Source organism: Marinicella sediminis, assembly GCF_002000055.1.
Taxonomy (GTDB): Bacteria; Pseudomonadota; Gammaproteobacteria; order Xanthomonadales; family Marinicellaceae; genus Marinicella; species Marinicella sediminis.
In genome coordinates this window covers 1-115343 of record NZ_MVBD01000012.1, presented here as the reverse complement: position 1 = coordinate 115343, position 115343 = coordinate 1, and the positions used below count along the sequence as shown (strand labels likewise).

The window sequence follows — 115343 nt, the reverse complement described above, 5'->3', positions numbered from 1 at the left end:
GTTCAGGGTCTATGGTTATGCCTTACAGCCAACAGGCCTGCGGATTCATCGGGGACTGTTCTGGCAACAGCAACACCTGGTGCCCCGAAACCGGGTTCAACACATAGACATCACCACCGGTCCTCTGGAACGACGTTTTGGACTGAGTCAATTGGTGGTTCACACAGCAGGTACCCGAAATGCGTCAGTGACACTGCCGGGCCTGAAACACGATGATGCGGTGGCATTGCGCAAGGCCCTGATCAATACGGCACAGATGGACGACACGGTATGAGTCAACAGGAACTGCAAACGGCGGGTCACCGACTGCACAACAGTTCCCCTCTGTTTCTGTTCATCGAGGCCATTAAAAAAATGGTGTTTCCATTGTTGCTGGGAATCATTGGCACCAGCGGTGACAAGCAGGATTGGATCATCATTGGTGTTGCGGCTTTGGCGTCGGTGATGACCATTGTGCAATTCTGGTTCTATCATTACTGGCTGGAGGAGGACCGCCTGGTGGTCAAAGAAGGGATTCTGTTCAAATCTCTGCGCCAGGTTCCTTATGAACGTATTCAAAATCTGAATGTTGAAAAAAATGTTCTTCACCGGCTTTTTGGGGTGGCCACTTTACAGGTCGAATCGGCTTCCGGGGCAAAGCCTGAAGCGGTGATCAGGGTCATCAGTCAGGATCAGGTGGCCCATATTCAAAATATCATCAAACAGCGTGCGAAACCAGCATTGGTCGAAAGTGATGTGGTGGAAGTTGCATCAGAAGCCGTTGAACATCCGGCACTTTATCAAATGAGCCACAAAGATGTGGCCACATATGGATTCATTTCTCACAAAGCTTTGGTGCCGATCGGTATTGTGGGTTCGGTGCTGTCACAGAATGATTATTACCGTGATCGTTTTGTTGGCATGATCAGTGGATTTGCCGGTGATTTACATGTCGAACAGTGGGCTGTTTCCGAATGGCTGGTCTATTCGTCGGCTTTTGCTTTACTGATGCTGGTGACCATCTGGCTGTCATCCATAGCCATGGCATTTCTTAAATTGCATGGGTTTACCCTGAGTCACCCGGATAATAACCTGCATGCTGACATGGGGTTGCTGACCCGATTAACTGCCAATATACCCGTCAGGCGAATCCAATTGATTAAACTGAAGCATTCACCCTTACATCGGTTATTCAAAAAAGTAAGCATCAAAATGGAAACGGCGGGTGGGGTTACAGAACAAAGTGGTATCACCATGTCCTGGTTGGCTCCATTGGTCAGTGAACCAGACGGTTTTGAGCTGATCAAACAGATACAGCCTGAAGTCGATTTACTGCGCACTGATTGGCAGCCGCTGGAATCCCGGGCATGGAAGCGGGTATTCAAAAAAGGATTGTTTTTCATTCTCTTGATCATGGCTCCATTGATTTATTTCTTTGAAGGATGGGGGTTGTTGATGTTGTTGCTGATACCACCGGCCTACGCATATGCACAAGCCTATATCAGACATGCAGCATACGCAGTTACGGATGAGCTGATAGCCTGTCGTCAGGGTGTGTTTTTCCGCAGACTCAGTGTGGTGAGGATTGGAAAAATCCAGAACGTTTCATACTTGCAAACTCCGTTTGATCGCCGCAATGGTATGGCCAGGCTGACCGTGGATACCGCCGGGTCAAACCCTGTGACTCAAGACATCAATGTGCATTATTTAAATCAGGATAAAGTCAGTCACCTGGTTCAACAACTGACGGAACAAGTCAGTCAGGTGAAATTTATCTGGTAGCTGTTGTCAAAGCAAGATTGCTGAAAGGCCCTGAAGGTTTTTTGGTGGTGCGACATTGAGCGGCAATATGCCGGGGATGCCACCCGGCGTCGGGTGGGATCATCACCGTGTTCATCACCACAATGACTGTCGATCATCAGGCCAGGGAGAGCTGATGATCAGCTCGACCCGCCGAATCGGTTAGGCAGGTCATGCAGATATGGCGGCTTGACGAAGTCAAGAAGCCATAATGGGATGATCGATAAGCCGTGAGCGATAGCGAATCAGAGCGTCGAGCGCATGATCACCCGACATGATCACCGAGGCCCCGGTCTCTGTTCCAGACGAGACCCTAACTCCTCCAACCGTAGAGTCGGCATTCACTTTTGTCAGAAACAAAAGTGAATGAAGTCCCAGGATCATTCCCTGCATTCATCAGAACCAACAGTCAGGTTGTTATCCTCAGGTCTGGTCTCAGAATGGTAATTCCAGGTTATCACTGACAGAGAGTAACTGGGTGCGAAATTCTGCTTTGATTTTTTCCAGGGTTTCTTCATCATCGGCGTCAAACCTGATCACCAAACAAGGTGTGGTATTCGAACACCGGACCAATCCCCAGCCTTTGGCGAAATCTGCACGGATGCCGTCGATTGTGGTGATTTTGGCATCTGGAAATTCAGCACGACTGATGAATTCATCCATGAACATATAGTGCTCGCCTTCTTTCATGTGAACCTTCAGCTCTGGTGTGTTAACACTGTTAGGCAGTTCAGCAAACACTTCTTCCGGAGTTTGTTCTTCCTGGTCCAGTATTTCCAGCAATCTGGCTGCCGCATAAAGTCCATCATCAAAGCCAAACCAACGTTCATTGAAAAAGAAATGACCACTCATTTCACCAGCCAGCGCAGCATTGGTTTCCTTGAGTTTGGCCTTCATGAAAGAATGGCCGGTCTTCCACATGATAGGCATGCCGCCATATTTAACGATGGATTTGGGTAAATGGCCGGTACATTTCACATCAAAAATGATGCTCGATCCTGGTTGTCGGCTCAGCACATCTTTGGCAAACAGCATCAACAGCCGATCCGGGTTGATGATTTCACCGGATTTGGTAACCACGCCAAGGCGGTCACCATCACCATCAAAGGCAATTCCTATATCAGCATCAACGGATTTGAGGGTGGCCATCAGGTCCTGCAGGTTTTCCGGAACGCTGGGATCAGGGTGGTGATTGGGGAAATTGCCATCCACTTCGCAATGCAATGGGATCACTTCACAGCCAATTTCTTCCAGTAACTCAGGAGCCAGTTCGCCTGGGATACCATTGCCACAGTCCACCACCACAGTGGGCTCGTTTTCCAATTGAATTTCTGAACTGATGTAATCAATGTAATCGTCGGCGATGTCCAGTTCCTGAACACTGCCCTCTCCTGAGATCAGGTTGCCTGATGCAATCATGTCATACAGATTGCTGATCAGCTTGCCTGCCAGTGTTTCACCATCCAGCATGATTTTCAAGCCATTGTAATTGGCCGGATTGTGGCTGCCTGTCAACATCACGCCTGAACCGGTTTCCAGATGATGAGTTGAAAAATACAGAACACCAGTGGGCACGGCACCAATATTGATCACGTCACAACCAGTGCTTTGCAAGCCGTTGATGAGTGATTTCAACAAGGTTGGTCCTGACAGTCGACCGTCCCTGGCCACCACGATGCTCTGCCGGCCGCGATTGATGTTTTCTGTGCCAATGGCCTGGCCGATCTGATATACCGCATCAGATGTCAGTGTTTCATCTACGATGCCACGGATGTCATATGCCTTGAAGATCGATTTGTCTGGCAGTTTCAGTTTTACTTTGCCAGTCACATCTTCCTGACCCAGTTGCTTGGGTTTTCCGGAATCGCCCCCCAGGTCCTTGCCTTTGCCGATTTTGCTGGCGGGCACATAAACGGCTTCCTGAACCTGACTGGCTTTGATGACTTCCAGTTCTTCCAGCCGTTTTTGACGTTTCAAAAAGGTGGCCGCTGCCAATAACAGGGAGGACAACAAAGCAATGATGCTACCGGTCAGTGACAGGCTGAATAAGCCACTGAAAGATTTCTGCACCGTATAATTGACATAGAAGTGTGAATCAGGGATTTTGATTTGCGCATCCAGGCGGTCCAGGTTTTGATCAACCAAGCCCCACCTTTGCAAAGTCACAGAACTGCGTGAGCCAGCTTTTTGGATGAGCGACATTTCACTTTTGCTGAATTGCATGCGTTGTTCTTTGATGATCATATCTACCGGATAAGAGACCACCACATACGACGTCTCTGGTTTCTGGATGTAGACGTAATTCAGGTATTGGTTTTTTTGTCCATACAGGTGAATTTCTGGCAATTGTTCGGTTTGTGATTCGCTGGTCTTTTTCAACATGTCCAGAGTGGCAAAGTTGATACCGGGAAAAACCGGGTCAGGCTCAATTGTGTCCACGGGTTCAACCACCCGGGTCACCCTCAATGCCTGAGGTATTTGAGTTTTGATGATGTTTTCGATGTCGTCTGAATTGGGGTTTTCAACGATGATGCTGGCAGCCAGTTGCCGGGTTTTTTGCATGCTGTCTTGAATGCTTTCTACCAGGGCCTGACTCTGATTTTCGAGTTTACTGAGGGTGCGAGATGATTCCCAGTTGTTTTTGAATATGTATGCAAAGAATAAGCTGCAGGCAAAAGCCACCAGAAAGGCAGAGGTCCACTGCATTTCATCTTCAAATTTGACCAGCTTCCTGGCTTTTTGGGGTGCGCCGGTGCCGTCTTCAGCGGATTCATCAACAGCTTTATTGAGTTTAGCGCGCAGCTTTGTTAGCAATTCTTTGAGGTCCATCAATTTACTCCTGTGTGTCCAAATCCACCGGCGCCCCGGTCGCTGTCATCAAATGATTCGACCTGATTAAAGGCCACCTGAACAACCGGCACGAATACCAGTTGGGCGATGCGCAATCCGCGTTCTATGGTAAAAGGTTGAGCTGAGCGGTTCCAGCATGACACAAACAGCTGTCCCTGATAATCTGAGTCAATCAGCCCAACCAGGTTACCCAGCACCAGTCCGTGTTTATGCCCCAAGCCTGATCTTGGCAATATGATGGCAGCCAGATCAGTGGTTTTGATGTGAATGGCAAGCCCGGTAGGAATCAGTTCAGTCTGGCCGGGATGAACCACCAGGTCACTGTCCACACAAGCCCGCAGGTCAAGCCCGGCTGAACCTGGCGTACCATATTGAGGCAGATCATACTCGTCAACAAAGTCTTGGTTGAGAATTTTCAAATCGATGGGCTGCATGCCAATTCTGGAAACTGTTAAAGTGATTGATTTTAAACCAGAACCAATAAAATCGCCAATGTTATGCTTTCCTACAGTGAAGTAAGAACTTGGCCACTGTGAAAGCAGCTCAATCTTCCTAGGATGAACATATTTTGTCAGTATAACCATGAAAAACAAATCCATTCGCCAAGAGATGCCCAGGGAAAAGTTATTACGCAAAGGTGCTCAATATCTGACCGATGCAGAATTATTGGCAATTTTCTTGCGCACTGGTTTGCCGGGTAAAGGGGTGGTTGAGTTGGCAGAGGACATGCTGACATATTTTGGTGGTGTACAACCCATCATGGAAGCCACGCCTGCACAATTTATGGCCATCAAAGGGTTGGGGCAAGCCAAATACGTACAGCTCAAAGCCACTTCTGAGTTGACCAGAAGGGCTTTGAATGAAAGATTTGATCAGGCGGTTACATTTGATGACCCTGAGAAGGTACATGACTATTTGTTGATCAATTTTAAACCTGCCAGGCATGAACGATTTGCGGTTGTGTTTCTCAACAGTAAAAACCAATTGTTGCGCTTTGACTTTCTCTTTGAGGGCAGCATCAATAGTGCTCAGGTTTATCCGCGAACGGTGGCCCAGAGTTGTCTGCAATTCAATGCAGCGGCGGTGATATTTGCTCACAACCACCCATCGGGGGATTTAAAACCCAGTGAGGCAGACATTCAGTTGACCAGGCGCCTCAAAGAAGTGTTGGCATTGATTGATGTAAGGGTTCTGGACCATTTCATTATTGGTCACAACCAAACCTTTTCCATGGCGGCACATCAAATGATATGAATTGGTGCATATTTTTGCTATGCTATGTGACCATTAAAATGAATCTTTCGTCAACGCACAGTGTTTGGAAATCGATTAAATCCAGTAGCCAGGGCAGAATCTTACATTGAAAAAGGCAATTATAAAAAAGCCCTGAAGATTCTGGCCAAAACATTCAAAAAATACCCCAACAGTCTGGATTTGGCCCGTCTGCGTTTTGAGTACGGGAAGTATATTCCTTTTGATGATTACCACCACCAGGCGGCCATTGATTATTTTAATCTGCAAATGCAGTTTGACGTGTCAGGTGAAAAAATACACAGTGATTTTGTCAAGTACATGACCACCACCCAGGGACGCATTCAGTTGGATGACGAGACCCTTGTTCGCTTGTCAGTGGTGTTTGCGGCCAATGGTTTTGAGAATAACGCGATCTACATCATCAACAACATGATTCGTAAGGAATGCCAGTTGCCTCAGTTTATTGATGCCCTGGTCGCCATCATCAATTATTTTGAAGAAAAAGGCGCAGACAAAAAAATTGAGAACTACAAAAACTACCTGAAATGGCATTATCCGGATCATGAAATGACCCATTACATCCTTTCAAGAAGCAGTTAAGACCTCAGCGGTATGACCTTTTTGGGATCGGGTTTTTGCTGGAGAAATTGCTGAGCACTTTGTATGATGCTGTTGGCATCAAGTCCGGCTTCTTTCAATAACTCTTCACGGGTGCCATGGTCCTGAAAACGGTCGGGTAAACCGAGGTTCATCACTGGGATCTGAAAGCCCATTTCCTGTAATATTTCATTGACAAAGCTTCCGGCGCCACCCTGAATCACATTGTCTTCAATGGTGATGATGTGGCTGTGGCGGATCGCCATCTGTTCAATCATCTGCCGGTCTATGGGTTTGATAAAGCGCATGTTAACCAAAGTGGCATCGAGTTTTTCAGCGGCAGTGGCGGCCTGATCGAGCAGTGCGCCAAATGACAAAATGGCCAGGTCATGATTGCCCTTTCTGATTCGTTCTGCCTGACCTACAGGTAAGCCGCTCATTTTGGGCATGATGGCTTCGCCAGGTCCTTTACCGCGTGGGTAGCGTACCGCAGCAGGTCCTTCATGACGATAGCCGGTATAAAGCATTTGACGGCATTCATTTTCGTTGGCCGGAGCCATGATCATCATGTTGGGTACACAACGCAGGAAACTCAAGTCGAGGTTGCCTGCATGGGTTGCACCATCCGGTCCAACCACTCCACCCCGATCAATGGCAAACAGCACGTCAAGATTTTGAATGGCCACATCATGTATCAACTGGTCGTATGCCCTTTGCAGGAATGTAGAGTAAATGGCCACCACCGGTTTGATGTTTTCACAGGCCATGCCGGCTGCCAGGGTTACCGCGTGTTGTTCGGCAATTCCGACATCAAAATAGCGTTTGGGAAACAGTTTGGAAAATTCCACCAGCCCTGATCCTTCACGCATGGCCGGGGTGATGCCCACCAGCTGATTGTCCATCCTGGCCATGTCACATATCCATTGGCCAAAGACTTCGGTGTAACTGGGTTTGGATGGTTTGGATTTGGGTGGCAGGCCATCTTCAGGATTGAATTGACCCACTGCATGGTATTTGATCGGATCAGCCTCAGCAGGTTTGTAACCTTTGCCTTTCTTGGTGATGATGTGCAGCAGTTTAGGGCCTTTGATTTCTTTGGCCACTTCAAGCTTCTCTACCAACAGCTCAACATTGTGTCCATCAATGGGGCCGAGGTGATGAAAGCCGAGTTCTTCAAACAAAGTGTTGGGTACAAACATCCCTTTGGTGTGTTCTTCCCAGCGGGACATGAACTTCCATAACCATGATCCTCGTCGCATGATGCGTTTGGATTTTTCCCGCATGCGGTTGTATGTGCGCCCACTGACTATTTTGATCAACATTCTGGCCAGGGCGCCGACATTGGGCGAAATGGACATTTCATTTTCATTCAATACCACCAGCATGTTGGTGTCCAGTTCACCACCGTGGTTCAGTGCTTCGTAAGCCATGCCCGCTGTCATTGCGCCATCTCCAATGATGGCCACTACGTCACGTTCTGTGCCACAGATTTGGCTGCCCAGAGACATACCCAAAGCGGCGCCGATTGAGGTGGAAGAGTGTCCCACGCCGAACGTGTCGTACTCACTTTCTGTGCGTTTAGGAAATGGGGCCAGTCCATTTTTTTGCTTTACAGTTGCCAATTGTTGTTTTCGGCCAGTAAGGATTTTGTGCGGATAAGCCTGGTGGCCAACATCCCAGACCAAACGATCATGTGGGGTGTTAAATACATAATGCAGAGCGACTGTTAATTCGATGGTACCCAGTCCAGAGCCAAAATGTCCGCCGCATTGAGAAATTTGATCAATCAAATATTGGCGCAGTTCATCAGACACTTGTGGTAAATCAGATTTGGCCAGTTTGCGTAAATCTGCCGGCAGGTCGATGTGATCCAGTAATGGGTATTGCTTGCTCATGTTAATCTCTTATGCTTTGCCCTGGTTGGCCACTGCTTCCATTCTGGCAGCCAGCTCTTGCTGATCACCCAGGTAGTAACTTTTAATTGGCTGCAGTGTGTCATCCAATTCATAAACCAATGGCACACCGGTCGGTATGTTAAGTTTGAGAATTGCTTCAGCCGAAACATCATCCAGATACTGCACCAGTGAGCGCAATGAATTGCCATGTGCAGCGATGATGATTTTTTTCTTCGCTTTCAATTGGGGCACAATGTGTTCATGCCAGTATGGCAAGACCCGCTCAACAGTGTCTTTCAGGCATTCACCCAAGGGAATTTGTTCCCTGGTCAAACCGGCATATCTGCGGTCGTTGGCGATGTTGCGTTCATCGTCCCACTCCAGATGAGGTGGGGGCGTGTCATAACTTCTGCGCCAAATATGTACCTGCTCATCACCATATTTGGCGGCTGTTTCAGCTTTATTCAAGCCTTGCAGAGCGCCATAATGCCTTTCATTTAATCGCCACGAACGTTCAACTGGTAACCAAAGCTGATCCATGACATCCAGGGTGATGTTCAGTGTTTTGATGGCCCTTTTCAATACTGATGTAAAAGCCAGGTCAAATTCAAAGCCGGCTTCTTGTAACAGCTTGCCCGCTGAAGTGGCCTGTTGCTGGCCGGTATGGGTCAGGTCAACATCTTTCCAGCCAGTGAATTTATTGGCCAGATTCCATTCGCTTTCGCCATGTCTTAAAAGTACCAGTTTTATCATTGATTGTCGTCTCAGATGAAAAGCAGAATTATAACATGGATGCCTCTGAAAACAGGTCAAAGTTGATGGTGTATGACCTTATTAACGGCACAATCAGGGAGGGTGGGCAACGCCATCATCTGATGGTTTTGTCAACAAATTCCTACAATGGGTGAAGAAAATCGCCATCGAATTCTGTATCGCATCAGTTGATAATTCATGCAGCAGTCAATCAGGGGAATTACCATGAATGAAGTGGAACTGAAAAAAATCATGAAAGAAATTGAAGACATCATTAATCAATTGGCAGCGTGTGACCATTGTCATCTGGGGGTCGACCTGGAAAGTAAGCGTTTGTTGAGCGAATTATTCAGGCAAAAACTGGAACAGGCCTGCCGACTCAAAAGAGCCAGTTGATTACCGGCAGTGACACCGCGAGAAAAATCAGCGTCATCAGACTGCCTACTTTGAGGTAATCCTTCACCCCGTATCCGCCCGGACCCATGACCAATGCCGAAACCTGGTGGGTGGGCAGTAAAAATGCATTGGATGTTGAGATCGCCACTATCAGTGCATAAACCAGCGGGTTTCCACCGGTTTCGATGGCGATGTTGATGGCCAGTGGAACCAGTAAAACTGTGGCCCCTACATTTGACATCACCAAAGAAAACAAGGTGGCTAATCCGGCCATGGCCAGTTGATAAACAATCTGATGAACATCCCCCAAAGCGTGGATGGTGTACTGGGCGATCCAGGCTGCCGTGCCGGTGTGTTCCATGGCATAGCCCAGGGGGATCAGGCAAGCCAGCAAAAACACTGTCTTCCAGCTCACTGCCCGATATGCTTCATCCATATTCAGAACGCCGAATATGATCATACCAATGGCACCGGTCAACAGTGACAAGGACAGTTTCAGATCAGTCAAGATAACCAATGAAATGCTCAGGGCGAAAAACAACAACGCAAAGGGAATTTTTTGCGGTCTTTGGGGTTCGGCCGGCACATCACTGACCAGAGCCACATTTCTGGATCTTCCCAGCCCCATCTGATCTGTCCACCTGCCATGGATGATGAACGTGTCACCCAGTTGCAATTCCAATTCATACATTTCTTCACCGGTATAAATTCGGTTGTTTCGCGAAACGGCAAGGATGGTGATGGCGAATTCTTTGCGAAAATGGAACTCAGATAACTTCACTCCAAGGTATCTTGAACCGGGCACAACCACTGCTTCGGAAGTGCCTGAAATGGCGGGGTTAAAGTCAAGTTTGAATTGCTTCAGCCTGGGCAATACAGTGAGGTTGAACTCCTCTGCAAAGTCATTGATCTGTTGCTGACTGCCCATCACCCCCAGAATTGCTCCGTTCCAGATGAACTTGCTGCGTGGTGGTGACAGCATTGATTCTCCTTCGGTGCTCAGTGCCACAATGTGAGGTATGTGACTGTCAAACTCCAGCTCCTGTATCATTTTGCCCACCAGTGGACTGTCGCGATTGACAATCATTTCGGTGATGCTTTTTTCAATGCCGTAGTTGTCCCTGAAGTAGCTGTCTGATTTGTGGTTGTTGATGTGTGAGATTTCTTTGGCTTTGGGCAGCAGAAAACGGCCCAGTACCAAAAAATACACAATCCCGCTGAGCAACAAGGCCAAACCTATTGGTGTGGTGGCAAACAATGAAAAAGTGGGCATGGTATCAGCGCCGGGAGGCAATGAACGATTGGATGTTTCAATCAGGTCGTTCAGTAAGATCAGGGGGGATGATCCGACCATGGTCACCGTACCGCCAAGAATGGCGCAAAAACCCATGGGCATCAATAATCGGGATATGGGGATTTCGGCCACGCTGGATATTTTGCTCATCACTGGCAAAAACAAAGCCGTTGCACCAACATTTTGCATAAAGCCAGAGATGGAACCCACCGTTAATGAAACCACTGGCATCACTGTTTTTTCAGTTTTTCCACCTATCTTCAGGATGAAGTTTGCCACTGCGCTCATTACTCCGGTGCGATCCAGGCCGGCCCCCAGAATCATCACTGCAATGATCGATATCACGGCATTGGAGGCAAAGCCATCAAACAAGTGGGTGTCTGGCACCAGACCGGAAAGTCCCAGCATAACCAGGATCAATAAAGCTGCCACATCGATTCTGATGACTTCTGTTATGAACATCAGGATGGTGTAAGCCAAAATGGCCAGAACCATCAACATCTCATTGGTTAATGGCAGCATCTCCATCAGTTTTTATGAAAAATCAGATCGTAAGTACCGTGATTGAGTTTGTGGCCCCGGCGTTCAAACTTCGTCACCGGCCGCCATTCAGGCCGGGGCGAAAAACCCTGTTTGTCATCAGCGTTGCGCAGCCAAAGATTTTCTGCCAGCAAGTCATTGACTTCAATGGCATATGGCTCCCAGTCAGACGCATAATGGAACCGTCCCCCAGCCTCTAGCTTGGGTTTAATTAAGTCCAGAAATGGTTGATTAACCATTCGTCTTTTGTGGTGTCTTTTTTTATGCCATGGGTCGGGGAAATAGACATGGATGGCCGCCAGTGACAGATCCTTGATGTACAGTTTGAGCATGTCAATGGCATCATTTCTGATGATCCTGACATTTTGCAGCCCATGCTCTTCAATGCCCATCAGTAAATGACCCACCCCTGGTAAATGAACTTCAATACCAAGAAAATTAATGTCCGGATATTTTTTAGCGGCATGAATGATGGATTCACCATTGCCAAAACCAATGTCCAGCCAGACCGGATGGTCATTGCCATAGAGGGCCTGAAAATCAATGGGTTCTTTGGGTTCAATGGCATAGACCGACATCCATTGTTCAACGGCTTTTTTCTGACCGATGGTCATTTTCCCTTTTCTCAGAACGAAACTACGGATTTGCCGTTCATTTGACTCAAATTTCATGCTCAGCACTGGCTTTAATTCAGCTCATTTTACCGAATATCAATGACCGATGACCACCCCTTTCTTGGCCGATCAGAAGATCACCCATAACCCACTTGCAAGTGGGAAGAAGCCGGTGACTGTATTTGTGCCCTGGAATGGGGCTTTCAGCATCGAATCAACTGTAATCCACTGTCATCCAGTTGACAGTGGTGATCGTAAAGCATGTGCGATTTCGGATCATACAAGTGGGCATGTGGCAATGGGTTTTTGTCATAAAAACACGTGTTGTTATGACTGATTCTTTGTATCAGTTTGTATTGCTCCAGGGTTTCCAGCTGTTCTTCGTTGCGGTGGTTATCCGGTTGAATCAGACTCATTACCTGAATCAGGCTTTGGTGACTTGGATGTTGTAATGACATTCTCAGGTAGAGCAACAGTTCATCAAAATGTTCTGGTGGCAGTCCATGGTTAAGTAAATCACCGGTTACCTGATAATGGTGCAGGCAAAACTGTTGTTGAAAACTGGCCTCAATGAGCAGGTGCTGAGCTTGTTGCTTATCGATGGGCAGTTGCCAGCCATTGTTGGTTAGCCTGGCTTGATCAGGGTGGTGACGCCTGAGCAATTTGCTCATCAGCATGTGAGCCATTGGGCCAATCCAGCTACGCAACACCAGACCATTGCGCTTTTTGTGAAGCAATAATCCGGGCTCATTGAGGCTGAGGTGGTTTTCTGAATAGCTGAGGTACCATTGATGATGCATGTTTTGTGTAGATGTAATGGAAAACAATTTAAGTATAATGATAATCATTCTCATTGCAAGGAATTCTATTGGACAATTTACGACTTGCCTTGCTTGACAAAAGCAATGGACTCAACGAAGATATGCAATCTATTGCGCAATATATTGCATAAAACATGAGCCGTTCACCTCAGCAACCACCTCAAAGGTCTTTTGTTGGTAAATATGCCGATGATCTGGGACAGTTAATCAGTCAGCAGATCAAGCCGGTATACAAGGCGATGGGTATTCAGGTGCCGGTAAAATCCTGTTCTCTGGTGCATGTCCTGGGGTATTTGCATCAGGCTTCATTGGTGGATCTGGCCAAATGTCTGAATCAGTCACATCAGCTGATTAAGCAAAAAATTCCCAGGTTGTTGGAGTTGAAGATAATCACCCATTCAAAAGATCCACATGACAAACGCAGAACGCTTTATCAATTGACCGATCTTGGCCGGCAACAGGCCGGTATTTTGAAACAAAACCCCATGGAACAGATTTATCAGCAATTGTCTGAAGAAGTCGGTGCTGATATCCAGTCCGTTCTGATGGCGGCCATTGAACAACTGCAGCAAAAAGATTTATACACCCGATATAACGAACATAACGAGTATTGACTGACATGATGAAAGAAACCATAAAGGCCCCCAGAGGGACCATACTGAATGCCAAATCCTGGCTCACCGAAGCGCCCTTGCGCATGCTGATGAATAACCTTGATCCAGAAGTGGCAGAACGCCCTGAAGACCTGGTGGTCTATGGTGGAATTGGTAAAGCAGCCAGAAATCCGGCTTGTTATGCGGCCATTGTATCGGCACTGAAAAGCCTGAATGATGATGAAACCCTTCTGGTACAGTCTGGTAAACCGGTGGGCGTGTTTCGCACCCATGCCGATGCCCCCCGGGTCTTGATCGCCAATTCTAACCTTGTGCCGCATTGGGCTAATTGGGATCATTTTAATGAATTGGACCGCAAAGGATTGATGATGTACGGACAGATGACAGCCGGATCATGGATTTACATTGGCTCACAGGGCATCGTTCAGGGAACGTATGAAACCTTTGTTGAGGCTGGTCGGCAACATTTCGGCGGGGATACCGCGGGAAAATGGATACTGACTGGTGGTTTGGGCGGCATGGGTGGTGCCCAGCCCCTGGCAGCGACCATGGCCGGTTACAGCATGATCGCCGTAGAATGTGATGAAACCAGAATAGATTTCAGATTGAAAACCGGTTACCTGGATCAGAAGGCCCACAGCATTGAAGAAGCCCTGGCCATGTTGCATACAGCCCACGAAGCAGGCAAGCCCGTTTCAGTAGGCTTATTGGGCAATGCTGCAGATATATTTGCTGATATGTACGGGCAAGGGATCCGGCCTGACTTGGTGACAGATCAGACATCAGCTCACGATCCTGTAAATGGTTATCTGCCACAAGGCTGGGGTGTTGATCAATGGCGCGATCTGGCCAAGTCAGATCCGCAGCGTGTGGCCACTGCGGCGCGAAAATCGATGGCCGTTCAGGTCCGGGCCATGCTGAATTTTCACGCCTTGGGAATACCCACAGTCGACTATGGGAATAACATCAGACAGGAAGCATTCAATGTTGGCGTGGAGCGGGCATTTGATTTCCCTGGTTTTGTGCCGGCATATGTCAGGCCGTTATTTTGCCGGGGAGTTGGGCCATTTCGCTGGGCTGCGTTATCGGGTGATCCTGAAGACATTTACAAAACCGATGCCAAGGTCAAAGCTTTGATTCCGGATGATCCGCACTTACACAATTGGCTGGACATGGCCCGTGAACGTATTCAGTTTCAGGGATTGCCTGCCAGAATTTGTTGGGTGGGACTGGGTCAACGTCACCGTTTGGGACTGGCATTCAATGAGATGGTCAGGAATGGTGAACTTAAAGCGCCTGTTGTGATTGGTCGTGATCACCTGGATTCGGGATCAGTGGCATCGCCAAACCGGGAAACAGAAAGCATGGCTGATGGCTCGGATGCGGTGTCAGACTGGCCCTTGCTGAACGCCTTGCTGAATACCGCCAGCGGAGCCACCTGGGTATCCCTGCATCACGGCGGCGGTGTTGGTATGGGTTATTCTCAGCATTCAGGGGTGGTGATCTGTTGTGATGGCACCGCTGAAGCTGACCAGCGCATTGAAAGGGTGCTGTGGAATGACCCGGCCACCGGGGTGATGCGACATGCCGATGCCGGTTATGAATTGGCGCAACAATGTGCCCGTGACCATGGCTTGAATCTGCCAATGGTGGCTGGCTGTCTGGGAGAGTCGTCATGAGTTTTGTCATCACCAGTCAGGGTTTTACCTTGTGTGATCTGCGAGCGATTTGGGAATCTGCCATGCACATCAGTGTGGATGATCACATGATGCAAGGGGTGATTCATTCCAGAAAGACCATTGAGGATGTGGCCTCCTCCGATGAGACAGTTTATGGAGTCAATACTGGATTTGGCTTGTTGGCCAATGTGAAAATCGCCAAAGAAGAACTGGATACCTTGCAACGCAACCTGGTTATTTCTCATGCCACCGGAGTTGGTGAGCCGATTGATGAGCGCACCACGAGACTGATCATGACGCTCAAAGCCGTCAGCTTAGCGCAGGGATTTTCAGGCATACATCCCAATACCCTGCAGTTGTTGCTGGACATGATCAACCTGGAAATTTATCCATTGATTCCGTGTAAAGGTTCAGTGGGTGCATCAGGTGACCTGGCGCCATTGGCCCATTTGACCGCGGCCATGATTGGCTTGGGCGAGGTGCGCTATCAAGGGCAAACCATTGGTGCAGATCAGGCTTTGCAGCAAGCTGGTTTGAAGCCCATAAAACTGGGTCCCAAAGAAGGCCTGGCGTTGCTCAATGGCACACAGGTGTCGACCGGACTGGCCTTGAAAGGACTGTTCCTGGCTGAGAACTGTTTCACCGCTGCAATCATCGCGGGTGCGTTGTCCATCGATGCGGCCAAAGGGTCTTTGGCGCCTTTTGATGAGCGCATTCATCAGGCCAGAGGGCAGGAAGGACAGATTCAAGTGGCCCGAGCCATCAGGGCATTGCTCAAAGACAGTGAAATTGTGGTTTCTCATGAGGATTGTGACCGGGTACAAGACCCCTATTGTCTGCGCTGTCAGCCGCAGGTGATGGGAGCAGTGTTGGATACGTACCGGCATGTGGCTGGAAAACTGCTGATTGAGGCCAATGCAGCCACGGATAATCCGTTGGTATTTGCAACCGAAGGTGATGTGCTTTCAGGTGGAAACTTTCACGCAGAGCCAGTGGCATTGGTGGCTGATTTTCTGGGCATTGCGGTGACTGACATGGTGAACATGTCGGAACGCCGACTGGCGATGCTCATCGATCCGGCGCTGAGTCGTTTGCCCGCTTTTCTGGTGCCTGATTCAGGCGTCAACTCAGGATTCATGATTGCCCATGTGACAGCCGCAGCTTTGGCTTCAGAAAACAAAACCCTGGCTCACCCAGCCAGTGTTGATACCATCCCAACTTCTGCCAATCAGGAAGATCATGTCAGTATGGCTACCTTTGCAGCCAGAAAACTGTCTGACCTGTCTGAAAATGCTGCGGCAGTGATTGGTATTGAATTGATGGCGGCTTGTCAAAGCATCGATTTTCATGAAGGGCTCAAAACCTCAAAAGCATTGTACGCGGTGTATGAAAAGATCCGTGAATCAGTGCCCTTTCTGGACAAAGACCGGCTGTTGTCACCTGACATCAATCACATGCAGCAATTGGTACTCAGTGGCGAATTGAATGATTACCTGGTTGAGTTATGTCCGTCTTTGAGCTGAGACAACAGTCATCACCGCTGGTGGTCAGTGTGCCACATGATGGCGCACTGATTCCTGATGACATCAGGGCGGTGATGAATCCGGCAGTGACTCAGTCGACTGATCGAGATTTGCATATTGGTCGGATTTTTGACTTTGAAGGCATTTCCTGTTCAAGGATCAAAGCCAACTACGCACGTCATGTGATCGACCTTAATCGCCCGGCCAGTGGTCAGCCACTTTACCAGAATCAGCCCGAAACTGAATTATGTCCAACCAGTGATTTTGATTTCAATCCGTTGTATCAACCTGGTCAGCAACCTGGTGCAGAGGAAATTGAACGCCGAACCGAATTGTATTGGCGTCCATATCATGTTCAGTTAAAGGCATTGGTTGATCTGGCGGTGGCGGATTTTGGTTGTTGTTTGTTGATAGATGCGCACAGCATCAATGCCCGGGTGCCAAGGTTTTTTTCCGGCAGGTTGCCAGACATTAATGTGGGAACAAATGACGGCAAGAGTTGTGCCGGTCAATTGAGCCAGTTGCTGGGTCAGCGACTGGCTCATCAGGGCGTGTTTTCATACGTGGTAAATGGCCGGTTCAAGGGGGGGTACATCACCCGTCATTACGGCCAGCCTGAATCCAATGTCCATGCCATACAACTGGAGCACAGTAAATCCGCGTATCTGGATGAGCAACAAAATTTGTCAACTGGTGCGCTCCAGTTAAGGGATTTCTGGGAATCGGCCTTGAGGGAGTTGTTGAACGAGCTTAAAAGCGTTAGCGCCATCACATAAATCAACTGTGTGGTTTCATGATGCCAGCATTTGCTTTATTCTGTGAATGATTAGCTGTATTGAGAGAAGAGATGAAGTTATTACTGTGGTTGGTGGTTTGTGGTTTTTCGGTTCTGCACATTAAGTCTGCACTTGCAGAGGACGGCGTTCTGGTGGTGGAGTATGGTGAGACTTTTGAATCCGGAAGTGATATTCACATGAGGTATTATCTGGTTAACCCTGAGGGTAATCACAGGTTGTTGTTCAGTGATGAGTTCATGGCTCAGAATCCGGTGCATTTATGGTCGGGTAAACGGGTCCGGGTACAATTCAAAGACCAACCCGGTGAATCAGGTCGCTGGACCCAGTCAATTGAGCTGCTTGAAGGTGCTCAACGTGGTGGCATAACCGGTGCTCAACCATGGGTTTCCATATTATGTAAGTTCAACGATGTGCCCGCTGAGCCTGAAAACTTCTCATTCTTCCAGAACATGTATGCCAATTTACCCGCCGGTCTTGATCATTACTGGCGCGAGGTGTCATATGAAAACATCAATGTCGTGGGTTCGCTGGCAGTGGATTGGGTTGACTTGCCGGGGACGCACACTTTTTATGTGCCCACACCGGGCTCAGGCACTGATGCCAATCTGAATTCGCTGTTTGACGATTGTACCGATGCCGCCGACCCGTTTGTTGATTTTTCGTCGGGCTTTGTCGGGATCAATATGATGTTCAATGAATTGCTGGATTGTTGTGCCTGGGGTGGCGGTCTTGGAGCAACGCTGGATGGGCTGTTCCGGTCATGGCGGGTCACTTGGAACCCACCCTGGTCATTTGCCAATGAAGGGGTGATTGCCCATGAGATGGGTCATGGTTTTGGTTTGCCGCATGCCAATAACTCAGATGGCGATGGAAATCCATATGACAGCCCCTGGGATGTGATGAGCTCTGCCACAGGCAGGGCGGTCGATGACCCGGTATATGGTCGTCTGGGTAAGCACATTAACATGCAGTACAAGTATCGGCTGGGTTGGGTCAATGATGGAGATGGCTTCATCGCTGATGCCCTGACCGACACGGTCATTGTCATCGATCAAACAGCGTTGGCTGCCACGATCAATCATCGTTTTGCCAGATTGCCATTGGCAGATGGCAGTCATTACATGGTTGAAGTCAGAAAACAGGTGGGTAATTACGAAAGCAATCTGGCAGGTGAGGCAGTCATTATTCATCACGTGGTTTCTGGTCGCAGTGAACCACCCTGGGTGATCGATCAGGATGTTCCTCCGGCAGACTTTTCTGATAATGAAGGGGTGATGTGGAAAGTGGGAGAAACATTCAATGATCCAATTGATGGATACACTGTTGAAGTGCTCTCTGAAACCACAGATGGCTTTGAAGTCAGGATCACCGGAAGTGACCTGATATTTGCAGATGGCTTCAACTGAGCAGGTCTCATTTCATCATGAGTAGATGAATTGAAAAGCAGTCGTGACCTTGCTGGCGACTGCTTTTTGTGTGTTCTACAAAGGAAGTGTCCGGCAATTGGTTTATGAGGTTACAGCCGAGGGCTATTTTTTGCTATAATTCGCGCCTGATTTTATGGTCCGGTGGTCTGGATTCAGACCAGGGCCTGACTAACTGGAGCGGACATGACAAAACATACACTTATCTACACCATCACCGATGAAGCACCGGCCCTGGCCACCCATGCTTTTTTACCTGTGGTTAACCACTTTGCCGCCAATGCCGGTGTCGAAGTGGAAACCAAAGACATTTCACTGGCCAGTCGCATTCTGGCTCAATTTGCCGATCAACTGCCGGTTGATCAGCAGGTCGGTGATGCCCTGAGTGAACTGGGGGCCTTGGCCAAAACCCCGGAAGCCAATATCATCAAACTGCCTAATATTTCAGCGTCCATTCCTCAGCTGAATGCTGCCATCAAAGAATTACAGGATCATGGTTACGCGATTCCAGACTACCCTGAAGAGCCGCAGAATGACGCTGAGCAGGACATTCAGGATAAATATGCCACCGTTTTGGGCAGTGCCGTGAACCCTGTGTTGAGGGAGGGTAATTCTGACCGCCGTGTTGCGGCTGCGGTGAAGCGCTATGCACAGAAAAACCCACACCGTTTGGGTGACTTTGCCAAAGACTCGAAAACCCGTGTGGCCCACATGGATGGTGATGATTTTTATGGCAGTGAGCAATCCTATGTGATGCCCCAGGCCGATGAAGTTCGCATCGAGCACGTGGATGCCGATGGTCAGATAACTGTGATGAAGTCAGGCATTGCCTTGCAGGCAGCTGAAGTCATGGATTCATCGTGCATGAGTAAAACCGCATTGCGGGCCTTTTTTGAACGCTCTGTGAAACAAGCCAAAAAAGATGACCTGTTGTGGTCATTGCACCTGAAAGCCACCATGATGAAAGTATCTGACCCGATCATGTTCGGCCATGCCGTGGAAGTTTATTATGCGGATGTGTTTGCCAGGCACGCTGAACTGTTTGCAGAATTGGGTGTTGAAGTTGATAACGGTATTGGGAATGTATATAACAAAATAGCTGATTTGCCTGCTGCCAAAAAGGCTAAAATTGAAGCAGACATCGCAGCATGCTATGCACAACAACCGGCACTGGCCATGGTTGATTCTGATAAAGGAATCACCAATTTACACGTGCCGAATAATGTCATTATTGATGCTTCCATGCCAGCTGCCATTAAGTCTTCAGGTCAGATGTGGAATGCAGACGGCCGCTTGCAGGATACCCTGGCGGTCATTCCGGATCGGAGTTATGCGGGCATTTATCAGGAAATCATTGCATACTGTCAAGAGCATGGTGCTTTTGATGTCACCACCATGGGTAATGTCTGTAATGTGGGGTTGATGGCGCAAAAAGCCGAAGAATATGGCTCGCATGACAAAACCTTTGAGGTGGCTGCTGCTGGCATGATGCGGGTGGTTAATTCGAGCGGTGAAATATTGATGCAACACGATGTGAGTGCTGGCGACATTTGGAGGGCCTGCCAAACCAAAGATCTGCCTATCAGAGATTGGGTGAAACTGGCTGTGACCAGGGCCCGCAATACCGGTTCTGCTGCGATATTCTGGTTGGATGAAGAGCGGGCTCATGACCGTAATTTGATTGAGAAAGTCAATACATATTTGCAGGACCACGACACAGAAGGTCTGGAAATTAAAATCATGAACCCACGCAAAGCCATGCGATATACCTGTGAGCGGGTCAGTGCGGGCTTGGACACCATATCAGTAACAGGCAACGTATTGCGTGATTACCTGACAGATTTATTTCCGATTCTGGAATTGGGTACCAGTGCCAAGATGTTATCTATTGTGCCACTGCTGGCTGGTGGCGGGTTGTTTGAGACAGGCGCCGGTGGGTCGGCTCCCAAGCATGTTCAGCAGTTTGTCGAGGAGGGGCATTTGCGCTGGGATTCGCTGGGTGAGTTTCTTGCTTTGGCGGTGTCACTGGAAGACCTGGCTGAAAAAACCAACAACGCGCAGGCCAGGGTGATGGCCAAAGCCCTTGATCAGGCCAATGAGTTATACCTCAGTGAAAACCGTTCGCCTTCAAGAAAGGTCAATGAACTGGATAACCGTGGCTCTCAGTTTTATCTGACCAAATACTGGGCTCAGGCATTGGCTGCTCAGGATGATGATGCAGGGCTGAAAGCCAAATTCTCCACAGTGGCAGCGGCGCTTGAGGCACAGCAGGACATCATCTTGCAGGAATTGCTTGATGCACAGGGGGCGGCTGTCAATATCGGTGGTTACTACATGCCCGACAATGCCCTGGCATCTTCAGCGATGCGTCCCAGTCAAACTTTCAATGACATCATTGCGGGTCTGGCCTGATGGTTTAATGCAGTCAGTTGGTGGGGTCGGGTTTTGCCTGGCAAACGCGATCCCGGCCAGCTTGCTTGGCCTGATACATGGTTAAATCAGCACTGATGATGCAGTTTTTGATGTCATCACCCGGATGGCAGTGACTGATGCCGGCAGAAAAGGTCAGCTGATGATTGGTTGGCAGGATTGTCTGACCTGCTTGTTTCACTGATTGTTGCAGCGCCTTCAGGATTTGTTCCACCTCACTTGCTGGCAAATCAACGAATACCAGCAAGAATTCTTCTCCACCAAAACGACCAGCCTGATGCGGTGAAGTGATGTGTGTTTTGCAGATTGCGCCTACCTGGCTGAGTACCTGGTCGCCGACATCATGGCCCAACTGGTCATTGATGCTTTTGAAATGGTCCAAATCCAGCATACACAAAGTCAATCGTTGCTGAGCTTCCAGTTGTTGTTGGCAGTCAGCGGCCAGTTTCAGGATGTGATTGCGGTTGGGTAAACCGGTTAACTGATCGATGTTGGCCAATTGTGTCAATGCCTGTTGTTGCTTTTTGGTGAGGTAAATCAAAATGCTCAGCAAGATCAGTATCACCACTGCGGCACCCACGGAAATGCTCAGCGTTTGATTGCGCTGCTGTTGACTGAGGATTTCCAGCTTTTGTGTGGCGTTTTGTTCTGCCAGTTTAAGGTTTTCCTGTTCTTTGCTTTGCAATTCATGCCGGGTTCTCAGTTCGTGCAGCTCACGGGTACTCTGTTCTGCCAATAACTGTTGTTTACGACTGACTGTTTTGATCAGTTGTTCAAACGCCTGTCGGTATAAACCTTCTTTGGCCAATAACTGCGCTTCAAGTTCGGCCAGTGCAATGGCCTGAATGGGCATGCGTTGTTCATCCAGGTGAACCCTGGCGCTGAGCAACGCATCTTTGGCCAAGCGCACGTCATTCATGTTGAGATTCAGCTGCGCCAATGACTTGTGGACATCAAACAGCATGTATCGGTTCTGACTTCTGGTGAATAGGTCGGCTGCCTCATTCAGCATGCTGCGGGCCTGGTCTTGTTTATCAGTCAATTGGTAGACCGGGGCCAATTCTTTGAGCGCATATGCCACGCCCTGATCATCGTCAATGGCCCTGGAAATGTGCAGTGATTCTTCAAGTTGACTGATGCCAGTTGAGTCGTTACCCAGGTGTTTGTTGGCACGGCCTAATCCATACAGGGCAATGGATAATTCCAACAGGTTGCTGGTGGAACGGTGATGCGCTACAGCTTCTTCGAAAAAAGGAATGGCCAGGGCGTATTCCTTGCGGTATTCATACACCAGTGCAATGCTGCCGGCAATCGCACTCTGGGTGATCACCGCGTCGTATTGAGGTGCCAGTTCATAAGCGCGCATGAAGTGATTCAGTGCCGAAGTGTATTGCCGTAAGGTATTTTCCACATAACCAAGACCAATCAATGCATCAATCAGCAGCCCTGCATCCTGATTGTTTTCAGCCCAGGAAAGGGCTTGGGCGGCCATGGGTCTGGCTTCAGCGGCTTGTCCTGAGAGTTCCATGGCTTGTGACTTAACCAACAACAGCCGATGATAAAGCCAGCCGGGTTCTTGCGCACTGAGTCTGGCCAATCCTTGATCTGCGGCTTCCAGGGCTTTGCCTGGATAAACCAGGTTGAGATAGACACTGCTGAGCAAGAAGTGGTACTGAGCCTGATAGGTTAAATCCGTGGTTGACAGCGGGTGATTGATGAGTTCGTCCAGTACCTTTTGTGGTTCCGAGCTGATTCTGAGGTTCCAGGCTTCAAATTCCTCGGCAAACGCCTGTCCGGAAGCGGGGGCGGCCCAGCAGCTTGTCAGCAAGAGAATCAGAGGCAACAACAGTCGTCGGATTAAAGTCATGCATCACACATCAACACAAATGAACCATTTATTGTAGCTCAAGTGCTCCGGGGAGGCCAGATGATCGCTTTGATTCGCGGTGGTGGGATGTGGTTGTGGGCCAGAATCCCACCCGGATACCTCAGGACACAAACAGGGGATTAATCAAGGGTGTTTGGTGTTGTTTCATCGGCACCATATGGGGAATTGACATTCTATATAAATCAATAAGTTACAGCGCATTATTAATGTAAAATATTCGTTAAGTTATTGATTCTATTCACATTTTTAGATTTCTGTCTTGACTTGTCATGCAATTAGTCATAAAGTGCAATATTGTGGAGTAAAGTAGTATTTTAGTGGGTAATTGTAGTGTTTTACGGTGAAGTCGCATTAAATTTGGACGTTAAGGGCCGACTGGCGATACCTTCGATGTATCGTCAGCCGATCAGTGACGCCTGCGAAAACCGTTTGGTTTTGACCTACAATGCTTATGAGAATGATTCGCTGTGGCTGTATCCTGAACATGAGTGGGAGAAGGTGCGGGATTCAGTGATGTCATTGAGTACATTTGACCCCATGCATCGGGCCTTGCAAAGGCGTCTGGTTGGTAGTGCTTTTCACGTAACGCCAGACAAGGGGTCGAGGATTTTGTTACCCATCACCCTGCGTCAGGTTGCCTCGATGGAGAAGCGGGTGGTGATGCTGGGTTTGGGTGGTAAGTTTGAAATCTGGAATGAAGATGCTTTGCAAAAGACCAGGCATCAGGTTCCTGCCATGAACGGAGAAGTCTCCGATGCCATGAAGTCATTGGTGTTGTGATGGACAGTCAGCAGCATCAATCAGTTCTACTCAATCAGGCAGTGGAGGCCCTCTCTGTGAAGCCTGATGGCCGATACCTGGATGGTACCTTTGGGCGGGGAGGTCACAGTCGTCTGATTCTCTCTGTTTTATCACCGACTGGCCGGCTGGTGGCGATTGATTGCGACCCCGAAGCCATTGCGGTGGCCAATGAATTGGCGCAGGCGGATGGCCGATTGCTTGTCTTGGCTGGAGGCTTTGAGGAGCAGATTGAACGTTTGGTGGCAACCGGTGAGCGGTTTGATGGTTTGTTGTTTGACTTCGGCGTGTCCTCGCCACAGATTGACCAGGCCAAACGGGGGTTCAGTTTCCAGCAGGACGGCCCGTTAGATATGCGCATGAACAATGGCGGTGGCATGACCGCTGCAGAATGGCTGAACACTGCAGAAGTGGATGACATGAAGCGGGTGTTCTGGCGTTATGGAGAAGAAAAAAACGCCACCAGGATTGCCCGTAAGATTGCTGAACGAAGGGTTGAGCAACCTTTGGAAACCACATTTGATTTGGTGGAAGTGGTCAGTGCAGTGAATCGGCGTGACAAGAAACATCCTGCCACCCGGGTTTTTCAGGCCATCAGAATTCACATCAATGATGAGTTGGGGCAGATTGAACGCATGCTGCCTAAGGCGCTTGATCTGCTGGAGACAGGCGGCAGGATGGTGGTGATCAGCTTCCATTCGCTCGAAGATCGGCTGGTGAAGCGGTTTTTCAGGTCCATGTCGCAACCCCCTAAAGTGGATCGCAGAATGCCGGTGATTCCCGCAGATGCGCCCAAGCCAAAACTGAAGTTGTTGGGTAAACCTGTCAAAGCGGCAGACCATGATGACAACATCAGGGCACGCAGTGCCATCATGCGGGTGGCGGAAAAAAGATGAGTGTACAGCATGGTACAACGGCGTTGTTGGTGCTGCTGCTGGTGTGGTTGTTGGTGGATTACGTCTATTTTCAGAATGAAACCCGCAAGTTGTTTGCCGCCACCCAAAAAATAGAGAAACAAAAACTGGACATCAATGCAGAATGGGCGCGATTACAAATTGAACGCTCCACACTGGTTGCCAACAACCGGATTGAGCAGGTGGCCAGAGAGCAACTGGACATGAAGTTGCCAGAAGAAGAACAGATTATGGTCATAACACGATGAGAAAATCTCAGCACAAACCAGTCAACATCAGTTTGCGAATAGCCATTGTCATGGCTTTTTTGCTGTGTTGTTTTGTGGTTGTGGTGGTGCGCGCCTTTTCTATTCAGGTTCGCGGTGCAGAGTTCTATCAGAGTCAGGGTGAAAAGCGCCATGTCAGAGAAGTTGAAATCCCGGTTTCCAGGGGGTCTATTTATGACCGCAATGGTGAGCCATTGGCCCTCAGTACGGCGATGGTTTCTGTGGGCATTGTGCCTGGTCAATTGCTGGATCAGTTCAGTAAGGTGGAGCAGCTGGCAGAAGTCTTGGATCTGGATGCCGATGAGCTCAAACAAATCATCACCTCGAGAAAAGATAAAAAGTTTCTGTACATCAAGCGTCGAATCACACCCATGCTGGCAGAATCTGTGCAGGCGTTGAACATGGAAGGAGTGGTGTTTCGCACTGAATTCAAGCGTTACTATCCGGCCGGAGAAATTTTGGCCAATGTGGTGGGCTTTACTGATGTTGACGACGTTGGTCAGGAAGGACTTGAGCGAACATATGACAATTGGTTAACCGGTACATCAGGTAAGAAAACGGTGGTCAAGGACTTGCTTGGTCAAGTGGTCGCTGACATTGATGTTGATGAGTTGGAAGCTGCCAAGCCCGGTAAAGACCTGCATCTAAGTATAGATCGCAGGTTGCAGTATGCGGCTTATGTTGAGTTGAAAAAAGCCGTGTATCAACACCAGGCCACGTCGGGTTCTGCGGTGGTGCTGGATGTGAAGACCGGAGAAATCCTGGCAATGGTTAATCAGCCATCGTTTAATCCCAATGGCAACAAAGAAACCAATGACGGCCTGCGAAACCGCTCTGTCACAGATATCTATGAGCCGGGATCAGTGATGAAGCCGTTTGCAGTGGTGGCTGCGCTGGAAAGTGCCGAATATACGCCACAATCAGTGGTGAATACATCTCCGGGTGAATATGAAGTGGATGGTTTCGTGATTCATGACTTCAGAGATTATGGCGAATTAAGCTTGGTTGATATCCTGGTGAAGTCAAGTAACATTGGGGTGGCTAAATTGGTGCTTGGTCTGGGTAAAGAGCATTTGTGGGATGTATACCATCGTTTTGGATTCGGACAATCATCTGGCAGTGGTTTTATGGGCGAGTCTACCGGTTACCTGCCACACCACAGCCGCTGGCGTACTGCTGACCATGCTGCTTTATCGCGTGGATATAACCTGTCAGTCACCACCTTGCAGTTGGCGGCGGCCTATGGCACATTTGCCAATCAGGGGCGTTACCGCTCGCCCACCTTCATCAAGGGCAATGTCAATGAGGACAAAGCCATCATTGACCCCATGATTGCCAGTCAGTTGACCGACATGTTGTCGCATGTGGTAAATGATACGGAAGGCCATAAAGCGTTTATCCCTAATTACAGTGTGGCTGGTAAAACAGGGACAGCCAGAATTGCTGAAAATGGTGGTTATTCAGACAACTACATTTCTTCATTCGTGGGTTTTTCACCGGTTAATTCACCGCGGTTGGTAGTGGCTGTAAGTGTCAACAATCCCCGTGGTGAAGACTATTATGGAGGCCTGGTCGCTGCACCGGTGTTCAGTGAAATCATGAAAACCGGTTTGCGGTTATTGAATGTGCCGGCCGATCAATTGAACAGAACCCTGGTGGATACCAGTGTGCAGGATGCAGGAGTCAATGATGGTTGAGTGTCATTTGAATCAGGTACTTGGCTGGTTGAAGCTGCCGGCAAGTGATGAAAACCTGCAGGTCAGTGGTTTGTCTATGGACACCAGAACCATTCAGGCTGGAGATGTGTTCATCGCCATGTCAGGATTCAATGTGCATGGGATGGATTATGCCTATCAGGCTGAGCGGGCTGGTGCTGTGGCAGTGATCACAGAGCCGGTGAAATCAGGCAGGGCGAAAAAAGCAGGTCGGCAAAAGCCACTGACTATACCGGTCTTTGAGTGTGCGGATCTGGGTGCTCGGTTAGGCCATCTGGCCAGCAATTTTTTTGGTCGGCCAAGTGAAAAGATGAGCGTGACTGCGATCACCGGCACCAATGGTAAGACGTCAACAGCATGGCTGTTGATGCATGCTCTGGAACAACTGGGTATCAAAGCCGGCTATATGGGCACTCTGGGGGTGGGTGATGTCAATGAACTGTCTGCATTAGCCAACACCACGCCATCAGCCATTGATGTGCAACGGTACCTGGCGTTGATGGTTGAGCAAGGCATCAGTCATGTGTGTATTGAAGTTTCGTCACATGCCCTGGATCAACACCGGTTTGTTGGCACCCAAATTGAACATGCGGTGTTCACCAACCTCAGTCGGGATCATCTGGATTATCACCGCACCATGAAAGCATATGCTGCGGCAAAGTTAAGGCTGTTTACTGATTTTGGTGCCCGTTATTTGGTGATGAATGCCGATGATGAATGGGGTGCCCGATGGATGGATTCGCTGGATGCCGAAAAAGTCATCAGCTATGGTATGCATAAGCCAGCAGATTGGCAGGCCGGTGAAATCAGTCTCAATGCAGAAGGCATTGCATTCCGCTTGAGTCTTGCAGCGCAGAATCATCAAGTGAAAACACAGTTGTTGGGTGATTTCAATGTGGAAAATATGTTGGCAGTTATGGCTGTGCTGCAGAGCAAAGGGTTTGCCATGGAGCAGATCCTTGAAGTGGTGACTGAATTGTCACCCGTCCCTGGCAGAATGAATCGCATTGACATCAAAGCCAATGAGTCAACACTGGTTATCGATTATGCCCATACTCCAGATGCCCTGGAGCAAGTGTTAAAAGCATTGAGGAAGCACGTTGACAATGAGTTGTGGTGTGTTTTTGGCTGTGGTGGAAATCGTGACAAAGGTAAACGACCAATGATGGGCGCGATTGCTGAGCAATATGCCGATCATGTGATATTGACTGATGACAATCCGCGTTTTGAGTCTTCGGCTCAAATTCTGGCTGACATTGAGTTTGGCATGCAAACCAAGCCTCATGTGATCGCCAACCGACAACAGGCAATCGCATATGTCATTGATAAAAGCCAGCCAGGAGACATGGTGTTGGTGGCTGGCAAAGGGCATGAGTCATCCCAGGAAATAGCGGGTGAATTGCATCACTTTAATGACATGGAAGTGGTGAAGAAGCTGATAGGGGTGGCTGCATGATACAAATGAATGTGCATCAGATTTCAGCCATTGTCGGTGGTAGCATGGTCGGCAAAGAAGCCCGTATTCGCGGCGTGGTTATGGATTCGAGAGCCGATTGTGCTGGTCGTTTATTTGTGGCCTTGCCCGGAGAGCGTGTGGATGGCCATGACTGGTGTCAGCAAGCGGTGGCCAAGGGTGCGGCGGCCGTCCTGGTGGCTCGCCCGGTTGAAGTTGATGTGCCGCAGGTCATTTGCGAGGACACCTTGGTTGCTTTGCAGGCACTGGCCTTTGCATGGATCCGACAGGTTCCCGCAAAAGTGATTGGAATCACCGGTTCCAATGGCAAAACAACAGTCAAAAACATGCTGTACAGTGTTCTGGCTCAACGGCATCAGTGCAGTGCCACTGCAGGCAACTACAACAACGAAATCGGAGTCCCTTTGAGTTTGCTGGAAGTCAGTAACACCGATGAATTTGCTGTGATTGAAATGGGTGCAGCAAAGTTGGGAGACATTCGATTGCTGGCAGAGATGGCCAACCCTGACATGACAGTCATTACCAATGTCAGTCAGGCACATCTCGGACGTTTTGGCAGTGAGCAAAACATCGCATCCGGCAAAGGTGAAATTTTTCAGGCTTTAAGCAGCACAGGCGTGGCCATCATCAATGTTGACAGTTCATACGCAGACATGTGGCGCCAATCTACACAGGCAAGGGTTGTGACTTTTGGAGAGTCCGAAACTGCTGACTATCGGTTGCTGGAATCAGCTGGTGGGTTTGACATCAGGTATGGTGATTCACTGCGAACGCCAGTTGAGTTACCGGTATTGGGTAAACATAATTTCATCAATGCCTGTACGGTGTTTGCCATGGCCAGAGAATTGGGTTTGTCAGAGCCGGAGATCATCAGTGGATTGCAGCAATTTATCCCGGAGAAGGGGCGGTTAAACCGCTTTAAGCTGACAGAAAAGTTGACGGTGATAGATGACAGTTACAACGCCAATCCTGCGTCACTCAAAGCCGCTATTGATGTGCTCAGTGCGCAAAAAGGTCCCACAACCCTGGTGGTTGGAGACATGGCCGAGTTGGGTGAATCAGCTGGCGAATGGCACCGTCAGGTGGGCTTATATGCCGGACAACAATGCATCAGTCAGGTGCTGGCAGTCGGCCAATATGCGCCTCAGGTTTGTCAGGGTTATGGTCAGCTTTGTCATCCATTCAACGCAGTCAGTGATTTGCTTGAACATTTGTCCACAAAACACCTCGCTGAAGGCACGGTCCTGGTGAAAGGATCCAGAAGCATGCACCTCGAACAGGTGGTAGAGTATTTGACGTCAGGAGCAAAGCAATGATTTATTGGTTGGCCTCACAATTCAGTGAGCAGTTTTCCGGACTGAACTTGTTCAGTTACCTGACGTTTCGGGCCATCATGGCTGCACTGACGGCCTTGTTGTTGTCTTTGGTGTTGGGTCCATGGTTCATCAAAACATTGCAAATCAAGCAAATTGGTCAGCAAGTCAGATCTCTGGGTCCTGAGTCACACCTGAGCAAACAAGGCACCCCGACGATGGGCGGTGCCATGATACTGGCGATCATTATCATGAGTACGTTGTTGTGGGCAGATCTGAATAACCAGTATGTCTGGCTGTGCCTGTTTGTGTTGTTTGGTTTTGGGGTGATTGGCTGGGTTGATGATTACAAAAAAATTCATTTAAAGAGCTCTGCCGGTTTGGCGGCTAAATGGAAATACACCTTCCAGTCGTTGGTGGCAATCATTGCGGTGCTTTACCTTTATTTCTATGGTCATGAGAGTATTTCGACACAGTTGGTCATTCCTGCCATCAGTAATTACAACTGGGCATTGGGTGTTTTGGCCATTCCATTGGGTTATTTCGTGATCGTGGGTTCCAGTAATGCCGTTAATTTAACCGATGGCTTGGATGGTCTGGCCATCATGCCAACGGTTTTGGTGGGTACTGCTCTGGGTGTGTTTGCATATGTTTCAGGTAATGCTGTGATTTCAGATTATTTGTTGCTGCCATTCATTCCTGGTACCGGCGAAATGGTGATTTTTTGTGCGGCAATTGCGGGATCTGGCCTTGGGTTTTTGTGGTTTAACACTTATCCGGCTCAGGTCTTTATGGGCGATGTTGGTGCATTGGCGTTGGGTGCTGCATTGGGATTGGTGGCGTTCATTACCAGACAGGAATTTGTGTTTTTCATCATGGGAGGTGTTTTTGTCATGGAGACAGTGTCAGTTATTTTGCAGGTTGCATCATACAAAATGACTGGTAAACGAATATTCAGAATGGCTCCTATTCATCATCATTTTGAATTGAAAGGTTGGGCTGAGCCCAAAGTCATCGTTCGGTTCTGGATCATTTCCATCATCTTGGTGTTGATTGGTCTGGCCACATTAAAGATCAGATAAAAATGGGTAAAAAGTCAGCCAAAACAATCAAAGTCAGCTGGTACGCCGTGGGGGTGGACGGCTGGCTGATGGCTGCCTTTTGTGCATTGCTGGCAATCGGTGCAGTGATGGTTGCTTCATCTTCAATAGCGGTGGCTGAAAACACCGTGAATGACTCCTTTTATTACTTTAAAAGACATGTGCTGTTCATTGTGTTGGGCGGATTGGTTGCTGTAGCCATTATGAACATCTCAACAGACTGGATCAACCGGCTGTCCAGGCCGGCATTGATCTTGGGTATATTGTCCTTGGTGCTGGTGTTGATCCCCGGGATCGGTGTTGAAGTCAACGGAGCCAAACGGTGGATTAATCTGGGTATCTCCAGATTCCAGGTGGTCGAGGCAGTGAAGCTGGCATTGATTGTGTCACTGGCCACTTATGTGGTCAAGCACAAGAAAAGTATTCAGCACTCTATGCTGGGGGTTTTGAAGCCTTTACTGATGGTTGTGGTGATAGCTGTTTTATTGTTGATCCAACCAGATTTTGGATCGGCGGCACTGTTGATGATCATTACCCTGGTCATGATTTACATCGCTGGCGCCAGGTATCGTGATTTGACTGTCATCAGTTTATTGGCTGGTTCAGCCATGGCAGTGATTGCCTGGGCAGAACCCTATCGGGTCAAGCGATTGGTTAACTTTGTTGACCCCTGGCAGGATCCTTACAATGCCGGATTTCAGTTGGTTCAGGCATTGATTGCCATTGGACGGGGTGAAATTTCCGGGGTGGGCATAGGATCCAGTGTGCAGAAGTTGTTTTACCTCCCGGAGGCTCACACAGATTTTATTTTTGCCGTATATGCCGAAGAAATGGGCTTTTTGGGTGTGCTGCTGATGATTGGCTTGTTTGTGGTGCTCATCTACCGGATTTTTAAAGTGGCCAGGAATGCCTTTGATAATGGCAATGATTTTGCAGGCTTTATGTGTACCGGAATAGCTGTTTGGCTGGCCTTGCAGGCTTTCCTGAGTATGGGTGTGAATCTGGGGCTGTTGCCGACCAAAGGACTGACGTTGCCTTTTATTTCATCCGGTGGTAGTGCCATCATGATAAATATTGTGGCCATTGGATTGGTCTTCAGAACATCATTTGAGAATCGTAAATTGAATTACCGCAGTGGTCATCAGGAGGTGCAGGCATGAAAGTAGCAATAATGGCTGGTGGCACAGGTGGTCACATTTTTCCAGGCATCGCAGTGGCCAAAGCCTTGCAGAAAAAAGGCCATGAGGTTTACTGGCTTGGTGCTCAGGGCGGCATGGAAGAGCGCATTGTCAGACAGTATGGAATAAGGTTGACCCTATTGCCGATCAAACCACTCAGGGGAAAAGGGGTGAGAGGCATGTTGATGATGCCATTCAGGTTGTTGAAAGGCATTTTTCAGGCGCGTAAATTTTTTAAACAAAATAACATAGATGCAGCAGTGAGTATGGGTGGCTATGTGGCTGCTCCGGGTGGTTTTGCCACTGCGTTGTGTGCCACCAAGCTGATTGTCCATGAGCAGAACAGTGTGTTTGGCATGACCAATCGCAACCTGGCTAAACGGGCAGATCTGGTGATGACTGGGTTCGACCTGAATGGTGATCACCAGTCCAGATGGGTTGGAAATCCAGTAAGGGACAGCATAGCCCATATTGTTAAGCAGCACAATCGGGTTTCTCCAGTGAACGTTTTGGTTTTGGGTGGTTCATTGGGAGCACAGGCATTGAACACCAGGCTGCCAGAAGTTTTGAGTGAGTGGATTACCTCAGGAGCCATCAAAGTTAAGCATCAGTGTGGCAGAAACAAGTTTCGCATGACCGAAGCAGCTTATGGTGATTTGGCGCCTGATGTCGATATTCAGGAGTTCATTCAGAATATGGCAGCGGTGTATCAATGGGCGGATATTTGTATCTGCCGCGCCGGTGCATTGACCATTGCAGAAATCAGTGCCGTAGGCATACCCAGCATTTTTGTCCCCTATCCGCATGCTGTTGATGATCATCAAACCCACAACGCCCTGTCATTGGTGAATAAAGAAATGGCCATGATCTGGCAGGAAAGTCAGCCTGAAGAGGTGTTGATTAATCAGTTCAGACAATTGATGGACCTGGATTGCAGACTGAAAATGCACGAAGCACTGATGTCAGCCCGCAAATCAAGTGTGGCAGAAAAAATGGCTGACCTGATTGAGCAGGTGGTGGCATGACATACCTTAATCCAGAACATAAATTTGCCAGCCGCATGCGCCGCATACATCTGATTGGCGTGGGTGGATCGGGCATGTCAGGTATTGCTGAAGTGTTGCACAATCTGGATTTTGCCGTCAGTGGTTCTGATATGCATGCCAGCAAAGTAACCGCCAGATTGATCCGGATGGGTATTCGTGTCCACATCGGTCATGATGAAGCTTTGATTGGAGAGGCAGATGTGGTGGTTTATTCATCGGCCATACGACCGGAAAACCCCGAATTACAAGCAGCCAGAGCTAACCAGCTGCCGGTATTGACCCGGGCTGAAATGCTGGCTGAACTGATGCGGTTCAAAGTGGGAATAGCAGTGGCTGGAACACATGGTAAAACCACAACCACCAGTTTGGTGGCAAGTGTTCTTGCTGAGGCGGGATTGGATCCGACGTTTGTTATTGGCGGCCTGTTGAATGCATCAGGCACCAATGCCGGCTTGGGTACCAGCGAATACCTGGTGGCCGAGGCCGATGAATCGGATGGATCATTTCAATTGTTACAGCCGGTGGTGGCGGTGGTTACCAACATTGATGAAGACCACATGGAGACCTTTGACAATGACCTTGATCAGCTGAAGCAATCATTTGCAACATTTTTGCACCGGGTGCCTTTTTATGGAGTAACGGTGTTGTGTGTGGATGATGATCATGTCTATCAACTGTCGCAAAATATTTCACGTCACCAAATCACTTATGGTATCAGTGAACGGGCTCAGATCAGGGCGGTGAATGTGACTCAGCAGCAGCAACACATGTTTTTTGATGTGGAAATGGAAGGTGCAATCATGTTGCAGGATGTGCAGCTTAATCTGCCTGGTGAACACAATGTGCTTAATGCACTGGCTGCCATTGCCATTGGTATCGAACTGGATGTCAAAGCCGATGACATGAAGCAGGCATTGCTGAATTTCAATGGTGTTGGCAGACGATTCAATATCTATCCTGACCACTCACTGGGCGGACAGCAAGTGACCCTGATAGATGATTATGCTCATCACCCAACAGAATTGCATGCGGCCATCAGGGCGTGTCGCGAAGGTTGGCCTGCTCATCGCCTGGTACTCGTGTTCCAGCCACACCGGTATTCCAGAACCAGAGATTTGTTTGACGATTTTGCTGATGTGTTGAATCAGGCTGATGTGCTGGTGGTTAATGAAGTTTATCCGGCAGGTGAAGCCATCATATCAGGAGCCACTGCCAATGACCTTTGTCGCAGTGTGCGAAACCGGGGCAAACTTGATCCGGTGTTTGTGCATGATTTGCAGGGTATTCCTGATGCGCTCAGTCACGTGGTTCAAAATGATGATGTGGTGTTGATGGTGGGTGCTGGCAGTATTGGCGCACTGATTCAGGAAATGACGGGTGGGGGGCGTGACGATGAATAAACGAGTGGCCTTGCTGATGGGCGGTAACGGAGCAGAAAGGAAAGTGTCTCTGAACTCAGGGGCGGCTGTAAAAGCGGCGTTGAGTGCTCTGGGACATCAGGTCACTGAGGTTAATGACACAACGGCATTGAAGCAGTTGGATAAACAGCAGGTTGACGTGGTCTTTAACATTCTTCATGGTGCAGATGGTGAAGATGGTCAGCTGGCTGCCTGGTTGAATATGGAAGGTTATCTCTCAACCAGTTGTGACTACATGGGTGCGTGCCTGAGTTGGCACAAAGACAAAGCCAAAATCCTGGTTGCTCAGGCAGGCATTAAAACCCCGGAAAGCCAGTTGCTGGAACATGAAGATGAGTTGATCGTAACCCAGGCTGCCAGTTGGATTGTTAAACCAGCTTGTGAAGGGTCCAGTGTTGGCTTGTACAAAGCCGATGATGAACAACAGCTCAGATTGGCGGTCAGGTCCGGCCTTGAGCAAACCAAACAAATTCTGGTGGAAACTTTTGTCCGTGGAATGGAGTGTACTGTAGGCATCGTGAATGGCCAGGTATTGCCTGTGGTTGAAATTGAGCCAGCAGAAGGTTTGTATGATTACCAGGCCAAGTACCACAGCCAGTCGACCCGTTATCATTGCCCGGCAAGGTTGTCAGAAGAAATTCAAAAAGGCCTGAAGGCTGATGCCAGCAAGGCGTTTGACGTATTGCAGATCAGTCGTTGGGGGCGGGTTGATTTCATCGTCGATGATGAAGGCAACCGGTGGTTCTTGGAAGTCAATACCACGCCAGGCATGACCACCACCAGCCTGCTGCCTAAAGCAGCGAGTCAACATGGATGGTCATTTAATCAACTGGTGGCAGAAATACTGCAGACCAGTGGGGTCATGACCGATGAATAAGACGCTCCAGTTAACCATCATCATCAGCTTGCTGGTTTTACTGCTGGTGGTGGCCATGATGAGTGGCCTGATACAGTCAGATCGCTGGCGGGTTACACAGCTTGAGGTGGCTGCTGAATACAAGCGAATCACCCCGGAACAACTGCGCTTAATGGTTGCGAAAACACCGGAACGGTCTTTTTTCAGACTCAATGCTGAACAAGTCAAGAGTAACATCGAATCGATGCCATGGGTGCGTTATGCCCATGTGGTTAAACAATGGCCTGACACCTTGAGGATAACCCTCAAGGAACACCAGGCAGTGGCCATCTGGAATGACAATGAATTGCTGAATCAATCCGGCCAGGTTTTTAAAGTGGATGCAGTCAGTCAACTCAAAGCGTTGCCCAAATTATTTGGCAATGACGAAGATTCAAAAGCCACGTTGGAGAGTTTCAATCGCTTTAACCAGTTGTTGCAGCCGGTGGGTTTTGAAATCAGCCAGGCTAGGGTTAATGAGCGTGGTGCCTGGGAATTGATTTTGCGGAATGGATTACAAGTCATCCTCGGTTCAGAGAAACATGAAGCAAGAATACTTCGGCTCGCAGAAACATGGGAAGAATTACTGGCTGCATCAGATCGATTGCCGGAGTTAGTGGATCTGCGTTACAGCAATGGATATGTGGTTCGCTGGCGTGAAAATAATGAACTGACAGAACAGTTGCTGTCATTTGCACACAACGAAATGGGATAACGATGGCGAAACGTCAAGAAACAAAATTACAAGTCGGGCTGGACATAGGCACATCCAAGGTGGTCGCCATTGTGGGTGAATTGCATCAGGATGGATCCATTGAAGTGGTAGGCATTGGCTCCTCACCTTCCCGTGGTTTGAAAAGGGGTGTGGTGGTAGATATTGAGTCAACTGTTCAATCCATCAAGCGGGCCATCGAGGAAGCAGAGCTGATGGCCGGTTGTGAGATACAGTCTGTGTATGTGGGAATTGCCGGTAGTCACATCCGATCAATCAATTCTGACGGGATTGTGGCCATCAAAGACAAAGAAGTCAGTCGCACAGATGTAGAGAAAGTTTTGGATGCAGCCAAAGCGGTGCCGATCCCAAACGATCAAAAAGTACTGCATGTGTTGCCACAGGAATATGTGATAGATGGTCAGGATGGAATCAGACACCCCATTGGCATGTCCGGAGTGAGGCTGGAGGCCAGGGTGCATTTAATTACAGGCTCAGAAAGTGCCGCGCAAAACATCAGTAAATGTGTGGCCAGGTGTGGCTTATCCGTTGACCAGATGATTGTTGAACAATTGGCTTCATCTACGGCGGTGCTGACCGAAGATGAAAAAGAGTTAGGCGTATGTATGGTTGACATTGGTGCAGGCACCACTGACATTGCGGTTTTTACCCAGGGAGCCATCAGACATGTGTCTGCGATCCCCATCGCCGGAGATCAGGTCACCAATGACATTGCGGTGTCGATGCGCACCCCAACTCAGCATGCTGAAGACATTAAATTGAAATATGCCTGTGCTTTGCGCCAGCTGGCCTCTCCTGAAGAGACCATTTCAGTGCCTTCAGTGGGTGATCGGCAACCACGCCGTCTGGCCAGACAGACATTGGCCGAAGTGGTCGAGCCAAGATATGAAGAATTGTTCAGTCTGGTTCAGGCAGACCTGCAACGCAGCGGATACATTGATCTGATTGCAGCAGGTATTGTGCTGACTGGTGGAGCGGCCCGAATGGAAGGGGCAGTGGAATTGGCTGAAGAAGTCTTCCACGTGCCAGTCAGATTAGGCGTTCCGGTCGATGTGGCCGGGCTGAAAGAAGTGGTCAGTAACCCCGTTCACGCAACGGGAGTGGGGTTATTGCAATATGGCGGCAACACTGATTATGTGGCCGACAATGTGATGGAATCAGAGGGTTGGTTCCAGAAGTTTAAAAAGTGGTTTTTGGGTGACTATTAATGACCACTGAAATCAAAATAATGAATTAGTAACCGGAGGTATAACATGTTTGAATTAATGGAAACAGAAAACACAGGCGCAGTCATTAAAGTGATTGGTGTCGGTGGAGGAGGTGGCAACACCGTCCAGCAAATGGTCGATGCAGATATCGATGGCGTGGAGTTTATCTGTGCCAACACCGATATGCAGGCATTGGATAAAACCCATTGCAAAAATGTGGTCAGAATTGGCCAGAATGTCACTAAGGGTTTGGGCGCAGGTGCGAACCCTGAAGTTGGCAGGCAGGCGGCACTGGAAGATTCTGAGCGCCTGAAGGAATGTTTGGCAAACACAGACATGGTGTTTATCACAGCAGGCATGGGTGGTGGTACTGGTACAGGTGCCACACCAGTGATTGCACAGATAGCCAAGGAAATGGGTATCTTGACAGTTGCTGTGGTCACCAAGCCATTTCCTTTCGAAGGGAAACGACGTATGGATGTAGCCAATAAGGGCATTCAGGATTTGGAACAGCATGTGGATTCACTGATCACCATTCCCAATGCCAAATTATTAACTCATTTTGGTCGAGACGTGACTTTGCTGAATGCGTTTAAAGCTGCCAATGACGTGTTGCAGGGTGCTGTTCAGGGTATTGCTGAACTGATCACCTGTCCCGGACTGGTGAATGTCGATTTTGCTGATGTAAAAACCGTGATGTCGGAAATGGGTATGGCGATGATGGGTTCGGGTGCTGGAAAAGGCGATGACCGGGCAGCAGCTGCCACTGAATTGGCCATGAATTCACCATTGTTGGAGGACATTGACATGCACGGTGCCAATGGTGTGCTGGTTAACATCACAGCTGGTATGGACATGACCATCGGTGAGTATGAAGAGATTGGAGATCTGATCAAAGAATACGCATCTGATGAAGCCACCGTGGTGGTTGGTACTTCGATTGACATGGACATGAAAGATGAAATCAGGGTCACAGTAGTTGCCACAGGTTTGAACAAGTCTGTTAAGCAAAAACAGTTCAAGTCAGTGGAGATCGTCAGGAATGCCACCAATAATCAGATTGAACAGCCCATCCGGGCCAGCCGCGATGATCAGGGCCATGGTGAAGACAGCCGGCCGGTATCAGGTCATGCTGTGGTTGATCAATTGAGAGACAACAAACCTGCTGAGGACAATGACGATTATCTGGATATCCCAACCTTTTTAAGGAATCAATTGGATTGATTGGTTTATTCAGTGATTGAATAACCCCGTTCAATTGCTGAAAATGAACGTCAGCCCAGGTCGGCCACACACCTCCGGTGGCCGGCCGCCTTTGCTTATTGGTAAAGGCGAGGGTGGGTTCAGCACCTGAAATTTTGTGGTAAAAAAGTCACAATAGTTGTATTAATACCACATTTATTCCTTATAACGCCAAATTTGTGTGATACAATTCACCGAATTCTGCATTAAGTATCAGTATGATTCGCTTATGATTGCACAACAGACATTAAAAAACACCGTTCGGGCCACAGGCGTTGGCATCCATTCCGGACAAAAAGTATTCATTACATTAAGACCAGCTCCCGTGGATACGGGCATTGTTTTTCGTCGTGTTGATTACAAGCGACCAGTTTCAATCAAAGCTGCGGCCACCCAGGTGGGTGAAACCAGTATGTCAACCACATTGATTAAAAATGGCATTAAAGTGGGCACCGTTGAACATCTGATGGCGGCTTTTGCCGGCATGAACATTGATAACTGCTATGTGGATCTGAGTGCTTCAGAAGTACCGGTTATGGATGGCTCTGCAGGACCATTTGTGTTTCTGATCCAGTCTGCTGGTATTGAGCAGCAGGAAGCACCAAGAAAATTCATTAAAATCAAAAAACCAGTCAGAATTGAAGTTGAAGATAAATTTGCCACCCTGGCCCCCTATGCCGGCAGTAAATTTTCTTTTGACATTGAATTTGACCACCCGGCATTTGAAGACCACTGTAATCATGCCGACATCGATTTAAACACCCAGTCTTTCATCAAAGAAATTTCAAGGGCCAGGACGTTTGGTTTCATGCGGGATATTGAAATGCTGCGCAGTCACAATCTGGGATTGGGCGGTTCAATGGACAACGCCATTGTGCTGGACGATTATCGTGTGTTGAACCATGATGGTTTGCGATACGAAGCAGAGTTTGTCAGACATAAACTATTGGACGCCATTGGTGACATTTATCAATTGGGACATCCAATCATTGGTGAGTATCACGGATACAAGTCTGGTCATTTCCTCAATAATGAACTGGCGCGAGCCTTGTTGGCCGATGAGTCTGCTTTTGAAGTGGTTACCTTTACTTCAAATAAACACAAAGCAGAATCCATGTTGCCTCAAGGGCTGCTTGCCTGAATGAATCTGTCCATCAATTCTGATGGGTTCTATATAAAGATTGCTGATCAATCTTCCAACTGAGATTGGGCAAAATCCACATCAAGCGTTTGGAGTGCATCCAGAGGCTGTACCTGTGCAGCTTGCTGATAATAGTCTGTCGCCCGCTCCATCCCTTTGTCACCCTTGAGCAGTAGCCAGGCATTGCCAGCTTCAATCAGGTTGATGGCGTTGGGTTCCAGCTCCAAAGCCTGATCGATGTGTTTGGCTGCAGTTTTGGCATTGGCTCCATAGGTCAGGCCACCGAGTGTTGCACCCACCTTGTCAATGATTTCGGCATGGTACATCGCCATAGCCAAATGGGCTTCGGCATGATCAGGTTGTTCGGCCAGTACATCGGTGAGCAATTGTTTAACCTTACCGCCCAGGCCTTTGGTCAAGGCTTTGGTGATCGAAATGGATTGTGAATACCGGCCCATGGCCAGGGCAGTGGTGAAGCGGTTGTTCACATCTTCACTGTCACTGCTTTCACCCAGTTGATAGGCTTCTTCCAGCAACTCCACACATTCATCTTCATCTTCACAGACATAGTCGGTATAAGCAACCACTGAGCGCATCACCACAGGCAAGCCAATGTCACCCAATGTGCCTGCGAGTTCAGCTGCCCCGGCGAAAGCGCCGTTGTGAAACATCAGCCAGGCTTCAAGCAATTGACCTTCTGGCAAAGGAGCCAGATCAGCAGCATGCAATTGTGACCAGATTTCAGTCAGCTGTTCTTTTGAGTAGGTTTTGGCAAAGGCCGGATCAATGGGATCCCAATGGGTGGTTTTCATGATTAATTTCTTTTTTTTAAATTATTTCAGTGATTAGTGTGTTTACTCTATGTTGCTTGATTACTATACCCACATCATCAATAAAACACAACTTAATGAGGTGTCACAAATGAATACAAAACAAGTTAAAGATTCAGTAAGAAATGCAGTTTTGGCAGGATTGGGTGTGGTTTCAATCGCTCAGAAAGAAGCGGCCAAAGTTTATGGCAATGTTTCTAAAGAAGCCAACAAATTTTATGGCACTTTGCTGAAAGAAGGTCAATCGCTGGAAAAGAAATCCAAAAAATCTGTCAATGAGTTGACCAGCAAAGCCGAAGGTAAATTCAACAACATCAAACAATTGGCCACCAGCAAGTTTTCGAAAATTGAAAATGTTTTTGAAAACAAAGTTGAAACTGCTTTGACCAAACTGGACATTCCAACTGCAGAAGACCTGAATGGTTTGACCAAACGGGTTGATACATTGATCAAAGAAATCAAGAAGATTGAAAAGAAAGCTGCTTGATCGGCATCGCTTTTTAATCACGAGCTTGTACCTCGTCCCCCAGCAGCAGCCAAGGAAGGTTGCTGTTTTTTTTTGCCTGAATAAATCTTGATTATCAGTCAGGCAAACACATATCATATACTTGTATATCTGACTATAAAAACTCATGACACTCAGCCTGACTCAACAAGCAGCCGATCGCATCCTTCATTTCATGTCTCTTGATCAACAAGCCGTTGGTTTTCGGGTCGCTGTCAAAAAAATGGGTTGTTCCGGATGGGGTTATGATGTGTCACTGGTCAATGAAGTGCAGCAGAACGAAGTGACCATCACAGACAAGGGCGTTACCCTGGTGATACCCAAAGATGCCCTGGACAAAGTAGAAGGGACTGTTATTGATTATGAAAGACAAGGCATCAATCAAATTTTTGTTTATAAGAACCCCAATGCCACGGGATCCTGTGGTTGTGGAGAAAGCTTCACCACCAATTGACTCATTGACAGCGACTGATGCGCTGTGCAATCCTCGGTCTGCCTACCTGGCTGACCACCAGTGCTTTGCCGTGTTCTGCACCCCGTTCATCGCAGAATCGTATGCTGAGATTTGTGCCCGGTGAAAATCCGCTGCGGGTAAATCTAATGGCACTGCGAAAACGTGAAGACATTGCCATGATGCCTGAAGACAACGGTTCACCAGCCAAAAGCAAAACATCCTGGTCATTGTGTTGACGGTCCTGGTTCAGATCGGCGAAAACCAAATAGCCCTGATGCCATTGGCCTGTCGCCTCACAATGTTGAAAACTGGTCGAGGGACAGATCACTATGTGCTCAGCCCGGATGATACTTTGACTGCGGGCAAAATTAACCGCAGCTGAGAATTGATTGATCGATTGAGTCAATAATTGATTGTTTCTGAATTCCCGGAAAGAAGGGTAACCCCAACTGAGTAACAGTGTGCTTATCAAGAGTGTCACTATCAAATCAATGACGGTGAACCCGCCTGGTAAATACTGTGTGCTTTTCATGATTGATTTTCATCTTCGGTTAAATGGCCTTCAGTATCAGCTCGAGAGAGAATCATCTTCAAACGTTGTTTTATGACCAGCCCATCAAATTTCTCTGACCAGGTCATCGATTGATGACAGGGAAAATCAGACAAGGTCACTTGAATCGGTATGGGCAGGAACCTATAATCGACTTTTATTTTATTGGGAATAACAATGGCAAGAGGAATCAACAAAGTCATCCTGGTCGGCAACCTGGGTAATGACCCGGAAGTGCGCTACACACCAGCCGGTGCAGCAGTGACCACCATTTCTGTGGCGACCACTGAAAGCTGGAAAGACAAAGAAGGCAATCGTCAGGAAAAAACCGAATGGCACCGGGTGGTGTTCTTTAGCCGATTGGCCGAAATTGCCGGTGAGTACCTGAAAAAAGGCAGCCAGGTTTACATTGAAGGTAAACTGCGTACCAATAAATGGCAGGATCAGAGTGGTCAGGACAGATATACCACAGAAATTCTTGCCAATGAAATGCAAATGCTGGGAGGCCGAGGTGATTCAGGTGGCGGTGGATTCGGTGGTGGTCAGTCCATGCCATCAGCACCGAGACCCAACAACAATCAGAAACAACAAAACAATGATCCGGTTTCTGGTTTTGATGATTTTGATGATGAAATTCCATTCTGATAAACATTTCGGAATCAACAATAATGACAAAAAAGACCCCGTGATGGGGTCTTTTTTTGTTTGGGTGTCATGAATTTTGTCCGGATGGCGTAAGAAGCATCATACGAGCAATGGAAACTGATATGAAAACAATAAAAGTAATCGGTCTGATGATTGGCATGTTGGCCTTCGGGTCATCATTTTCAGCGACCCTGTACGTGGGCACAGGGGCCCAGTGTAATGGATCAAATCATTTCAGCAGTCTGACACTTGCCCTTGCTGAAGCAGCTTTAAATGGTGTGGGCACCAATGACGAGATCAGGTTAACCAACACCGTGACTTATACCGGTAATGGAGATGGTGTCAATACATTGACTGGCTGGAATCCTTCGATTTCTGGTGAGCTGACCGTGGTGGGAGGCTTTGCTGACTGTGACTCACCAGGCAGCAGCGGCATCACTTCAATCGGAGGGGGCGCAGGTGCGGTCTTTGATATCAGTGGGAATTCAGTGGTCAGGCTAAGGAATTTACAGGTATTCAATTCGCAAAGCAGGGGGCTTATCGTCAGAGAAAGTTCGGTGGTGTTTCTGGAGTCGGTTGATGTGTCTGGCAACGCAGCCGGCCTCCGGGCGCTGGATGGTTCAATTGTGTCTGTTGATGCTGGCAGCATCATTCAGAACAATGGTGATTTATCGGCCATACCCAAAGGCGGCGGTATTTGGTGTTTTGGAGCCAATACCGAGGTCTATGTGTTTGGCGCTGTGGAGAGAAATCAAGCCGTATCAGGAGGCAATCTGTACGTTGAGGATGGCTGTTTTGTTCAGCTGGAGGGTGGCAGTCGCATCAGGGGCGGTAACAGTTCATTTCAGTACAGTGCCAATGACGGTGGTGGTGTCATGGTGCATGACGGAGGTGAATTGTTTGCCAATGGCGGTGCCAGCCGCGTTCAAATCACCGATCACTGGGCATTCAATGGTTCGGGATTGTATGTTCACGGTACTGGCCGGGCCACTTTGTTAAATACCTACATTGCCAACAACAGAGCAGATATCAGAGGTGCCGGATTGTACGCGGTTGATGGTGGAACCGGGTCCAACCAGGTGGTGATGGATCGTGCCCAGGCTTGTCCTTTTTTGATCAGTTGTTCTGAGTTCCAACAAAATACATTTGCGGAAAATGTGGTGTATGTGTCTAACTCAAAAATACTCATACAAAGAACCTTATTTGATCGAAATGAATATACTTTCAATTCAACCGATTTCAATGGCCTGGTGTCAGTCAGTCCGGGTTCCGTATTGCAAATGAGTCATGTCAATATGATCAACAATGAAGCTCATTTCTTATGGGAGAATTTTGGCACATCTGAATTGTCACACATCACGGCAGTTGATAACTACAAAGACATGGTTGGGGGTGGAACTGAAAACGCTTATGTCTGGTTCAGCACAACCGGCAATCTGCGCTTTGAAAACTCCATTTTTCAGGATACCCTGGGGGGGCAGAACGCGCCAACCACTACACCGGATGTTTCCGGTAAGTGTAACTTGATTGACAATTCAACCGATTGGCCAGTGGGTGCTTTTGTGATTGGTTCAGCTGATTTCATTAATTCAGCGGGCGGAGATTCACGTCAATTGTCCAGCTCGGCCGGTGTTGACATGTGCCTGGAAGATACATTTGCCTGGAGTACGCACAGGGACATTGAGTATCAGGATTCTCCGGTCAATGAAAACACCAATCCCCAAGGTATGCCTGGAGAAGCCGGTGGTTTGTATGATGCCGGGTTTGACGAGGTGTATGACAACATTGGCACTGATGAGTTTTTGTTGACGGTGCAAAAAACAGGCTCAGGAGAAGGGTTTGTGATCAGTGATCCGCTGGGTATTTCTTGTGGCACCGATTGCACTGAGGTGATTTTTAATGGCACTTTGGTGGAGTTGTCGGCAACCGCTTTTTCAGGCAGTGATTTCATAGGCTGGAGCAACTGCCCATTACCCAATGGGACCACCTGCTTTATTACGGTTACAGCAAGTACCACCGTTGGTGCAGTTTTTCAGCCGGATGATTTGATATTCAGCAGTGGGTTTGAATGAATCGCTGCAGGGATGGCTTCGTCCATGTTGTCAGTGCTGGTTTATGGTATTGAGTTGTTGGTTGATAGCCGGGTAGTCCAAATTATGATCGGTGATGATTTGTCTTACCGATTGTGACAATGCGGAGGATTGGGTGGGGTCATCGTTTTTGATCAACCTGGCCCATTCCAGCATGGCGCTGAGGTGTTTTTCATCGGTGGGTCCATACAGGGTCTTTAATTGGGTCAGCCACAATTGAAAATACCGGTTCCCTTCAGTGGCTTGGTTTAAATGCCAAAGCGACATGGCATTCAATTTAAGCATGTTGGCCCGTTCGTTCTCATTGCCTTCAGTCCATTGGTTGATGTTTTGGGTGAATAATGCGCTGGCTTCCTGGTATTCACCAGCCATGTAGAGCACCCTGGCCAACACATTCCTGGATTGCAGGATAAAGCCGGCCCGGTCTGCATAATGGGCTTTGACGGTTTGCAGGTTGGCCCTGCTTTGTTTGATGGCCTCATCATGTCGTTCCAGTTTTGCCAGGGTCAGGGCCATTGATTGTTGGGTGAACAATGGCGAACGGTGAGAAATGCCCAGGTTATCCAGTTCAATCTGATAAATGGTTTCCAGGATGGTAATGGCTTCTGCAGATCGGCCTATGGCATTTAAAATGGTGGCCAGGTTGTATTGTGCAGCCAGGGCTTCCGGATGTGAGGGTGAAAAAATGCCGATCAACATTTCGGTGGCTATGGTGAATGAGTCTACAGCCTGGTCGAAGTCCTGCTCCAGATAGTAAACCATGCCTGCATTGCTGTGTGCCTGGGCCAGCCCTTCACTGACTTCACCGTACCTTTGGCGATAGAGTTGCTTGCTCTTTTCAGCTGAATCCAGGGCTTCTTTCAGCTGGCCTTCAAGGCGTTGAAACACCGAAAGTGAATTGTAAGCCAATCCCAGATCGGGATGTTGATCACCCAAGATTTTCTGAAATGTTGAAATATTTTGTTCGGTTAATTCTCTGGCTTTGCTGTATTGTCCGACACGGTCATGGTATTGAACCAGATCAGAATTGATTTTCAGGATAAAGACGTCTGTTTCTGGCAACTGTAAATCGGCTTTGAGTTTTTCAAGGATGGCAATGGATTGTTCAGACTGTCCATTGAGGTAGTGAATTTCGGCCAGTAATGCCTGATTATGTGCCTCATCTTTGGGATTCAGCGGTATGTGACTGAGCAGTTCAAACTCCAGCATGGCTTGCTCATGTTCACCAGCCTGGGCCAGTATGTTGCTGCGAACCCGTTTGATCGCAGCCTTGTGGCTGGGGTCAGAAAACCCCATTTCATGAATGTCTGCAAGCTGCTCATTGACGGCTTTGATCTGGCCAGATACGAAGTTGTATTGGACCAATAAAGCCAATGATGATTCATTGCCGGGGTCCAGTTCCAGTGCGGTGTTGAGCAGGTTGATGGCTTCCGGGTAATAGCCCAGGTTGCCATGGGCATTGGCCATGGCCTGATAGAGTTCCAGCCGGGTTTCACGATCCATGTTCTGATCATCGGTGATTTTTGCCGCTGCCTGTTTCAATAAGTCACGGGTTGACAGGTCAACGCCCTGGCTGGTATTCGGGTTGGTTACACTGAAGGCGTTGAGCATAAACTCTTTGACTGCATCGGCTTTTTGTGCCTCTCTTCTGATGGCTTGATTTTGCCAACTCAGGCCTGACACAGCCGTAATGACTGTCAACAACAGCAACACCAGGGTGGTGAACAAGGCCCGACGTCTGACGGCAAATCGATTCAAGCGGTACCACCAGGAATCTGCAGTTGCGGTGACTGGTTTGCTGGCCAGCCAATTGGCCAGGTCATCATCAAAAGCAAACATGTTCTGGTATCGCCGGGTCCTGTCGTGGCTGAGGGCCTTGCGCAAAATCTGACGCAAATCACGGTCATTCAGCGCCTGGTTAAGCAAATCATTGACATGTGCTTCATCATGCAGGCAATTGTTGAGTAAGCGATTGGCTGGAAATGGTTGCTGGCCTGTCAGTAAATAGACGGCCACTGCAGCCAGAGAAAACACATCAGAAGTGACATCAATTTGTCCTGCATTGATTTGTTCTGGCGATGCATAATGTGGGGTCAGTGCCATTAATGTCTGGCTGGGGTCATGCTGTTTACCAGGGGTCAGCAGCTTGGCGATGCCGAAGTCCAGAATTTTCAGTTGTTCCTGAGGCGTGATGAGCAGGTTTGATGGTTTAATGTCCCGGTGAATGATCAGGTGGTTGTGAGCAAACATCAGGCCTTCAGCAGCCTGACGGATCAGCGCGATTATTTGCCGGACAGTCAGCTTGTTTTGGCTGACATGTGCATCCAGTGGCAAAGCATTTTCGAGCAGTTCCATCACCAGGTAAGATTGACCGTCAGTGGTGGTTTCGCCATGATGAAAATCGACAATGTTGGGGTGATTCAATGAGGCCAGAATCTTTTGCTCAGCGAGAAAGCGGGTTTGTAGCTCAGTATTTTGTTCCGACAATGAAAAAACTTTGATGGCAACTGATTTTTGTGAGTCACTGTCAATTCGATTGGCTTTGAAAACTGTGGACATCCCCCCATGACCCACCACTTCCAGCAATTGATAACCACCCAATGTGTCACCACTGACAAATGCACAGTCAGGAGATTCAGGGATTAATTGACTGACCTGTTGGCTGAAATATATGCTGTCCTGCTGGTGATTGTTGATCAGTGATTTCACCAGTTCAAGGACTTCATCATCGAGGTGTTCGTAGGTATTCAGTTGTTGCAGCGCGACCTCGGATTCTTTACCGGCAAGCAGTTCGAAAATGTCGTTGGCCTGTTTGAGTTTATTCAGATCCATGATGATGCTCAATGATGGTGAGTATCAACGCCTTTGCCTGGTTCCATTTGCGGATGACCTGACGTTCAGAGAGCTGGTTGATTTCACTGAGTTCTTTGAAGGTGAAGCCAAAAAACAGTTTTTGCTGAAACAGTTCAGCCAATTCCTGATCCACAGCAAAAAGGTGATCTATCAGTTGATCAAGTTCAAGGTCATCAATTGACACATCATCCTGTCCCATGAGGTGTTGTAAGGTGATGTGTTCTATGTGCGCTTTGCGCTTGTCTCGGTTTTTGCTGCGAATTTGGTCGATGATGAAGCGGCGCATTACTTTAGACAGGTAATTCAGCAAGTGTTTACGGTCTTCAGGAGGGATGTGTTGTTGGCCGACCAATTTAAGGTAGCATTCATTGGCCACCACCGTCGGGCTGATGGTTTGGTGATTGTGAAACTGTTTCAGGTGGTAGGCCGCAATGCGTTTGATTTCATCATAAAGCAGGCTGTAGACCTGATTGAGGGCCTCTGGGTCATCATTGGTTCTGGTCAGTAATGTGGTTATGTCACCTGCTTGCATGGAATCATTCTAGCTGAAGGCTCAGCCTTATGGAAGCAGGACCCATGCTCAGCTGCTCAGAGGGGGCTTGAATCTGTGCTTTCCGGAACCAATGGATACAGGCGGGGTCTGATATCAGGAGACTTACGGGATTGATACATGAAACGCAGATCATTGAACCAGGCAATGCTTTTATGGCCTCTGTTTTCACAACTGTCAAAGACAGCAGTCAAGCATCGGTCTGCACATCCCATTGGTATGGGCACCTGGATCACTTTTGATCATCGCCTTGCTGATATTGATCAGGCAGGGTTTGTGAGGTTGCTTAATGCGTTTTTTGCAGGTGGCGGGCAGATGATTGATTCATCTCCCATGTATGGATATGCACAACAGCTGTTGGGTCAACTGCTGCCGTTAACTCATGGTGCAAAATCCCTGTTCTCAGCCACCAAAGTCTGGACCATGGGTCAACAAATGGGTGAGCTTCAGATGCGTGAATCCATGCGCTTGTGGGGGTTGAGCAAAATCAATCTGATGTATGTACATAATTTATTGGATTGGCAAGTTCATTTGCCTACTTTAAAACAGTGGCAGCAGCAAGGTTTGATTGATCACATTGGTGTGACCACTTCGCATGGACGGCGTCACCGGGAGTTGATTCGGGTCATGCAACAACAGCCCATCGATTATGTGCAGTTCAGTTACAACATCCATGATCGTGAGGCTGAGCAGTACTTGCTGCCAGTGGCCAGAGAGCAAGGCATCAAAGTTGTCATCAACCGGCCATTTCAGACCGGTGGCTTGTTTACCCGGGTGGCGGGCAAGCCCTTGCCCCGGTGGGCGGCAGAGATCGGTTGTCAGCATTGGGCCCAGTTTTTTCTCAAATTCATCGTTTCTCATCCGGCGGTACATTGTGCCATCCCGGCCACCAGCCAGGTGAGTCATATGCAACAAAATATGAAGGCCGGTTTGGGGCCTATGCCAGATGATGCCATGCGTCAGGAGATGGTGTCTTATTGGCGGAAAATGATTGCATAAATATGCCTGAAAATCGATGCTTTGTTTATTTCTTTTACACAAGGCCGGTGATAAAATAACTGCTCTTTAAAACAAACGTTTGAATTATGGCAAATATACCCGCACCCGTAAAAGACATTCAGTTCATTGCAGACGAAGTACTTGACCTCGCTGCACATTACCAGAAACTGGGTGTTCACCAGGACATTGATGTTGAAACTTTCATGACCATTGTTGATGAAGCATCCAAGTTTTTACATGAACATGCCGGACCTTTGAACCGCAATGCCGATGAGCAGGGTTGTCGCCATGAGGGGCAATCGGTTCAAACCCCGGATGGTTTTGTTGAACTGTATAAAGCCTACTGTGAATCCGGTTGGGCTGCCTTGGATGGTGATGAAGCCTACGGTGGTCAGGGGCTGAGTTATTGGCTGCAATTGATCCTCGGTGAGCTCAACACTTATTACTGTCCGGGTTGGTCAAACTATCCTGGTCTGACCCATGGTGCCAGAGAGCTGATTGAGCATTTTGCCACAGATGAATTGAAGGCTAAATTTCTGCCAGGGCTGACTTCAGGCGAATGGGCTGGAACCATGTGTCTGACAGAGCCCCACTGTGGTACCGACCTGGGTCTGGTCAATACCGCTGCCAAACCCAATGATGATGGTACTTATAACGTTACAGGTACAAAAATTTTCATCACCTCTGGTGAACATGATCTGACAGATAACATTGTCCATTTGGTGTTGGCCAGATTGCCAGACGCACCGAAAGGTACCAAAGGCATTTCTTTGTTCCTGATTCCGAAGATGTTGCTGAATGAACAAAACGAGCCTGCTGAGCGTAACACCCTGGGTGCAGCAAGTATTGAACACAAGATGGGGCTGAATGGCTCAGCCACTTGCGTGATGAATTTCGATGAAGCCAAAGGGTACTTGATCGGCAACGCCAATGAAGGTCTGAAAATCATGTTTACCATGATGAATGGTGCCCGTCTAAACACCGGTATCCAAGGTCTTTCGGCCACCCAGGCTTCCTATGAAAATGCCCTGGTATACGCCAAAGAACGTTTGCAGATGCGTTCTGCAACCGGCCCGAAATTACCGGAAAAACCCGCTGATCCGATCATTGTCCACCCTGATGTCAGGCGCATGTTGCTGACACAGAAAGCATTTGCTGAGGGAAACCGGGCACTGGCATATTTTGCTGGCCAGCAGATTGAAATCATCAAACACAGTCAGGATCAGAATGAAGTGGCGCGGGCCGATCGTCTGCTGGCCTTTTTGACCCCGATCATTAAAGCCTTTTTGACCGAGGTGGCGATGGAGGCCACCAATTATGGTGTGCAGATTTTTGGCGGACACGGCTACATCCGTGAGCATGGTCAGGAACAGTGGCATCGGGATGCCAAAATCTTCACTTTGTATGAAGGGACCACTGGAATTCAGGCACTGGATCTAACTGGCCGTAAAATGTTGATGATGCAAAAAGGTCAGATTGGCGAAATGGCAGACATCATCCAGAACTTCATCAATGAAACCCCCACACCGCACAATGACGCCCTGCAGTCATACCTGGATATGTGGCAGGAAACCACCTCATTTATCACTCAGCAGGCGATGAAAAACCCAGATGAAGTGGGTGCTGCATCGGTTGACTATTTGATGATGTCCGGCTATGTAATCCTTGCATATTTCTGGGCTCAACTGCATAATTCAGCAGAGAACAACAAAGGTCAGCTGGGTGCGGATTTTTATAATGGCAAGAAGAAAACCGCTGCGTTTTACTTCGCTAAAATTCTGCCCAGATGTCATGCACTGAAAGCCACCATCATGACAGGTGCTGATCCTTTGATGGATATGGCAGAGTCAGAATTTTAATCAACATATTGAGTTATTACAAAAAACAACTGAAACAACTTCTGATATGGGTGCTTTTGGCACTGTTGGTCTGGCTGTGGATACAGTTTTTACTGTTTCCACAGCATCAGCAGTCTGACATTCAGGCTGTCACAGCACCCCCTTCCATGTTATCCACCACTCAGCTCAGGCCACAGCCATCCACTTATCACCTGTTTGGTTCTTCAACCACCACCGAAATACCCCTCAGTATGTTGCAATCAGAGACTTCTCTGGATCTCATCGTGACTGGAATCATGGCCACGGCAGATCCCGCAGCAGGCAGGGCATACATCAGAAACCGACAAGGTGATGAGCAGCAATTCCAGGTGGGTGATGAGGTGTATGGATTGGCCACCTTGGATGCCGTACACGCAGACCATCTGGTGCTCAAAAGGGGTAACAACAGCAGGGAGAAACTGTCGCTCAGTAAAGGGCGGCAGATGAACACCAGAACCACCAGTAAGGGGTCTGACCAGTCTGCAGCCACCGCTGCAGCTTCCAACCGCATTGCCAACCACATCAACAAATCCTCTGACTGGCAGGAAATGTTGAATGAGCAAAAGTTTGATGCCACGAAAATTGCCCGCATGGCCAGTAAGGTCAATGTGGTGCGCGATGGTCAGGGACAGATTGCCGGGTTGCGGGTGTCGCAATTGTCGGGTAACTCAGACCTGATCAAACAGGGGTTGCGGGCCAATGATCAGATTGTGGCGGTCAATGGTATTAAAATCTCATCGCAGAATGTGCTGCAATTACAACAAGAACTGTCTGGTAAAGACCGTGCCAGTGTGACGGTGATGCGAAATGGCCGTCAGCTGAATCTGAACCTGAATTTAAAAGAGTTTCAACAATGAAAAAACCAATCCAGTTAGCAGCTATGCTGATGAGTTTGCTGTGCTGTCAAAACAGCTGGGCAGAAGATCACATGCACACATTGAATCTACAGGATACTGAAATCCGCTTGTTGGTAGAAACAGTGAGTGACATCACCGGCAAAAACTTTGTTATTGACCCTGAAGTCAATGGCAAAATCACCGTGATTTCTGGACAGCCGATACCTGAGGATAAGGTATATGACATGTTTTTATCCATCCTCAGTGTGAATGGCTTTACCACAGAAACCCAGGGTGACACGATCAAAATCATTCCCATTGACAAGTCCAACCCGCTTTCAGGTCTGACCAGTGACCACCCTGATCAGTTGATGACCAAGATTTTCCGCATCAAGCACCTGCCAGTGGAAGATGTCATGCAAATGCTGAAATCAATGAACAGCAAAGCCAAGCTGATCAGTAATCAGGAATCCAATCTGCTGATTGTTTCAGACAAGGCTGCCAATGTGGATCGCATGGAACAATTGATCATGAACGTTGACCGTAAATCGGATGCCTCGATTGAATTGATTCCACTGCAATATGCCAGTGCAGCAGATGTGGCTGACACCCTCAGTCAGTTGTTGGAATCCTCCAATTCACTGGGCCCTCAATCGAAAATTGTGCCGGATACCCGAACCAACGCAGTGATTGTCAATGCCAACCCTTCACTGAAAGCCAAAATCCTCAACATCATTGCTCAGCTTGATGTGCCGCTGGATACCAACACACAGGCACAAGTGGTTTTTCTGAAGTATGCCTCTGCCGAAAAATTGGTGCCGATTCTGGAAACCCTGGCTAAACGTCGTCAGGCTGGCGAGAATGAATCTTCAGATGTCAGTATCCAGGCTCACAAAGAAACCAACAGCCTGGTGATCAATGCACCGCCAGCGATTTACCGCAATGTTGAACAAGCCATTGCCCAATTGGACATCAGAAGACAGCAGGTGTTGATTGAAGCCATCATTGCTGAAGTTTCCATTGATAATTCCAAAGAACTGGGCGTGGACTGGTTTGCCCCCATTGGTGGTGACAGTGATGATGGCATCGTCGGAGGTTCGTTCACAGGCAACACTTTACCTAATCTGGGCGCCGATGATCCTTTGGACGTGTTTGGCAGCTTGCTTTCGGGTGGTTTGAATCTGGGTTATTTAAATTTTGGCACCGGTAACAACGGTGAACAGATCTTTAAGTTTGGTGGTTTGCTCAAAGCCATTGGTATCGACGGCAACAACAATATTTTGTCTACACCATCGGTGGTGACCCTGAATCATCAGGAAGCATCACTGTCAGTGGGGCAGGAAGTGCCTTTTGTGACCGGACAGTTTTCCGCCACCGGAAATTCAGATGCCAGTGGTTCACCCAATCCGTTTACCACCATTCAACGTGAAGATGTTGGTCTGTCTCTGACGGTCACACCACACATCAATGAAGGGGGGCAAATTGTGGTAGACATCGCTCAGGAAATATCCAGCATTGATGCCACCGCCGTCAGCGCGGTTGATCTGGTGACCAAAAAACGCACCCTGAGTACATCTGTGATGATACCTGATGATTCAATTCTGGTGCTGGGTGGATTGATCGATGATTCGGTACAGGAAAGCATCAAAAAAGTACCGGTGTTGGGAGATATTCCGTTGATCAAAAATATTTTCCGAACCAAGAAACGAACCCGGGTCAAACGCAACCTGATGATCTTTATCCATCCGCAGATTCTGAAAGACAACTTGCAACAGGAAACCATCAGTAAAGAACGCTATAACGACATCCGCCAACAGCAGTTGGAAAAAGTCAGTCCGGAATCATTCCGCAGAGGAGAGCCTTTGTTGCCGGAGATTGACGACCAGTAAATCATGGCCATCAAACTTCCTTCATACAGTTTTGCCAAAAAACGTGGTGCAACAATACTTAAGCAGGACAATGAGCACCTGACACTGGCGGTGTCCAGGGCTGCAGCTCCTACCGCAATTGCTGAATTGCAGCGATTGAGTAAACACCCGGTCAGCCTCAGCTTTTTTGAGCCAGCTGAATATCAGCAAATCATTCAAAAGATTTACCACCATCAGCAGTCCATGACCGATGATGTGGTGGCAGACATGGATAACAGTGAATCTGAATTATCAGCTGTGGCTGAGGTGCTCGCTGAACCAGAGGACTTGCTGGAGAGTAATGATGATGCGCCCATTATCCGGCTGATCAATGCTTTATTGGCCGATGCGGTCAAAGTCAATGCGTCAGACATTCACATCGAGCCAGGCGAAAGTCAACTGTCCATCCGTTACCGGGTGGATGGAGAATTGCAGGAGGTGTTGACGCCAGACCGCTCATTGGCAGGTTTGATCGCTTCCAGAATTAAAATCATGTCCAAACTGGACATCGCTGAAAAAAGGCTGCCTCAGGATGGCCGGATTTCATTACGCATTGCCGCCCATCCGGTCGATGTCAGGGTCTCGACCATACCCGGTGCATTTGGTGAACGCATTGTCATGCGTTTACTGGATAAACAGGCGGGTCAACTGAGCCTGCAACAGTTGGGGATGTCCCCGGCACACTTATCCATGATGCGTGATTTAGTGAAATTGCCCCATGGCATCATTCTGGTCACTGGTCCTACCGGGTCTGGTAAAACCACCTCGCTGTATGCTGCCATTGAGGCCATCAATGAACGTTCACGCAACATCATGACCATTGAGGACCCGATCGAATATCACCTCAATGGCATCAGTCAAACCCAGGTCAACAGCAAAGTAGACATGTCTTTTGCCAGGGGGCTCAGAGCGATTCTCAGACAAGATCCGGATGTCATCATGATAGGTGAAATCAGGGACCTGGAAACCGCTGAAATTGCCATCCAGGCCAGTTTGACCGGGCATCTGGTGTTTTCCACCCTGCACACCAATACTGCAGTGGGAGCCATTACCAGGCTGATTGACATGGGCGTGCCAGCATTTTTGCTGGCCTCTTCAGTGAAAGCAGTGATTGCTCAGCGGTTGGTGAAAAAGCTCAATCCCAAAACCAGGCAAGTCCAACCAGTAGATGATCAATTAAGAAGCTTATTGAGTTTGCCAACAGACGTATCAGAGATTTATCAGGCTGATGACAGCCTGCCCATTAATCAAGCTTATTCAGGACGTATTGGGGTATATGAAATCATCACCATGAATCAGCAACTGAAAACCATGATCCATCAGAATAAATCTGAAGCAGAAATGACGCAGGTCGCCCATCAGACTCATCCGGGGATCATTGATGATGCCCGCGAAAAACTGCTGGCCGGGCTGACCTCAGTTGATGAAATCATGCGGGTGATACACAGCGATTGATGGCACATGGAAGCATTTGAATACACATCACTGGACCAGGCTGGCAAACAAAAGAAAGGCATCATCCAGGCTGAAAATGAAAAGCAGGCCAGACAGCTGTTGCGTGACCGCTTGCTCACACCGGTGCACATATCGTTGGTGGGAGAATCTGTCCCCTCAACAGAAATCCCTGGAGTCAGGCAGCAGCGATTGTCGTTGAAAAAAGCAGAACTGCCGCTGTTCATCAGGCAGTTGGCTACACTGATACAGGCAGGACTGCCACTGGATGAGGCTTTACAAACCCTGATAGAGCAAAGTGAACATCGCAATACCGAGCGCATCCTCACCACCATTCATGCCAAAGTCATGGAAGGGCAGTCACTGGCTGCTGCAATGCGAATTTTTCCGCGGGCTTTTGATGAATTGGTGGCCACCAGCGTTGAAGCCGGGGAGCAATCAGGTCATTTGCAAGCCGTGTTGTTGCAACTGGCAGATTACCTGGAGACCAGGGATGACATGGAAAAGCAATCCACTTCAGCACTGATCTACCCTTTGATTTTGGTGATGACCGCCGTAGCCGTAGTGGCCGGATTGATGGTATACATCGTGCCTAAAGTGATTCAGGTCTTTGAGAGTACCCAGGTCCAGTTGCCAGTCATGACCCGGGTGTTGATCAATGTCAGCGATTTTTTGGCTGTTTATGGCTGGTATCTCTTGCTGGGGATTGGTGTGTTGTTGGTGGCTTTTCTGGCCCTTCAAAAACACCCGCCGTTTCAGCTGGGTTGGCATCGTCTGGTGCTGAAACTACCCCTCATCGGAAGATTGGTCAGGACTGCACAGGCTGCCCGGTTTACCCGAACCCTGGGTATACTCACTCAAAGTGCGGTACCGATAGTACAGGCCTTGTCCTTGTCCAGGCAAGTGGTCAGTAACCAGGTCATGAAACAGGCCTGTGAGCAGACTGCCTCAGCTGTTCGGGAAGGCAGTGGGCTGGCACGGGCCATGCAAAACACCGGAGCCTTTCCACCACTGAGTATTAAGTTGGTTCATTCCGGTGAGCAAAGCGGACAGCTCAGTCAGATGCTGGAACGTACCGCGAAGGTGCAGGAAAAGGATGTCGAGAATAAGTTAAAAACACTGATTGGTGCATTGCAGCCCTTGGCCATACTGTTTGTGGGTATGATGGTGTTGTTCATCGTGCTGGCCATGCTGCTGCCAATTTTCCAGATCAATTCCATCATTAACTGATATGCTCATCGAGTTCAACAGAGTCAGCAAATCCTATGGCAAACACAGCAAAGCGTTGTCTGATGTCAGTTTCACTGTGGATGCCGGTGAAATGTTGTTCCTGACCGGGCATTCCGGAGCAGGCAAAACGTCCATTTTGAAACTGATCATGAAGATTGAAAACATCAGTTACGGTCAGGCGAAAGTCAATGGATTTGAGCTCAGGCAATTAAAAGAACAACAATTACCCGCTTACCGGCAAAGCCTGGGAATGATTTTTCAAGATCACCGGTTACTGGAAAACCGCACCATTTTGGAGAATGTGGCTTTGTCTCTGCTGATCAGGGGGTATGGTCGCAGTGACAGTGAAAAACAAGCCAGGGTGGTGCTCAAGCAAGTTGGGTTGGAAGACAAACTGGATCACTTCCCAGATCAATTATCCAGTGGACAACAACAAAGGGTGGGGATTGCCAGAGCCATTGTCAGCAAGCCGGATATCCTGCTGGCAGATGAACCCACAGGTAACCTTGATCCGGACTTGTCTCTGGAATTGATGGAAATTTTCATGAAAATCAATGAGTCAGGGACCACGGTGTTGATTGCTTCACATGATTTGATTTTAATCAAGCGCCTGAGGAAAAGGGTTTTGGTGCTTGATTCCGGGCAACTGATTGATGATTATCGACCTGCATGAATCAATTGATCAAACACAAACCCAGTGGGGTGCTGAAGTGGTTACGGGGTCATCAACGGGCCATGCTGGAAGGTGTGCTCATGCCCTTGCAGACACCGCTGTCCAGCCTCTTTACGGTGATTACCCTGGCCATTTGCTTTTACCTGCCGTTGGTGATGTGGACGTTGTGGCAAAACTTCACTGAAGTAGAAGACCGTTGGCGAGGTCAGGGAAGCGTGGCGGTGTTTCTGCAGAAAGGCCTTGATGCCAATGAATTGACTGCTTTGCAACATGATCTGAATGAGCGAAAACTGATCACTGAAGTGGTCATGGTGGATAACCAAACCATCAAAGACAACCTGAATGATGACCCTCAGTTAAATCAAATTATTGACATCATTGATGAATATGAACTTCCTGATCAATTACTGCTGCAGCCACACCCCAATGCCACCAGTGATCAGTTGCAGGCTCTGGTGCAGGCCTTACAGCTCAGACCTGACATTGATTATGTGAGTTTTGATGCCGACTGGTTCAATCAATTGAAAACCCTGACGCAGGCTTTTTACTATCTGATGCAGGCAAGTATCGCTGTTTTTTTGATTATTGTGCTGGTCTTTCTCAGCCATACCATAGGCAGTGAAGTGTCTGCCCACAAAAAAGAAATCAGTTTGCTGAAGATGCTGGGAGCCACACCTGGACAAATCCGCCGTCGGTTTTTATATGGTGGACTTTATTATGGATTGCTGGCCGCTGTGGTGGCACTGTTGATGTTACAGTTGACGGTGTGGTGGATGGAAGTTCCGATCGCTGAATTGTCCCGTTCATTTGGGCAGACGATTGTGTTACGCACCCCGCATCTGGATGAGTCTATGGTGTTTGCTTTACTGGCCATTCTGATCTCCTGGATGGGAGCCCGATTCAGTGCGTCAAATCACATCAGAACACTGTGACGCAGACTGCTGTTCTAATTGAGAACTGACCGACAAAAATAAACATGTGTTGTAAGAAACGGCTGTGTTTGGTGTACAATGACCTCATGAGTGAATCCCAAAAAGTTCTGATAGCTGACTCGTCTAAACTGGCCCGTAAACTGACTGAAAAACTGGTCAAAAAAATCCGGCCTTACACCGATGTGATTGCTGTTGAGACTGTTGAGCAAGCCATTGAGAAATTGCAAGCCGGACGGGTTGATCTGATCATCTCTGCATTGCGACTGAGTGACGACGACGGTACCAAGATTTGCCAGTATGTCAGGGAAAATTTACACTATTTGCCAGTGATCATTGTCTCTGGCGATGTTGATTCGCGGGTTCAGGAGCGGATCATGAGCAGCGATGTTACTGACTACATCGACAAAGCAGCCGGTCAGAAAGGCCTGGAGATATTTCTCCGTGGGCTGTTGAGACCTGATGATCAGATCAATGGTAAAATTCTTTACATCGAGGATTCAGCAGTGGTTGCACATGCCACCAAAAAACTGTTGCAAAACCACCACCTGGACATCACCCATACCCTCAGTGTGACAGATGCCAAAGCAATCATTCCGAATCGGAAATCGGCCTATGATCAGTTTGAATTGGTGTTGACGGACTATTACCTGAAAAATAACGAGACAGCCCTGGAAATCCTGGATTATGTGCGATCTGATCTGGGGCTGGATAAAATTGAAATGCCTTTTGTGATCATGACCGGTGATGAAAATACAGAAAATCAAAAACAGATTCTTCACCTTGGGGCCAATGACCTGATCGGCAAGCCGGTTAACCAGGAAGCATTGGTGAAAAAAATAAAATTCCAGATCAGGTTCACACAATTCCACAGGGAAAAGACCGGCACTGAATGACTGCCCAACTCCATCCCAGCTGGCTGTCTCACCTGCAAGCCGAATTTGATGCAACTTACATGCACACACTGCGACAATTTCTGTTGTCAGAAAAGCAGTTGGGCAAAATCATTTATCCACCTGGCCCGCTGATTTTCAACGCCTTAAACAGCACGCCACTTGATCAGGTCAAGGTGGTTATTCTGGGTCAGGACCCTTATCATGGTCCCGGACAGGCTCATGGTTTGAGTTTTTCGGTTCCTCCTGAAGTCAAGACGCCCCCGTCACTGGTCAATATATTCAAGGAGCTTAATCAGGATCTGGGTGTTGAAAATGGCTCACCTGATCTGACCAGTTGGGCAGCACAGGGCGTGTTGTTGCTGAACAGTGTGCTCACCGTTGAACAGGCCCGCCCGGCGAGTCATCAGCAACAAGGTTGGGAACGCTTCACGGATCAAGTCATTGAATTGATCAGTATGCAAAGAGATCATGTGGTGTTTATGCTGTGGGGCGCCTACGCCCAACGCAAAGGTCAGGCGATTGATGAAAGCAAACATCTGTTGCTGAAAGCGCCACACCCATCGCCTCTGTCAGCGCACCGTGGGTTTCTGGGGTGTCAACATTTCTCAAAATGCAATGAATTTTTAGAACTCCATCACAAAAAGCCTGTGGATTGGCGAACCTGAGCACCATTCCTTAAATTTTTAATGTGTCAGTAAGAATCATTCGATATAATCATTGGTCAATTGAAGTTGGATGAAGGCGATGCGTATAGGTTTGTTAGCAGTAGTATTGAGTGGTTTGTTCCCGATGATGTTGCATGCAGGGTTGCCCCCCTGGCTTGATCGCCTTGAAGACAGCAACAAATCAGCCGAAATCAATAAGCGATGGCATGCCGATGGTGGTCAAGTCAATCTGCAGTTTTTTTATGGCATGCTTGATGATCTGGACATTCAGGTCAACGGTGTCGATACACGGCAAGCAGGTCATTGGTCTGAAAGTCAATACATCATGGACATCAAACCATTCAGTGGCATAGATCTGAAGGTTCCTTATGGTGTTCTGGTCGGAGCTGATCAGGGTAGTTATGTACTCGATGGAGAATTTTCATTACACCGCAGCGGACAGACTGTGTATTTCAATGGTTTGACCCTCAGGGCATCAGAACAGGCCAAGACCAGCTCTGATTTACTGGGGTTTGAGATGGTTAATGACCAGGGTCAGGTGTTGTTTGAATTTCATCACATCCACACCATTCTGGATAAAGCCAATGAATTGTTGGTGATGAAGAACATTGATGTGTCTATGACAGCTGAATTAGCTAACCTTTTGGGGGAGCCAAGATTAGCCGGAACTGTGGTGGCTCAGGCTCATATTGAATCCAACTTGGTGATACCTGCTGAAGGTTTTACAGACATCAACTCAGTTGAAGGATCTTCCTGTGCACAACGGCCTAAGTGGCCTGGCCCAGGTACCAATGACCCCCAAGCTGATGTGGCTTTGATTGCCATGTCCGCCAGACAGTACAGGCATTTAAACAATGGTTCGATTGTGGTCACTCCATCTGCGACTTTGAAAAATGTGGGTGGTCTGGATGACGCCGATGTGGCGTGGTACACGAAATTTTCCGGCACTTTTCCTCCGTATAACAATGCCCAGCATCCATTTTTAATCTGGAATATGTACCGTGAAATTGACGGTCGATTTGAGCAGATTGGTGTTTCTGGTGTTAAACATGCCTTTTTGACGATCAACAGCAACTGTACCATCAATTGTCAGGATGGCCATATTTTGTGGCCCGGGTGTGAAGATGTGTATGGAATGGGCAACAACGACTCGCCGCGTTCACTGGGCCCCAGAACATTCAGTAACCCGAATTTCAGTAACACCGAAATCAATGCCAAAGCCGGAACCTGGCAAGAAGATTGTTCATTTTTCGATCAGGATTGTAATGGCAGTCAGGAAACCAACTCTGATGGATCTGCTGAGAATCGCATGGTAGTCCAGGAATCCGACCTGGGTGTAGCCGGGGCGAAGTATTACGTGTCTGCCTGGTATATCATTCGTGATGACATCAATATTTTTAATACCATGGGCTACAAGGAATACCTGATCACACCAGCGGGTGACAATTGGTTGTTCAGTGAAACAGGCGGATTTCAGAACGGACCAGCCAGTGACCAGTATGTGGCACCCAATACCATTGACTTAATCAATAACGAAGCGTCCACCAGAATTGAAAATAAAAGCAAAGGCAGCCTTACGGTGGCTGTCAAAATAGATGACCTGGGTGGTGGGCAGTATCGCTATAACTACATGGTGGAAAACCATGATTATGATCCACAGATTGAAGCTGTTCGCATAGCTATGCACGATTCTTTACCAGTCAATAACCTCGAGTTTTCAGATGTGGATGAAAACACCGGAAATGATTGGACGGTCAATCATGTGGGCGGGGAGATGGTGTTAGAAGCCCCGTCGGATAACACACTTAACTGGGGAACGTTGTACAGTTTTTCATTCACTACCGCCGCTCCTCCTGTCGAAGGTCAGTTAAGCTTGACACCAATGGAGGGAATCAAAGCGGGTTCATTACAGGTTAATTCACTAGTTCCTTTCTTTGATGATGACCTGATATTTGCAAACGGATTGGAATGAATGAACCCTGGCTGAACAGTCAGGCAATTGTTTTATGCACAAAACGTGTATTTCTGCTAGAATACGCGTTTTTTTATTCAATAGATTAATGGCGAAAGAAGACGTAATTGAATTACAAGGTAAAGTCATCGACACATTACCAAATACCATGTTTCGGGTAGAGCTGGAAAACGGTCACATTGTGACCGCACACATTTCAGGTCGTATGCGTAAACATTACATCAGAATCCTCACAGGTGACACGGTGACAGTTGAGCTGACTCCTTACGACCTGAGCAAAGGCCGCATTACCTTCCGCAGCAAATAATCCAACCGTCAGTGTGCGGTTGGACTTTCTTCAATTGAAGACAACAGCAATGTACTGGGGATAACCTCAAAATTAAGGGCATCGTTGATGACATTGATTTTGACCAATCCGCCCCGTTTCAACTTCCCAAACAAAATTTCATCCACCAATGGTTTTTTGATGTATTGATCAATGGCACGTTGCATGGGTCTGGCCCCCATCTCGGGATTGTGTCCCTTGTCAACCAACCAAATCCTCGCCTGGGCATTGAGGCTGAATGTGATGCCTGGGTCTACCAGCTGTTGTTCCAGCTCGATGATGATTTTGTCGACAATTTTCTCGATGTGTTGCCGCTCCAGTGACTTGAATGGAACGATGGCATCAACTCGGTTTCTGAATTCAGGTGAAAAGAACCGGTTTAATTCAATCATGGCATCAGAGCTGCGGTCCTGGTCTACAAAACCAAAACTGTTTTGACTCAGGGTGGTGGCTCCAATGTTGGTGGTCATCACCAACAGCACATTTCTGAAGTCGGTTTCGCGGCCATTTGAATCAGTCAGTTTGCCGTTGTCCATCACTTGCAAGAGGATGTTCATGACATCCGGATGTGCTTTCTCTATTTCGTCAAGTAACACGATGCTGTGTGGAGTCTGGTGAACCTTATCGGTCAGTAACCCGCCTTGTTCATGTCCAACATAGCCTGGAGGCGCGCCAATCATTTTAGCCACTGTATGAGGCTCCATGTATTCTGACATGTCAAAGCGAATTAACTTAAGGCCCAGATGATGGGACAGTTGTTTGACAACTTCGGTTTTACCCACACCCGTAGGACCTGCGAAAATCAGGTTGGCCACCGTGCGGTTATCCCGGTTCAGTCCGGCACGAGCCATTTTGATGGCCGATGCCAGGATATCAATGGCTTCATCCTGACCGAATATGACATGCTGCAAGTTGCGTTCAATGGATTGCAGGCGCTGACCATCCTCCTGATTCAATTCATCAACCGGTATTTTGGCAATGGAAGCCACCACCCGCTTGATGTCGATGTCAGAAATCACCTGATCCTGCAGGTTGTTGATTTTCTGCCAGGAGCCTGCTTCATCGATGGCATCGATGGCCTTGTCTGGTAAGAACTTATCACTGATGTGCTTTGCCGACAGTTTAACGGAAGCTTCAATGGCTTTGTCGTCATAACTCACGCCATGATAGTGTTCAAAATGTGGTTGCAGACCTTTGATGATGTCCACAGCCTCATCGTGTGTGGGCTCAGAAATGGTGATTTTCTGAAAACGCCTGGACAGTGCGCGGTCCCGATCAAAGACATTCCTCACTTCATCCTGGGTGGTGGCTCCTATGCATCTGAGCGCGCCTTTACTTAAGGCCGGTTTCAGCAGGTTTGAAGCATCAAGCGAACCACCTGATACGGCACCTGCGCCAATGATTGTATGAATCTCATCGATGAACATGATGGCATGTTCAATGTTTTTGATGTATTTGATGACCGCTTTGAGTCTTTTTTCAAAATCCCCACGGTATTTGGTTCCGGCCAATAAGGCTCCCAGGTCCAGAGCAAAAACATGAGCATCCTTCATCACATCTGGAACATCCTGATTGACTATGTTATAGGCCAGGCCTTCAGCAATGGCGGTTTTTCCTACGCCAGGTTCACCAACCAATAACGGGTTGTTTTTTGAACGCCTCATGAGAATTTGAATCATGCGGTTGACTTCTGGTTTACGGCCTATCAAAGGATCGATCAAGCCTTTTTGGGCCTTGGCATTTAAATCAACCAGGTATTCTTTGCCAGATTCTTTCTGTTCAGTTTCTGCGAGGGCTTCACCGCCTTGTTCAGTATGCTCTTCATCATTACCACTGGCATCCAGGTCGCCTCCATGGGCAATGGTTCTGACCACATCAAACCGACTGATGCCTTGTTTGTTCAACAGGTAAACCACATGTGAATCCATTTCATCAAACATGGCCACCAGGACACGGTCGCCGGTTACCTGTTTTAATTCAGCCGATTGGGCCGAGTATATCGCCCGTTGGATAACCCGTCGGAAGGCCAGGGTGGGTTGGGTTTCTAAATCAGAGTCTGCGGGGAGAATTTTGACATGTTGATTGATCAACACTTCAAGCTCTTGTTGCAGTAATTGTTTGTCTGCACCTACGGCGTCAAGCACGATGGCGGCATGCTGATTCTCCAGCAAAGCCAACATCAGGTGCTCCATGGTCAGCAATTCGTGGCGATTCTTTCTGGCCAGCTTGTATATTTTATTGATACTTTGATCTAAATGGGCGTCTAACATCAGACCACCTCCGTGACACACAATAAGGGGTGTTCATTGTCTCTGGCATATTCATTGACCAGGGCTGTTTTGGTTTCTGCGACTTCATGGGTAAATATGCCGCATAAACCTTGTCCCCGGGTGTGTACATGCAACATGATTTGTGTGGCTTTTTGTTCATCCATGTCAAAAAATTTCTGCAACACTTCAATCACAAAATCCATTGGGGTGTAGTCATCATTCAGCAGCATGACTTTATACATTTTGGGCTCCTGAAACTGAGTTTCTTGCTGTTCCAGAATATCTGCGCCGAACTGATTTTTTTGGTCTTTGTCTGTCATTTTCTTTTCGGTTAAATCTCACCCTCTATATTGGCTTACCTGAGTTTTTTTCAAGGTGTGCCAAGAGTTCTTATATTATCTTATCGCAACTGAGGTCAGCTTGACCAGTGTTGCTTTATGGTAGATGACATCAGTGGGCCAGTCTTGCCAAACCCATTGTTGCAATAAGCCATGATGAGTGCAGTGATCAGTTAACCGGGCAAAAAGTGTCAATTGAAAGGGTGGAATAAGTGGTGTCACCAAAAATTGTTGACCGATCGGTCAGTCTGTTTTATCATGAATGCATACTCAGCCACGATCTGTATCATGAAAATCACGAAAGCCAAGACGCCTCAAAAACCCAAAAAGTACCTGTGGATACTGTCAACCTTGTTGCCCTTATTGGGGCTCAGCGGAGTGGGAACCTATCAGTTCACCGGCCAGTCCTGGACATTGGTGATTCCTTTGCTGTTCATCTATTTGGTGATACCTGGGCTGGATTTGCTGTTCTCCACGGATGAGAGCAACCCTGATGAGCGCCAAATAACATCCCTGGAACACAATGCATTTTACAATTGGGTGTTGTACCTGATGCTGCCACTGCATTTGCTCGTTTTCATGACTTTGATATATTTCATGGTGACTCAACCCCTTGACGTTTGGCAACAGGCATTGTTGTTGTTGACATTGGGTGTGTTTGGTGGCTTGGCTGTCAATCTGGGTCATGAACTTGGACACAAGAAAGACCGCTTATCGAAAATGCTGGCCAAACTGTCATTGGCCACCGGAGCTTATGGTCATTTCAACATTGAACACAATGCTGGTCATCACCGGCAAGTGGCCACACCTGAGGACTCGGCCAGCGCTCGTCTTGGGGAAAGCATCTATCGGTTTGCATTGCGTGAATACCCTGGAGGTATCAAGCGTGCCTGGTCTATTGAGACGCAAAGGTTGGGGCGACAAGGCAAACGCTGGTATGCCTTTGATAATCAAATCCTGCAGGCTTATGCCATGACGGTTATGATATATGCCGGCATGACTGTGTGGCTTGGCTGGTCTGCACTGATGATCATGATGTTGCATGCCCCAATTGTCTGGTGGCAATTAACCAGTGCCAATTACATAGAACATTATGGTTTATTGCGGCAAAAACGTGACAATGGCCAATATCAAAGGTGTGAACCCAGGCACTCCTGGAATTCAAATCACCTCATTTCGAACCTCGTGTTGTTTCATTTACAGCGCCATTCAGACCATCATGCCAATCCTGCAAGGCATTATCAGAGTTTGCGGCATTTTGCTGAAGCGCCACAGTTGCCAACCGGTTATATGGGGATGTTTTTACTCGCCTATGTACCGCCATTATGGTTCCGGGTGATGGATGAGAAATTACTGAAGATGCATGATGGAGACCGCTCATTGATCAATTGTATGCATTGAGTGTCGGTCAAAACTGGCTTAAATGTCACAATACTGTGATTAAAGCGGGTTTATCGGCATGGCATGCTATATAATCCGCTCTCTTTTTCATTAAGCGCCTGTCGCTGCTCCCACAGTTATGTCTCAACCATCCAAACCGGTATCCTTTTCTGCCCTGGGTCTGTCTCAGCCAGTGCTCAAGTCCATCAAAGAAAATGGCTACGAGCAACCCTCACCCATCCAGCAGGCGTGCATCACGCCGATTATGGAGGGGCGTGATGTATTGGGCCAGGCACAAACCGGAACCGGTAAAACAGCGGCTTTTGCTTTGCCCATTGTGTCGCAACTGGATGTCAGTGCCAATCATGTTCAGGTTTTGGTCCTGACCCCCACCAGGGAGTTGGCCATTCAGGTGGCAGAAGCTTTTCAGTCCTATGCCAGACACATCAAAGGGTTTCATGTTTTACCCATTTATGGTGGACAGAGCTATACCATTCAGCTCAAACAATTAAAACGGGGTGTGCAAGTAGTGGTGGGTACGCCGGGACGTGTCATGGATCACATGCGCCGTAAAACCCTGAAGCTGGACCAATTGAAAACCCTGGTGTTGGATGAAGCCGATGAAATGCTGCGTATGGGATTTATTGATGATGTGGACTGGATTCTCAGCCACACTCCTGCTGAACGGCAGATTGCTTTGTTTTCTGCAACCATGCCCAAAGCCGTCAAACAGGTTGCAGTGAATCACCTCAACCGCCCGGTTGATGTCAAAATCCAAAGCACCACAACAACAGCGAAAAACATCAGGCAACGGTACTGGATGATCAGCGGGATGAAAAAACTGGAAGCGTTATCAAGGGTGCTTGAAGTAGAGGACTTTGATGGTGTCCTGATTTTTGTCAGAACCAAAATGGCCACCGAAGAACTGGCTGAAAAATTGCAAGCCAGGGGATTTTCGGCAGAAGCCCTGAATGGTGACATGGTACAAAAACAACGCGAGCGTTTGGTGGCAAAACTGAAGTCTGGTGCCATTGATATATTGATAGGTACTGACGTGGTGGCCCGTGGGTTGGATGTTGACCGCATCAGTCACGTAATCAATTATGACATCCCTTACGATACCGAATCCTATGTTCATCGCATTGGACGCACCGGCCGGGCCGGCCGTTCCGGTGAAGCCATTCTGTTTGTTTCCAGGCGTGAACAGCGGATGCTGAAAATGATTGAAAAAGCCACCAATCAACCCATTGAACCGATGAAAATGCCAACGGTGGATGACATCAATGTCAATCGTCAACAGCGCTTCAAGCACCAGATTTCAGAAGTGCTGGCAGGTAAGGATCTTGGGTTTTATCGGGATTTTGTGGCTGAATACGTGACTGAAACAGATCATCCGCCAGAAGATGTTGCAGCCGCATTGGCATACATGGTACACGGTGATCAGGGCTTGTTGATCAGGGAGACTAAAGCAGAGACACATGAGCGAAACAAAGGCCGTCAGACCACAGATTCAACAGCATCCTCATCAACACACAGCCGGGTTAAAAACCACACCGGCGAAATTGACCCGAATCCGGTTCCATTACTCGATCATCCGGAAATTGAGATGGAGCGCTTTCAATTGTCCGTGGGCCGGGAGTTGGGGGTTAAACCGTCCAATATCGTGGGCATGATCTGTAATGAAGCAGAACTTGATCGTGCCTATGTCGGTCAGATCGATATTTATGATCACATCACCACAGTTGACTTACCTGCTGACATGCCAAAAGAGTTGATGACCATACTCAGCAAGGCCCGATTGTGTGGTAAGCGCAGTGGGTTGAAAAAGCTGACAACCACTGCGGAACAACCGGTTGTCACCAGAAAAAAACGCAAAAAAGATCCCAGTAAAGGTCGAAAAAAGAGGCCTGTAAACAACAAAAGAAAAGGCAGGAAAAAAGCCAGAAAAGACTGATCATCTGCACACAAAATCCACGTGTGGTGGCATACTATTTGATCTCAGTCATCCTTGGAGCAAACCGTGGAAAAAATTAAAGTAGGTATCAGTGCGTGTTTACTGGGACAACCCGTCAGATTCAATGGTTCGCATAAGAATTCTGTATTCTGTAGTCAGGTGCTGTCTGAGTGGTTTGAGTTTGTTCCAGTGTGCCCAGAGGTGGAGATTGGCATGGGTATTCCCCGGGAGCCAATCAGGCTGGTCAATGAGAATAATCAGATCAGGGTCAAAAATGTCACGGACCACAGCCGTGATTACACGGATCAACTGAAACAATTGGCTGACCATCGGGCGCCTGAGCTGAATGACCTGTGTGGCTATATTTTCATGCAGAAGTCGCCCAGTTGTGGTGTCTTCCGGGTCAAAGTATACAACCCCAATGGTATGCCTGAAACGGAACCGGGAATGGGTGCATTTGCTCAACAACTCAAATCGCATTACCCATTGTTACCCATGGAAGAGGCCGGACGCATCAATGACATTCGCTTGCGGGAAAACTTCATTATCCGGGTGTTTGCCAATCACGATTGGAAAACCCATGTGCTCAATGAACCAGCGCCCCACAAACTGGTCGCTTTCCACACCCGGTACAAGTTTTTATTACAGGCCCACAGTGAAGCACATTACCGGAAACTGGGTCAGTTGGTGGCCGATGCCGGGGTTAAACCCATTGATGAAATCCTTGGGCAGTACTTTGAATTGTTTTCGGAATGTTTGAGTCATGTGGCCAAGGTCAATAACCACGTGAATGTGTTGTTGCACATGTTGGGCTTTTTGAAATCAAAAATACCAGGTGAAGTGAAAATGTCAATCATCAAGCTGATTGATCGTTACAAAGAACAAAAAATCCATCTGATCGTGCCCATCACCATGCTCAAACATTACGTGGATTTGTATCAGATTGAATACCTGATGAATCAGAAATACCTTTCTCCCTATCCCTACGAACTGGGCTTGCGCAATAACCTTTGAACATTTACTGACTTTAATCCATCACGCACGTGACTGGATGACGTGATTAAATATGGCGGTTGAAAGCGATGTTCGGTCAGGGAGATTCAATGAACGCTTTTTTGAGTTTATTGATGACCGGTGATTTGCCAAACCAGATATTAAAATATTTATTGGCCAGTATGGGGTTGGTCGTGCTGGCCAGGAGCTGATTGTTTTTGAATAGATTCAGTTCTTTGTCCTGCCAGTGTACCAGATCAAAGTATTCACCGGACTTGATGTCCGTATAGCCTTGGTTAAATTGTTGCAATGGTTGGGTTAAATCGCGTTGCTGTTCTTTATTTTCAAGATTAATCAAAAAATATTCTTCGGCACTTTCCCTGAAAAAATCACCGGATACGTTCTTGTGATAATGAAAGCGGAGGATTTTCTGGTTGGCTTCCAGCAAAGAAACCGAGGCTGAACAATCAGGTGCGTACCAGCCTATTTCAGCTACCTTGATCACCACGCCATAGCGCAGGGTGAAGTCTTCACATAATTGAAAATCTGCGGTGTTGTGGCTGATCGTTGATGGCAGATTATCCGTTGCCCAGGCCGTCTGGCAAAGCAGCAGTGAAGCGAGTGCAGTAAATTTTTTACTAATCATACGGAACATCTTACATCATATCTTTGACTTTTTTGACCCATCTGCCAAGAATCGGCAAATGTTCATACAGGGCTTCCGAGGCATCCCAAAAATCCTGGTGAAAAACCACTTTGCCTGCTTCATTGAAACGCAATTGGGTCATGCCGATGGAATGTGAGTTTATGGATTTCCCGCGCACACTGAGTTTCATCTTCATAGACCATCTGATGAAATAATCTTGATCGCTTCTGATAACATCCAGGATGTCAACAGTGGTGCTGTCAACATGTGCGGCTGATTCAGACATGTACGACACCAAATCATCAATGTTGTATATGATCTTGAGGGTATCATTAAAATACAGTTCATTGGCATACACTGATCTGATGTTGGATTCAGTCGCGCCAGACTTGAAATCCGAAAAAATAATTCCGAAGGTGCTTTCCACGTCATGTTCAGTGGTGGCTGGCGTTTGTTCCAGGTAACTGAAGTATTCATCGGCAGTGCGGTTGTGCTTTAACTCAGGTGAGCTGCTACAGGCATACAATGAACCTGCCAGTATCAGAATAATCAGTAAAATCTTCATTGATTGATGTGTCTGTAAAAAAGTAAAGTTTAAGGGTCAATGCGTGTAATTGGTGTGAACCACGTATCCGTAGTCAAACTGGGTTCATGGGTTCACAGATTTTTCACTGAATGGTTTCTAACATGGGGGTTATTAATCAACGCTGCATGCATGAAAAACATCCTTACAAAATGGTTCGATAACACCCAAAGTGAAGTTGAAGATTTAACTGATTCCGATGCCATTGACTGGACCCGGATTGTGCCATTCATTGCCATCCATCTGGCTTGTCTGCTGGTATTGGTGGTCGGATTTTCCTGGGTTGCACTTTGGGTTTGCCTAGCCACATATTTGCTGAGAATGTTTGCAATCACCGCATTTTACCACCGTTATTTTTCACACAAATCATTCAAAACATCCCGCATCCTGCAATTTATATTTGCTGTTATTGGTGCCACAGCCACTCAAAGAGGTCCTATATGGTGGGCTGCCCACCACCGGCATCACCACATTCATTCGGATTCAGAACAAGACACCCATTCACCTAAGCACGGTTTCTGGCACAGTCATCTGAAATGGTTTTTGATGAAAAAGAATTTTCCCATAAAGTCTGAATATGTCAGGGATCTTGAGCGATTTCCGGAACTCCGTTTCATTGATCGTTTTGACATCCTCTTTCCAGTGCTCATGGCCTGTGGACTCTACTTGTTGGGAGGTTACCTGGCCAATCATTATCCACAGCTCAATACGTCAGCAGGGCAGATGGTGATTTGGGGTTATTTTATTTCCACTGTGATGCTTTCACACGTCACTTATTGCATCAATTCACTGGCTCATGTTTTTGGCTTCAGGTCTTACCAGACAAAAGACGACAGTCGAAACAATTTCATTCTGGCAGTCTTTACCCTGGGAGAAGGTTGGCACAATAATCATCATTGTTGTCCAGGATCGGTCAAACAAGGGTTCAGGTGGTGGCAGATCGATTTGAGTTTTTATGTTTTGTTTGTGATGAATAAACTGGGATTGATTTGGGACCTCAAGTACCCCAACAAAACCCTGCTGGAAAAACGATTGATCAGGAGTGATTCATGAGGGTTGCCATCATAGGTGGGGGTGTCTCAGGTCTGATGGCAGCAGATTACCTCAATGGTTTGGTTGACTATACTTTGTATGAAGCAGCTGATTATCTGGGCGGGCATGCAGATACCCAAACCGTTCATATTGATGGTCAAGCCATTGAAGTTGATACCGGGTTCATTGTTTTCAATGAAGATGTATACCGGCATTTTAATGACATGTTACAGCGACATGAAGTGCCTTCAATCAAATCGGATATGAGTTTTGCTGTGTCCAATAAAGTCACCGGACTGGAATACAATGCAACCAATCTTTCCAGTTTGTTTTGTCAGAGAAAAAACCTGTTCAATCCCGGTTTTTATCGCATGATATGGGATATCCGACGGTTTTATGCCAAGGCTGAATCACTGATCCAAAGCGGTACAGAAATTGGTTTGTATGATTACCTTGAACAGAACAATTACAGCGACTATTTTATTGAGGAACACATCATCCCCATGGTCAGCGCACTGTGGTCAGGAGATTTTGATACAGTCAGGGACTATCCGTTGGTTCACATGCTGCAGTTCATGAAAAACCATCAGATGTTGCAGCTGAACAAACGGCCTGAATGGCGCACCATCAAGGGTGGCTCCCGGGCCTATGTCAAGGCGCTGAGTGAACAACTCACAGGTGAAGTGAGGCTGAATACCCCGGTGATTGGAGTCAGCCGGAACCACGGTGGTGTGGTGGTTGAGACAGATCAGCAGGCTGAAGCATTTGACCGGGTGATCTTTGCCACCCATTCAGATGTGACCCTGAACATACTGAAAGATCCGGATGCAGTGGAACAAGCAGCCTTGGCAGCCATTCCCTATGTCGAGAATCATATGGATTTGCACACCGACGAACGATTATTGCCTGCCAACCGCAAGGCCTGGGCCAGCTGGAGCGTTAATAAGCACGTGATCAGCAAGCCAGTTTGTACCGTCAATTATTACATGAACCTGTTGCAATCACTGCCTTGTGAGACTCCGGTCATCGTCAGTCTCAACCAAAATGAATACATCAACAACAGTCAGATACTGGTTTCCAGAAAATACCAGCACCCAGTGTATAACCGTGACACCCTGTCCGCACAACAACAAATTGAGTCCATCCAGGGTAAACACAACACGTTCTTTTGTGGCGCGTATCTGGGTTGGGGGTTTCACGAAGATGGTGCGCGCAGTGGTGTCAAGGCGGCCAAAGCATTGCAAGATCAGCTATGAGTGAGGATGTTCAGCAGAACGGTTCGGCCAACCTGTTGCCTCAGGGGTTTGCTGACGGAACGGTGATACACCACCGGATGCATCCAAAGAGGCACCGTTTCAAATATCACATGAATTGGTGCATTATGGATGTGGATGATCTGTCTTTCTGGACCAATTCTTCACGGCAATGGCGTCACAATCGTTGGGGCGTCTTTGCCATCAAGGACCAGGATTACATCGATGATCAGCCCTTGCCAATTGGTCATAAAGTCAGGGAATACATCAAACAACAAACCGGTCAGCCATTTAATGGGCGCATTCAGTTATTCACCCATCCAAGATTTCTGGGTTTCGGCTTCAACTCTGTTAATTTTTATTTCTGTCAACTGGCGGGGCAGATGAGATACATCATCTCAGAGATAAACAACACACCCTGGGGGGAAAAGCACCTGTATTTTCATGATTGTCAGCAAGCTGAAATAACCGGTCAAAACTGGACTTTTGCATTCAGCAAGGCATTCCACATTTCACCCTTCATGAGTATGGACATTGATTATCAATGGCAATTTGAAGTCACCGCCGAGGCCATTGTTGTGCGGATGTCACTTCATCAAAAGGGTGTGAAACTGATGCAGGTACTTTTAGACACTAAAATCACACCTGCTGTGGAGAATAGCATCAAAAGACACGTTCTGAAAAGACCTTTTCAGCCGTGGAAAATGGCAGCCGGGATTTATTGGCAGGCATTGAAGTTATGGCTGAAACGAATTCCATTTATTGCTCACCCCGAGCGACATTAACACATGCCTTGAAAGCATGTCAGCGGAGAACCTTATGAGCCACGCGGAGACCATGAGTAAAAACAATTCCAACAAAGGCTTGATCAGGCCCTTCCTCAAAAAGCAGGTCATCAGACAGTTAGCGCTATTAACCGATGCCTGTCTGACCCTGAAATTGTCAGAGCAAACCCTGACACTGGGTGATGCAGATGCAGATTTGCGAGCCACCATTGAAGTTTACAATGAGGATTTTTTTTCTCACGTGGCTTTTCAGGGAAGTGTGGGAGCAGCTGAGTCCTATATGGCCGGAGACTGGGAAACGGATGACCTGACAGCCTTGATACAACTGTTCGTGCGAAACAGGGATTTACTGGACAACATGGAAGGTGGCAGCGCCAGAATCAAGAATGCCATGTTAAAAGTGGGGCATTTCTTTAATAAAAACACCCTCAGTGGCAGTCGCAAGAACATCGCCGGGCATTATGACCTGGGCAATGATCTTTTTGAATTGTTTCTGGACTCACGAATGATGTATTCTTCGGCAATATACGCCAGTCATGATGATGACCTGGAAACCGCCAGTGAACGAAAGTTGAGGGTGATTTGCGAAAAGTTACAATTGACCCGCGATGACCATGTGATAGAAATCGGTACAGGTTGGGGTGGTTTTGCCATATATGCCGCTCAGCACCATGGTTGCCGGGTGACCACTACCACAATTTCAGATGAACAACACGCCTATGCGGCAGCCAAAATCAAAGAACTTCAGCTGGAAAATCAAATCACATTGCTGAAGAAAGATTATCGCGAGCTGACCGGCACATTCGACAAACTGGTGTCCATTGAGATGATTGAAGCCGTTGGGCATCACTTTCTGCAGACTTACCTTGAAAAGTGTAACGCTTTGTTGAAGCCAGATGGGCTGGCCTTGATACAGGCCATCACCATTGAAGACTGTCGCTATCAACAAGCCTTGAAGTCGGTGGATTTCATCAAAAAGTACATATTTCCGGGTAGTTTTATACCTTCGGTTGGTGCGATCTTGTCGGCCAATGCCAGCAGTACTGACATGAAGCTGGTTAATCTTGAAGATTTTGGTGATTCTTATGCCTTGACTTTGCGTGACTGGCAAACCAGGTTCAATGACAACATTGAGCAGGTTGAAGCCTGCGGATATGACCGCACTTTCCAACGCATGTGGCGATTTTACCTGAGTTATTGTGAAGGTGGCTTTTGGGAGCGTGCCATCAGTGACGTACATTTGTTATTTGCCCGCCCGGGTAATCGTCGTGATTCGATACAGGCGTTTCAGTGATGGTTGTGGCGCAAATCATATTATTAAACCTGTTGTGGTTTGCCAGTGTATTGGGTGCCGCCAATGCGCTGCTTCTGCCGGCCATACTCAGTCTGTTTTTATTACTCGCGGTGGTCTTTGTCTATCAGGGTTTTGATCGAAAAGACTGTAAGGTCATCCTCATCAGCCTGCTGTGCGGATTGCTGATTGATGGTTTTTTGAACAGCACAGGCTGGTTGGTTTATGCAGCGCAAATGCATGACCTCAGGTATTTGCCGCCCTTTTGGATCATGATGCTGTGGTTGGGTTTTGCTGCCACCATCAGGACGGGTATGAACTGGATGCTAAAAAGCCCCGCCTTGGGAGCTGTCTTTATGCTCATTGGTGCGCCTTTGAGTTACTATTCTGCTTCCAGACTGGGCGCCGTAGAATTGTTGCAACCCTGGCCTGTCATGATCACCATTGGCCTGACCTGGCTGGTATATTTCCTGATCCTCACCCAAATCCACAACCAGCCGGAGGGTCGTGATGTCTTGGTTTGAACAACCCCTGTTGCTGGCCACATTGATGTGTTTGGCTTTGCAGCTGATTGCCTGGTTTCGGCAATATCAAACCCATAATGCCGATGTGGTAGACATTGCCTGGACCCTGGGAATCGTCATGTGTGCATTGCTCTACCTGTGGCTGACACCCGTAGACACACTGACACTGGTGGCGGTGTTGTTGTTTCCTGTGATCTGGTATGGCCGTCTGCTGCTGCATCTGATCATGCGCTATGATGTGGATCATGAAGACAGTCGATATCAATACCTAAGGGCACACTGGTCTGCACACACACAGCAAAAATTCCTGGGTTTTTTTCTGTTTCAGGCCGGCTTGTCGGTGTTGTTTTCTTTGCCCGCTTACTGGGTGATAACCGCTGCTGATCTGTCATTGGGGGCTTTGTTACTGGCATTGGTGTGGGGGGGATTGTCCTTCATTGGAGTCACACTTGCCGATCATCAATTGTACCGATTTAAGAAAACCCATGATTCCAGTGAAGTATGCAACGTTGGGCTGTGGCGCTACTCCCGTCACCCGAATTACTTTTTTGAGTGGATACACTGGTTGGTGTATCCCATTTTATTGTGGAACACCGACTATTTTATCTGGTCGTGGTTCATTGTTGGCATGATGCTGCTGTTCCTGCTGAAGCTCACAGGCATTCCTTTTTCTGAGCAGCAGGCACTGCTGAAACGAGGTGATGCATACCGGGCATACATGAAAAAAACCAGCCAATTTATTATATGGAGAACAAAAGATGATTAAAGCCATGATCCAATGGGTCGAGAAAGGATACTTGCCGGATGCCGTGGTACGTGCTGGCATCAGAAAGCTGGTCAGGCAGCGGTTGAAGGAAGAGTGCGCCGATGATGTTGAAAAACAAGATCTGAAATACCACCAATTCCTGCAGGAAATCAAATCATCAGCTTTGGCCATAGAAACGGATAAAGCCAATGAACAGCACTATGAGGTTGACGCTGATTTTTATCAGTATGCCCTGGGTGCCCGGCGTAAATACTCCTCTTGTTTTTACCAGGGCAATGAATCATTGGACGAAGCCGAAGAAAACATGTTGGCACTTTATGTTGAACGCGGTGAATTTGTTGACGGGCAGGATATTTTGGAACTGGGCTGTGGCTGGGGATCCATCACCTTGTATTTGGCTGAGCAATTTCCCGGTTCCCGCATCACCGGAGTATCCAATTCGAACTCGCAACGGCGTTATATCATGGGGCAGGCCAAAGAACGTGGGTTAGACAATGTGCACATCCTCACCTGTGACATCAATGAACTGCTCCTCAATGAGCAGTACGATCGGGTCATCAGTATTGAAATGTTTGAACATGTGCGTAATTACGAGAATCTGTTTAATAACATTGCTGACTGGCTAAAGGACGATGGTAAAATGTTTGTACATGTGTTTTGTCATCGATATCTGATGTATCCATTTTTAGCAGAAGGTGATGATAATTGGATGGGGCGATACTTTTTCAGCGGAGGTCAAATGCCTGCCGCAGACACCTTTTATCATTTTCAACAGCGTTTGAAAATTGAACGCAGGTGGCTCAATTCTGGTCAGCACTATGAAAAAACATCCAATCATTGGTTGGAGAACATGGACCGCCATAAAGCCAATATCATGCCGGTCTTTGAACGGGTTTATGGAGCTGAGGCCAGATTATGGTTTCAACGCTGGCGAATCTTTTTCATGTCCTGTGCTGAGCTGTTCGGATATGATCAGGGTCAGCAATGGTTGGTTGCTCATTATCTGTTCAGTAAACAATGATTAAATCTGGCAAAATCAAAGCCGGTAAAGGCAGTATGATCAGCCGGCTGAATAAAGTGTTTATTATTCAGCTGGTTTTTATCAGCATCGCCACAGTGGGCGGGGTCATTGGGGCGGCTAAAGTGGTAGAAGATGTGTTGATCAAAGAGGCTTTGATCGGCGAAGCGGAGTTTTACTGGTCGCACAAAGCCAAAGATGCGGCTTTTCCTTTGCCAAAAACCATGAATCTGACCGGCTACATGGTTACCGATGGAGATTATTCACAGGTGCCTGAGGTATTGCGTTCAGTGGAAAAGCCCTACCAAAGGATTGATTTGAATAACAAAAGACCAATCGTTTATGAAACCCGAAAAGACAATCACCAGTTGTTTTTGATTTTTGAAGAAGCTCAGGTTTCAAAACTGGCACTGTATTTCGGCATCACACCACTGATCATCGTATTGTTGATTGTTTATTTACCGGCATTTGTGTCTTACGTGTTCTCAAAACGGGCGTTTTCACCTGTGTTGCAGTTGGTCAACCGGCTGGAACATGCCAAAATCTCTAAATCCGGTCTGGACGATATGAAATTCGACGACATCAAGCAGATTGGAAATGTGGATGTGAATACCCTGATTGATTCCTTTGAGGCCTTTTCCAAACGAATTTCACAAATGATCAACCGCGAACGTAACTTTTCCCGCTACGCATCACATGAATTGCGTACGCCACTGACGGTGTTGCGTGGTTCCATGTCTTTGCTGAAGCGCCAGGATCTGGATGAGAAAAGTGCACAATTGGTTAATCGGATGCAACCAATGATCGAAGAGATGCAGGCTTTGATCGAGGCTTTGCTGATGATGTCACGTGATGAGGTGATTGATATATCGGATGAACCGGTACTGATCAATGATCTGTTAAAATCGACCGTGGAAGACACCATCGCGTTGTTTTGTCCAAGAGAAATTGGGCTTAACTGGAAACCGGAACACTTGATACAGGGGCATTTGCCTGAACAATTATTTTCCATTGTGGTCAGCAATCTGGTCAGAAATGCGGTGATTTACTCAGCAGATCCGGCAGAAATCACTGTGCGTATCAATGGTCGCAACATCATCATTGAGGATAACGGCCGGGGAATGTCCAGAGAACAGTTGGATCGCATCATGGAACCATTCTACCGTGCCGATGAACATGGCAGTGAAAAAGGCTTTGGATTGGGCTTATCCATCGTAGACATGGTTTGTAAACAGTGTGGCTGGGAAATTCGTTTTGAAAGCGTGCTAAAACAGGGCACCCGTGCCATACTTACTTTAGAAGACATCGACATATTGGCGTCAGCCAGGAAGGAACAATTATGAACAGCATCAGTGTACTCATCGTAGAAGATCATCACGCCTTGGCACAGACCATTGCAGATCACCTGGAAATGGCAGATTTTACCGTTGATTTTGCGGCAGATGGCATCACCGGTCTGCATTTGGCGGTAACCAATACCTATGACGCCATCATTCTGGATGTCATGCTGCCGGGTATCGATGGATTTGAAATATGTGAAAAAATTCGGAAGGAAGCCAAGTCTGATGTACCCATCATCATGCTGACAGCCCGTGATCAGATCGCCGATAAACTCAAAGGATTTGACAATGGTGCAGATGATTACCTGGCCAAACCCTTCAATCCGGATGAGTTGGTGGCTCGCTTACAGTCGATGGTCAGGCGGCATCGGGGTGAGTTTGATTCCAAAGCATTGAAAGTCGGTGATTTGGTGTTTGATTTGGGTACCATGGAAGTTGTTCGCGGTAATCAAAAGCTGAAAGTATCACCCACTGGGTTGCAAATACTCAAAGTGTTGATGAAAAAGTCTCCGGAAATTGTTACCAAGGATCAACTTGCACAACAATTGTGGGGAGATCTGATTCCTGACTCAGATGTCTTGCGAAGCCATTTGTATATCCTGCGTAAAACCATCGATAAACCCTTCGATAACCAATTGTTGCATACCATTCCTGGTGTCGGCCTGAAAATAGCTGAAACTGAATGAGACTCAGCTCGATGTTGAATTGATGAAGCTCATTGGGTGGGGCAATTCCTGCTGTTCATCCAGTTGTCTTAAAGCCTGAAACAACTTTTTTCTGGTGGCCGTGTCATTGGGTTTTTTTCGTAAGTTGCGCAGGCATTGTCTGAATGTACTGATCAGGTCATGATCATGATGCAAAAAAAGCTGATCAACCATTGCTGACTCGTCCTCGTTAACCCGATCAATCCATGCGTTGATGACTTCATCGCGGATTTGGTAATGGCCATCCAGGTCATTGAGTTGGTTCAGTTTCTCCTGGATTGCCACATGATCCAGTTTGATCAGTAGCTTGCCCATGAATTGATAATGACGCTTTTTGGCAATGTGACTGGTGATTTTGTGGGCCGTTTGTATGGCGTCCTGAAAAGCTTCTGGCAAATCCAGTTTTTGCTGTTTGCTTTTTGGCATTTCGGTGATCATTCTGGCCAGCTCACGAAACTCAGCGGCCATTCTTTTTTTCTGGGTTTTGCTGACTTCTTCCGAATCGCTGTGGAAGTCGGTGATGTCTGCTGGTGGATTTTTTTTGGCCATGAGAATTGGGCTGTGTCATTGGATGTGGATGAATCTTACCAAATCAGGCTTTGGTAAGACCAGTCAATTCCATCATATGGCTACAGAAGTGCAAAAAAATTCAGCCTCAATCACCTGACATCAATACCCATTATGGATCAAATCAAGTAAACTGTCTGCTGAATTTCAGATTACCCCAAAGCTCCGGAAAATACGCATATGTCAACACAAAAACTGGTTGAAAAAATCCTCGAACAACTGGCCGCACAAGGTGCAACTGAGGCGGAAGTCATTTATTCAGAAGGCTCTGGCGTTTCCGTCACCGGTCGAGCCTCAGATGTGGAGACCATTGAAAACAATCAGGATAAGTCTTTGGTGATCACGGTCTATAAAAATCATGCGAAAGGTACCGCTTCAACAGCGGTGGTCAATCAGGACAACATCAACCTGACCATGGAAAAGGCGCTGGCAATTGCCGGAATGACAGAACCGGATGAAGCTGCAGGATTGGCCGATCCTGAATTACTTGCCAAAGAATTCAGGGCGCTTGAAACCTGGTATGACAACCACAAGCCCATTGATGATTTGATGGAAATGGTGCTCAAAGCAGAAGCAGCAGCTGTTGATTATGCCAACCAGCAAGGTCGCCAAATCACCATCGATGACGCCTCAGTGCAAATGGGTGAAGGTTATTCAGTATATGCCAACTCCAATGGATTTTATGGAGAAAAAAGGGGCAGTAATGTGTCTGCCAGTGTGGTCGCCATCGCTGAACATGAGGGTCAGATGGAGCGTGAATATTGGTGGGATGCCAAACGACGTATTCAGGACCTTGAGGCGGTTGAGCAGATTGGCATCAAAGCAGCTCAAAGGACCCTGCAAAGGGCCGGTTCCAGGAAAATTAAATCCTGTAAGGCGCCGGTGTTATTCGACCCTTCATGTGCCAAGACTTTGATCGGTCACATGACTTCAGCAATCAGTGGCAGTTCGCTGTATCAGGAAGCGAGTTTTTTGAAAAACGATTTGCACAACCAGTTATTTCCAGAATGGTTTAGCTTGTATGAAGACCCCTTTATCACAGGTGGATTTGCCAGTCGGAATTTTGACAGTAATGGGGTGCAAACTCATCAGCGCCACATCATCGAACAGGGCTTGTTGAATGGTTTTTTGTTATCGGTTTATTCAGCCAGAAGATTGGGGCTGACCACTACTGGGAATGCCGGTGGAGCGCATAACCTGGAAGTGCAAAGCCAGCAACCGTTGGCGAAGGACCTGATTAAAACCATGGATCGTGGCTTGCTGGTCACCTCAATGATGGGCCAGGGGGTCAATCCGGTGACTGGTGATTATTCCCGTGGTGCATCGGGGTTTTGGGTAGAGCACGGTGAAATTCAGTTTCCGGTATCTGAGTTGACCATAGCCGGCAACCTGAAACAGATGTTCAGAGATCTGCAGGCGGTGGGCGATGATGTGGACCGTCGCAGCAAAACCGCGACTGGTTCCTGGTTAATTGGCGAAATGACCATCGCCGGCGATTGATGAAGCCATCAGCTGCACAGGCATTTACATTCAAGGACTGGCAGTTTAACGTTGCCAGTGGTGAACTGTGCTTGCATTATCAGGATGCCCAATTTGGGCCCTTTACTGAACGGCTGATTTTTCCACAAGTAACACAGCAACGGGTTGACGCCCTGGGTCAACAACTGCAAAAGGCGATTGATTGCCTGCACTGGATGGCTGGGGTCAGTTACTACAAAACGTCATTGGCCAGGCGAATCAACTTCACTGGAGTCCGGCCTGACCTGGCACAGGCTCGTTGGCTGGAACAAACCTGGCAGGCGGGGCTGGCTGAACTGGCTCATACCAACCAATTGGGTTGGCTGGGTGATATTCGCTTCAACGGCGAGTTCGCCGAACCGCTTGCCCGCTCTTTGGAGTTGGCACCGCGTTCATTGGTGGCCATCGGTGGTGGAAAAGATTCCCTGGTGAGTATTGAACACCTGAAAACAGTCGGTGAATCGTTTCAATTGTTTGTTGTTGGTCAATCTGCTTTTATTGAAGAAGTGGCCGCAACCACAGGTCAACCCCTGTACCGGGTTGAACGGTATCTGGACCCCAGACTTGGTGAAGCCAATGATCAAGGCGCGTACAATGGTCATGTTCCGGTTACCGCGATCAATGGCTGTGTCGCGGTGGTGGCGGCCTTGCTCGGAGATTTTGATGCGGTTGTGTTCTCCAATGAGCGATCTGCAGATGAGGGCAACCTTCGGGCTGAGAATGGCCAGTGGGTGAATCATCAGTATTCCAAATCATTTGCCTATGAAATCAGCTGGCAAAACATTGTGCAGACATCCCTGGCGTCTGATCTGCGGTGTTTCTCATTGCTCAGACCATTTTCCGAGCTGGCAATTGTGAAACAATTTGCCCGATATCCCCGGTATTTTCCAGTGTTCTCCAGCTGTAATCGAAATTTCCACCTGGCCGGTTCTCAGAACCAAGGACATCACTGGTGTGGCTCCTGTCCCAAATGTGCCTTTGTGTTTCTCGCCCTGGCTCCATTCATCAGTCAACAAGAGTTATTGGGTATTTTTCAACGCAATTTGCTCGAAGATGAAGCGCTGAATGAATTGTATGCTGCATTATTGGATTTGGCAGGTATCAAACCATTTGAATGTGTGGGTGAGGCCAGGGAATGCCGGGTTGCCATGCATTTACTGGCCAGCCATCCGGACTGGCAAGCTCATCCCCGTGTGCGCGACTGGCTCATACAAATTGGAAACGTCCCAGAACATTGGCAGCAGGCTTTGATGCAAGTCAGTGAGCGTCATCAGATTCCAGCCAGGCGCGGATTTCGTGAGGTCCTGAAACATGCTGTTGACTGAACTCAAACAACAACGGGTTGCCGTTTGGGGTTATGGGGTGGAAGGTCGAGCCACAGCTGCATACTTGCATCAGCGATTGCCGGGTTGGTCGTTTGTGGTGCTCTGTCAGCCACACGAAACCGATCAGCATCACCAGGAATATGTCACCGATGAGGTGACAAACAATGTGCTCAACCAATTTGATGTGGTGATTAAGTCTCCAGGTATATCGCCTTACACAACACCGGCCAGCAAAGCCAGTTGCCGGTTATTGAGCAGTTCAGCGCTGTGGTTTGCCAATGAGCGTCACGGTCAGGTGGTGGCCATTACCGGAACCAAAGGAAAAAGCACCGTGTCTGCCATGGTAACTCACGTGCTAACCAGCCTGGGGCACCGGGTTGTCCTGGCGGGAAATTTTGGTCGTCCACTGATCAGCTGTCTCGATGATGATGCATTTGTGATTCTTGAAACTTCCAGTTACCAGTCACAGGATGGCAGTATACAGGCTGATCTGGCGGTGTTGCTGAACCTGTATAGTGAACACTTGAACTGGCACCTTGATGAAGCCACTTATCACCGCGATAAATGGCGTTTGCTTGAACAGGCTGATGAGGTGGTGCTCAATGCGCGTGATCTCAATAGTCTGGCCTGGCTCAAGCAAAGTCCCCTTACGGCTGCTGTCAGCTGGTTCAATGACCAGCACGGTTTTTATGAGCTTGATGGCAACCTGATGTATCAGGACAAAGCATTGATGAGCCCTTTCGGATGGGCATTGAAAGGCCGGCATAACATGGTCAATGCCGCTGCGGCCTGTCAGATACTGAGTCGTTTGGGGATGGACATCATGCCGGTACTCAACGCCATCAAACAGTTTCAACCACTGCCTCATCGGTTGCAAACCGTCTGGCAGGCAGCAGGCGTCAGCTACATTGATGACAGCATCGCTTCGACGCCCAAGGCGACCATTGCTGCATTGAGCACCACCAATCCTGAGCGAACAGTCTTGTTGGTGGGTGGTTTTGACCGTGGTTTAAGTTGGGATGAATTTGTGCATGAGGTTTCTCCCAGGCCACCCAAGGCCATCATTTGCAGTGGCGAAAATGGTGAAAAAATTGCCCGTGTGATCTTGAATCATGGCATAAAAACACAATGTATATATAAACCAAATCTGCAGGATGCGGTCAAATTGGCCAGGCAGATGGTGCGTTCAGGTGATGTGGTGTTGCTGTCACCCGGGGCGCCCAGTTTTGATGCTTTTGATGATTACCAACACCGTGGAAGGATGTTCTTACAATGGGTAAAATAACGCTGCTGATTTCTGTGTTTTGGCTATCGGCTCTGACGGCAGAAGAAACCAAAATACCTGATGCACTGATCAGCCAGGTTGAAGCCGGACATGCAGAAAGTGCATTTTTTATTGGCACGGCTTTTGCCGATGGTGCCATGGGCATTGAACGTAACCTCGACAAAGCCAAAGAGTGGTTTTTGAAGTCAGCAGAGATGGGCTATGTTCATGGGATGTATGAAGTGGGCAAACTGTTGTTCAGTGAGTCGCTGTATGATGAAGCACGAAACTGGTTTCAGCAAGCAGCTGAGCAGGGTCATGGTGCCTCGTATTACCGCCTTTCCTTGTACCCTATTTACGAATTAGACAACGAGGTATTCGATTGTCAAAAAGCTTACGGTTTACTCAGGGAGGCCCAGTTAAGAGATGTCAAAGCGGCATTCAATGACCATGCCTGGATGCTGTCTACCTTGCCAGACAAGTCATGCCGAAACGGGCAGATTGCCTGGAAAACTTTTGCTGAGCTACAGACCCTCTATGGTTCATCTGAACCCATTCCCTGGGCCTATCTGGATACCAAAGCTGCGGTGTTTGCAGAAATTGCAGAATACAACGAAGCCATTGAAGTGCAATCATGGATTGTTGAAGATTTTTGTCAGGTGGATTTTGATGCCGAAGAAAACCAGTTCAGCGAATCGTTGAGTCAACTCACCAAACAATACACTCAGCAGGATGATGAACTGTGTTTGGGGGCCATCCGACGGTTGCAATCTTATGTAAATCGCCAACCTTGGCGTGAAAAACCTCAATTTTGAAGACCATGACTGAAACACAAGACGACACCCTGAATACCAGGGAACACTATGAACGGGAAGCTGCTCAAATCAGTTTTCTTGAATTGCAAAAACATTTTGCCAAAGGCATACTGATAGAGGTGAGTTCTGATTTGAATCTGATTGATGTGGCCATGGCCATGCACCGGGATGATGTTTCGGTCATAGAGCAATGGATGAACAATCAACAGTTGGTCCGGGCGCACGATGAACATGCCAGTAAGTGGCATGCTGAACAAACCAGATTAATGGCCGTGACCGTTGCTCCTTGGGTATTGGTCCAGGAGCCCAACCGGAGTTAACCATGGATACGATGATTTATATATTGGCTGCTGGTGTCATCGGCTTGTTGTTAGGCATGACCATCATGTACGTGCTCCAGCGTCAGGGTCAGGATAACAATCAAACGAAGGCAGTGGAAAAGCAATTGGAAAATTACCAACAGGAAGTGGAACAGCATTTTGCCAAAACAGCTGACCTGATCGATAACCTCACACATTCCTATCAGGAAGTATTTCAGCATTTGTCCGATTCTGCAGAACAGCTGATGACCGAGGAGCAAATCAAGAATCAGTTGATTAACCGGAAATCAAGAGAAGTGACCATCAAGTATCTGAAGAGCCAGGATGAGGCACCCCAAAACCCTGCTGAAGAGTGATCTTGCAACAGGGCCTTTGCGGGAGTGAACTTACTTCAGTTTGATTTCCTGGCGGTTCTTTTCTACGGTTTTAAGACCGATGCCTTTGACTTCTGTCAGTTGTTCTTTGGTTTTGAAAGGGCCGTTTTTCTCCCGGTAAGCCACAATCGCAGTGGCTTTTGATAAACCAATGCCTTTCAGCTCAGCCGCAATGGTTGCTGCATCAGCCTGATTGACATTGACTGCAGCCCAGGCACTTTGTGCCATCAGGGTGGTAAGTAAGATCAGTTTTTTGAAATGATTCATGGTGTTTCTCCTTTTAGTTTTATTGAATACAGCTGAGGCCCTCATGAGCGTCAACCTGTTTCCAGTCTAGGTGTTTGCCTGGTTTGGGAAAATCAGGGTTTTCTGAGAAGTGGTTCAATGAAATGCCCATTGCGGGTAAAGAATTTTTTTTGGTAGTAGGAAATTCTGCATAAATACCCCTATAATCAGATTGATTTATGCAGATATCCACTATGTACCGTTGTTCTATACTGATTTTCCTGTTGTTCAGCAGCCTTGTGCTGAACGCCGGTTCGGGCACCATTGAATTCACTCCTCACGGGACGCAACCCGGACTGGCTTATTCGATGGGTGGCTCCAATAATTGTTCCGGATGCCACAAGGGTGGTAGCGTCACCGATGACCCCATCAATATGCCTTACAGTACCTGGGTGGGCTCGATGAAAGCCAATGCCACCAGGGATCCTTTGTTTTGGGCTGCCCTGGATGTGGCCAACAACGACCTGCCAGGGGTGGGGGATTTTTGTTTGAAATGTCACAGCCCTTTGGGTTGGTACAATGGCCGGGTTGCCAAGCCTGTTACACCAGGAGATCCACCGGTTGATGGTGTCAATGGTTGTGAGCTGGCTGCAGATTACACGGATGTGCACAGTCAACATAATGATTTTGATGGAGTGACCTGTGAGTTTTGTCACCGGATGGATCAGACTGGTCCCGGTGGAGAAGCTCAGATCATTCAAAATGGCAGTGTCTGGATAGATGATGAGGCCTGTCCCACCGATTCCATTCCCTGTCGTAAAGGACCTTATTCAGCTGAGGATTACAATGACGGCGGTTCCACCCCGTTTCATGGATGGGAATATTCCAGTTTCATTCAATCTGCAGAATTCTGTGGTTCCTGCCACAATGTCTCGTCACCGGATTATGAACAAAATGGTGTGGTCCAGCCCTTTAAAACACTGGTGTTAAGTGATGGCACTGCAACCAGTCTGGCCATGCCGGTGGAGCGAACCTATTCAGAATGGCAAAATTCTTACTTTGCCGATTTAATATACCGGGACGGTATGGGCGACATAAGCAGTGACCTGCCGGCCCTGGTGACTGGTGCGAATTGTCAAACCTGTCACATGCCGCAATCTGAAAGCATCGAAGCGCGTGCTTGTGTGTTTGATAACCTCAATGGTATGGGTGAAGGCCGCAGAATGGGTAATTTGCCTACCCATCAGTTTGCCGGTGGTAACAGCTGGATTCCGCAAGTGCTCAAAGGCTTGTATGGCGCTGATCTTGAAGCCAGCGATACTGGCCGGCTGACCGCTTTTGACCTGACCACGTCCTATGCGCTGGACATGTTGCAAAATCAAAGCGCACTACTGGATGCCTCGGTGAATTCCGTGACCTCAGAGGAGCTGTCACTGGCAATCACAGTGACCAACCTGACCGGGCACAAATTGCCCACAGGTTACCCGGAGGGCAGGCGGATGTGGTTACAGGTTGTGGTGCGGGACGCAAGTAATGCAATCATTTGGGAAAGCGGGGCTTATGATGAAATGACCGGGGTGCTCACTGAGGATGCCCAGGTCAAGGTTTATGAGTCATTGCAGGGTATCTGGAATCCAGCCGCCAATGGCGGTGATGGGGCCTGTGAAATCACCGATGGTGATGGTGACAAGATGTTTCATTTTGCCCTCAACGATTGTGTGGCCAAGGATAACCGCATTCCACCGTTGGGTTTCAGGTCGGCAACTGATCCTGAGATGATGCCAGTGGGTATTACTTATCCGGCGCGCCCGGGTCATCCGGGAGAAGTGGTGAATTATGATGTCACCAACTATTTGGTCCCGGTGAGTGGCCAAACCGGTCCCTTCAGTGTAGAGGCTACCCTCAAATATCAGATTGCGAGTAAAGAATACATTGATTTTTTGGATAAAGAAGCCACCAATTATGCTTTTCCAACCGAAAATCAGATGTGCGACCGAACCTGGACAGAAGGCCCTGCTGACCAATCAAGGGGGGCTTTCATGAAATCCCTTTGGCAAAATTACGGTCGCTCAGCGCCGGTTGACATGGTGATGGATTTTATCGGTGGCATCAACCCATGACTCAATAAAACATATCATCATTAACGAAGGAGGACACTATGGAAGAAGGGCTGTTAAAAAACACCGGGAAACCAATTAAACACTGGGTCGACGTGGTTAAAAAAAGTGGCCATGAAAAACACCAGGCCATCATCGCTTTTTTGAAAACTGAACATGGCTTCACTTATGGCTTTGCGAATTTTGTGGCGCACAAAGCCAGGCAATCAGATGCTGCATCCACGGATGATGAAACATTGTTGCAGGAACAATACCGTGGCAAAGAAGCTTTGTGGCCGGTCTATGAATTGTTATCCGAAAAGGTTGCCTCACTGGGTGATGACATCACTGTAACACCCAAAAAAGCAGCGGTCAGCTTCATCAGAAAACACCAGTTTGTGCTGATCAAGCCAGCCACCAAAAAACGCATTGATCTGGGCTTGAAATTGAAGGGTGTTCCGACCACTGAGCGATTGGAAGTTTCAGGCCCATTCGGCACCATGTGTACACATCGTGTGCAAATCACCGATTTGGCAGACGTAGATGAACAATTACTGGCCTGGATTAAACAAGCTTATGAAGCTTCGGTATAAGGATTAATCTGAGAATTGGTGGACACGACTGGGATTGAACCAGTGACCCCTTCGATGTCAACGAAGTGCTCTCCCGCTGAGCTACGCGTCCACTACATTGGATGATGTATCAAAAAACAAAGCCCGGTGATGGGCTTTGTTCTTCAAAGTGCGCGTATTCTATCAAAAGACCGCTTGCATTGGCAACATCAAGATTCCAAATATAAGGTTTCTTTTTCCCTGATGATTTCAATGGTGAACGATTCATCAGATTTGAACCCTGACATGATTTTCACCACGTCTTTAGGGGTTTTTACGTCCTGGTCATTGATGGCCATGATCACATCGCCATCTTTCAATCCCAGTTTGTTGTTGCCATCAACTTCCAGCACCAGTACACCTTCGCTGGTGCCAAAGTATTTGCCCAGTGATTTGGTGATCGTGGAAAAGTGGTGGTTTTTACCCAGCCATTGGTTCATCTTGCTGCCTGAGAAAAAATAGGCGTCCGCATCACCGGTGGTGACCACACGGATGTCATGATCTCCCAGGCCCTGAACCATTTTATCCAGGTGCTCAACATCCACATGTAAGCCTTTAAACATGCCATCCAGGTCACCGCTGCTGAACTTAAAGTCATTGCCAGATGAAGAAAGCCATTTGTGATCGCCTTCCAGGGTCATCAGGATATCAGGTGAATCAATCACCTGAGCGGTTACACCCATGATCAATTCATTGCCTTTGCGCAATACCTGTACATCACTGACGCTGCCTTCCTGGTGTTCTCTGGCGATGAACTCGGTCAGGCCCAGTCCGTCTTTGGCTGTGCTTTGACCGTCAATACTGGTGATCAGGTCGCCTTTCAGTAAGCCGGCCTGATCTGCCCCGCTGCCAGGGACAACCGAAACGATTTCCCAGCCATTGTCTTTGACGTTGGCCATGAAACCCAGACGCGGTTTGCTGCTGTCTACCTGGGTGAACTTACGGTCCAGTTTGATGACTTTGCGATGAACTTCAGCATCGCCTGCTTCAATGCCATGTTCAGCCATTAATTCATCAATCAGTACGTTGATGTCCTGACCATCTGTCATGTCGAAGGATTCTTCGATCACCTCAACCTGACCATTGTGGTCTTTTTTGATGATGACTTTGGCTTGACCATCGAGCAGATCAACCGTCACATCATTGTTCTTTTGAACCCAGACCATATCCTTATTGCCTTCATGGAATATACTGGTCACCTCTTTATGTCGTTCCTGGCCCTGGTGCTCAATGCCATGTTCGGCCAGTATGTCATCAATCAGGGCATCAACATCGGTGTGTTCATCAGCGGCGAATGACTCTTCAATGGTTTTGGTTTGGCCATTGACATTGCGTATGATGACGATTTTACCTTCGCCATTGTCAACATTGACATTGACGTTGACCTGTTCATCGGTGGTTGCAGCCAGGCCCATAGAGCTAAAGCCCATTAAGCCGGTCAGTAATGCTGTTTTTAGTTTCATGTTTTCACCTATTTGTTAAATCACTTGTTGGTTGGCTGAGGGCTTCATCTTTTTGTGTAAAGCCACCAGATCATCGAGTATTTCGAGCTTGGCATGCAGCAAGTCGAGTTTTTGGCTGTTGTCATTGGTTTGCGCGATGTTTTCATCCAATTGGTCCAGCCAGTTTTCCATAGAAATCATTTTTTCCAGTAATTGTGAACCTGGCGCAGAGTGGTTGATGACTTCATTGCGGACCACGTATTCAATCATGGATATTTTTTCGGTGAGCAGTTGTAACTGTTGTAACTGCGCGTGTTCATTGCGGGGAATCAGCCACAACATCAGACCAACCAGCACCGCCGCTGCCAACACCGGCAGACGGTAGCTGCGTGATTGATTGCGTTGGTGGACCTGGTCCATGATGTTGTCAAAAGCCTCCCTTGGAGGAATTTCCTGAGGCTGGTTGTTCAGCCATTTGTTGAGGTCTTTATGATCGGCTTTGTTCATGCTGATGCTCCTGATTTTGTAACCAACGGCCCAGCAATTGTTTGCTGCGGGCCAGTTGAGATTTGGAAAAACTGACTGACATTTGGTAAACATCGGCAATTTCCTGATGAGTCAACCCTTCCACTTCATAGAGCCACAAAATGGATCTTGAAATGGGAGGCAACTGGCTGAGCAGGTAATTGGCATCGTGCTGGTGGTCGTAGTGCATGGCTTCATGACTGGCTCCAGCATCCTGTGATTCGATCGTCATTTGCTGATGATTTTTTTTGATCAGATCGAGACATTGATTGATCACGATTCTGCGTAACCAGAATCCAAAGGCAACATCCCCTGACCATTGAGCCATTTTCTGGAACGCCGTGATGAATGCATTTTGCATCACGTCCTGAGCGTCATGCCGGTTTTGCAGCATTTTGAATGCCAGATTAAACACCGGTGTGGAAAAGGCATCATACACCTGACGACAGGCGCGCTGTTTGGATTTCAGCACCTGCTGTTTGGTCAGGTCGTCGATGGTCTGGTTAAAGTAAGTCAAAATCAAATTTTTCCATTTAACATACCCAATAGACTGAGTTTAGGACCAAAGGGTCGCAGGATCACAGATATTCTTTGATTTTTTTCAGAAATGTGGTGTGTGAAAAAGCCTGGGCCCGTGCTTCACAGGCGCTGCGCATGGCCATGGCGTGCTTGCCGGACAAACGCTGGACAGCGGCCATGATTTGTTCGTCCAGGTTTTCATTACTCACCAGGTATCCGGTTTCGCCTTCGAGCATGGTTTCCAGTAAGCCCCCATGGTCAGCGGCGATGACTGGCTTGCCTGCGGACATGGATTCCACCGGAGTCATGCCAAAATCTTCATCCAAAGGTACGTATATGGTGGCCAGGCACTGTCCAAGCAGTTTCAGCAACTGTGTTTCACTGAGCCAGCCGGTGAAGTGGATGTTGGGGGCATTACCTGCCAGTTGCTTCAGGGGTTCAGTTTCTGCCCCGCCGGAAGCCACCACCAGTTGTTTATCCGGCATGCGTAAAAAAGCGCGGATGATGGCGTCGATCCGTTTCAAAGAGTCATGTCGTGCCAGCGAGAGGTAGAAATCACCCTGGCTGAGCCATTTGAAATGGTTGGTGTCGCAGGGTGGATAGACCACTTGCGCCTGAAGTTGCAAGGCGCCTTGAATGCGTTGCCGGACATATTCAGAATTGGTCAGCAGCACATCCATTTGCCTGACGGCTTGTTCATATTGTGGTTGAAACCAATTGATCAGTCGTTTAAAAGCCCAGCGTTTTATGGGATTCATGGCTTGTTCAAAGGTTGTCCGCTTGTCATATATAAAGCGGGGTGGGGTGTGGCAATAGAACACATTACGGGCATGTCTGTGGTGTGTTATGGCCAATGGGCTGGCCACACCGCTGTAAATGATTTTGGGGTGCTGGTGGCTGGGCTGGTGGCTGCGGAATGCCCTGGCCAGAGACCAGGTTTTGATCCCATGAATATCACTGAGTGCGTCCAGGTCAGTGATCCTGCCAGGTAATTGAGTGAGGTCAAAGGTGTGTTCGCCGATGTGTGCGGTGAGCAGATCAGCGGGTAAGCCTTCACAAAGGGTCATGACCAGGCGTTCGCCACCCCCTTTGATTTGAAACAGGTCATGGATGATTTGAATTTGATGAGGCATCAGTGAACACTTAAAAAATGAAAAATATCACCACTATCACAGGCACATGGTTTATAACGTGTGTCCTATTTTAAATCATTAACATGACGTGAAGGCATTAATTGTCATACCTGCTTTTAATGAAGCAGAAAATCTTCGTGAATTACTCCCTGTACTCAGGGAAACGGTGCATTGTGACGTGTTGGTTATCGACGACCTCAGCCAGGATGATACCGCAGTTGTGGTGGCAGAACATGGTATCAGGTGTTTGTCACTGAGTAATCAATTGGGTGCCTGGGGAGCCACGCAGACCGGTATCCGCTATGCTCAGCTTCATGGGTATGACACGGTGATAACCATGGATGCCGACGGGCAGCATCTGCCTTTGGAAGTTGAGGCGTTGTTTAAGACATTCAGCTCGGCAGCAGCAGATGTGGTGATTGGTACGTTTCCTTCCAGGCTGAGCCGTTTGAAAAAAATGGCCTGGTGGTTTTTTAAATCATTGACGCACATCAAAATTGAAGACCTGACATCCGGATTCAGGTTGTATAACCACAAAGCCATTGAAGTGCTCTCTGCGAGGCCCGCCAGTATGCTTGATTACCAGGATGTTGGGGTTTTGTTGTTGTTGTTGAAATCCGGGCTCAATATTGTTGAAGTTCCTGTTAAAATGAACCAGCGAAATGACGGTAAATCCCGAGTTTTCAGTTCCTGGCTGGTGGTGTTGAAATACATGGTTCACACCACCACCTTGTGCATAGCCAACATCGGAGCCAAACAAGCCAAATGACCAACATCACGATCCTTATCATCGGTGCTTTCCTGTCGCTGACCATTTTGTACCTGGTCAGAAAAGGCAAAATGCATGGCCCGTACGCCACCTGGTGGCTTACGGTTGCCACGGTTGCCATAATTCTATCGATTTTTCCTCAGCTGATGGATTGGATGGCTGCCCGTCTTGGAGTGACGTATGCTCCCAGTCTCATCATGGTGCTGGCCATCAGTATGATTCTGTTGAGGATGCTGACCATGGATATGGCACTGACCCGCAAAGAACAAAAAATCAGACGATTGACTCAGAAACTGGCCATGCTTGAGGACAAAATCAACCGTCGGGACTGAGTGACGTTCTGATGAAAATACTTCACCTTGGCAAATATTATCCGCCTTTCCATGGCGGTATGGAATCTTACCTCAAAGACCTGGCCGAAGCGCAAGTCAGGCAAGGACATGAAGTCATAGTGATGGTGCACAACCACCAGTGGGGTTGGTTAAAATCCAAGACCGAATACAGTGAGATGAACGGGGTAAAGGTCATCAGACTGGCATGTTCAAGACCCGTGTTACACACCCCTTTGATGCTGGGACTAAACCAGCAGATCCGCCGGATTCTCAAAGACGAATCAATTGATGTGCTTCATCTACACACCCCGAACCCAAGTTTGTTGACCTTGGCATGGCACCGCCGGGCCCGTCAGGTACCTTGGGTCATCAGCTGGCATTCTGACATGGTGACAGAGCATTCTGGGGTGATGATGAAATGTTTATACCGGATACTCAAACCATTGGAAAACCGATTGATCAGACAGGCGTCACTGTTGTTGGTCAGCAGTGACAACTATGCCAACCATTCTCCACAGCTGAAGATCAATCATGAAAAAGTCAAAGTGATCCCTTTAGGCATCAATGTGGCTTCATTAAAGAACCAAACAAAATGTTCTGCATTGGTTGATTCTTACTGGCCAGCTGATAAGTTGCGTATCTTTCACCTTGGCCGGCTGACGCGATATAAAAATCAACAATTGCTGATCAAAGCCATGCGACATTATCCGTCGGGCCATCTGTTGTTGGCGGGTTCAGGGGCATTGGCCGATGTGCTGAAGAACCTGGTCTCAGCCAATGGCTTGGAGCAGCGGGTTACCCTGACAGGTGGAGTCAGTCAGGATGAGCTTGATCAACTGTTTGCCCAGTGTGATGTCTTTTGTCTGGCATCTCATGACCGGGCAGAATCTTTTGGGGTGGTGTTACTTGAGGCCATGTACCACAATAAAATCATCCTGGTGGCTGACACCCCTGGATCAGGTATGTGTTGGCTGGCCAACCAGTACAACAAAGGATTCACTTTCAAAAGCAATGATGAAGATGATCTGCTGGCGAAACTGGAGGGCATTCATCGGGACCTGAGTGCCATACAGGCCCTGCCCCCTCACTTTGATTATCACATCGATGACATTGCATCACGCATTGAAGACAACTATCATTCCATTACTCTAACTGGAGAACAACATGAAAACTAAACAAGCACACTGGCTGTTGTTAATGGCCGCCCTGTTTCTGGTGGCCTGTCAGACAGAACAGCCTGAGCAGACTGGTAGCCAGCAAAGCCCTGGTGAGTCAGAGCAACAAGTGGATTACCAAAAAGATCCGGTGAAGCCCGAACCGGTCAAACCCCATGCTGACTTGTTGAATAAGTATGCGACGTTCAGGTTGACTGCAGATATTTCGCACCTGTCTGAACAGCAGCGGCAGTTGCTGCCGAAATTGATTGCGGCTGCTCAAATCATGGATCAGTTATTCTGGCTGCAAAGTTTTGGTGCCAAACAATCCTTTTTGGACGGCATCAAGGACCAGCGTCTGAGGACATTTGCAGACATCAATTACGGCCCCTGGGATCGTCTTGACGGTGATCAACCCTTCATGCCAGGTTATGGCGATAAATCCCTGGGTGCCAATTTTTATCCCCATGATCTGGATAAAGCTGACTTTGAAGCCAATGGCACACAGGCAATGAAAGACCTCTACACCTATGTGGTGCGAAATGAACAGGGTGAGTTAGCGGCTGAAGCGTTTCATGTCAGGCATGCCAAAGCACTTAAACAAGCTGCTGACTTGCTGTTGGAAGCTGCTGAACTGGCTGAAGATGTAGGGTTTAAAAAATACCTGCAGTTGCGGGCCAATGCCCTGCAAAATGATCAATTCAGGGCATCTGACCTGGCCTGGATGGACATGAAAAACAACGCCATTGATGTGGTGATAGGGCCAATTGAAACCTATGAAGACCAGTTGTTTGGTTATAAGGCAGCCTATGAAGCTTATGTATTGATCAAAGACCTGGCTTGGAGTGAGCGGTTGGCCAAGTTTGCCGCATTCCTGCCGCAATTGCAGGCAGAGCTGCCTGTGGCAGATGCCTATAAAACGGAAACCCCGGGCACTGACTCTGATCTCAATGCTTACGATGCGATATTTTATGCCGGTCACTCGAATGCGGGAAGCAAAACAATAGCCATCAACCTGCCCAATGATGAAACCGTACAACTTGAAAAAGGCACCCGCAGATTACAGTTGAAAAATGTCATGCAGGCAAAATTTGAAAAAATCCTGGTTCCCATTGCCAGGGAGCTGGTGGCTCCGGAACAACAAAAGCACATCACGTTCAATGCTTTTTTTGCCAACACCATGTTTCATGAAGTGGCTCATGGCCTGGGCATCAAAAACACCATCAACGACCAAGGCACTGTCAGAACGGCGTTGAAAGAGTATGCTTCAGCCATTGAAGAAGGTAAGGCAGATATTCTTGGGCTTTACATGGTGGAAAAACTACATGCCATGGGAGAGCTGGAAGAAGGTGAGCTGATGGATTATTACACCACATTTATGGCAGGCATTTTTCGGTCTGTGCGGTTTGGGTCCAGCTCAGCTCATGGCGTGGCTAATTTGTTGCGATTCAATTACTTTGCAGAGCAAGGGGCTTTCAGTTTCAATGAAACCACCGGCCAATACACAGTTGATGCGGAAAAAATGTCGCAAGCCATTGCTTCACTGTCACAAAAAATACTCACTCACCAGGGAGATGGAGACTATGCGGCTGTGGCTGATTGGTTTACCAGTGATGGGGTGATTTCACCAGCCCTGGCCGCCTCTCTGGAAAAGGTTAATCAGGCGGGCATTCCGGTTGATGTGGTTTTTGAACAGGGTATGAAATACTTGAAATTCTGAATCACTGTCCCGATCCGGTATTACGCCGGGTCGGGTTGATCTGCCACACCACGCAATTGACTGAGCATTTTAAACAGCAGAAATAAGTAGCACGGGGTTAATTGCAACACCACCCTGTTCAGCGCCGTCAAATCACGGGCCCATTGACTGGCGGTGGTGAAGAAAAACAAAAACAAAAAGCACAGCAATGCCAGTAACATAAACACGTGCGAGACCTGACTGGCCCGGTTCTGATTTTGGGTGAAAAATGTAACCAGTAAAAAGGGCAGGCCCAGCCAAATGAATGACCAGTTATTCTGCCAGAAGAAGCCGGTGAGCAACGCGGCATAAATGTCACTGAACTCTAACGGTGTATTCAATAGGTTAAAGACCACCAGTTGTTGACTGTTGATGATCAACTGCCCCAGCGGGGTCGACAAATGAATACCATCAGTTATCATCATCACGATGATGGCCACTGTGGCAACAACCGCCAAATGACTCCGGAATCTGCTGCGATAAGCCTTCACCAGCAGATGGGCCAAAACAAACAGCCCCAACCATACCCAACCTTCCAGCTTAAGCATGGGTAATAACAACAGGTAACCAATGATGGTCAGTCCTGTTCCCTGGTGTCCTTCGTCCTGGTAATCCATCAATGTGAGCATGATCAGTAAGACATACATGGCCATCCAAATGTCCGCATAGCCGAAAATCATCAGGTGGTTGTTAATCAGTGGAATGGAATACATGACCATCACGAACACCAGCTGCAAGTAACCGGGGGTATTGAACTTTGCCAGGCGACTGATCATCAGCAATGTGGTCAGGGCATATGCCACCAAAGCCAAAACATGCACCACTGGATTGCTGTCAGTGAAAATCAGCTTGGGCAGGAAATAGAGCAGCGAAATACCATCGGGATAGTGGGCTGAGACATTAAACACTGCTTGTGGATTGCCGATCCATTCCTGCCACTGACTGATCTCAACATTCAATCCCTGAGCCAGCCACTGTTTGGCCTTACCTTCCCAAATCATCCATGAATCCCAGGCAATGTTGGGCAGCAACCGGCCGTTCCAGTAAATCAGACAGGTGCCAGCGGTTACCAACACGAGCAGTGACAGGCTTAGCCTGGTAGGAGCGATGGACTGAAACCGCAACATCTTGCCGTGGTATTGAGCCAGTATCAGCACCAGCAGACAGGCCGACACAAGACTGCCGGTGAGTATTAATATCCAGCTGTGAGCAAGTGGGAAAAACTGCAGTATGTTAAATAACACCACATGCAAAAAAATACCCTGAAAGAAAGACTGAGCAAAAAACTCGGTTTTTTTATGAATCAATACATGTTGGCCGCTGACCCAATTGAACATAACCCTCATTCCGGATCCCAGCAGCATAAAATAAGCGGCATACAGTAAGCCGTAAATTACCGTCATCGTGTCATCACCATACAATAGTCCGCTTCCATGGTTACTACTTTAACCGGTGGCGTGCCAATGCGGTCAAAGGATTGATTGCTGAGTTGATCAGAGGTCATGTAAGTCCATTGATGGGCCATGGCCGGATGACACAGTTTTCCTGATCCTGCAAAAAACACGTAGATGGCTTTGGCAGACGTCTGACTCAAATCTCTGAGTGTGTTATGAACCGCCACATCATACTCGGACAAATGGTAAAACAACCTGAGGTAGATGAATTGATTGGGGCCGAAAATCACCAGTTTGTGTTGTTTGGGATCAAATGCCGGCAGGCTTTCGAGTTTGCTGGTGATCGACCTGGCGGTGTCCATGGCCTGGCGGTCCAGGGCGTTGAGGTAGGAGCTGTTTTCCGGGAATGCTTCCTGTAATTGATTTTGTTGACGATGGAAGTTATACCAATATGGTATGGAAACCAACAGCCAGCCGATCAGCAAGGTACCGATCAGCTGCTGGCCATTTACGCCCAGCAAAACATAGAGCACCACGCTGATCAATAACCATGTGCCGACTTTCAAGATCAGCTTTTTCAAATGGGTGTTGTCGGGGCTGGTGTAACCGTTGATGGAGTTAAATTTCACCGGGGAGTAATCCAGCCATTCACTGAAGTCCACAGCGGGTTGACCTGAAGGATGGCCATTGCTCAGATACATCGAGCTGAATGTAACCTCATCAAGCGGATCTTTGTGAATGCCCATTTCCGGGTTGTGTTCAATCAGTAAATGCAGGTTTTTAATATCTTTGGCTTTGCGGGTATTGAAGTCAATGCGGTTGACCGATGTCCTGGTCAGGTTCAGTGGCACTTTGTGGCGTTGTTTATTCAACGTCCAGTTCAGGCTGATGACTTTGTTCAGGCTGATGTTCAGGTCATTAATGACCAGTGTGTTGTAGCGTTGAAATTTATTTTTCAGGTATTTTTTTTTCAAGCCGATTTCAAGCCGGTTACCTGCCACAGCATGAAATTGGTTGTCGAGGAAATACAGGTAGCTGGGTTCTACCTCAAAACTTTTAACCAGGTCGATGGGAGGTAAGTCACGGGGGATTTTTTGTTCTGTAGGAAACCACAGGCAGAGTAACAGAGCCAGCATTGACAGCAGCCAATACAAAACCAACCTGTAATTCACAGTGACCCTCTCCATTTTTTATCGTTATCAGTGATCCGCATTGTAATCGATTTTGCCAATGAAAAAAAACCATCCGGCCAATTCTTCCATCGTCTCAGTCACCCGGGAGGATCATTTTCGGGTCAATAAGCAATTGCATGATTCAACAATTGCAGAATAAAAACTGTGATATGCTTCATTAAATTGTGACTTACCGTTGAATTCGGCAGCTCATAAAGGCTAAAATCTTTTGACATTCCGGCCTAATTAAATGTATTTAGTCATTGAAAACACAAAAAAATCTTTCCAGTTTCCAGACAACCACGTGTTGTTGGTAGGGAATGATTTTGATTGTGATGTACAAATCAATCACCCCAAAATTTGGGGGCGGCATTTTTCTATCACGGAGAAAAGTTATGGTTGTGTGCTGGAAGTATTTGACCAATCGGTCCGGGTCAATGGTTTTGAAGTCAAAGAACGATGCCTGCTTGACACGGGTGATCTGATCAGTGTGGATGAGTTGAATTTCCGCTTGTTGGATGATCAGTACATACCCAGGGATTCTGCCTTGAACCACACCAATGTCACCGTCCAGGAAAACAAAAATGTGTCATCAGTATATGGCATACGCAGTTTCACAGCTGGCAGTATGGGCCAATTCATTATCGATGATTTCCACCACCAGGATGGCTGGCATGTTTTCAGGCAGAAGCATGAATTACACTTTGTGGATAACAAACACACAGCCAGGCTCAACGGAATGCCCATCGCTCAGGCTAAACTGTCCAATGGTGACATCATTGCCAATGGAGATTACAAATACCGGATCGAATTGCCTGGGACATCAGGTTTTTCAAAATTCAGCCCTTCACATCCCCGCAACGTACTGCTCAGTGAGTCAATGACTCAAAGTAAAGACGAGTCGGGTGATGGTGACAATGGCCGGCAAGGTTTTCTGCGTAATAACCTGTGGTGGCTGACCATTTTGGTGGGTCTGATCATCTTGTTGATAGTGATCCTGAGCAGCTCAGGAAGTAATGCCTGACCAGGATTTCAAGAACAAATAATCCGCCAGGCTGAACGACTGGTCATGCGGTCGTTGAAAACTCTGTAAATTAAGGTTGACCGGTCGCTATTATTTCAGTAAAATCCCCGCTCTTTTTAAGAACAACCGAATTGGAGTAGTTTCATGCACGCAGTTGTAGCTACAGGTGGCAAGCAGTACAGAATCAAAGAAGGCGACGTGATCAAAGTTGAGTCGCTCAAAGTAGAAGCCGGTGATAAAATTGAATTGGATCAGGTTTTGATGCTTTCTGACGGAGAAAACATTGAAATCGGCAAACCAGTGCTGGAAGGTAAAACCGTTTCTGCAGAAGTGTTGTCCAATGGCCGCCACAAGAAAGTCAGAATCATCAAATTTAAACGACGTAAGCACCACATGAAACAAATGGGTCACCGTCAGAATTTCACTGAGTTGAAAATCACTAAAATTGGATAAGAGGTAAAACGTCATGGCACATAAGAAAGCAGCAGGTAGTACTAACAACGGTCGCGATTCGAATCCTAAGTATTTGGGTGTCAAAATGTACGGTGGCCAGGCTGCCATTGCAGGCAACATCCTGGTTCGTCAGCGTGGCACCAAATTTCATGCCGGTGACAATGTTGGCATGGGTAAAGATCACACATTGTTCGCCCTCAAAGATGGTGTGGTTAAATTTGTCAAGAAAGGCAAGAAATACCGTCAGTACGTAACCATCGAAGCACAAAGCTAAGCTGTTACCAGCTAAGTATTCCTAAAAGCTCACTTTTATAGTGGGCTTTTTTTATACACATCCATTATCATTTGAATCATGAAATTTGTAGATGAAGTCAAGATCACAGTAAAGGCAGGTAACGGTGGCAGTGGTTCGGCCAGTTTTCGCCGGGAAAAGTATGTTGCCTATGGTGGGCCGGATGGTGGTGATGGTGGTTTTGGCGGTCACGTTATCCTGCAAGGTGATCAAGGCCTCAATACGTTGGTTGATTTCAGGCACAAGCGTCGTTTTGATGCTCAGAACGGCGAATCCGGTAAAGGCCGGCAAATGTACGGCAAAGGTGGTGATGACCTGATCATTAAAGTGCCCACAGGCACTGAAGTATACGATCTGGAAACTGATCTTAAATTGGGAGACATCACCACACATGGACAACAATTGGTGATCGCAGAAGGTGGAAAGGGCGGTTTGGGCAACATGCATTTTAAAAGTTCGGTCAACCGCGCGCCAAGACAGTTTACTCAGGGTGAGCAAGGCCAGCTCAGAGAAATTAAACTGGAATTGAAAGTGTTGGCAGATGTCGGCTTGCTGGGTTTTCCTAATGCCGGCAAATCAACATTTGTCAATGCCATTTCTAAAGCCCGTCCTAAGATAGCAGATTATCCATTCACCACGTTGTATCCGGCGTTGGGTGTGGTGCCGATTGATGCGGAGACCAGTTTTGTGGTGGCTGACATTCCTGGCATCATCGAAGGAGCTGCCGAAGGTGCTGGTTTGGGTATTCAGTTTCTGAAACATCTGCAACGCACAGGTTTGTTATTGCACATGATCGAGCTGCCAGCTTATGAAGGCATGAGCAGTCCGGTTGAGCAATTTCATCAATTGTCAGAAGAACTGGTAAAATTCAGTGATCAGCTGCAGGAAAAAACGCGTTGGCTGGTGTTTACCAAGGCGGATGTGACGACCCCCGATGAAGCACGTGCCCTGGCTAAAGATTATGCGGCTGAAATGGGCTGGGACGGACCGGTCTACCTGATATCTTCAATCAACAAAAGCGGCTTGCAGGCACTCATCAAAGACATTGCTAATTACCTCAGCTCTGAGCCTGAGGATTGGCATTGAGGACTGTTATTTTTGAATTGTTCGGCTTCGGCAAATAGCCATTGTCTGATGATTTGTAATTTCTGATCACCTTCAGTCTCGCTGGGATAAACCAGGTAATATGACATTTTACCTTTGATGGAGATGTCAAATGGGGCCACCAATAAACCCCGGTTGATGTCGTCCTGAACCAGAGGGGTTCTGCCCAGCGCAAAACCTTGATTGTTTTCCACTGATTCCAACATGGTTACCATGTGACTGAAGCGGGTTCCCCGAAGTTGAGGCTTGGCCTGAATGCCCGCGGCATCAAACCAATCGTGCCAGTCTTCGGTGGTAAAATCTTCATGGCAGAGGTTGGCATGGATCAGTTTGTCTGGTGTCAACTGGCCTTCATAGGCTTCATACAATTGTTTTGAACACACTGGAAAAACCTCTTCTTCCAGTAATAACTCGGCCGTCAGACCAGGGTAACTGGGGTCGGATGCATACCGAATGGCGATGTCACAATCATCTTTTTTGAAATCGGTCAGCCATTCAAAAGCAGAAATCCTGACGTCTAATTCTTTGTACTGTTGTTGGAAGCGCCATATTCGTTTGGACAGCCATTTGGTGGCAAAAGAAGGCAGTACTGAAATGTTCAGGGTGCCGGACGTGTCTCTGTTTTTCAGCTGTCGGGTGGCTTTTTCAATGCTTTCCAGGGCGTTGCGGATGGAGATCAAATACAGCCGGCCTTCAAAAGTGAGCTTCAATGACCGGTTAAAGCGTTCAAATAATTGTACCCCAGTGATGGACTCCAGGTTTTTGATTTGATGGCTGATGGCGGCCTGGGTTACATGAAGTTCTGCAGCCGCTTTGGTGAAGCTCAATAGCCTGGCTGAAGCCTCAAATGCTTTGATTGCCCGGAGTGGTGGGATGTTACGGTATTTGGTGGCCATTTGTTGTCCTGAGGTATTTCGCATAAGTTTAATTTATCCGAACGACAAAAACAATTAGCTTGTCAAATCTTCTTTGCTCAGTAAAATAGGCAGCCATTGATTGATTCAAACACTTGTTTTACTTAATTTTGAATAAATCTGAATAATTTGAACTTTTTGTTTTGTCCCTTATCTAAGGGGTTATAAGAAGCATGTTATTCACATAATATTCATCTTTCTTAAGTAAAATGGTAATTAGGAATTTTTCATTGTTCCCCTGAAATCGCAAGATTTCAAGTATGTGATCTTCACATACAAAAACAGCTGAGGTTTTCCTCCCTCTTCCTCAGCGTTATACTTAAGGCGTCAGTTTTTGACGCCTTTTTTTTATCCCGAATTTCTTCAGTAACTGGCTTCAGGACAACAGGGTTAATGTTACCCTGGTTTTTTTTGCGTTGTGATGTCCCTCAAATCAGCATATAATCATTCAGGCAGTTAATTGAGTGTGTGGAACTGACCGGTTGATCTCATGAGAATCTGAGGGCCTCCGGTTGCTGATTATGATTAATCTGAAAAAATTGATGTTATTGATTGCAGTTGTGCTGGTGTTTGCCGGATATGACTTCCTGTTTCTGGAGCGTTTTGAAAACGTCCGGGTTTTTAACATCATTGCCGAATTCTTTTTTGCCGCCATGGCGGCCATCCTGTTTCTGTCCATTGATGATTTAAAGGGCAGAAGATTCTATCATTACATCAATGTTGGATTCTTTCTGGCTTTCGTCGCGATGTTGATTGATGGTCTGGACCAACTCCATTTTCATGGTGAATTGTATACAGCACTCGGAGAGAAATTGACCCAGATGGTGGCTTTTACCCTGATCATCATAGGGGTGAAAAACTGGATTGTGGAATTCAGCTCAATGAATTCCAGGTTGGAAGAGTTGGTGATTACCGACGATTTAACCGGCCTGTATAACCGCAGAGGACTGATAAAAATTTTTGCTGAGTTGGAAGAAAAAGCCCGAAAAGAACACCTGAGTTTGTCTTTTGTGATTGCCGATCTGGATGATTTCAAGGAATACAATGACACCATGGGACATCTGGCTGGTGATGAGTTGCTGCACTCGCTTGGACAAAAATTCAAAGAATTAACCAACGCCAGTCAGATCATCGGTCGTTGGGGTGGGGAAGAATTTGCTGTGGGGTTATTGGGCAGTGACATGGTTGGCGCCAAAGCATTTGCAGAACGCATTCGCAAGCAGGTATTGTCAATTAACTTGCCCAGGAGTCATGACGGATCCCCATTGACCGTGAGTCTTGGAGTCGCACAATTGCTGCCCGGTGAAGATTTGATGAATGCGGTCAAAAGAGCTGATCGGTCATTGTACCGGGCTAAAAGCAACGGTAAAAATCAGGTTTTTGCTTTACCGGAACCAATCCAGGCGGTTGGTTAAGCCTTTCAGGAATGTTTCAATTCTGCTGACAAAGCTTTAGAATGATTGGCTTTATCTGAAGCGGGAGCATGAATTGACGCACTTTATTGAGGTGGCAGACGGGGTTTTGAGCCCTGAATTCTGTCAACACTGTATACAGAAATTTGAACAAAGCAAATCTCAAAGGCCTGGGGTAACCGGCCATGGCGTTGACCCCATTAAAAAGAACAGTACTGACATCACCATCAGTGGTGAACAGGATTGGCAAAATGAGATGGAGACTTTGCAAAAGGCGGTGCTCAATGGGCTCATCGCCTATATCAGGAAATATCCTTTTTTATTGGCTGGTGCCATTTCGCTGCAGGTGCAGACACCAGATGGTCCTGAGCAATTATCTTATGTGGACATTCCAGGCTTAAATAATGATTCCATTGCTTCTTTGATACAGGCTGTGTATCGCCTGGGATCGGTGAATATTCAGAAGTACCGAAAAAATGAAGGTGGTTATTTTTATTATCATTCTGAAGTATATCCACATCCCAGGGACCCTGCCAATGACGCTCTGCACCGAACCTTGTTGTGGATGTTCTATCTGAATGATGTTGAGGAAGGGGGCGAGACAGAGTTTTATTTTCAAAACCTGAAAACCAAGCCAAAACAAGGCTCCATGGTCATTGCGCCAGCTGGCTTTACCCACACCCACCGGGGAAACATGCCGGTATCCAATGACAAGTACATCTTTACCTCGTGGTTGTTGTTTAACCGTGCAGAACAGCTGTATGGGCAAAACCCGGGTTAAGCAGGCTGATCAACCGAGATTAAGCAAAAAATGATTTGCAGTTTGCTGGCAGATGGGTATAATTTCCAATCTTTTTAAACCAGCGGTAAATTATGAAAGTTTTATCATCTTTGAAATCAGCCAAGACTCGTTCGAGAGACTGCAAAGTGGTTCGCCGCCGTGGTAAAGTATTTGTGATTTGTAAATCAAATCCAAAATTGAAAGCACGTCAAAGATAAACCGCTTGTAGACTGAATATTAAAAATACCCTCAATTGAGGGTATTTTTTTGTCTGTCATTTGGGCGTGTGAAAGGAATCAAGGCTCAATCAACATCAGACAAACCACTCTGCGTGACTCCGCCAATATGACATTGAATGTCCTGGCCGCTGCCTGGTTGTCAAGCACTTCCAGGCCAATGTGGTTTTTGACCAGTGGTTCAAGGATATCGGGTTCAGGGAAAACTATTGATTCGCCGGTGGCCAGAATGATCAGTTCAGGGTCGTGGTCACATAAATTCAAAAATGTATCATGTTGCAGTTCAGATACGGTGTGAACGGTGGCCTGCGTCACTGGGTTGTGTGACGGTATGATGATCGATTGGCGGTGGATCACCTGTCCTATGGTGCAGCTGCCGGCATCGGCAGCCACGATCAGGTTGGGGTGGTTGGTGCGGTTTTCTGATAAATCCATGTGGGTTGTTATTTAGGTAGTTCAAACACAGGTTTTTTTGGGTTGGCGCGGAACACAGTCAGGGTCTGACCGATGGACTGAACCAGATGTGCCTTGGTTGTTTTAAGGAGTTGTTCGGTATAGGTTTTCCGGGTATCCCGATCGGTACGCATTTTGATCTTCACCAATTCATGTTGATTCAGACAGATATCCAGTTCGTTAAGGATGTTCTCAGTGATGCCTTTGTCAGCTATGGTGACCACTGGTTTGGTGTCGTGGGCCACGCCACGCAGGAATTTGAGGGCGTTTTTACTCAACGGACCCTTGCTTGCTTTTTTTACAGCTTTGTCAGACATTCAATGTTACACTTTTGATTTAAAGTGGTATTTTATCAGTAAACCTTTCAACACGACACCATTATGGGCAGAAGTAAGAGTTCAAACCAATGGCTCAAAGAGCATTTTGACGATGAATTTGTCAAGAAATCACAAGACGCAGGCTATCGGGCCAGGTCAGCATACAAATTGGCAGAGATTGCTGAAAAATTTGCTTTGTTTGCCGATTTGGAGGCGGTGGTGGATCTTGGTGCTGCGCCGGGTGGCTGGTGTCAGGTGGTGCAAAAAATGTCACCTGAAACCCGTTTCATCGTGGGTTTGGATCTGTTGCCAATAGAACCCATTGAAGGGGTGCATTTTATCCAGGGGGATTTCACCAGTGACGAGGTTTACGAACAGCTGCTGGAATTGTTGAACGATCGTAAAATAGACCTTGTTTTATCTGATATGGCCCCCAATTTAAGTGGCATGAGTGCCATGGATCAGCCGCGCTGTATGTTGCTGGCTGAAATGGCTCTGGAGTTTTGTCAACAATCATTGAAACCAGGTGGGTCTCATGTTGTCAAACTTTTTCAGGGTGAAGGTTTTGATCAACACGTGCAAAACATTCGTCAATTATTTAAAAAAGTAGTGATCTACAAGCCCAAGTCATCGCGCCCACGATCGAGAGAAGTTTTTGCGGTGGCCACTGGATTCAAATAACAACAGAGGCTTATTTTGAACAACATAGCAAAGAACATCTTATTGTGGATTGTGGTACTGATGGTGCTGATGAGTGTCTTCGGCAGCATGGTACAGCCACCGCAGCAAAGTGGACAAATCGTCTATTCAGAATTCATTAACATGGTACAAAGCGGTCAGATTGAAGAAGTCATTATTGATCCTGAGACTTCTGTACACCGCAAAATCACCGCCATGACCAAAGGCGGTGAAAAACTCACTGTCCAGGCTGGCAATGATCCTCATTTGGAGGATGACCTGTTGCTGAATAACGTCAAGTATGCGGTCAAAGAACCACAAACTGATGGTTGGGGTTGGCGCATATTTGAAACCGTTTTCCCAATCCTGCTGTTCATTGGTCTGTTCTTCCTTATCATGCGTCAAATGCAAGGTGGTGGCGGTAAAGGTGGTGCCATGAGCTTTGGACGTTCGAAAGCCAAATTGCTCACAGAAGATCAAAACAAAGTCACTTTTGATGATATGGCTGGTGCCGAAGAAGCCAAAGAAGAAGTGGGTGAGGTGGTTGATTTTCTCAGGGATCCAAGCAAGTTCCAGAAACTGGGCGGTCACATTCCACGCGGTATTTTGATGGTGGGCTCTCCGGGTACCGGTAAAACCTTGCTGGCCAAAGCCATTGCCGGCGAAGCCAAAGTGCCATTTTTCACCATCTCCGGATCTGATTTCGTGGAAATGTTTGTTGGTGTTGGAGCTTCCAGGGTTCGAGACATGTTTGAGCAAGCCAAGAAAAACGCCCCATGCATCATTTTCATTGATGAAATTGATGCGGTAGGTCGTCAGCGAGGCGCTGGCATGGGTGGTGGCCATGATGAGCGGGAACAAACCCTTAATCAACTGTTGGTTGAGATGGATGGTTTTGAAGGCAACGAAGGGGTGATTGTGATTGCCGCAACCAACCGTCCGGATGTATTGGATTCAGCCTTGTTACGGCCAGGCCGGTTCGACCGTCAGGTGGTGGTGCCTTTGCCTGATATCCTTGGCCGTGAAGCGATTTTAAAAGTTCACATGAAGAAGGTCCCGCTGGCTGACGATGTCAAGCCCCGGGTGATCGCCCGTGGTACACCTGGATTCTCTGGTGCAGATTTGGCCAATGTGGTCAATGAAGCGGCCTTGTTTGCGGCTCGTGAAAACGCCACAGAAGTTAAAATGATTCATTTTGACAAAGCCCGCGACAAGATCATGATGGGCGCTGAACGTAAATCAATGGTCATGGATGAGCATGATAAAAAAGTCACCGCTTACCATGAAGCGGGTCATGCCATCGTGGGCTACCTGTCGCCAGAACACAACCCGATTTATAAAGTGACCATCATTCCCCGCGGGCGTGCCCTGGGTGTGACCATGTCATTACCTGAAAAAGATGAAGTTTCAATCAGTAAACGCAAACTGGAATCACAGATTGCCATGGCCTATGGTGGTCGCATTGCTGAAGAGCTGTTGGGTGGTAAAGATGCCATTTCAACCGGCGCATCAAGTGACATTCAACATGCCACAGACATCGCCAGGAACATGGTAACCAAATGGGGATTTGGAGAAGGACTGGGCCCCTTGTTGTACTCTGAAGATGAAGGAGAAGTCTTCCTGGGTCGTCAGGTGACACAACACAAAAACGTCTCTGACGCCACCGCCAAACTGATTGATGAAGCGATCAAGAAAATCATCGATGACAATTACCAGAAGGCATATCAAATCCTGAATGACAACATGGATAAATTACACATCATGTCGGAAGCACTGATGAAGTATGAAACCATCAATGCCGATCAGGTGAAAGAAATCATGGAAGGCAAAGAAATCACACCGCCAGAAGACTGGGTGGATGAAGACAATGACAAACCTGCCAGTCCATCAAACAAATCCGATGACTCAGGTGAGTCAGTGATTGGTGGTGAAGCCACAGAAAGTTAACAGCCAATGAGAAAGGACTATCTGATTATGGGGGTACTTAATGTGACCCCCGATTCATTTTCGGATGGTGGACAGTTCATCAGTACCGATGATGCCATCAGCCAGGCAGATGTCATGGTGGCAGAAAATGTTGATTGGATTGATGTTGGTGGTGAGTCCACCAGACCAGGCGCTGCCGCGGTCAGCACAGATGAAGAAATCAGCCGTGTGGTGCCGGTGATCAGGGCCATCAGAGCCAAATACCCCAAACAAAAAATTTCCATTGACAGCAGCAAACCAGAAGTTATGGAGGCCGCAATTCTGGCTGGTGCAACCATGATCAATGATGTCAATGCCCTGCAAGCTGAAGGTTCGGTTGAAGTGGCAGTCAAACACGATGTTAAAGTCTGTTTGATGCATAAAAAAGGTACCCCGCAAACCATGCAGGATAATCCTGAATATGAAGATGTGGTGCAGGAAGTGCTGGATTTCTTTGCTCAGCGGGTGGAAGCCTGTTTGGCTTATGGTATGGATGCTGACCGCATCATTCTGGATCCGGGCATTGGTTTTGGTAAATCACTTGAGCACAATTTACAGCTGTTGAGCAACACCGCCACGTTCAAGCAAATGGGCTTTCCGATACTCATTGGGGTATCAAGAAAGTCCATGTTTGGTGAGCTGCTGGGGCGAGCAGTGAAAGACCGGCTGGCCGGCTCACTGGCTGTGGCACAATTCACATATCTTCAGGGAGCTGATTATTTCAGGGTACATGATGTGGCGGCCACCAGAGACACCCTGAAAACCTCACAGGCTTTGATAGGAAAAACCAATGAGTAAACATTATTTTGGAACTGATGGCATCCGCGGCAAAGTTGGTGGCGCATTAATGACTGCTGAATTTGCTTTGCGTCTGGGTTATGCCGCCGGTAAAGTGCTTGGTGATGCCATGCCCAATAAGACCATTGTCATTGGCAAAGACACCCGGGTGTCAGGTTACATGCTGGAATCTGCGCTTGAAGCAGGACTGTCATCTGCCGGAGTGAATATCATACTGTTCGGCCCCATGCCAACCCCGGCTGTCTCCTGGTTGACCAAAACCCTGCATGCCAGTGCCGGTATTGTCATCAGTGCATCACACAACCCTTATTATGACAATGGGATCAAATTTTTTAACCACACCGGGCAAAAGCTCAGCGATGAGCAAGAACTGGCGATTGAAGCATTGCTGGATCAACCGATGGAGATGGTTGAGTCAGCACAGCTGGGTAAGGCCAGGCGCTTAGAGGATGTGGCGGGCCGCTACATTGAATTCTGCAAACGGGCTGCCAATCGTTTGCTGCTGGCCGGTAAGAAAATAGTCCTGGATTGCGCCAATGGTGCGAGTTATCACATTGCACCTCAGGTGTTTCAGGAGCTGGGTGCAGACATCACGGTGATTGGCAATAAACCCGATGGGTTTAACATCAACAAAGATTGTGGTTCAACTGAAGTGTCGGTGCTCAGCGAAATGGTGGTAGAAACCAAAGCTGACCTGGGGATCGCCCTGGATGGTGATGGTGACCGGGTGGTGATGGTGGATCACACCGGCAACGAAGTGAACGGTGATCAATTGATTTTTATGGTTGCCAGGCACCTGCATGGACAAAATAAATTGAATGGTGGCGTGGTGGGTACCCTGATGTCAAATCAGGGGATGGAGGCTGGTCTCAAGCAATTGGGAATCCCGTTCATCCGTGCTGATGTGGGTGATCGTTATGTGCATCAGGAGTTGGTGAAAAACAATTGGATATTGGGGGGTGAATCATCTGGTCACATCCTCAACCTCAGCCTGGCAGATACCGGCGATGGCATTGTCAGTGCCCTGATGGTGCTTGAAGTAATGATGGAATCAGGCAAGTCGCTTAAAGACCTGGCCGCAGAAATGGATATGTACCCACAGGTGATGATCAATGTGCCTCACGACCAGCCCAAACAACTGGCTCAGGACCCGGCATTGATCAAGGCAGCACTGCAGATTGATGCATCCCTCGGTGATGATGGCCGGGTGTTGATCCGTCCCTCTGGAACCGAGCCTAAACTTCGGGTGATGGTCGAGGCGCGGGACATTGATGTGGCACAAAAAGAAGCCGAACAATTGGTAAAAATGGTAGAAAACACATGAAACAATGGATGATGATCTGGGCATTGCTCGGCTGTACACCAGCTTTTGCCTTTGAATTTCCGCAAGTAACAGATCACTGGCTCAGAGAGGCTCCGCCGAATGCCAGGATGTTGGCAGCATACGCGAAAGTCACCAACACCAGTACTGAAACCCTCACACTGACAGGTGCCTTTGCACCGGATTTTGGGATGGTTGAAATTCACAAAACCATAGAGGTAGATGGTGTGTTGAGAATGCGAGAACAACCGGCATTGGCGTTACCTGCTGATGGCGAAATCAGTATGCAGCCGGGTGGTTTACACATCATGCTGATGATGCCGGAACGCTCTTTCAAAGTAGGTGATGAAGCGCGTATTTGCCTGATTTATGCCGATAAAGATGGCAATGAGCATGTTCAGCACCTCGATTTTCCTGTACTGAAAAAATGAAAAAATCCGATTTTGACTTTGAGCTTCCAGAAGCATTGGTTGCTCAACAGCCATTGCCCAATCGAAGTGAAAGTCGTTTATTGAAACTGGATAAAAACTCCGGGAACACCAGCGATTTGAATTTTACTGATGTTCTTGAAGAATTGGAGGCCGGTGATTTGCTGGTGTTCAACAACACCAAAGTCATCCCTGCCAGAATGCTGGCGAAGAAGCCCACCGGTGGTAAAATTGAAGTGTTCATTGAACGGGTGCTCAATCCTCATCAGGCCAAAGCCCTGTTGAAGTCTAACAAGCCGGTAAAACTGGGTACCCTGATCGAACTGGGCTGTCAGCCTCAATTGATGGTCAGCGGTAAACAAGGCATGTTTTACCTGGTAGAAACCTGTACTGAACAGACTCTGAGTGAACTGATGCAGGCCCATGGACACATGCCATTACCACCATACATCACCCGTGATGCCAATGAAGCCGATGATGAGCGATATCAAACGGTTTATGCAGATGATCAGCAGGCAGGAGCAGTGGCTGCACCTACAGCTGGATTGCATTTTGATGAAGCATTGCTGCAAGCCATCAAAGACAAAGGCGTCAACACTGCCTTTGTAACCCTGCATGTTGGAGCTGGTACATTTCAACCAGTGAAGACCGACGACATTGAAGCCCATCAGATGCATAAGGAGTGGTTGAGTGTGAATCAAGCGGTCAGCGAACTGGTGAACCAAACCAAAACTGCAGGACACCGGGTGATTGCCGTGGGAACAACAGCTGTGCGTTGTCTGGAAACCGCCAGCGGTGAAGACGGTCGGACAGCCCCATTTGTTGGTGACACGCAGATTTTTATCTATCCTGGATACCAATTCAAAGTTCTTGATGGCTTGATCACCAATTTTCATTTACCCGAATCCACCCTGGTGATGCTGGTTTCAGCACTGGCCGGGCGTGAACACATCCTGGCGGCTTATCAGCATGCCATTGATGAACAATACCGTTTCTTCAGTTATGGCGATGCCATGCTGATCATCTGATCATGGATCTTGGCACCATCTTGTTGTGTGTGGTGCTGTTGTCATTGCTGGCCATTGCGGTGGTGTTGTTTGTCAGGTCTTCGGATGAGCAGAAGTTCAATTGGTTCACCGCAGCCCATCGTCCGGGTATTGAATACGCTGCTGAATACAGCCGCAAAGAAAAACTGATCAAGCTGGGTTTGCATGTTTTGTGGCTGGCACCGTTATTCGCGCTGCTTAATTACCAGGTACTGCCGGCATTGAATGAGCCATCGGGATGGGCTTGTCAGGATTGGTTTGGTCGGTCGGCTATGCTGTGGGTATTGGAGCTTCTGATCAGCACTCCGCTGTTGATCATGACCGTGGCAAGTATTCCGGTGGCATTGCACTGGAAAAGGGTGATGCGCGTCAAACAACATCCTTTACCAGGGCAAAAAGTATTCAAACCCACTGCTGTCATTCGCGGCCACAAAGCCAGGGCGCGGGCCAGATTGGTGTTGATCGTACTGCCATTGTGTTGGCTGATACTGCTGTTCATGACGGTTCGCCTGAGCCATCAGCTCGGCGAACACCTGAGTCCTGAACGTGTTAATGACTTTTGTCAGCCAACATCACCACAATCCTGACAATTTGATGTTACCTGCGAACTTTGGCCGAATGCGCTGCGCTGCGGAACAGGGTATTGGTCAGCATCAGTTGTAAGCCATCCAGAAATGCCCTGATGGTGGGTTCCTGGGTGAACGCGATGACCATGCCTTTGCCTTTGGGCTGGTGTATCAAGAATGGCTTGTAAGCCAATTGCTGACGATTTTCTTCCCACAGATAGCCGCTGGCTAGTAAGTCATCTGGTCCTTTGAACCAAGCAACATTACGACCTTTATTTAACTGTATTGGGGTATAAATCTGTCTGCCAGCAACCAAAGCGATGACTTCTGGTTTGACCCCAGCAGTGAGCCAGTGATCCTGATCTACAGCTACCCGGGTGAGAACACCAGCAACAGCATCAGGGCGGGCCTGATCATCTGCTATGGCTTTGTGCAAATCGGTGGCCTCTTTGAGTAGTTGGCCTGGAGCCGTTGCTTTTTTGTCACCTTTGGCTTTCTTGCCTTTTTCGGTTTCCTGAAATGCCAGTTCTGGTTTGACCGACAGCCAGCCAGTTTGTTCTGCAGCCGCATATGCGGTGGCCTGACCGAGGGTCAGTAACACGCCACCATCAGAGATCCAGTCATTGATGTTGCTCAAGCCAGATTTGCTGAAGATCGTCTGGTAATTGCCACCTGGTAAAATCAAAACGTCATAGGGACTCAAATCTGCCACATTCAGGTGTTTGCTGCGAATGGCTGTGACCGGATAGCCCAATTGGCGCTCAATCACAAAGCGTGTGTTTCCAGCACTCAGACTACTGGTTGGTTCATCCCAGGCCATGGCAATGTTGATTTTGGGAATGGTCACCACATTCATTGAACCAAAATTAGGACCTTTAATGACCCAGCTGGTGCTCACTCCATCAACCTGGGCGCCGGTTTGTTCTGCCAGTTGCCTGATGGTTTCTGCCACATCGACTGAGTTGTTTTTGACTTCAATAATCAGGGTGCCGGCAGGATAATTTTTCCCATTGTTGTGGGTGAAAGGTAAATCGGTGGATTTGATGACCAATCCCTGACGAAGTCCTTTGGTGAGAAAACGACCAGCTGCCATGTCCTTCCAGGGTACCAGGTACGCCATACTCGCGCTGCCCTCTGAGATGCTCCCGGTCAGTGGCACTGATCCATCCCATGGTTGCAGTGTCTGGGATTTGACCGAATCACACCGTTCAACATCCAGATTAAACATCAAGGGCAACGACCAGGCGGTTAAATCAAATATCTGATCCCGCAGGTTTTTGCGGCGACGGTCTTCTTGTTTTTCAATGAACGCCGGGTCCATGTCAACCTGTTGGCGCAGCATGGTCTCAGCCATGCGTCCTCTGGGTTGAGCTGAATCAATCACGAAGCTGCCGGCGGGAAGGGGGGTGCCACAAGCCCGCGAGGCTGAGGTGGTTTGTTGTACTTCAATGCCGTGTGTGCTGAGTAAGGTAGCCAGTTTATGAGCTCCGGCGCGATCCGTTTGTTTTGGAATCAAGTGAAAGCGTTGCCGGCTTTTTTCACCGGACCTGATGGCGCTGACCTGGTATTGGTAAAAATCAGACAGCAGTTGTTTTCTCAATTGTGCAGTGGCCTCTATGGTGGAGACAGAAGCCACAAAGTGTTGTTGCACTGATTCTGCGTAGGTGTATTGCTCGCCAGTACGCCTTTTGAAAATTTCTCCTCTGGCTGAAGCCACTTCGTAGGTAGATGCGGAGGCACCGTAAAAAGTGGGCCAACTGTCCCCGTATCCGGGGTAAAAGGCATCAAATACTTCGCGGGTGAAATAGTCATGGCCCATGGCGTCAAAATGCTTGGCGTGGTTTTTGCCTATCAGGTTCATGTTGTTGATTTGATCTGCGGTCATCAATGGGTTAAACGGTTCAGCTGCCGGCGCGAAGTAATACGAGCTGTCACCGCCCATTTCGTGAACGTCTATGACCACTTGTGGCAGGTGTTGGTTGAGTGTTTTGATGCGGCCCTGGGTTTCCGGCTGAGTCATGGCCAGCCAATCCCGGTTCATATCAAACAGATAGTGATTGGTGCGACCACTGGGCCAGGGTTCATTGTGTTCAGCGCTGAAGCGATCCGGGCTGGGTTCCAGGCCGACCGTGCTGTAATATCGGGAAGTAAAGCGATCGCGGCCATCCGGGTTTTGCAAAGGGTCAATGAATACCAGGGTGTTGTCCAGAATCTGTTGGGTCATGGGCTCATGCCCGGAGGCCAGCAGGTGGTATGCGGTTAACATGGCCGCATCGGTGCTGCTGATTTCATTGCCATGAACGCCATACCCCAGCCACACAGAGGCAGGCAGGGAATCGATCAGTTTACGTGCCGCATCGTTGTCTGTCTGCCGTGGATCTGATAGCTGTTGAATCTGGTTGGTCAGTTCAGGCAGTTTCGTCAGATGTGCAGCAGATCCAATCACCACGTAGATCAATGGACGGCCTTCCCAGGTTTGTGCATAAGTGAAGACTTTCATTTGTTCAGGCGCTGCCTTGGCCAGTGCCTGCATGTAGGTCATCATTTGGGCATGGGTTGATACCCGTTCGCCTGGCTGATGTCCCAGAACATCATGTATGGTAGGGATGTTTTTTTGATAAGAAAAATCCGGCCACCCCATTTCCCTGGCCTGAATGGCAGAACCAGTGATTGATAGCAGGAATAATGCGGTCAGACGGTAAAATGAGTTGATCATCAGTGGGCACCCTTAAAAAATTAAAACAGTATAACTGATCAAAAGTCTGAAGCATGTGCTGAAAGACAGATAGATGGTTGGCCAATGGTTTTATGGTCATTGAGAATGAAGCAAAATGCCCCCATGTTTTTAAATATGATGGATCGATATGTACGCCGTAATAATGAGGATGAAGGGGTTAACTGGAGTTTGTTTATCCTGTTGCTGGGATTTACCCTGTTGTTGAGGCTGGTCATATTTTTTGGTGTTGTCAGCCTACATTGCCTGCCCTTCTCAACTTATTTTTTTCAGGAGTATCAGTCAGGACTGTCTGTTCTTGAAGCGGTGGTGTTGATCTATTTATTGCTCAGTGCATGGGCTTTGATTGAATTCATCAAGCCAGTGATGGTCACCCGCATTGCGCGAGGGCAAACGTATTCCACCAGACTGATACACGGGCTGTTGCTGGTCTTTGCTTTATTGTGTTTGTTCAGCACTCTGAGGGCGTTGTCTGCTGCAGAAGATGTGGTTCATTACCGGGAATTGAGCAAAACTGATGGCAGCAGCTTGCAACGGCATGAAAGCAAATCCCGTTTCAAAACAATCTATTGTTCAGTTTATGACAAGGATTACCTTGATTTGTCGGACTGATTGTTGACATTTGGATGATGTGGTTTGACAGCAGTGCAGGGCATTCATCTCAGTGTTGCCACTCAAGTTGCTGGATGGATCACCCAGCTGATCGCTAACCACTCCCGACATTTTATGGGGATGAGGTGGTTTATGGGCGGGTCAAAAGAGGTCTCATCGGCATTCTGACCATGTGCGTGGTTGGTTCGCTGAGCGAACCGCCGCTCACTCCT

109 protein-coding genes and 1 tRNA gene (1 of these 110 running past the window's edge) are annotated in these 115343 nt (G+C 47.8%); 81 read left to right on the top strand and 29 right to left on the bottom strand.

Features of this window, described 5'->3' with window-relative positions; all coding sequences use genetic code 11:
* Positions 1-274 carry the 3' portion of a PH domain-containing protein gene (locus tag B0475_RS14925; RefSeq protein ID WP_198538320.1) on the top strand. Its footprint begins 206 nt before the window's first position, so only the last 274 of its 480 coding nucleotides appear in the window; its start codon lies beyond the left edge, outside the window; the stop codon is at positions 272-274.
* Entirely contained in the window at positions 271-1761 is a 1491-nt protein-coding gene (locus B0475_RS14920; protein ID WP_077412685.1) for a PH domain-containing protein, read from the top strand. The genes B0475_RS14925 and B0475_RS14920 overlap by 4 nt, the downstream gene beginning before the upstream one ends.
* A gap of 453 nt (positions 1762-2214) precedes the next feature.
* Here B0475_RS14920 and B0475_RS17995 read toward each other — a convergent pair whose 3' ends face one another.
* Positions 2215-4608, bottom strand: coding sequence for a phosphomannomutase/phosphoglucomutase (locus tag B0475_RS17995; RefSeq protein WP_269799128.1), 2394 nt, complete (start codon positions 4606-4608; stop codon positions 2215-2217).
* Entirely contained in the window at positions 4608-5063 is a 456-nt protein-coding gene (dut, locus tag B0475_RS14910; protein ID WP_077412684.1) for a dUTP diphosphatase, read from the bottom strand. Before dut ends, B0475_RS17995 begins: the two co-directional genes overlap by 1 nt.
* Before the next feature lie 148 nt (positions 5064-5211).
* Between dut and radC the strand changes: the two genes are divergently transcribed.
* Positions 5212-5883: a RadC family protein gene (gene radC / locus B0475_RS14905; RefSeq protein WP_077412683.1), complete on the top strand. Its 672-nt coding sequence runs from the start codon at positions 5212-5214 to the stop codon at positions 5881-5883.
* 60 nt (positions 5884-5943) lie between these two features.
* Entirely contained in the window at positions 5944-6483 is a 540-nt protein-coding gene (locus B0475_RS14900; protein ID WP_077412682.1) for a hypothetical protein, read from the top strand.
* Here B0475_RS14900 and dxs read toward each other — a convergent pair.
* Together dxs and gpmA are read right to left on the bottom strand one after the other, a co-directional pair.
* Positions 6480-8375 carry a 1-deoxy-D-xylulose-5-phosphate synthase gene (gene dxs, locus B0475_RS14895; protein ID WP_077412681.1) on the bottom strand — a complete coding sequence of 632 codons (1896 nt, stop codon included), beginning with the start codon at positions 8373-8375 and terminating at the stop codon, positions 6480-6482. The two genes, B0475_RS14900 and dxs, sit on opposite strands and share 4 nt — an antisense overlap.
* Positions 8376-8384: 9 nt before the next feature.
* A complete protein-coding gene (gpmA, locus tag B0475_RS14890; protein WP_077412680.1) occupies positions 8385-9128 on the bottom strand; it encodes a 2,3-diphosphoglycerate-dependent phosphoglycerate mutase in 744 nt (247 codons plus the stop codon).
* 225 nt (positions 9129-9353) lie between these two features.
* On the opposite strand from gpmA, the gene B0475_RS14885 reads away from it, so the two are divergent.
* Positions 9354-9524 carry a hypothetical protein gene (locus tag B0475_RS14885; RefSeq protein WP_157892997.1) on the top strand — a complete coding sequence of 57 codons (171 nt, stop codon included), beginning with the start codon at positions 9354-9356 and terminating at the stop codon, positions 9522-9524.
* Here B0475_RS14885 and B0475_RS14880 read toward each other — a convergent pair.
* The 3 genes from B0475_RS14880 to B0475_RS14870 all read right to left on the bottom strand — a co-directional run bounded on the left by B0475_RS14880 (position 9508) and on the right by B0475_RS14870 (position 12820).
* Complete coding sequence (locus tag B0475_RS14880; protein ID WP_198538318.1) at positions 9508-11340, bottom strand: SLC13 family permease; 1833 nt, start codon at positions 11338-11340, stop codon at positions 9508-9510. The two genes, B0475_RS14885 and B0475_RS14880, sit on opposite strands and share 17 nt — an antisense overlap.
* Positions 11341-11345: 5 nt before the next feature.
* Entirely contained in the window at positions 11346-12029 is a 684-nt protein-coding gene (gene trmB, locus B0475_RS14875; RefSeq protein ID WP_077412677.1) for a tRNA (guanosine(46)-N7)-methyltransferase TrmB, read from the bottom strand.
* A gap of 146 nt (positions 12030-12175) precedes the next feature.
* Entirely contained in the window at positions 12176-12820 is a 645-nt protein-coding gene (locus tag B0475_RS14870; RefSeq protein WP_198538317.1) for a hypothetical protein, read from the bottom strand.
* Positions 12821-12927: 107 nt separating this feature from the next.
* Here B0475_RS14870 and B0475_RS14865 point away from each other — a divergent pair, with 107 nt between their 5' ends.
* From B0475_RS14865 to B0475_RS14840, 6 genes are all read left to right on the top strand, one after another.
* The gene (locus tag B0475_RS14865) at positions 12928-13407 is read left to right on the top strand and encodes a MarR family winged helix-turn-helix transcriptional regulator (protein ID WP_077412675.1); all 480 of its coding nucleotides are present in this window, start codon (positions 12928-12930) and stop codon (positions 13405-13407) included.
* A gap of 5 nt (positions 13408-13412) precedes the next feature.
* Complete coding sequence (gene hutU, locus B0475_RS14860) at positions 13413-15086, top strand: urocanate hydratase (protein ID WP_198538315.1); 1674 nt, start codon at positions 13413-13415, stop codon at positions 15084-15086.
* On the top strand, positions 15083-16609 hold the full coding sequence (gene hutH / locus B0475_RS14855; RefSeq protein WP_077412674.1) for a histidine ammonia-lyase: 1527 nt from the start codon (positions 15083-15085) through the stop codon (positions 16607-16609). The genes hutU and hutH overlap by 4 nt, the downstream gene beginning before the upstream one ends.
* Positions 16591-17385 carry an N-formylglutamate amidohydrolase gene (locus B0475_RS14850; RefSeq protein ID WP_077412673.1) on the top strand — a complete coding sequence of 265 codons (795 nt, stop codon included), beginning with the start codon at positions 16591-16593 and terminating at the stop codon, positions 17383-17385. The genes hutH and B0475_RS14850 overlap by 19 nt, the downstream gene beginning before the upstream one ends.
* Positions 17386-17456: 71 nt before the next feature.
* A complete protein-coding gene (locus tag B0475_RS14845; protein WP_077412672.1) occupies positions 17457-18812 on the top strand; it encodes a metallopeptidase domain-containing protein in 1356 nt (451 codons plus the stop codon).
* A gap of 204 nt (positions 18813-19016) precedes the next feature.
* Complete coding sequence (locus B0475_RS14840) at positions 19017-21242, top strand: NADP-dependent isocitrate dehydrogenase (protein WP_077412671.1); 2226 nt, start codon at positions 19017-19019, stop codon at positions 21240-21242.
* A 13-nt stretch (positions 21243-21255) separates the two neighbouring features.
* Here B0475_RS14840 and B0475_RS14835 read toward each other — a convergent pair whose 3' ends face one another.
* Positions 21256-23127 carry a tetratricopeptide repeat-containing diguanylate cyclase gene (locus B0475_RS14835; protein ID WP_077412670.1) on the bottom strand — a complete coding sequence of 624 codons (1872 nt, stop codon included), beginning with the start codon at positions 23125-23127 and terminating at the stop codon, positions 21256-21258.
* A gap of 351 nt (positions 23128-23478) precedes the next feature.
* Between B0475_RS14835 and mraZ the strand changes: the two genes are divergently transcribed.
* The 15 genes from mraZ (at position 23479) to lpxC (ending at position 39589) form a co-directional block, all read left to right on the top strand.
* On the top strand, positions 23479-23928 hold the full coding sequence (gene mraZ, locus B0475_RS14830; protein ID WP_077412669.1) for a division/cell wall cluster transcriptional repressor MraZ: 450 nt from the start codon (positions 23479-23481) through the stop codon (positions 23926-23928).
* Positions 23928-24842: a 16S rRNA (cytosine(1402)-N(4))-methyltransferase RsmH gene (rsmH, locus tag B0475_RS14825; RefSeq protein WP_077412668.1), complete on the top strand. Its 915-nt coding sequence runs from the start codon at positions 23928-23930 to the stop codon at positions 24840-24842. Before mraZ ends, rsmH begins: the two co-directional genes overlap by 1 nt.
* The gene (ftsL, locus tag B0475_RS14820) at positions 24839-25108 is read left to right on the top strand and encodes a cell division protein FtsL (protein WP_077412667.1); all 270 of its coding nucleotides are present in this window, start codon (positions 24839-24841) and stop codon (positions 25106-25108) included. The genes rsmH and ftsL overlap by 4 nt, the downstream gene beginning before the upstream one ends.
* A complete protein-coding gene (locus B0475_RS14815; protein WP_077412666.1) occupies positions 25105-26823 on the top strand; it encodes a peptidoglycan D,D-transpeptidase FtsI family protein in 1719 nt (572 codons plus the stop codon). Before ftsL ends, B0475_RS14815 begins: the two co-directional genes overlap by 4 nt.
* On the top strand, positions 26813-28297 hold the full coding sequence (locus tag B0475_RS14810) for a UDP-N-acetylmuramoyl-L-alanyl-D-glutamate--2,6-diaminopimelate ligase (RefSeq protein ID WP_157892996.1): 1485 nt from the start codon (positions 26813-26815) through the stop codon (positions 28295-28297). The genes B0475_RS14815 and B0475_RS14810 overlap by 11 nt, the downstream gene beginning before the upstream one ends.
* A complete protein-coding gene (locus tag B0475_RS14805) occupies positions 28294-29631 on the top strand; it encodes a UDP-N-acetylmuramoyl-tripeptide--D-alanyl-D-alanine ligase (protein ID WP_077412664.1) in 1338 nt (445 codons plus the stop codon). The genes B0475_RS14810 and B0475_RS14805 overlap by 4 nt, the downstream gene beginning before the upstream one ends.
* On the top strand, positions 29628-30710 hold the full coding sequence (gene mraY, locus B0475_RS14800) for a phospho-N-acetylmuramoyl-pentapeptide-transferase (RefSeq protein ID WP_077412663.1): 1083 nt from the start codon (positions 29628-29630) through the stop codon (positions 30708-30710). The genes B0475_RS14805 and mraY overlap by 4 nt, the downstream gene beginning before the upstream one ends.
* A 2-nt stretch (positions 30711-30712) precedes the next feature.
* Entirely contained in the window at positions 30713-31888 is a 1176-nt protein-coding gene (ftsW, locus tag B0475_RS14795) for a putative lipid II flippase FtsW (RefSeq protein ID WP_077412662.1), read from the top strand.
* Positions 31885-32931: an undecaprenyldiphospho-muramoylpentapeptide beta-N-acetylglucosaminyltransferase gene (murG, locus tag B0475_RS14790; protein ID WP_077412661.1), complete on the top strand. Its 1047-nt coding sequence runs from the start codon at positions 31885-31887 to the stop codon at positions 32929-32931. Before ftsW ends, murG begins: the two co-directional genes overlap by 4 nt.
* Positions 32928-34352, top strand: a complete 1425-nt coding sequence (murC, locus tag B0475_RS14785; RefSeq protein WP_077412660.1) for a UDP-N-acetylmuramate--L-alanine ligase — start codon at positions 32928-32930, stop codon at positions 34350-34352. Before murG ends, murC begins: the two co-directional genes overlap by 4 nt.
* Positions 34345-35247, top strand: a complete 903-nt coding sequence (locus B0475_RS14780; RefSeq protein ID WP_077412659.1) for a D-alanine--D-alanine ligase family protein — start codon at positions 34345-34347, stop codon at positions 35245-35247. Before murC ends, B0475_RS14780 begins: the two co-directional genes overlap by 8 nt.
* Positions 35240-35980, top strand: a complete 741-nt coding sequence (locus B0475_RS14775) for a cell division protein FtsQ/DivIB (RefSeq protein ID WP_077412658.1) — start codon at positions 35240-35242, stop codon at positions 35978-35980. The genes B0475_RS14780 and B0475_RS14775 overlap by 8 nt, the downstream gene beginning before the upstream one ends.
* A 2-nt stretch (positions 35981-35982) precedes the next feature.
* Positions 35983-37206 carry a cell division protein FtsA gene (ftsA, locus tag B0475_RS14770; protein ID WP_077412657.1) on the top strand — a complete coding sequence of 408 codons (1224 nt, stop codon included), beginning with the start codon at positions 35983-35985 and terminating at the stop codon, positions 37204-37206.
* A gap of 45 nt (positions 37207-37251) precedes the next feature.
* A complete protein-coding gene (ftsZ, locus tag B0475_RS14765) occupies positions 37252-38430 on the top strand; it encodes a cell division protein FtsZ (protein ID WP_077412656.1) in 1179 nt (392 codons plus the stop codon).
* A gap of 247 nt (positions 38431-38677) precedes the next feature.
* On the top strand, positions 38678-39589 hold the full coding sequence (gene lpxC, locus B0475_RS14760; protein WP_077412655.1) for a UDP-3-O-acyl-N-acetylglucosamine deacetylase: 912 nt from the start codon (positions 38678-38680) through the stop codon (positions 39587-39589).
* 47 nt (positions 39590-39636) lie between these two features.
* On the opposite strand, the gene B0475_RS14755 is transcribed toward lpxC, so the two are convergent.
* The gene (locus B0475_RS14755) at positions 39637-40401 is read right to left on the bottom strand and encodes a hypothetical protein (protein WP_077412654.1); all 765 of its coding nucleotides are present in this window, start codon (positions 40399-40401) and stop codon (positions 39637-39639) included.
* 109 nt (positions 40402-40510) lie between these two features.
* Between B0475_RS14755 and B0475_RS14750 the strand changes: the two genes are divergently transcribed.
* Positions 40511-40906 carry a phasin family protein gene (locus B0475_RS14750; RefSeq protein WP_157892995.1) on the top strand — a complete coding sequence of 132 codons (396 nt, stop codon included), beginning with the start codon at positions 40511-40513 and terminating at the stop codon, positions 40904-40906.
* Between the two features lie 145 nt (positions 40907-41051).
* On the top strand, positions 41052-41378 hold the full coding sequence (locus B0475_RS14745; RefSeq protein WP_077412652.1) for a HesB/IscA family protein: 327 nt from the start codon (positions 41052-41054) through the stop codon (positions 41376-41378).
* 1 nt (position 41379) lies between these two features.
* Here the strand turns inward: B0475_RS14745 and B0475_RS14740 are convergent, their stop codons facing one another.
* Positions 41380-41910, bottom strand: a complete 531-nt coding sequence (locus tag B0475_RS14740) for a GspH/FimT family pseudopilin (RefSeq protein ID WP_077412651.1) — start codon at positions 41908-41910, stop codon at positions 41380-41382.
* A gap of 195 nt (positions 41911-42105) precedes the next feature.
* Here B0475_RS14740 and ssb point away from each other — a divergent pair, with 195 nt between their 5' ends.
* Both ssb and B0475_RS14730 read left to right on the top strand, forming a co-directional pair.
* Entirely contained in the window at positions 42106-42573 is a 468-nt protein-coding gene (gene ssb / locus B0475_RS14735) for a single-stranded DNA-binding protein (RefSeq protein WP_077412650.1), read from the top strand.
* A 122-nt stretch (positions 42574-42695) separates the two neighbouring features.
* Positions 42696-44645 carry a hypothetical protein gene (locus tag B0475_RS14730; protein WP_157892994.1) on the top strand — a complete coding sequence of 650 codons (1950 nt, stop codon included), beginning with the start codon at positions 42696-42698 and terminating at the stop codon, positions 44643-44645.
* 30 nt (positions 44646-44675) lie between these two features.
* Here the strand turns inward: B0475_RS14730 and B0475_RS14725 are convergent, their stop codons facing one another.
* Entirely contained in the window at positions 44676-47495 is a 2820-nt protein-coding gene (locus B0475_RS14725; RefSeq protein ID WP_077412648.1) for a serine/threonine-protein kinase, read from the bottom strand.
* Positions 47482-48048: an ECF-type sigma factor gene (locus tag B0475_RS14720; protein ID WP_077412647.1), complete on the bottom strand. Its 567-nt coding sequence runs from the start codon at positions 48046-48048 to the stop codon at positions 47482-47484. The genes B0475_RS14725 and B0475_RS14720 overlap by 14 nt, the downstream gene beginning before the upstream one ends.
* Before the next feature lie 138 nt (positions 48049-48186).
* Here B0475_RS14720 and B0475_RS14715 point away from each other — a divergent pair, with 138 nt between their 5' ends.
* The 12 genes from B0475_RS14715 to infA all read left to right on the top strand — a co-directional run bounded on the left by B0475_RS14715 (position 48187) and on the right by infA (position 61809).
* Complete coding sequence (locus B0475_RS14715) at positions 48187-49065, top strand: aldo/keto reductase (RefSeq protein WP_077412646.1); 879 nt, start codon at positions 48187-48189, stop codon at positions 49063-49065.
* Positions 49066-49151: 86 nt separating this feature from the next.
* Positions 49152-50924: an acyl-CoA dehydrogenase C-terminal domain-containing protein gene (locus B0475_RS14710; RefSeq protein WP_077412645.1), complete on the top strand. Its 1773-nt coding sequence runs from the start codon at positions 49152-49154 to the stop codon at positions 50922-50924.
* Positions 50925-50932: 8 nt separating this feature from the next.
* Complete coding sequence (locus B0475_RS14705; protein WP_077412644.1) at positions 50933-51799, top strand: type II secretion system protein N; 867 nt, start codon at positions 50933-50935, stop codon at positions 51797-51799.
* Positions 51796-53667, top strand: a complete 1872-nt coding sequence (gspD, locus tag B0475_RS14700) for a type II secretion system secretin GspD (protein WP_077412643.1) — start codon at positions 51796-51798, stop codon at positions 53665-53667. Before B0475_RS14705 ends, gspD begins: the two co-directional genes overlap by 4 nt.
* Before the next feature lie 3 nt (positions 53668-53670).
* Complete coding sequence (gene gspE / locus B0475_RS14695; protein WP_077412642.1) at positions 53671-55140, top strand: type II secretion system ATPase GspE; 1470 nt, start codon at positions 53671-53673, stop codon at positions 55138-55140.
* Between the two features lie 6 nt (positions 55141-55146).
* Entirely contained in the window at positions 55147-56367 is a 1221-nt protein-coding gene (gene gspF, locus B0475_RS14690) for a type II secretion system inner membrane protein GspF (protein WP_077412641.1), read from the top strand.
* 1 nt (position 56368) lies between these two features.
* Entirely contained in the window at positions 56369-57040 is a 672-nt protein-coding gene (gene ftsE / locus B0475_RS14685) for a cell division ATP-binding protein FtsE (RefSeq protein ID WP_077412640.1), read from the top strand.
* A complete protein-coding gene (locus B0475_RS14680) occupies positions 57037-57972 on the top strand; it encodes a cell division protein FtsX (RefSeq protein ID WP_077412639.1) in 936 nt (311 codons plus the stop codon). Before ftsE ends, B0475_RS14680 begins: the two co-directional genes overlap by 4 nt.
* Positions 57973-58058: 86 nt before the next feature.
* The gene (locus B0475_RS14675; protein ID WP_198538312.1) at positions 58059-58865 is read left to right on the top strand and encodes a response regulator; all 807 of its coding nucleotides are present in this window, start codon (positions 58059-58061) and stop codon (positions 58863-58865) included.
* The gene (gene ung, locus B0475_RS14670) at positions 58862-59530 is read left to right on the top strand and encodes a uracil-DNA glycosylase (RefSeq protein ID WP_077412637.1); all 669 of its coding nucleotides are present in this window, start codon (positions 58862-58864) and stop codon (positions 59528-59530) included. Before B0475_RS14675 ends, ung begins: the two co-directional genes overlap by 4 nt.
* 79 nt (positions 59531-59609) lie before the next feature.
* On the top strand, positions 59610-61502 hold the full coding sequence (locus B0475_RS14665) for a hypothetical protein (protein ID WP_157892993.1): 1893 nt from the start codon (positions 59610-59612) through the stop codon (positions 61500-61502).
* A gap of 88 nt (positions 61503-61590) precedes the next feature.
* Positions 61591-61809 carry a translation initiation factor IF-1 gene (infA, locus tag B0475_RS14660; RefSeq protein WP_077412635.1) on the top strand — a complete coding sequence of 73 codons (219 nt, stop codon included), beginning with the start codon at positions 61591-61593 and terminating at the stop codon, positions 61807-61809.
* 8 nt (positions 61810-61817) lie between these two features.
* On the opposite strand, the gene B0475_RS14655 is transcribed toward infA, so the two are convergent.
* Both B0475_RS14655 and clpS read right to left on the bottom strand, forming a co-directional pair.
* Positions 61818-64097, bottom strand: a complete 2280-nt coding sequence (locus B0475_RS14655) for an AAA family ATPase (RefSeq protein ID WP_077412634.1) — start codon at positions 64095-64097, stop codon at positions 61818-61820.
* On the bottom strand, positions 64097-64417 hold the full coding sequence (gene clpS, locus B0475_RS14650; protein WP_077412633.1) for an ATP-dependent Clp protease adapter ClpS: 321 nt from the start codon (positions 64415-64417) through the stop codon (positions 64097-64099). The genes B0475_RS14655 and clpS overlap by 1 nt, the downstream gene beginning before the upstream one ends.
* 306 nt (positions 64418-64723) lie before the next feature.
* On the opposite strand from clpS, the gene B0475_RS14645 reads away from it, so the two are divergent.
* From B0475_RS14645 to B0475_RS14635, 3 genes are all read left to right on the top strand, one after another.
* The gene (locus B0475_RS14645) at positions 64724-65836 is read left to right on the top strand and encodes an alkane 1-monooxygenase (RefSeq protein WP_077412689.1); all 1113 of its coding nucleotides are present in this window, start codon (positions 64724-64726) and stop codon (positions 65834-65836) included.
* A 118-nt stretch (positions 65837-65954) separates the two neighbouring features.
* Positions 65955-67769 carry a DEAD/DEAH box helicase gene (locus B0475_RS14640; RefSeq protein WP_077412632.1) on the top strand — a complete coding sequence of 605 codons (1815 nt, stop codon included), beginning with the start codon at positions 65955-65957 and terminating at the stop codon, positions 67767-67769.
* Positions 67770-67835: 66 nt separating this feature from the next.
* Positions 67836-68783, top strand: a complete 948-nt coding sequence (locus B0475_RS14635) for a YbgA family protein (protein WP_077412688.1) — start codon at positions 67836-67838, stop codon at positions 68781-68783.
* Between the two features lie 76 nt (positions 68784-68859).
* Here the strand turns inward: B0475_RS14635 and B0475_RS14630 are convergent, their stop codons facing one another.
* The gene (locus B0475_RS14630) at positions 68860-69408 is read right to left on the bottom strand and encodes a chalcone isomerase family protein (protein ID WP_157892992.1); all 549 of its coding nucleotides are present in this window, start codon (positions 69406-69408) and stop codon (positions 68860-68862) included.
* Between the two features lie 10 nt (positions 69409-69418).
* Complete coding sequence (locus B0475_RS14625) at positions 69419-69973, bottom strand: nuclear transport factor 2-like protein (RefSeq protein ID WP_077412630.1); 555 nt, start codon at positions 69971-69973, stop codon at positions 69419-69421.
* A gap of 150 nt (positions 69974-70123) precedes the next feature.
* Here B0475_RS14625 and B0475_RS14620 point away from each other — a divergent pair, with 150 nt between their 5' ends.
* The 9 genes from B0475_RS14620 to B0475_RS14580 are packed head-to-tail and all read left to right on the top strand — an operon-like array spanning position 70124 to position 78686.
* A complete protein-coding gene (locus tag B0475_RS14620; RefSeq protein ID WP_077412629.1) occupies positions 70124-71044 on the top strand; it encodes an acyl-CoA desaturase in 921 nt (306 codons plus the stop codon).
* On the top strand, positions 71041-72279 hold the full coding sequence (locus tag B0475_RS14615; RefSeq protein WP_077412628.1) for an NAD(P)/FAD-dependent oxidoreductase: 1239 nt from the start codon (positions 71041-71043) through the stop codon (positions 72277-72279). The genes B0475_RS14620 and B0475_RS14615 overlap by 4 nt, the downstream gene beginning before the upstream one ends.
* Positions 72276-73061: a DUF1365 domain-containing protein gene (locus B0475_RS14610; RefSeq protein WP_077412627.1), complete on the top strand. Its 786-nt coding sequence runs from the start codon at positions 72276-72278 to the stop codon at positions 73059-73061. Before B0475_RS14615 ends, B0475_RS14610 begins: the two co-directional genes overlap by 4 nt.
* Positions 73062-73077: 16 nt before the next feature.
* Entirely contained in the window at positions 73078-74355 is a 1278-nt protein-coding gene (locus B0475_RS14605; protein ID WP_449288553.1) for a class I SAM-dependent methyltransferase, read from the top strand.
* Between the two features lie 5 nt (positions 74356-74360).
* Positions 74361-74876: a DUF2878 domain-containing protein gene (locus tag B0475_RS14600; protein WP_198538311.1), complete on the top strand. Its 516-nt coding sequence runs from the start codon at positions 74361-74363 to the stop codon at positions 74874-74876.
* Complete coding sequence (locus tag B0475_RS14595) at positions 74863-75642, top strand: DUF1295 domain-containing protein (protein ID WP_077412624.1); 780 nt, start codon at positions 74863-74865, stop codon at positions 75640-75642. The genes B0475_RS14600 and B0475_RS14595 overlap by 14 nt, the downstream gene beginning before the upstream one ends.
* Positions 75635-76663 (top strand): SAM-dependent methyltransferase, encoded by a 1029-nt coding sequence (locus tag B0475_RS14590; protein ID WP_077412623.1) that lies wholly within the window; start codon positions 75635-75637, stop codon positions 76661-76663. The genes B0475_RS14595 and B0475_RS14590 overlap by 8 nt, the downstream gene beginning before the upstream one ends.
* The gene (locus tag B0475_RS14585) at positions 76660-78003 is read left to right on the top strand and encodes a sensor histidine kinase (RefSeq protein ID WP_077412622.1); all 1344 of its coding nucleotides are present in this window, start codon (positions 76660-76662) and stop codon (positions 78001-78003) included. The genes B0475_RS14590 and B0475_RS14585 overlap by 4 nt, the downstream gene beginning before the upstream one ends.
* The gene (locus B0475_RS14580; protein WP_077412621.1) at positions 78000-78686 is read left to right on the top strand and encodes a response regulator transcription factor; all 687 of its coding nucleotides are present in this window, start codon (positions 78000-78002) and stop codon (positions 78684-78686) included. The genes B0475_RS14585 and B0475_RS14580 overlap by 4 nt, the downstream gene beginning before the upstream one ends.
* Before the next feature lie 3 nt (positions 78687-78689).
* On the opposite strand, the gene yjgA is transcribed toward B0475_RS14580, so the two are convergent.
* The gene (gene yjgA, locus B0475_RS14575) at positions 78690-79253 is read right to left on the bottom strand and encodes a ribosome biogenesis factor YjgA (protein ID WP_077412620.1); all 564 of its coding nucleotides are present in this window, start codon (positions 79251-79253) and stop codon (positions 78690-78692) included.
* 198 nt (positions 79254-79451) lie between these two features.
* Here yjgA and pmbA point away from each other — a divergent pair, with 198 nt between their 5' ends.
* Genes pmbA through B0475_RS14545 form a run of 6 tightly spaced genes read left to right on the top strand, consistent with a single transcriptional unit; the run spans position 79452 to position 84869 of the window.
* Positions 79452-80771 carry a metalloprotease PmbA gene (gene pmbA / locus B0475_RS14570; RefSeq protein WP_077412619.1) on the top strand — a complete coding sequence of 440 codons (1320 nt, stop codon included), beginning with the start codon at positions 79452-79454 and terminating at the stop codon, positions 80769-80771.
* Positions 80771-82114, top strand: coding sequence for a hypothetical protein (locus tag B0475_RS14565; RefSeq protein WP_077412618.1), 1344 nt, complete (start codon positions 80771-80773; stop codon positions 82112-82114). Before pmbA ends, B0475_RS14565 begins: the two co-directional genes overlap by 1 nt.
* Entirely contained in the window at positions 82101-83399 is a 1299-nt protein-coding gene (murD, locus tag B0475_RS14560) for a UDP-N-acetylmuramoyl-L-alanine--D-glutamate ligase (protein ID WP_077412617.1), read from the top strand. The genes B0475_RS14565 and murD overlap by 14 nt, the downstream gene beginning before the upstream one ends.
* Positions 83387-84193 carry a tetratricopeptide repeat protein gene (locus B0475_RS14555; protein ID WP_077412616.1) on the top strand — a complete coding sequence of 269 codons (807 nt, stop codon included), beginning with the start codon at positions 83387-83389 and terminating at the stop codon, positions 84191-84193. The genes murD and B0475_RS14555 overlap by 13 nt, the downstream gene beginning before the upstream one ends.
* 5 nt (positions 84194-84198) lie before the next feature.
* Positions 84199-84513 carry a DUF2288 family protein gene (locus B0475_RS14550; RefSeq protein WP_077412615.1) on the top strand — a complete coding sequence of 105 codons (315 nt, stop codon included), beginning with the start codon at positions 84199-84201 and terminating at the stop codon, positions 84511-84513.
* Between the two features lie 2 nt (positions 84514-84515).
* Positions 84516-84869 carry a YhcB family protein gene (locus B0475_RS14545; RefSeq protein ID WP_077412614.1) on the top strand — a complete coding sequence of 118 codons (354 nt, stop codon included), beginning with the start codon at positions 84516-84518 and terminating at the stop codon, positions 84867-84869.
* A 30-nt stretch (positions 84870-84899) separates the two neighbouring features.
* Here B0475_RS14545 and B0475_RS14540 read toward each other — a convergent pair whose 3' ends face one another.
* Entirely contained in the window at positions 84900-85154 is a 255-nt protein-coding gene (locus B0475_RS14540) for a ComEA family DNA-binding protein (protein WP_077412613.1), read from the bottom strand.
* Between the two features lie 197 nt (positions 85155-85351).
* Here B0475_RS14540 and B0475_RS14535 point away from each other — a divergent pair, with 197 nt between their 5' ends.
* Both B0475_RS14535 and B0475_RS14530 read left to right on the top strand, forming a co-directional pair.
* Complete coding sequence (locus B0475_RS14535; RefSeq protein WP_157892991.1) at positions 85352-87232, top strand: hypothetical protein; 1881 nt, start codon at positions 85352-85354, stop codon at positions 87230-87232.
* Positions 87233-87270: 38 nt separating this feature from the next.
* Positions 87271-87801 carry a DUF5655 domain-containing protein gene (locus B0475_RS14530; protein WP_077412611.1) on the top strand — a complete coding sequence of 177 codons (531 nt, stop codon included), beginning with the start codon at positions 87271-87273 and terminating at the stop codon, positions 87799-87801.
* Positions 87802-87817: 16 nt separating this feature from the next.
* Here B0475_RS14530 and B0475_RS14525 read toward each other — a convergent pair.
* The 5 genes from B0475_RS14525 to B0475_RS14505 all read right to left on the bottom strand — a co-directional run bounded on the left by B0475_RS14525 (position 87818) and on the right by B0475_RS14505 (position 91438).
* Positions 87818-87892: transfer RNA gene (locus B0475_RS14525), tRNA-Val, on the bottom strand.
* Between the two features lie 97 nt (positions 87893-87989).
* Positions 87990-89282: a PDZ domain-containing protein gene (locus tag B0475_RS14520; RefSeq protein ID WP_077412610.1), complete on the bottom strand. Its 1293-nt coding sequence runs from the start codon at positions 89280-89282 to the stop codon at positions 87990-87992.
* A gap of 15 nt (positions 89283-89297) precedes the next feature.
* Positions 89298-89768, bottom strand: coding sequence for a hypothetical protein (locus tag B0475_RS14515; RefSeq protein WP_077412609.1), 471 nt, complete (start codon positions 89766-89768; stop codon positions 89298-89300).
* Positions 89749-90303, bottom strand: coding sequence for an RNA polymerase sigma factor (locus B0475_RS14510; protein ID WP_157892990.1), 555 nt, complete (start codon positions 90301-90303; stop codon positions 89749-89751). Before B0475_RS14510 ends, B0475_RS14515 begins: the two co-directional genes overlap by 20 nt.
* A gap of 61 nt (positions 90304-90364) precedes the next feature.
* Entirely contained in the window at positions 90365-91438 is a 1074-nt protein-coding gene (locus tag B0475_RS14505; RefSeq protein WP_077412607.1) for a glycosyltransferase, read from the bottom strand.
* An 88-nt stretch (positions 91439-91526) separates the two neighbouring features.
* Here B0475_RS14505 and B0475_RS14500 point away from each other — a divergent pair, with 88 nt between their 5' ends.
* Genes B0475_RS14500 through B0475_RS14485 form a run of 4 tightly spaced genes read left to right on the top strand, consistent with a single transcriptional unit; the run spans position 91527 to position 95413 of the window.
* A complete protein-coding gene (locus B0475_RS14500) occupies positions 91527-92207 on the top strand; it encodes a glycosyltransferase family 2 protein (RefSeq protein WP_077412606.1) in 681 nt (226 codons plus the stop codon).
* Entirely contained in the window at positions 92204-92539 is a 336-nt protein-coding gene (locus tag B0475_RS14495; protein ID WP_077412605.1) for a DUF2304 domain-containing protein, read from the top strand. Before B0475_RS14500 ends, B0475_RS14495 begins: the two co-directional genes overlap by 4 nt.
* An 11-nt stretch (positions 92540-92550) precedes the next feature.
* Positions 92551-93714, top strand: coding sequence for a glycosyltransferase (locus B0475_RS14490; protein ID WP_077412604.1), 1164 nt, complete (start codon positions 92551-92553; stop codon positions 93712-93714).
* A complete protein-coding gene (locus B0475_RS14485) occupies positions 93704-95413 on the top strand; it encodes a dipeptidyl-peptidase 3 family protein (protein WP_077412603.1) in 1710 nt (569 codons plus the stop codon). The genes B0475_RS14490 and B0475_RS14485 overlap by 11 nt, the downstream gene beginning before the upstream one ends.
* A 20-nt stretch (positions 95414-95433) precedes the next feature.
* On the opposite strand, the gene B0475_RS14480 is transcribed toward B0475_RS14485, so the two are convergent.
* Entirely contained in the window at positions 95434-96834 is a 1401-nt protein-coding gene (locus B0475_RS14480; protein WP_077412602.1) for a hypothetical protein, read from the bottom strand.
* A complete protein-coding gene (locus B0475_RS14475) occupies positions 96831-97997 on the bottom strand; it encodes a hypothetical protein (protein WP_157892989.1) in 1167 nt (388 codons plus the stop codon). The genes B0475_RS14480 and B0475_RS14475 overlap by 4 nt, the downstream gene beginning before the upstream one ends.
* A 250-nt stretch (positions 97998-98247) precedes the next feature.
* On the opposite strand from B0475_RS14475, the gene B0475_RS14470 reads away from it, so the two are divergent.
* From B0475_RS14470 to cgtA, 4 genes are all read left to right on the top strand, one after another.
* Positions 98248-99021: an FHA domain-containing protein gene (locus B0475_RS14470; RefSeq protein ID WP_077412600.1), complete on the top strand. Its 774-nt coding sequence runs from the start codon at positions 98248-98250 to the stop codon at positions 99019-99021.
* A gap of 144 nt (positions 99022-99165) precedes the next feature.
* Complete coding sequence (gene rplU, locus B0475_RS14465) at positions 99166-99474, top strand: 50S ribosomal protein L21 (protein WP_077412599.1); 309 nt, start codon at positions 99166-99168, stop codon at positions 99472-99474.
* 13 nt (positions 99475-99487) lie between these two features.
* Positions 99488-99748, top strand: a complete 261-nt coding sequence (gene rpmA, locus B0475_RS14460) for a 50S ribosomal protein L27 (RefSeq protein ID WP_077412598.1) — start codon at positions 99488-99490, stop codon at positions 99746-99748.
* 78 nt (positions 99749-99826) lie between these two features.
* Positions 99827-100852: an Obg family GTPase CgtA gene (cgtA, locus tag B0475_RS14455; RefSeq protein ID WP_077412597.1), complete on the top strand. Its 1026-nt coding sequence runs from the start codon at positions 99827-99829 to the stop codon at positions 100850-100852.
* On the opposite strand, the gene gcvA is transcribed toward cgtA, so the two are convergent.
* Positions 100819-101766 (bottom strand): transcriptional regulator GcvA, encoded by a 948-nt coding sequence (gcvA, locus tag B0475_RS14450; protein ID WP_198538310.1) that lies wholly within the window; start codon positions 101764-101766, stop codon positions 100819-100821. The two genes, cgtA and gcvA, sit on opposite strands and share 34 nt — an antisense overlap.
* A gap of 539 nt (positions 101767-102305) precedes the next feature.
* Between gcvA and B0475_RS14445 the strand changes: the two genes are divergently transcribed.
* The 3 genes from B0475_RS14445 (at position 102306) to ykgO (ending at position 104195) form a co-directional block, all read left to right on the top strand.
* Positions 102306-103199, top strand: a complete 894-nt coding sequence (locus B0475_RS14445; RefSeq protein ID WP_077412595.1) for a GGDEF domain-containing protein — start codon at positions 102306-102308, stop codon at positions 103197-103199.
* Between the two features lie 73 nt (positions 103200-103272).
* Positions 103273-103977: a 2OG-Fe(II) oxygenase gene (locus tag B0475_RS14440; RefSeq protein ID WP_077412594.1), complete on the top strand. Its 705-nt coding sequence runs from the start codon at positions 103273-103275 to the stop codon at positions 103975-103977.
* A 92-nt stretch (positions 103978-104069) separates the two neighbouring features.
* Entirely contained in the window at positions 104070-104195 is a 126-nt protein-coding gene (ykgO, locus tag B0475_RS14435) for a type B 50S ribosomal protein L36 (RefSeq protein ID WP_077412593.1), read from the top strand.
* A gap of 78 nt (positions 104196-104273) precedes the next feature.
* Here ykgO and B0475_RS14430 read toward each other — a convergent pair whose 3' ends face one another.
* A complete protein-coding gene (locus B0475_RS14430) occupies positions 104274-104648 on the bottom strand; it encodes an Mth938-like domain-containing protein (protein ID WP_077412592.1) in 375 nt (124 codons plus the stop codon).
* An 8-nt stretch (positions 104649-104656) separates the two neighbouring features.
* On the bottom strand, positions 104657-104983 hold the full coding sequence (locus tag B0475_RS14425; RefSeq protein ID WP_077412591.1) for a YhbY family RNA-binding protein: 327 nt from the start codon (positions 104981-104983) through the stop codon (positions 104657-104659).
* Between the two features lie 60 nt (positions 104984-105043).
* On the opposite strand from B0475_RS14425, the gene B0475_RS14420 reads away from it, so the two are divergent.
* Genes B0475_RS14420 through B0475_RS14390 form a run of 7 tightly spaced genes read left to right on the top strand, consistent with a single transcriptional unit; the run spans position 105044 to position 111806 of the window.
* Positions 105044-105664 (top strand): RlmE family RNA methyltransferase, encoded by a 621-nt coding sequence (locus tag B0475_RS14420; RefSeq protein ID WP_449288554.1) that lies wholly within the window; start codon positions 105044-105046, stop codon positions 105662-105664.
* A gap of 15 nt (positions 105665-105679) precedes the next feature.
* Positions 105680-107608 (top strand): ATP-dependent zinc metalloprotease FtsH, encoded by a 1929-nt coding sequence (gene ftsH, locus B0475_RS14415; protein WP_077412589.1) that lies wholly within the window; start codon positions 105680-105682, stop codon positions 107606-107608.
* Positions 107609-107635: 27 nt separating this feature from the next.
* Entirely contained in the window at positions 107636-108424 is a 789-nt protein-coding gene (gene folP, locus B0475_RS14410) for a dihydropteroate synthase (protein ID WP_232781896.1), read from the top strand.
* A complete protein-coding gene (gene glmM / locus B0475_RS14405; RefSeq protein WP_077412587.1) occupies positions 108417-109748 on the top strand; it encodes a phosphoglucosamine mutase in 1332 nt (443 codons plus the stop codon). Before folP ends, glmM begins: the two co-directional genes overlap by 8 nt.
* Positions 109745-110176 (top strand): copper chaperone PCu(A)C, encoded by a 432-nt coding sequence (locus B0475_RS14400; protein WP_077412586.1) that lies wholly within the window; start codon positions 109745-109747, stop codon positions 110174-110176. The genes glmM and B0475_RS14400 overlap by 4 nt, the downstream gene beginning before the upstream one ends.
* Positions 110173-111201, top strand: coding sequence for a tRNA preQ1(34) S-adenosylmethionine ribosyltransferase-isomerase QueA (gene queA, locus B0475_RS14395; protein ID WP_077412585.1), 1029 nt, complete (start codon positions 110173-110175; stop codon positions 111199-111201). Before B0475_RS14400 ends, queA begins: the two co-directional genes overlap by 4 nt.
* A gap of 2 nt (positions 111202-111203) precedes the next feature.
* Positions 111204-111806, top strand: a complete 603-nt coding sequence (locus B0475_RS14390; RefSeq protein WP_077412584.1) for a hypothetical protein — start codon at positions 111204-111206, stop codon at positions 111804-111806.
* A gap of 10 nt (positions 111807-111816) precedes the next feature.
* On the opposite strand, the gene B0475_RS14385 is transcribed toward B0475_RS14390, so the two are convergent.
* Entirely contained in the window at positions 111817-114501 is a 2685-nt protein-coding gene (locus B0475_RS14385; protein WP_077412583.1) for a M14 metallopeptidase family protein, read from the bottom strand.
* A gap of 105 nt (positions 114502-114606) precedes the next feature.
* On the opposite strand from B0475_RS14385, the gene B0475_RS14380 reads away from it, so the two are divergent.
* Positions 114607-115131 (top strand): hypothetical protein, encoded by a 525-nt coding sequence (locus tag B0475_RS14380; protein WP_077412582.1) that lies wholly within the window; start codon positions 114607-114609, stop codon positions 115129-115131.
* Positions 115132-115343: the final 212 nt, after the last annotated feature.

Coding starts and splice junctions, on each gene's coding strand:
- B0475_RS14920 (WP_077412685.1), top strand. CDS start 271: ATGAGTCAACAGGAACTGCAAACGGCGGGTCACCGACTGCACAACAGT.
- B0475_RS17995 (WP_269799128.1), bottom strand. CDS start 4,608: ATGGACCTCAAAGAATTGCTAACAAAGCTGCGCGCTAAACTCAATAAA.
- dut (WP_077412684.1), bottom strand. CDS start 5,063: ATGCAGCCCATCGATTTGAAAATTCTCAACCAAGACTTTGTTGACGAG.
- radC (WP_077412683.1), top strand. CDS start 5,212: ATGAAAAACAAATCCATTCGCCAAGAGATGCCCAGGGAAAAGTTATTA.
- dxs (WP_077412681.1), bottom strand. CDS start 8,375: ATGAGCAAGCAATACCCATTACTGGATCACATCGACCTGCCGGCAGAT.
- gpmA (WP_077412680.1), bottom strand. CDS start 9,128: ATGATAAAACTGGTACTTTTAAGACATGGCGAAAGCGAATGGAATCTG.
- B0475_RS14885 (WP_157892997.1), top strand. CDS start 9,354: ATGAATGAAGTGGAACTGAAAAAAATCATGAAAGAAATTGAAGACATC.
- B0475_RS14880 (WP_198538318.1), bottom strand. CDS start 11,340: ATGCTGCCATTAACCAATGAGATGTTGATGGTTCTGGCCATTTTGGCT.
- trmB (WP_077412677.1), bottom strand. CDS start 12,029: ATGAAATTTGAGTCAAATGAACGGCAAATCCGTAGTTTCGTTCTGAGA.
- B0475_RS14870 (WP_198538317.1), bottom strand. CDS start 12,820: ATGATTATCATTATACTTAAATTGTTTTCCATTACATCTACACAAAAC.
- B0475_RS14865 (WP_077412675.1), top strand. CDS start 12,928: ATGAGCCGTTCACCTCAGCAACCACCTCAAAGGTCTTTTGTTGGTAAA.
- hutU (WP_198538315.1), top strand. CDS start 13,413: ATGATGAAAGAAACCATAAAGGCCCCCAGAGGGACCATACTGAATGCC.
- hutH (WP_077412674.1), top strand. CDS start 15,083: ATGAGTTTTGTCATCACCAGTCAGGGTTTTACCTTGTGTGATCTGCGA.
- B0475_RS14850 (WP_077412673.1), top strand. CDS start 16,591: ATGTCCGTCTTTGAGCTGAGACAACAGTCATCACCGCTGGTGGTCAGT.
- B0475_RS14845 (WP_077412672.1), top strand. CDS start 17,457: ATGAAGTTATTACTGTGGTTGGTGGTTTGTGGTTTTTCGGTTCTGCAC.
- B0475_RS14840 (WP_077412671.1), top strand. CDS start 19,017: ATGACAAAACATACACTTATCTACACCATCACCGATGAAGCACCGGCC.
- B0475_RS14835 (WP_077412670.1), bottom strand. CDS start 23,127: ATGACTTTAATCCGACGACTGTTGTTGCCTCTGATTCTCTTGCTGACA.
- rsmH (WP_077412668.1), top strand. CDS start 23,928: ATGGACAGTCAGCAGCATCAATCAGTTCTACTCAATCAGGCAGTGGAG.
- ftsL (WP_077412667.1), top strand. CDS start 24,839: ATGAGTGTACAGCATGGTACAACGGCGTTGTTGGTGCTGCTGCTGGTG.
- B0475_RS14815 (WP_077412666.1), top strand. CDS start 25,105: ATGAGAAAATCTCAGCACAAACCAGTCAACATCAGTTTGCGAATAGCC.
- B0475_RS14810 (WP_157892996.1), top strand. CDS start 26,813: ATGATGGTTGAGTGTCATTTGAATCAGGTACTTGGCTGGTTGAAGCTG.
- B0475_RS14805 (WP_077412664.1), top strand. CDS start 28,294: ATGATACAAATGAATGTGCATCAGATTTCAGCCATTGTCGGTGGTAGC.
- mraY (WP_077412663.1), top strand. CDS start 29,628: ATGATTTATTGGTTGGCCTCACAATTCAGTGAGCAGTTTTCCGGACTG.
- ftsW (WP_077412662.1), top strand. CDS start 30,713: ATGGGTAAAAAGTCAGCCAAAACAATCAAAGTCAGCTGGTACGCCGTG.
- murG (WP_077412661.1), top strand. CDS start 31,885: ATGAAAGTAGCAATAATGGCTGGTGGCACAGGTGGTCACATTTTTCCA.
- murC (WP_077412660.1), top strand. CDS start 32,928: ATGACATACCTTAATCCAGAACATAAATTTGCCAGCCGCATGCGCCGC.
- B0475_RS14780 (WP_077412659.1), top strand. CDS start 34,345: ATGAATAAACGAGTGGCCTTGCTGATGGGCGGTAACGGAGCAGAAAGG.
- B0475_RS14775 (WP_077412658.1), top strand. CDS start 35,240: ATGAATAAGACGCTCCAGTTAACCATCATCATCAGCTTGCTGGTTTTA.
- ftsA (WP_077412657.1), top strand. CDS start 35,983: ATGGCGAAACGTCAAGAAACAAAATTACAAGTCGGGCTGGACATAGGC.
- ftsZ (WP_077412656.1), top strand. CDS start 37,252: ATGTTTGAATTAATGGAAACAGAAAACACAGGCGCAGTCATTAAAGTG.
- lpxC (WP_077412655.1), top strand. CDS start 38,678: ATGATTGCACAACAGACATTAAAAAACACCGTTCGGGCCACAGGCGTT.
- B0475_RS14755 (WP_077412654.1), bottom strand. CDS start 40,401: ATGAAAACCACCCATTGGGATCCCATTGATCCGGCCTTTGCCAAAACC.
- B0475_RS14750 (WP_157892995.1), top strand. CDS start 40,511: ATGAATACAAAACAAGTTAAAGATTCAGTAAGAAATGCAGTTTTGGCA.
- B0475_RS14745 (WP_077412652.1), top strand. CDS start 41,052: ATGACACTCAGCCTGACTCAACAAGCAGCCGATCGCATCCTTCATTTC.
- B0475_RS14740 (WP_077412651.1), bottom strand. CDS start 41,910: ATGAAAAGCACACAGTATTTACCAGGCGGGTTCACCGTCATTGATTTG.
- ssb (WP_077412650.1), top strand. CDS start 42,106: ATGGCAAGAGGAATCAACAAAGTCATCCTGGTCGGCAACCTGGGTAAT.
- B0475_RS14730 (WP_157892994.1), top strand. CDS start 42,696: ATGAAAACAATAAAAGTAATCGGTCTGATGATTGGCATGTTGGCCTTC.
- B0475_RS14725 (WP_077412648.1), bottom strand. CDS start 47,495: ATGGATCTGAATAAACTCAAACAGGCCAACGACATTTTCGAACTGCTT.
- B0475_RS14720 (WP_077412647.1), bottom strand. CDS start 48,048: ATGCAAGCAGGTGACATAACCACATTACTGACCAGAACCAATGATGAC.
- B0475_RS14715 (WP_077412646.1), top strand. CDS start 48,187: ATGAAACGCAGATCATTGAACCAGGCAATGCTTTTATGGCCTCTGTTT.
- B0475_RS14710 (WP_077412645.1), top strand. CDS start 49,152: ATGGCAAATATACCCGCACCCGTAAAAGACATTCAGTTCATTGCAGAC.
- gspD (WP_077412643.1), top strand. CDS start 51,796: ATGAAAAAACCAATCCAGTTAGCAGCTATGCTGATGAGTTTGCTGTGC.
- gspE (WP_077412642.1), top strand. CDS start 53,671: ATGGCCATCAAACTTCCTTCATACAGTTTTGCCAAAAAACGTGGTGCA.
- gspF (WP_077412641.1), top strand. CDS start 55,147: ATGGAAGCATTTGAATACACATCACTGGACCAGGCTGGCAAACAAAAG.
- ftsE (WP_077412640.1), top strand. CDS start 56,369: ATGCTCATCGAGTTCAACAGAGTCAGCAAATCCTATGGCAAACACAGC.
- B0475_RS14680 (WP_077412639.1), top strand. CDS start 57,037: ATGAATCAATTGATCAAACACAAACCCAGTGGGGTGCTGAAGTGGTTA.
- B0475_RS14675 (WP_198538312.1), top strand. CDS start 58,059: ATGAGTGAATCCCAAAAAGTTCTGATAGCTGACTCGTCTAAACTGGCC.
- ung (WP_077412637.1), top strand. CDS start 58,862: ATGACTGCCCAACTCCATCCCAGCTGGCTGTCTCACCTGCAAGCCGAA.
- B0475_RS14665 (WP_157892993.1), top strand. CDS start 59,610: ATGCGTATAGGTTTGTTAGCAGTAGTATTGAGTGGTTTGTTCCCGATG.
- infA (WP_077412635.1), top strand. CDS start 61,591: ATGGCGAAAGAAGACGTAATTGAATTACAAGGTAAAGTCATCGACACA.
- B0475_RS14655 (WP_077412634.1), bottom strand. CDS start 64,097: ATGTTAGACGCCCATTTAGATCAAAGTATCAATAAAATATACAAGCTG.
- clpS (WP_077412633.1), bottom strand. CDS start 64,417: ATGACAGACAAAGACCAAAAAAATCAGTTCGGCGCAGATATTCTGGAA.
- B0475_RS14645 (WP_077412689.1), top strand. CDS start 64,724: ATGAAAATCACGAAAGCCAAGACGCCTCAAAAACCCAAAAAGTACCTG.
- B0475_RS14640 (WP_077412632.1), top strand. CDS start 65,955: ATGTCTCAACCATCCAAACCGGTATCCTTTTCTGCCCTGGGTCTGTCT.
- B0475_RS14630 (WP_157892992.1), bottom strand. CDS start 69,408: ATGATTAGTAAAAAATTTACTGCACTCGCTTCACTGCTGCTTTGCCAG.
- B0475_RS14625 (WP_077412630.1), bottom strand. CDS start 69,973: ATGAAGATTTTACTGATTATTCTGATACTGGCAGGTTCATTGTATGCC.
- B0475_RS14620 (WP_077412629.1), top strand. CDS start 70,124: ATGAAAAACATCCTTACAAAATGGTTCGATAACACCCAAAGTGAAGTT.
- B0475_RS14615 (WP_077412628.1), top strand. CDS start 71,041: ATGAGGGTTGCCATCATAGGTGGGGGTGTCTCAGGTCTGATGGCAGCA.
- B0475_RS14610 (WP_077412627.1), top strand. CDS start 72,276: ATGAGTGAGGATGTTCAGCAGAACGGTTCGGCCAACCTGTTGCCTCAG.
- B0475_RS14605 (WP_449288553.1), top strand. CDS start 73,078: ATGTCAGCGGAGAACCTTATGAGCCACGCGGAGACCATGAGTAAAAAC.
- B0475_RS14595 (WP_077412624.1), top strand. CDS start 74,863: ATGTCTTGGTTTGAACAACCCCTGTTGCTGGCCACATTGATGTGTTTG.
- B0475_RS14590 (WP_077412623.1), top strand. CDS start 75,635: ATGATTAAAGCCATGATCCAATGGGTCGAGAAAGGATACTTGCCGGAT.
- B0475_RS14585 (WP_077412622.1), top strand. CDS start 76,660: ATGATTAAATCTGGCAAAATCAAAGCCGGTAAAGGCAGTATGATCAGC.
- B0475_RS14580 (WP_077412621.1), top strand. CDS start 78,000: ATGAACAGCATCAGTGTACTCATCGTAGAAGATCATCACGCCTTGGCA.
- yjgA (WP_077412620.1), bottom strand. CDS start 79,253: ATGGCCAAAAAAAATCCACCAGCAGACATCACCGACTTCCACAGCGAT.
- pmbA (WP_077412619.1), top strand. CDS start 79,452: ATGTCAACACAAAAACTGGTTGAAAAAATCCTCGAACAACTGGCCGCA.
- B0475_RS14565 (WP_077412618.1), top strand. CDS start 80,771: ATGAAGCCATCAGCTGCACAGGCATTTACATTCAAGGACTGGCAGTTT.
- murD (WP_077412617.1), top strand. CDS start 82,101: ATGCTGTTGACTGAACTCAAACAACAACGGGTTGCCGTTTGGGGTTAT.
- B0475_RS14555 (WP_077412616.1), top strand. CDS start 83,387: ATGGGTAAAATAACGCTGCTGATTTCTGTGTTTTGGCTATCGGCTCTG.
- B0475_RS14550 (WP_077412615.1), top strand. CDS start 84,199: ATGACTGAAACACAAGACGACACCCTGAATACCAGGGAACACTATGAA.
- B0475_RS14545 (WP_077412614.1), top strand. CDS start 84,516: ATGGATACGATGATTTATATATTGGCTGCTGGTGTCATCGGCTTGTTG.
- B0475_RS14540 (WP_077412613.1), bottom strand. CDS start 85,154: ATGAATCATTTCAAAAAACTGATCTTACTTACCACCCTGATGGCACAA.
- B0475_RS14535 (WP_157892991.1), top strand. CDS start 85,352: ATGCAGATATCCACTATGTACCGTTGTTCTATACTGATTTTCCTGTTG.
- B0475_RS14530 (WP_077412611.1), top strand. CDS start 87,271: ATGGAAGAAGGGCTGTTAAAAAACACCGGGAAACCAATTAAACACTGG.
- B0475_RS14520 (WP_077412610.1), bottom strand. CDS start 89,282: ATGAAACTAAAAACAGCATTACTGACCGGCTTAATGGGCTTTAGCTCT.
- B0475_RS14515 (WP_077412609.1), bottom strand. CDS start 89,768: ATGAACAAAGCCGATCATAAAGACCTCAACAAATGGCTGAACAACCAG.
- B0475_RS14505 (WP_077412607.1), bottom strand. CDS start 91,438: ATGCCTCATCAAATTCAAATCATCCATGACCTGTTTCAAATCAAAGGG.
- B0475_RS14495 (WP_077412605.1), top strand. CDS start 92,204: ATGACCAACATCACGATCCTTATCATCGGTGCTTTCCTGTCGCTGACC.
- B0475_RS14490 (WP_077412604.1), top strand. CDS start 92,551: ATGAAAATACTTCACCTTGGCAAATATTATCCGCCTTTCCATGGCGGT.
- B0475_RS14485 (WP_077412603.1), top strand. CDS start 93,704: ATGAAAACTAAACAAGCACACTGGCTGTTGTTAATGGCCGCCCTGTTT.
- B0475_RS14480 (WP_077412602.1), bottom strand. CDS start 96,834: ATGACGGTAATTTACGGCTTACTGTATGCCGCTTATTTTATGCTGCTG.
- B0475_RS14470 (WP_077412600.1), top strand. CDS start 98,248: ATGTATTTAGTCATTGAAAACACAAAAAAATCTTTCCAGTTTCCAGAC.
- rplU (WP_077412599.1), top strand. CDS start 99,166: ATGCACGCAGTTGTAGCTACAGGTGGCAAGCAGTACAGAATCAAAGAA.
- rpmA (WP_077412598.1), top strand. CDS start 99,488: ATGGCACATAAGAAAGCAGCAGGTAGTACTAACAACGGTCGCGATTCG.
- cgtA (WP_077412597.1), top strand. CDS start 99,827: ATGAAATTTGTAGATGAAGTCAAGATCACAGTAAAGGCAGGTAACGGT.
- gcvA (WP_198538310.1), bottom strand. CDS start 101,766: ATGGCCACCAAATACCGTAACATCCCACCACTCCGGGCAATCAAAGCA.
- B0475_RS14445 (WP_077412595.1), top strand. CDS start 102,306: ATGATTAATCTGAAAAAATTGATGTTATTGATTGCAGTTGTGCTGGTG.
- ykgO (WP_077412593.1), top strand. CDS start 104,070: ATGAAAGTTTTATCATCTTTGAAATCAGCCAAGACTCGTTCGAGAGAC.
- B0475_RS14430 (WP_077412592.1), bottom strand. CDS start 104,648: ATGGATTTATCAGAAAACCGCACCAACCACCCCAACCTGATCGTGGCT.
- B0475_RS14425 (WP_077412591.1), bottom strand. CDS start 104,983: ATGTCTGACAAAGCTGTAAAAAAAGCAAGCAAGGGTCCGTTGAGTAAA.
- folP (WP_232781896.1), top strand. CDS start 107,636: ATGGGGGTACTTAATGTGACCCCCGATTCATTTTCGGATGGTGGACAG.
- glmM (WP_077412587.1), top strand. CDS start 108,417: ATGAGTAAACATTATTTTGGAACTGATGGCATCCGCGGCAAAGTTGGT.
- B0475_RS14400 (WP_077412586.1), top strand. CDS start 109,745: ATGAAACAATGGATGATGATCTGGGCATTGCTCGGCTGTACACCAGCT.
- queA (WP_077412585.1), top strand. CDS start 110,173: ATGAAAAAATCCGATTTTGACTTTGAGCTTCCAGAAGCATTGGTTGCT.
- B0475_RS14390 (WP_077412584.1), top strand. CDS start 111,204: ATGGATCTTGGCACCATCTTGTTGTGTGTGGTGCTGTTGTCATTGCTG.
- B0475_RS14385 (WP_077412583.1), bottom strand. CDS start 114,501: ATGATCAACTCATTTTACCGTCTGACCGCATTATTCCTGCTATCAATC.
- B0475_RS14380 (WP_077412582.1), top strand. CDS start 114,607: ATGAAGCAAAATGCCCCCATGTTTTTAAATATGATGGATCGATATGTA.